Here is a 112740-nt window from a genome sequence, read left to right as displayed (position 1 = left end):
GCCGACATCGCCTGCGTGCATGACCCGCTGCCCCAGCGCGGCTTCCGCATCCTGCCGCTGGCGGAGGAGGAGGTCTGCCTGGTCGGCCGCCCCGGCAGCGCGGCGCTGCGGCGCGGCCATGTGCGTCCGGCGGACCTCGCGCGCCTGCCGCTCATCCTCTCGAGCCGCGCCAATGCCTCGCGCCGGCTTCTCGATGCCTGGCTCGAAGGGACGGCGCCGCCCGAGACGCGCATCGAGGTGGACGACCACGCGATGCTGCGCGCCCTGCTGCGCAGCGGCACCGGCTTCGCGATGCTGACGCGCGGTGGCTTCGCCGCTGAGGCGGCACGGCAGGAGCTGGCCGGGGTGCCCTTCCGCCCACGCGTGACCTGGACCCTCTCCCTCGTCACCGCCGAGGAGCCCGCGCGGCCCGACATCGTCGAACCGCTGATCGCCACCATGCGCGCGGTGACGGAGGAGCTCGCCGCCGGCGGCTGGCCGGTGCGGGCCCTGGCACACGATCAAACGAACGGCGCATGAGGCGCATGCGCCGAAGGCCTTGGACGCAGTACCCGCTTCCTTTCTAGCCTGGACGCCTGATCGCCCGGAGCCGCCCGATGTCCAAGCATGACTTCACGCCGGAGGAATTCGCCGATCGCCTTGCCCGCGCACGCCGCGCCGTGGCCGGGGCAGGGCTCGACTGGATGGTGCTGTTCCATCCGGTCTCGATCCTGTGGCTGACGGGCGGCGAGGCAAAGTCCTTCCAGGCCTTCCAATGCGTCCTGCTCGCCGCGGAGGATCGGCCGCTGGTCTTCCTGTCGCGCGGATCGGATCTCGCGGAATGGCGCGCGGACTCCGTGCTCACGGAGATCCATGGCTGGGGCGGGCCGGAGCCCGAGGATCCGGTCGAGGCCTTCGCGCGACTGGTGCGCGATCTCGGCCTGCTCTCCCAGCGCGTCGGCATAGAAGTGCCGGCCTATTACCTGCACCCACACCACTATCTCCGGCTGCGCGACCTGTTCGGCGCCGCCCTGGTCGCCGAGCCGAGCAACCTGATCCACGACCTCAAGACGGCGAAATCACCTGCGGAGCTCGCGCTGGTGCGCCAGGCCGCCGCCCATGCCGACGCGGCCATGCAGGCTTGCGTCGCGGCTGCGGAGGTGGGCCGCACGGAGCTCGAGCTCGCGGCCGTCGCGCATCACGCGCTGCTGGCCGCCGGCTGCGGCCTGCCGGCGAGCACCATGAACCTCGTGACCGGGGAGCGGCTTTGCTACCCGCATGGTGCGCCGACCGCGCGCCGGCTGCGCGCGGGCGATGGCGGCAATGTCGAACTCGGTGCCGCCTTCCACCGCTACACGGCGACGCTCGGCCGGCAATTCCATCTCGGCCCGGTGCCGCCGCGGATCGCCGCGCTGCATGAGGTGATCCGTGAGGCCGGCGCGGCCATGATCGACGCGATCCGGCCCGGCGTGGTGTCGGAGGTGCCGCATCTAGCGGCCAAGCGCATCATCGCGGCGGCGGGCTGCGACCGCTACCGGCTGCACACCTCGGGCTATGGGCTCGCGCCTGGCTTCCCGCCCTCCTGGGGCGAGCCGGTGAACATGTTCGGCGGCACCGCCACCGTCCTGCAGGAGGGCATGGTGCTCACCATCGAGCCGCCGATCTTCATCGAGGAGGAAGGCATCGGCGTGCGGATGATCGACAATGTCATCGTGACGGCGACCGGGGCGGAGCTGCTGTCCCGCATTCCGCGCCGAATCATGGCCGCCGGCGCCCGGGCCGACTGAGACTTCGGACCTCGGGAGGGCGCGATGGAAGTGCATGTGGCGCAGGGACAGGCACCAGTCTTGGTCGAGCCGGACGACCTCCGCCGCTTCCGCGTGGTCGCTGCCGCCAGTCCGGACCAGCTTCCCGGGCTGGCCACGGAGCTCGGCGGTGTGGTGGATTTCTCCGGTCCCGACCATGCCTGGGTCGCCGTCGACTGGCTCCTGCGCGCTGCCGGGCGCGACGGCTCCGCCGAATGGCGCGCCGGCTTCGATGCGATGCAAGCCTATGCCGCGCGACAGGGCTGGACGCGGGAAGATCCGCCGGCCCTGCGTGGCCATGTCGTCTGGCTGGGGGGTTGAGCCGGCTGCGTCACCCCGGCCCGGGTCATCCGCCCGCGGCGCCCTGGGTGTTCACGTAGAGCGAGAACAGCGACTGCGCCGCCGACATGAACAGCCGGTTGCGCTGTCGTCCGCCGAAGCAGAGATTCGCGCAGCGTTCCGGCAGGTGGATATGCCCGATCGGGGCGCCGCTGCTGTTGTAGACGCGGACGCCGTCGAAGGCCGGCGTCATGCCCCAGCCGCACCAGAGATTGCCGTCGGTATCCACACGGAAGCCATCCGGTGTCTCGCCGGTTTGCGTCGCGATGAAGATCCGGCGGTTGCGCAGCGTTTTGCCGTCCGGCGCTAGGTCGTAGGCCAGGATGTTGCGCGGCTCGCCGCGGCTTTCGATGACGTAGAGGATGCTCTCGTCCGGGCTGAAGGCGAGGCCGTTCGGGTGGTCGATGTCGTCGGCGACCAGGGTGATCTCGCCGCTCTGCCCATCGATGCGGTAGGCGTTGGTGTGCGGCAGCTCCGGTACGACCCGTTCGCCTTCGTAGAAGCCCATGATGCCGAAGGGCGGATCGGTGAACCAGATCGAGCCGTCGCTCTTCACCACCACGTCGTTCGGGCTGTTGAGCCGCTTGCCCTTAAAGCTGTCGGCCAGCACGGTGGTGGCGCCGTCATACTCGAAGCGCACCACGCGGCGGCCGAAATGCTCGCAGGCGATCAGCCGGCCCTGCCGGTCGCGGGTATGGCCATTGGCGTTGTTCGAGGGCTTCTGGAAGATGGAGACGGCGCCGGTCTCCTCCTCCCATTTCAGCACGCGGTTGTTCGGAATATCCGACCACAACAGGAAGCGGCCATCGCCGAACCAGACCGGGCCTTCGCCCCAGCGCGAGCCGGTCCAGAGCCGTTCCACCGCTGATAGCGCCAGATGGTAGCGTTTGAAGGAGGGATCCAGCGCCACGATGCTTGGGTCGGGGTAGCGCGCGCTCTGCTGCCAGGGTGCTTCGGCCAAGTCTCTGTCCTCCCGCTGCGGTTGCCCGCAGAATGTGCCCCGTTTCGTGAGGGGGGCAAGGCGTGGCGGAGAAGGTCAGGCGCGGTGATCGCGCCGCGGCGACACAGGCGCGGATCCTCGACGCGGCGCTGGCGGAGTTCGCGGCCAATGGCCTGGCCGGCGCCCGGGTGGATGAGATCGCGGCGCGCGCCGGCGCCAACAAGCGCATGCTCTACGCCTATTTCGGCTCCAAGGAGGAGCTCTGGCTGACGGTGCTGGAACGCGCCTATGCCGCCAAGCGGGAAGAGGAGCGCGCGATCGAGACCGATGCGCTGGCGCCCCCCGAGGCCATGGCGCGGCTCGTGCGCTTCAACCTCCGCTATACGGCCGCGCATCCGGAATTCGTGGCGCTGCTGAACCAGGAGAACATCCACCGTGCCGCCTATCTGCAACGCTCGCAGCAGGTGCAGGCGCTCTATTCGCCGTTGCTCGACGCGCTGCGCGGCGTGCTGGCGCGGGGGGAAGTGGCGGGCGTGTTCCGCACCGGCGTCGATCCGCTGCAACTCTATGTGACGATCGTGGCGCTCGGGCATTTCTTCATCGCGAACCGGCACACGCTCTCGACCATCTTCGGCGCCGGCCTCGACACCGAGGCGGCGCTGGACGCGCGGGAGGCGCATTGCGTCGATGTCGTGCTGAGCTTCCTGCGACCGGCTTGACTCCGGGTGGGCTTCCGGTCTTAAGTAACTGACCAGTTACCAACCGCACTAGAGGGAACGGAGCCATGGCGGAACGCCGCATCGGCCTCATCATGAACGGCATCACCGGCCGGATGGGGATGAACCAGCACCTGATCCGCTCCATCGCCGCGATCCGCGCTGATGGCGGCGTGCTGCTGGCGAATGGGGACCGGATCATGCCCGACCCGATCCTGGTCGGCCGCAACCAGGAGAAGGTGCAGGCGCTGGCCCGCGCTTACGGGATCGAGCGGGTGACGACGGATCTCGACGCCGCGCTCGCGAACAAGGACGACATCCTCTTCTTCGACGCAGCGACCACCCAGATGCGCGCGGCTTTGCTCCGCCGTGCGATCGCCGCCGGCAAGCACATCTATTGCGAGAAGCCGACCGCCGACCGTCTGGAGGATGCGCTGGACGTCGCGCGCCTCGCCAAGCAGGCCGGCATCAAGCACGGCGTGGTGCAGGACAAGCTGTTCCTGCCGGGGCTACGCAAGCTGAAGATGGTGCTCGACAGCGGTGCGCTCGGCCGCATCTGCTCGGTGAAGGGCGAGTTCGGCTACTGGGTCTTCGAGGGCGATCTGCAGCCGGCGCAGCGCCCGTCCTGGAACTATAAGAAGGCTGAAGGCGGCGGCATCATCCTCGATATGCTCTGCCACTGGCGCTACGTGCTCGACAACCTGTTCGGGGAGGTCGAAAGCGTCTCCTGCCTCGGCGCCGTGCACATCCCGGAGCGCATCGGGGAAGACGGCAAGCCCTACAAGGCGGATGCCGACGATGCGGCCTACGCGACCTTCCAGCTCGCGGGCGGCGTTATCGCGCACATCAACTCAAGCTGGGTGACGCGCGTCAGGCGCGACGATCTCGTGACCTTCCAGGTCGACGGCACCCATGGCAGCGCCATCGCCGGTCTGACCAAGTGCTGGACGCAGTCGCGGGTGAACACGCCGAAGCCGGTCTGGAATCCGGACGTGCCGCAGACCATCGATTTCTATGCGGGCTGGCAGGAAGTGCCGGACACCCAGCCCTATCCGAACGGCTTCCGCGTACAGTGGGAGATGTTCCTGAAGTATATCGCCGGCGAGACCGCGAGCTTCCCCTGGGACCTGCTGGCCGGCGCCAAGGGCGTGCAGCTCGCCGAAGCCGGGCTGCAATCCTGGGCGGAGCGCCGCTGGATCGACCTGCCGAAGCTGGAGGTGTGAGATCATGCCGACGCTGACCCTGCCGGACACGAATGGCGCGCTGGCGCTCTTCACCACCAGTCCGCCGCGTGACTTCGCGCGGGCGACGCCGCCCTTTCCCCGCGTCGCGCTGGCCGCCGCGCATGTGGTGGCCGATCCCCGCGCCGAGCAGGATCCCTGGCTGGACGCGAAGATCGACTGGGACCGCACCATCGCGTTCCGGAAGCACCTCTGGTCGCTCGGGCTTGGTGTGGCGGAAGCGATGGATACCGCGCAGCGCGGCATGGGCCTTGACTGGGCGGCGGCGCAGCAGCTCATCCGCCTGTCGCTCGAAGCGGCGCGCGACATCCCGGGGGCCGCGATCGCGAGCGGCGCCGGCACCGACCACCTGGCGCCCGGCCCGGATGTCAGTGTCGACGACGTGATCCGCGCCTATGAGGAGCAGTGCGAAGCGGTCGAGGCGATGGGCGGCCGCATCATCCTGATGGCGTCGCGCGCGCTCGCCAAGGCGGCGCGCGGCCCGCAGGATTATGTGCGCGTCTATGACCGCGTGCTGTCGCAGGTGAAGCAGCCGGTGATCATCCACTGGCTCGGCGAGATGTTCGATCCCGCCCTCGAAGGCTATTGGGGCAATCACGACCACATGGTCGCGATGGAGACCGCGCTCGAGGTCATCCATGCCCATGCGGGGAAGGTCGACGGCGTGAAGATCTCGCTGCTCGACGACCGCAAGGAAATCCTGATGCGCCGCCGTCTGCCGAAGGGCGTGCGCATGTACACCGGCGACGACTTCAACTACGCGGAGCTGATCGCGGGCGACGAACAGGGCTATTCCGACGCGCTTCTCGGCATCTTCGATCCGATCGCGCCCGCGGTCGGCGGCGCGCTGGCGGCGCTGTCGCGCAACGACCTCAGCACCTTCCATGACATCCTGGCGCCGACGGTGCCGCTGAGCCGCCATATCTTCAAGGCGCCGACCCGCTTCTACAAGACGGGCGTCGTCTTCATGGCCTGGCTGAACGGACACCAGGATCATTTCGTCATGGTTGGCGGTCAGCAATCGACCCGCAGCATCCGGCATTTCTCGGAGCTGTTCCGCCTGGCCGATACGGCCGGCCTGCTGCGGGACCCGGACCTGGCCGTGGCGCGCATGAAGCAGCTTCTCGCCATCCACGGAATCGCGTGATGACCAACGCGCTTTCCCTCAACACCGTTACGGTGAAGGAGACATGGGGCCTCGCGCAATGCATCGAAGGCTGCGCGCGGCACGGCATCCCCGGCATCTCGCCCTGGCGTGACGTGCTGCAGGCGATGGGGCTGCAGGCGGCGGCGAAGCAGATCCGCGACGCCGGCCTCACCGTCACCGGCCTCTGCCGCGGTGGCATGTTTCCGGCACCCGATGCCGCCGGCCGGGCGGCGGCGATCGAGGACAACCGCCGCGCCATCGCGGAAGCGCATGCGCTCGGCGCGCAGTGCCTGGTGATGGTCTGTGGCGGCTTGCCGCCGGGATCGAAGGATCTGCCCGGCGCGCGTGCCATGGTGCGCGACGGTCTGGCCGCCATCCTGCCGGAGGCGCGCGACGCGGGCGTCACCATCGCGCTGGAGCCGCTGCACCCGATGACCTGCGCGGACCGCTCCGTGCTCTCGACGCTCGGCCAGGCGCTCGATCTCTGCGACGCGCTCGGTGCCGGCACCGGCGTCGCGGTCGATGTCTATCACGTGTGGTGGGACCCGGATGTCGCGCACCAGATGGCGCGTGCCGGCACCCGTATCGCCGGCTTCCACGCCTGCGACTGGCTGGTACCGACGACTGACCTCGTCTTCGACCGCGGCATGCCCGGTGATGGCGTGATCGACATCCCCGCGCTGCGCGCCATGGCGGAAGGCGCCGGCTATCGCGGCTTCACCGAGATCGAGCTGCTGTCGCGGCGCTGGTGGGCCGAAGACCCCGACACCGTGTTGCAGATCATGAAGGACCGCCACGCGCGCTTCTGCTGAGATACCCCGGGAGGATAATTCAATGAATCGACGCACCCTTCTCGCCGCGATGCTCGCCGCACCGGCGGTCGCGCGCGCGCAGTCCTGGGCGCCCTCGCGCCCGATCCGCTTCGTCGTGCCTTTCCCCGCCGGCGGCGGCACCGATGTCGCGGCCCGCATCCTCGGCGAGCGGCTGCAGGAAGCGCTGGGCCAGCCCGTGGTGGTGGAGAACCGCACCGGCTCCGGCGGCAATCTCGGCATGGAGAATGCGGCCCGCAGCCCCGCCGACGGCCACACCCTGGTCATGGGCACCACCGGCACGCTCACCATCAACCCGCATCTCTACGCCAATCTTGGCTTCGATCCGGCGCGCGACCTGGCACCGATCTCCATGGCCTTCACCACCGATCACGTGCTGATCGTGAACCCCGGGGTGCAGGCGCAGACCGCGCAGGAGTTCCTGGCCCTGGCCCGCGCGCAGCCGGGGCGGCTGACCTATGGCTCCGCCGGCTCCGGCTCCTCCACCCACATGGTGGCGGAGCTGTTCCGCCTGGCCGCCGATATCCAGGTGCTGCATGTCCCCTATCGCGGCAGCGCGCCGGCGCTGAACGACACCGTCGCAGGCACCGTGCAGTTCATGCTGGACCAGCTCCCGTCGGCCATCGGCCAGATTCAGGGCGGCCGTGTCAGGGCGCTGGCTGTCACCGGCCCGCGCCGCGCCGCGCTGCTGCCCGATGTGCCGACGGTCGCCGAGATCGGCCTGCCTGCCGCGGAATCCACGAGCTGGGGCGCGGTGCTGGCCCCCGCCGGTACGCCGGCGCCGGCGATCGCGCGCATCAACGCCGTGCTGCGCGAAGCCGCGGCGCAGCCCGCGGTGCGTGAGCGCATGGCCGCGGCCGGTGCGGACGCCGCCGCCTCGACCCCGGAGGAGCTCGTCGCCCGCATGGGCCGCGAGAATGAGCGCTGGGCGCGGGTGGTCCGGGACGCGCGCATCACCATCAACTGACGCCGCTTGGGGCCTGCCTTTCGCGCCGCCGTCGGGACGGTACTCGTCCCGGCGTCCTTTACATCCGCGAAGGGCCTGGGTCTGGCCGGAGCATTGCGACGATGTCATCCTGGGACGGCCAGGAGGAATGTCATCACAATGCTTCGCCGCCCTTTGCTCGCCGCCGCTGTGCTGGCGCCCTTCGCCGCGCGCGCCCAGGCCTGGGGTCCGACCCGCCCGATCCGCCTTGTGGTGCCCTTTGCCGCCGGTGGCAGCACCGACGTCGCCGCGCGCATCATCGCGGAGCGGATGACGGAAACCCTTGGTCAGCCGGTGGTGGTCGAGAACCGCACCGGCTCCTCCGGCTTCATCGGCACCGAGAATGTGGTGCGCAGCCCAGCCGATGGCCATGCGATCGTGATGGCGGCGACCGGCACCACCACCATCGCACCGCATCTCTACGCCAACATGCCGTTCAATCCGCAGCGCGACCTGACCCCGGTCTCGCTCGCCTTCGCCTCCGACCTCGTCATCAGCGTCACCAACAGCCACCCGGCGCGTACGCTGCCGGAGCTGGTGGCGGCGGCCAAGGCGCGGCCGGATTCACTCTCCTATGCATCCTCCGGCGCCGGCACCACGACGCATGTGGCGACCGAGCTGTTCCGCCTGGCCGCGCGGATCGAGATGCTGCACGTCCCCTATCGCGGCAGCGGTCAGGCGCTGAACGACATGGTGGCCGGCAATGTGCATGTGATGGTGGACCAGATCTCCGGCTCGATCGGCCAGATCCGGGACGGCCGCATCCGCGCGCTGGCGGTCACCGGCGCCACGCGCCATGCCCTGTTGCCCGAGGTGCCGACGGTCGCGGAAGCCGGCCTGCCAGGGGCGCAATGCTCGAGCTGGGGCGGGATCATGATGCCGGCCAATGCGCCGGCGCCGATCGTGGCGCGGCTGAACGCGGCAGTGCGTGACGCCACGACGCATGGACCGGTGCGCAGCCGCATGGCAGCCGCCGGCGCCGACCCCGCGCATTCCACGCCGGAGGCGTTCGCGGCCTTCATCGCGGCGGAGACGGAGAAATGGGGACGGGTCGTCAGGGAAGCCCGGATCACGGTAAGCTGAGGGTAACCATGCCCTGCGACGCTCGGGGCAAATACCTTCGGAGGATACATGATCCGTCGTCGCCCCCTGATTGCCGCCGGCCTGTTCGCGCCCTTTGTTGCGCGGGCCCAGTCCGGCTGGAGCGCCTCCCGCCCACTGCGCTTCGTGGTGCCCTATGTCGCGGGGGGCAGCACCGACATCGCGGCACGCATCGTCGCCGAGCGCATGACGGAGAATCTCGGCCAGACGGTGGTGGTCGAGAACCGCGGTGGCTCCGGCGGCAATATCGGCGGCGACCTGGTCGCCAAGGCGCCAGCCGATGGCCATACCCTGCTGATGGGCACCACCGGGCTGCTGACCACCAACCAGCACATCTATGCCTCGATGCCCTTCGACCCGGTGCGCGACTTCGCCCCGGTCTCGATGGCCTATACCAGCGACATGGTGATCGTGGTCACCAACCGCCTGCCGGTGCGCACGCTGCGGGAATTCGTGGACCTCGCGAAGCAGCGGCCGGGTGCCTTCTCCTTCGGCTCCTCGGGCCATGGCGCCTCCACCCACACGGCGGCGGAGCTGTTCAAGATCCAGGCCGGCATCGACGTCGTGCACGTGCCCTATCGCGGTTCGGGGGCCGCGATGAACGATCTCGTCTCCGGCAATATCGAGATGATGCTGGTGCAGATCGCAGCGACCACCGGCAATATCGCCGCGGGCCAGATCCGCGCGCTCGCCGTGACCGGCCCGCAGCGCCATCCGCTGCTGCCGCAGGTCGAGACGGTGACGGAAGCCGGCTGGCCCGGCGCCACCGCGACGAGCTGGGGCTGCGTGATGACTACCGGCGGCACGCCGCCGGCCGCCATCGCGCGGCTGAACCAGTCGGTGCGCGCCGCCATCGCCGATCCCGCGGCACAGCAGCGCATGGCCAATGCCGGGGTCGACGGCCAGTCGTCCTCGGTCGAGGAACTGGCGGCCTTCCTGCGCAGCGAGACCGAGAAATGGGGCCGCGTCGTGCGAGAAGCACGCATTCGCGTGGAATGACTGCGAGAAGCACGCATTCGCGTGGAATGACCCCTGGGGCGTCCCCGCGGGCGGCGTTCAATCCTCCCCTGCCACCTTGGCCGAGGCGGCCGCGGCCGGTGGAACGATAGACGCGCTGCGCAGGATGCCGTGCGGCACCACCGACGGCGGCGGCGCGTCATCCGGCTCCTCCGGCGCGCCGGGTCGCGTGCGTGGCGCCAGGATGGCCTGGAACAGCCCGCTGCCGTCGGTCGCCATCGTGACGCCAAAGATCCAGTCGGGTGCCGGGCGGCGCGCGGCGGCGCCGGTCGATTGCACGCGGAAGAAGATGCGCGCGCCGATATCCGGCCGGCCCGGCGGCGCCACCGGCGTCACGCGGGATCCGCCGCGCGTCCACACCAGCGCCATCTGGGACGCCAGCGCCAGCGCGAGCCCCATCTCCGGCTGCGTCATCGCGACGGCGCAGCTATCGGCCGGCGCGTTGACCATCATGCCGATCACGACGCCACCATCCGGGGCGCGGATGCCATAGAGCCGGACCGTCTCCTCGGGTGCGTTCCGGGGACGGATATCGTCCCGGATCAGCACCAGGTTACGCTCCTCCGCGCGGCGGCGCAGCGGCTCCGCCCGGCCGAGGTAGCGCACGCAGACATCGACGAAGATCGCGTGCGCGGCGGCAGTGAGCCGCCGCTGCGCGGTCGGGCCGGCTTCGTCGATCGGCGAGGGTTGGGATGCCGACGTCTCCGCGCTCTCCGGCGCCGCGGTTCCGGTGCAGCCGGCGAGCAGTGCGAGCGCGGTGACGGCAGCGATGAAGGATCGGCTCATGCACAAGCTCCGCTGCGGAGCAGCATGCTACCGGCTCTGGCCGATGCAGTTCAATCGTGGTGCAGGAGCGGATCGCCGCAGGGCACATCGTCCGGAGGCGTGAAGCCGCTTCTCAAGCCGAAGGCTGGACCGGTGCCGCGGAGCGACGCGGAGCGAAATCGGTCCAGATAGCGCGCGGCATGACCTCCATCGCAACGAAGTCCGGCAGCGCGGCGGCGCCGATCCCCGGCGCATCGACCACGCTGCCGATCTCCAGCATGCCTTCGCGGATCGTGAGCCGACTGCCGGGACCGTAAAGATCCGGATGTGCGGCCTGGAATCGCGCCGCTTCCATCATCGGGCGGCCGTTGAAGCCGTCCACGAAATGATGCCCGTTGCGCTCGACATGCGTGAGGCCGAGTGCGGCGACCAGGGCCAGGTCCTGCTGCACCGAGAGGCCGGCGAGGGTCGTCAGATCCTCCCCGCTCAAGAAGAAGCGCCCGCCATCCGCGTTCCAGGCAGCGCAGCGCGCATGGTTGACGAAGCTCCGCCAGATCCCCTTGCAGGCCTTGCTGGACACACCCGCATAGCCGAGCGCCTTGGCCGCGACGAAGGCGCCGAGGTCGCCGTCGCTCTCGTCGATGATGACCGGGCGCGCGGCGGCGAGTGCCGACATCCCCGTCTCCAGCGCCCGGGCCCGCTTCACCGGCTGCTCGATATGGAGGATCGAAGCGCGAAGACGCGCGAGGCGCGGTTCGGCTTCCATGGCGCGCCAGAGCGCCAGCGCGCCTTCGGCATCCGCGTATTGCTCATTGCCATCGAGGCTCGCGTGATAGCCATGCAGCCGGTCGAGCACGGAGGCGATCCGGCAGAGCCGGTCGACATCGGCGGCGATGTCACCCGCGACCTTCAGCTTCCACCAGCCATGACGATAGCTGGCCACCACCTCCTCCAGCGTCTCCGGCAGGCCGTCATCGACGCGCGTCGACTGATCGGCCGCGACGATCGGATCGACCAGGCCGACCGTATGTCGCGCGGCGATGCGACGTGACGGGTGGATGCGCGCCAGCAGGGCATCGAAGTCGAACCCCGCCAGGTCTGGTGCCACCGCATGCGGCGCCATGGCCCCGAGATTGGCGCGCATGCCCTCGGCGAAGGACAGACCCTCAATGCGCAGCAGCGCATCCAAGGCGGCACGATCGAGGAGCGAGGCGCCGAAGCTGGCGATGAGCGGGTTCAAGGCCTCCGCCGAACAGGCCGCGACATGCGGCGCGTAGCGATCCGCCCAATGGCCGAAGGCGGTGTTCTCCTCCGCCGCCAGCGAAGCGGCGCAGGCAAGTTCCAAGGCACGCCGAAGCTGCTCGACATTCTGCGCGTCGCTCAGCGCCGGATCCTTGTCGAACCACTTGGCGGCGAGGCTTTCGGCGGCGACGCCCCAGCCCTCACGCCCATCCGCGGTGCGGATGCGCACGCGCAGCACGGCTTGGCGCCCCTCCGTCACGGTGATGACGCCGAAGCGGAAGGGCATCCGCAGCGTGAAGGGCCATTCGAAGGCCTCTGTCTCCAGGATGCGGAAGCGGGTCATGCCGGCCAGCCTATCGGCTGACTCGGCATGAGTCTTTGTTTCGCGCGCAGCCGCCACGCCAACCCTGCGCGCCGATGCCGCCGATCAGGGATCGGCGGCATCATTCCATCGCCTCCTCGATGCCGCGCAGATAGCCGATGGCGCGGGCCGCGCTGGTCGCACCGTCCGGCAGGTACTCGAAAGGCTCCAGCCCGCAGAGACCCTGGTACCCGGTCGCGTCAAGCGCGCGCAGGATGGGTGCGAAGCGGTCTTCGCCCTGGCCGGGGGCGCGGCGGTTGCGATCGTTGAGGTGCACATGCGCCAGCACGCCTTGCGGCATCCAACGCTCGATCAGCGCTGCGACGCTCTCGCTCTCGCCGAGGCCGGCGGCGCAGGTGTCGATCATGGTGCGCAGATGCGGGTTGCCGATGCGCGATGTGATCGCCGCAGCCTCCGCGACGGTAGTCGCCCAATTGGTCTGCTCGGCGGCGAGTGGCTCCAGGCAATAGGTCACCCCGGCTCCGGCGGCCCATTCGCCTGCCCATGCCATCGCCTCCTCCGCACGCCCCGCGTCGCCGTCGGCGGCGACGACGCGCTGGTAGGGCGAGCCATGCACCAGGTAGCGGCCGCCGAGATCGGCGCAGAGGGCGATGATGCGCTGGATGAAGTCGAGCGTGCGGCGGCGGACCGCCGCGTCGGCGCTGGTGATGGACAGCCCCTTCGGCGCCAGCAGCAGCCAGTGCAGCCCGGTGATCTCGATCCCTTCCTCCCGGGCCGCCGCGCGCATGCCGCTACGCAAGCTGGTGGGCAGAAGGTGCGGCGCCTCGTCGTCGAGGGTGAAGGGCGCGACCTCCAGCCCTTCATAGCCGAGGCCGGCCGCCAGCGCGCATTGGTTCGCGAAGGGCAGGGCGCCCACGACCTCGTTGCAAAGCGTGTAGCGGAACCTCATGGCCGAATGCCCTTCGCTGCCAGCCGACGTGCCGCTTCCGGGTTCACGGCGCCGTCCGGCCAGCGCCCGGCGGCGAGTGCGGCGACCTGCTGCGCGGTGTCCATCGCCTGGTGCTCCGCCGCTTCCCGGGTCAGCCCGGCGATATGCGGCGTCGCGATCACGTCGGGCCGCTGCGCGAGCCGAAGCGCCGGCCGCTGATCCTGCGCGCGCCCGACATCCAGCGCGGCGCCCGCGAGGTGCCGCGTTTCCAGCGCTGCTTCCAGCGCCTCGTCATTCACGAGCTGGCCGCGCGCGAGGTTCACGAAATAGCCGCCACGCTTCATGGCGGCGAAGGCCCGCGCGTCGAACAGGTTCTCGGTCTCCGGAATCGCCGGGGCGAGGCAGACCACGATGTCGCTCTGTGCCAGCAAGGCAGGCAGGGAGAGGCTGTCCCGCTCGGCGGGATCGTTCACCAGCACGCGCATGCCCATGGCGCGTGCGATCTCCTCCAGCCGGCGTCCGATCCGGCCGTGGCCGACGATGCCGAGCACGGCGCGGGAGAGCTGCAGGCCCATCCGCCCTTCCGGCGTGGCGCCGCCACGATAGGCCAGGGCCGCGTCGGTGATGCCGCGCGCCAGATCGAGGATCAGCCCGATGCCGAGCTCCGCCACCGCGTCGACGAAGCCCGGCGTCGCGCGTGTCACCAGTACGCCGGCGGCGGAGGCCGCGGGGATGTCGATGGTGCTGATATCGACCGCGCAGCGATGGAAGGACAGCAGCCCGGATGCCTCCGCGAAGGTTTGGGCGAGGCCCGGCGTCGCGCGATCGGCGATGATGGCATCGCATCCTGCCGCCGCTTCCGCCAGCGCGCGCCCGGCCAGCACCGCGCCAGTGGTGTTGCGTATTACCGTGGCGTGGCGGGAGAGTTCCGCCAGCGCGCGCTCCCCGTAGTAGCCGGCGAACATCTCCTCGGTATGGGCGAGCAGGACGCGGAAACTCATGGCTTGTCCTCCAGCGCGGCGGAGAGCCGCGCGATCGTGTCCGGCTTCAGCGTGCGGATGCGCAGCGCGAGCCGGTTGGCGAATTCGGTCGCGTCCGGCGACAGGCCGGAGGTGTCGAGCGTGACGCGCGGGCGCGAGAGGCGCGCGAGCCGCGCCATCTCCTCGGCATCATCCCAGATCAGGCCGAAGAACTCATTCACCTGATGCACCAGCCCGGCTGAGGGCCGCCCGCGCTTGCCGTGCTCCAGCGCCGAGAGGTAGGCGGGGGAGACCTGCAGGGCGGTCGCCAGCTCCGCCAGCGTGGTGCCGCGCTTCTCTCGGAGTACGCGCAGCCGGGCGCCGAAGGGGGTCATACCGGCCGCCTCGGGCGGCCGGTATGAGTCTTGGTCTGGCGCGCAGCCGCCACACAAACCCTGCGCGCAGGGACCCGCCTCCGAAAGCCAAGGCTTTCTCCACCGGGTCTCATGTGCGCATTCGCCGCAGCAGCAGATGCACGGACCCGGCATTGGCCCTGTGCGGATGCGCCGCACCCAGCAGCAGGCCGCGCAGATCGGGCGCGTTCAACCAGTGCGGCAATTCCCGCCGCAGCACGCCGCCTTCCGCGGTGCTGCCCTTGCCGGTGACGATGGCGACGCAGCGCAGCCCATCCGCGATCGCCTCCGTGAGGAAGCCGCGCACCGCGCCATGCGCCTCCTGCGCGCGCTTTCCATGCAGGTCGAGCGTGCGCTCCGGCCGCAGCTTGCCGCGCCGGAGCGCTGTCCAGCGCTTGGCGTCCAGCCCGGCCGGCGGGGTACCGACGGCGATCGGCGTGGGCGGCAGCTTGGCGGACGGCCGTGCGGACGTCTGCTGGGCCGCGGGGGGCGTGGGCGGCGGCGTCACGGTGATCGCCGGCAATACGGGCATGGCGCGGCCCTTCAGCGGCGCCACGCGCGCGGCGTAGGCGGCCCAGACGGCCCGATCCTCCTCCGTCAGGCCACGCGGCCTGCGGCGGCTCGGCATCTCAGCGCGCTTCGGGGTCGTCATCCAACAGGACGATGTGCAGGCGTCGTGGCCCATGCGCGCCGAGTTCCAGCGTCTGCTCGATGTCCGCGCTGCGGGATGGGCCGGTGACGAACATGACGTTGCGCGGCATCACGCCGGAGGCGTGTGGGTCACCAAGCTTGCCGGCGGTGCGCAGCCTGTCCCAGGCCTCCTCATAGGCGCCGACGATGGCGGAGCTGCGCAGCACCACGATCTCGGTATCGGCCAGGATGTTCAAGGTGGTCGGCCGGGCGGGGTCGGAAGGCAGCATCAGCGTGCCGGTCTCGGCGACGCCGGCGAAGCCGTGCTGCACGGACACCAGGTCGCTCGCCTGGGCCCGCCGTGCCTCATGCGCCAGCATCGGCGCGCGGCCCCAGGGCAGCGCCTGCAGCTCCGGATGCGGCGCCATGACGAAGCGGGGGGGCAGGTTCTGCCCCGCGAGATACTGGGCGATGGCGGCGGGGATTTCGGCCGCATCGGCCACGCGCTCCACCGTGCCGAACTCCTTCTCGACATTGCCGACGAAGAGCGCGACCTGCGCCGGGCGCGCCACGCGGGAACGTGCGGGGATCAGGTGCCGCGGATGCGCCGCCATGCGGGCGCGCAGCATCGCCTGCTGGTCCTCCGGCAAGGGCCCGCGCTTCAGGCCGCGCCGGATGGCGGAGAGGATGGCGTCCTTCGACATCAGCGCGCCGCCTTCCGCTGCTGCGCCTTGTAGCGTGCCATGAAGGTGCCGCCCTCCGGCACCGGCAGGTCGCGCCCTTCGGTCCAGCCGCCGGCCAGCGGCAGCGAACGGAAGCTGCCCCTGCCGCGCCCGAGCAGCGCAACCGCGCCGATGCCGAAGCGTGTCACCGCCCGATAGAGTGCCGGCCGCTGCGCGAACCAGGCCCAGAGGCCGAGGCCGCGGCGCATCGAAGCCGGCGTCAGGTGGCGCTCGAACTCCCGCTCCCGCCAGTGCCGCATCATCTTCGGCAGCGGGATCTTCACCGGGCAGACGCTCTCACACTTGCCGCAGAAGGTCGAGGCATTGGGCAAATGCCCGGTCTTCTCGACACCGACGAGGGAAGGCGTCAGCACGCTGCCCATCGGCCCCGGATAGACCCAGCCATAGGCATGCCCGCCGACCGCGCCATAGACCGGGCAGTGGTTCATGCAGGCGGCGCAGCGGATGCAGCGCAGCATCTCCTGGAACTCGGTGCCCATCATGTTGCTGCGCCCGTTGTCGAGCAGCACGACGTGATAGGCCTCGGGCCCGTCGAGGTCGGGCGCGCGCTTCGGCCCGGTCGAGAAGGTGGTGTAGACCGAGAAATCCTGGCCGGTCGCGCTGCGCGCCAGCAGGCGCAGCAGCGAACAGCAATCCTCCAGCGTCGGCACCACCTTCTCGATCGAGGCCAGCGCGATATGCACGCGCGGCAGGGTCTGGGTCAGGTCGCCATTGCCTTCGTTAGTGACGATGACGCTGCTGCCGGTTTCGGCGATCAGGAAATTCGCGCCGGTGATGCCGACATCGGCCGCCAGGAACTTCTCGCGCAGCCGCGTCCGCGCCTCGGCCAGGATGTCGCGCCGCTCGGCGAAGACGCGGTCCGGCGGCAGGTCGGTGTGCATGCGGCGGAAATCCGCCTCCCAATCCTCGCGGTTCAGGTGGAAGGCCGGGGCGATGATGTGCGACGGATGCTCCCGTCGGAGCTGCAGGATGTATTCGCCGAGGTCGGTCTCGACCGGCTGGATGCCATGCGCCTCCAGGTGGTCGTTGATGCCGAGTTCCTCGGAGATCATCGACTTGCCCTTGGTGACGGTCTTCGCACCCTCGTCCTGGCAGATCTTCAGGACGGTGGCGCGGGCCTCCTCGGCGGTGCTGCACCAATGCACCTTGCCGCCGACGCGTTCCACATTGGCGGCGAAGGTCTCGAGGTAGAAGTCGAGATGCGCCAGAGTGTGGTTCTTGATCTCGCGGCCGATGTCGCGCAGCGCCTCGAACTCCGGCAGGGCGGCGACGGCGGCGGCGCGGCGCTGCAGGAAGGCGCCCTTGGCGGTGCCGAGCGCCTTCTGCAGCCCGGGGTCGCGCATGGCGCGCGCGGCATTGGTCTTGAAGGCGGGCGAGGTCAGATGCACCACGGGTTGATCGGTCCTGCGACAGCGTCCCGCGCAATGTAGCCCGAACGGGCGCCAGGGCGAGGGGCGCCGCGCCGATTGCGGGCGGGCCTGCCCAGGCGTAGCGTTTTCGCGGCGAAATAGGCCAGGGGAGGGTGCCATGACCATCAGCCGCGGTGCGGCCCTGGCCTTCCGGCCGATGGAGGGGGGCGGCGGCACCCCAGCCCGGCGATGAGCGCGATCGCCACCTTGCCGGCACGCGCCGCGGATGCGCCTTCCCTGGCGCGGCGGCCCGGACCCACCGCGGATGCCCTGCTGCGCATCGGGACGGAGGCGCATCTCCTCTGCATCCGCGACGGCGTGCTGCTCTCGGCCGAGCCTGCATCGGTGCTGATGCCGCGCTACGATTTCGCGCTGATCGCCGATGCGGCGGCCTGGTCGCGCTTCATCAGCGCCGCGCCACAGCCAGGCTGGCACGACCTGATGGCGCTGCTGCGCCAGGGCGGGCTGCGCGCGGAAGGGAACCTGCATCCCTTCATGGCGCATCTCGGCTGGTTCAAGGCGCTCTTCGCGCTGCTGCGCCCGGCCTTGCCGCCAAGCGCCGCGCCGCCGCCCACGCCGGTCGCGGAGCCCTTCTTCGAGCCGATCGCCGGCCGCTACCTGCATCTGATGCTGCAGGGCGCGCCGCACCGCCTCTATGTCGAGGAAGCGGGGGAAGGCATTCCGCTGATCCTGCTGCACACCGCTGGCAGCGACGGCCGGCAATGGCGCGACCTGATGAACGATGCGGAGGTGACGCGGCATTTCCGCTGCATCGCCTTCGACATGCCCTGGCATGGCAAATCCTCCCCACCCGAGGGCTTCCTCCTTGGCGAATACCGGCTGACCACCAGCGCCTATACCGGCATGGTCATGGCGGTCGCCACCGCGCTGCGGCTGGACCGGCCGGTGGTGATGGGCTGCTCGATCGGCGGGCGCATCGTGCTTGATCTGGCAGCCGAGCATGCGGACTCGCTGCGCGCCGTGATCGGCCTGCAATCCAGCGCCTTCGTCGCCCCCTATTACGACACCGCCTGGCTCCACCATCCGGAGGTGCATGGCGGGGAGGTCTGCGCGGCGATCGTCTCCGGCCTGGTCGGCCCGACGGCGCCGGAGGCCGGCCGTGCCGAGACCCTCTGGCATTATCGCCAAGGCGGGCCCGGCGTGTTCCGCGGCGACCTGCATTTCTACAAGGGGGAAGGGGACCTCCGCCCCAAGCTCGCCCGCATCGATACCGGGCGCTGCCCGGTGCATCTGCTGACCGGCGACTACGATTATTCCTGCCGGCCGGAGGATACGCAGGCAACCGCCGCGGCCATTCCCGGGGCGGAAGCGGTGATCATGCCGGGCCTCGGGCATTTCCCGATGAGCGAGAATTGGCCAGCACTGCGTACCTATCTTCTTCCGGTTCTTGAGCGTATTCGCGCAACCTGTTGAAACAAGGCGTGTTGCTGCAGGAGCGGCACGCGGTGAAGTTATAGGCCCAAGGCCCTCTTCAGCCCTTGCGGCACGGCGCCGGCCGGTGGACAAGGCTGGCCCAGGGCCTCCCCGGTCGCCGGGGACCCCAACCCTATTCCACTCTCGGGAGAGATCGCCCGTGCTGCTTACCCGACGCTTCGCGCTCATCACCGGCGGCGCGGCCGCTTTCCTTGCCGGCTGCGCCACGGAGCAGATCCGGGCCGACGGCTCCTACCCGTTGCTGACGGTGCTCGGCGCCCAGCCGGACCTGACCGAGTTCCGCAATGCCCTGCGGCGCGCGAACCTCGACCGGCTGCTGGAGGGCGACGGCCCCTTCACGCTGATCGCGCCGACCAATGCCGCCTGGGCTCAGGCCCCGCAGGCGCTGAAGGACGCGAACCCCGACGCGCTGCGCAACCTGATCGCTCAGGGCCGGCTGCGCCGCAACGACATCCAGGCGCGCAACGGCCGCATCCGCATGCTGGGCGGCATCGAAGTGCGGGTCGTCGGCGGCACGCCGCAGCAGCCCCGCATCCAGGCGGCGGTGGCCGGTGGCGCACCCTCCGGTGCCTCGGGCTCCATCACCCGCCCCGACCTGCTGTGCCGCAATGGCGTGATCCAGGTCGTCGACGCCGTCCTCGTTCCTCAGGCAGCGGCGTAAACGCCGCAGGCTTGATGCCGACGGCCGAAGGCCGTCGGCTTTCTCGACCTCAAGCGCCGGCGCGCGCATCCGCGCGCTCGGCTACCGCGCTGTCAGGGCGCACTGGCGGCAGCGGTCGGTCGCGCGCGGGGCCGCTTCGCGGCCCCGGGGCATCGCTGCGCTCGCCCCGCAGAAACTGATGGCGGCCTGCGGCCGCAGGCCGCCGCCGGAAAGGCCGGACTGCGAGGCGTCAGCCGATGCAGGTCGAGGCCGCGAATGCGGCCCGCGCGCGACCATCAGTCGGCGTCGGCGCGCCCTGACAGCGCGGAAGCCAAGGCCGCGGATGCGGCCGCCGGCGATTGAGGCGATGAAAAATCGCGCCGGCGATTGAGGCCGGCTAAAACGGCTTCACGATCACCATCACCACGATGATGATCAGCAGCAGCGTCGGCACTTCGTTGATCGCGCGCCAATAGCGTTCGGTCCTCGGACGCTCGCCGGCGGCGAAGCGTTTCCGCGCTGCCGAGAGATGGCCGTGGAGGCCGCTCATCGCGATGACGCCGGCGAATTTCATGTGCCACCAGCCGGCATGCCAGTCGACGACACCGGGTGTCAGGATCAGCGTCACGCCCAGGATCCAGGCCCCGATCATCGCCGGGTTCATGATGGCGCGCAGCAGCCGCCGCTCCATCACCACGAAGAGGTCGGATGTCGCGGAACCCGGCGTCACCTGCATGTGGTAGACATAAAGGCGCGGCAGATAGAACTGCCCGGCCATCCAGGCGAAGACCGCGATCAGGTGCAGCGCCTTGGTCCAGGGGTAGAACGGCGCGAGCGCGTCGATGGTCGGCATGGCTCCCCCTATAGCTTCCGCGTGCGCGCGGCGGTAGCGCGCGCCGCAGCTTTGTCTTAGCGAGCAGATTCACGCTTCCGGGCGATTCCGCCCTCCAGCGATCTGCTCTACTCCCGCGCCAGGCCGAGGCTGCGCAGCACCGTGCGGTTGGCGTCGCTCTCCGCCTGGAAGCGGGCGCGGAACGCGGCGCCCGGCAGGTAGCGCGGCACCGAGTTCAGCCGCTCCGCCGCAGTGCGGAAGCCTTCGCTCGCGACCGCGTTGCCGCAGGCACGCTCAATCGCCTGCGCCGCCGCATCGGGAATGCCGGCGGGCGCGATCAGGCCGCCTGCCGAAGTCCCCTCCACCTCGTAGCCGAGCTCGCTCGTCGACGGCACGTTGGGCAGGGAGGCGATGCGCTCCCGCCCGATCACCGCCAGCACCGGCAGCCCGGTGGAGGCAGGGATGGACGCGCTCTCCACGAAGACATGGATCTGCCCGCCGAGTGCCGCCTGCGCCATCGGTCCGGCGCCGGTGTAGGGCACATGCAGCCCTTCCACGCCGGCGGCCTTCAGCAGCCCGGCCAGCAGGATGTGCTGCGTGCTGCCCTGGCCCGGGGTGCCGAAGATCAGCGTCTCCCGCGCCATGCGACCATGGGCGACCATGCCGGCCAGGTCCCGGAAGGGCATGTTGCGGCTGCCGACCAGCACCTGCGGGTTGTCATAGACCAGGCATAAGAAGCGGAAGCTGTCGAGGCTGTAGGCAAGCTGCTGCAGATGCGGCTGCGCGGTGAGCGGATTGTTCGGCGACATGCCGATGGTGAACCCGTCCGGCCGGGCGCGCGCCAGCTCCGCATCGCCGATCGTGCCGGCCGCGCCGCCGCGATTGACCACGACGACCGTCTGGCCGAGGGCGCGCGACAGCTCGGCCTGCAGGGCGCGGGCCATCAGGTCGGTGTTCCCGCCCGGCGGATAGGGCACGATCATCTGGATGGTCTGGGCCTGCGCGCTGCAGGCAAGCAGCGCGAAGGCGGCGGCGATGAGGTGACGCATCCTGGTGGTGTCCTCCCGGTCGGTTGCGCGGCACGCTACTGCACCGGGGAGCGATGGAAAACCGGCAAGCACACTGGCGTGCGCGCGCATCCGGCCGCGCGTCGTCTGGTCGCATCGTCCCCGGCCTGGGATAGTGGACCGAATGCGCGTCGCTCTCTCGCCCTTCCGCGATGCCATCGGCCGAGGTCAATCAAGGTCGAAGCAAAGGAGACATCCATGAAGCGCCGTTCGCTGCTGATGGCATCCGCCGCCGCATCGCTGCCGCTGCCGGCGGTCGCCCAGAATGCCGGCGCGCGCACGCTGCGCTTCGTGCCGCAGGCCAATCTCACCTTGCTCGACCCGGTCTTCACGACGGCCGCGGTGACCATCACGCATGGCTACTGCGTCTTCGACACCCTCTACGGCGTCGACAACCAGCTCCGTCCCCGTCCGCAGATGGCTGAAGGCGCGACGACGTCCGAGGACGGCCGGACCTGGCTGATCCGCCTGCGCGACGGCCTGCGGTTCCACGATGGCGAACCGGTGCGCGCGCAGGATTGCGTCCCGAGCCTCGCACGCTGGAGCCGGCGCGACACCTTCGGCCAGACCCTGGGCGCCGCGGTGGATGCCTGGGAAGCGGCGGATGACCGCACCATCCGCATCCGTCTGAAGCGTCCCTTCCCGCGGCTGCTCGATGCGATCGCGAAGCCTCATTCCTCACCGGCCTTCATGATGCCGGAACGCCTGGCGCGCACCGATCCCGCGACCCAGGTCACGGAGATGGTCGGCTCCGGCCCGTTCCGGTTCCTGCGCGACGAATACGTGTCCGGCAGCCGCGCCACCTATGCGCGGTTCGATGGCTATGTTCCGCGCACCGAGGCGCCGGAATGGACCGCGGGCGCCAAGCGGGCGAATTTCGACCGGCTGGAATGGGTGATCATGCCCGATCCATCGACCGCATCCGCGGCACTGCAGGCCGGCGAGATCGACTGGTGGGAACAGGCGCTGCCGGATCTCCTGCCGGTCCTGTCGAGAAGCCGCAACATCCGCGTCCAGGTGCAGGATCCGCTGGGCTTCATCGCCATGGCCCGGTTCAATCACCTGCACCCGCCCTTCAACAATCTCCGGCTGCGCCAGGCCGTGCTTTCGGCCGTGACGCAGGACGACTTCATGCAGGCGATCACGGCGGGCGATGCGCGGGCCTATCGCCAGTGCCTCGCCATGTTCCCCTGCGGCATGCCGGGGGTGAAGGAACTTGGTGCCGAAGCGCTGCGTCCGCCGCGCGATCTCGGCAGGGCGCGGGCGGCAATCCGGGAGGCGGGCTATGCCGGCGAGAAGGTCGTCATCATCAACCCGAGCGACTATCCCTCGATCGCGCCGCTCGGCCGCATCACCGCGGACCTGCTGCAGCGGCTCGGCATGACTGTCGACCTGCAGGAGACGGACTGGGGCACCCTGCTGCAGCGCCGGCTGTCGCGGGAGCCGGTCGAGCGCGGCGGATGGAGCCTCTATCACACCAATTGGCCGAGCGCCTCGATCGCCAACCCGGCGGTGAACACCACGATCCGTGGGCAGGGCGCGGAAGGTTGGACCGGCTGGTTCGAGAACGCGGAGATCGAGCGGCTGACCGAAGCCTGGCTGTCGGCATCGGATGACGCCGAAGCCCAGCGTCTGTTCGATGAGGTCCATCGCGCCGCGCTCGACGCCGTGCCGATCCTGCCGCTCGGCCAGTACTTCGTGAGCACCGCCTACCGCAGCAATCTCAGCGGGATCCTGCCGGGATCCGCTGCCTTCTTCTGGAATGTGCGGCGGGCATGAGCAGGGGCGCGCAGATGGCAGGCGCGGTCGAGCCGTTCGATGTCGTCATCCTCGGCGGCGGCTCGGCGGGATGCGTCCTGGCTGCACGCCTGAGCGAGGATCCCGGCACCCGGGTCCTGCTCGTGGAGGCGGGGCAGGATCTGCGGGCGGGGGCAGTGCCTGCGGCCATCGCATCGCCCTATCCGGGGCGGGCCTATTTCAACGGCGCCTGGACCTGGCCCGCGCTCACCGTGCGCATGGGCACCGACGCGTCCAACGAGGAAGCCCGCGTCGCCCGCCCCTATGAGCAGGCGCGCATCCTGGGCGGCGGATCGTCGATCAACGGCATAGGGGCCAATCGCGGCTCACCCTTCGACTATGACGAATGGGCGGCCGAGGGCGCGGCCGGCTGGTCCTGGAGCGATGTGCTGCCCTATTTCCGCAAGCTGGAGCGCGACCTGGATTTCGCGGAGGACGCACAACTCCACGGGCGCGATGGCCCGCTGCCGGTGCGGCGCATCCCACGCCCGGAACACACCGCCTTCGCGCGCGCGGCGGAGGAGGAGTTCGGCAGGCGGGGGTATCCCAGCCGCGCCGATCAGAACGGCGCCTGGGAAGACGGCGTCTTCCCGATCACCGTGAACCTCGACGAGGAGGGCAAACGGGCCAGCGTGGCCACCGCCTATCTGACGCCGGACGTCCGGCGCCGCGCGAATCTCGCCATCTGGACGGAGGCCGTGGCGGAACGCGTGATCATCCGGGGAGGGCGCGCGGTCGGCGCGCGGGTCCGGAGGCCCGACGGGATGGTGGTCGAGGTCGGCGCGTCGCTGATCGTCGTCAGCGCCGGCGCGCTGCATTCGCCTGCGCTCCTGCTGCGGAGCGGCGTCGGTCCGGCGCAGGCCTTGGCCGATCTCGGCATCGAGGTCGCGGCCCGGCGCGACGGCGTCGGACGCAACCTTCTGGAGCACCCGTCGATCGGCGTGTCGGCCTTCCTGGCGCCGGCGGGCAGGCTGCCGCCGGGGGATCGCTACCACATCCAGGCGATCCTGCGATGGACGTCGCCATACGACTGGGCAGCGCCCGGCGACATGCACATGGCGATCAACACGCGGTCCGGCTGGCATGCCGTCGGACATCGCATCGGCACGCTCTTCACCTGGGTGAACAAATCCTATTCGCGTGGCGTCGTCGAGCTGGCTTCGCCCGATCCCACGGCCCCGCCGTTGGTGGATTTCCGCCTGCTCTCCGATGAACGGGATCTCGTCCGGCTGGCCGATTCCTTCCGCTTCGCCGCAGCGGTGCTGACCGCGCCTCGCCTTGCGGACCTCGTCGTCCAGGCCTTTCCCTCGACCTACTCGGCGCGGGTCAAGCGGCTGCTGCGGCCGACCGCGCTGAACGGACTGCTCATGGCGATCGCCGGCCCGATCATGGACGCGCATGCCGGGCTTCGCGCGCGGATGCTGGATGCGGCCCAGGAAGGTACCGCCGCGCTGGATGCGCTGTGCCGGGACGAGGACGCGCTGCGCGCGCATCTGAAGCGCCATGTCGGCGGCGTCTGGCATCCCTGCGGCACTTGCCGCCTGGGGGCAGAGGATGACCCCGGGGCGGTGTGCGATTCCGGCGGCCGGGTGATCGGGGTGGACGGCCTGATGGTCTGCGACGCCTCGGTGATGCCGACGATCCCCTGCGCGAACCTGAACGTCCCGACCCTGATGATCGCGGAGAAGACAGCCGACGCGATCAAGGCGCGGCAACGGGCGTGACCGGCATCATCCGATGCCGAGCAGCCCGGGCAGATCCGCCATCGCCGTGAAGGGCTCTGCCCCATGCGCCGCCAGCAGCGCCGCTGGCGTCTCATGGGCGAAGCCCAGCACCCGGCAGCCGGCGGCGTGGCCGGCGCGCACGCCCGGCACGCTGTCCTCCACCACCACGCAATCATGCGGATCGGCACTGCAGCTCGCCGCCGCGGCGCGGTATATGTCGGGCCAGGGCTTTGCTCGCGCCACATCCTCGAAGCTGAAGACGCGGTGTCCGAAGACCTCCGCGAGGCCGAGGCCGCGGAGCTTCGCCGCCAGCTCCATCCGTGCCGAATTCGACGCGCAGGCGACCGGCACCCCGGCCGCCGCCACCGCCTGCACCGCTGCGATCGCGCCCGGAATCGCGAAGGTCCGCTCCATCATCGCCGCCGCGATCAGGCGGGACAAACCGGCGCCCCAGCCGAAGGGCAGCGGGCCGACCCGCGCCTCGATGCGGGGGATCATGTCGGGCAGCGCCATGCCGAGGAAGGCGGCCTGCGCCTCCGCCGCCGTCATCGGCCAGCCGCGCGCGGTCAGGTCTTCCGCGACGATCGCGTTCACGACCGCTTCGCTGTCCGCCAGCACGCCGTCGCAGTCGAACAGCACCGCGGCCGGGCGCATCATGCCGCCTGCCGTGCGCGCGGCATGGCATCCTGCCGGCCATGCGGGCAATCGCCGTGGCGCTTCGGGCATTGCCGCGCCCCTGCGAAGGAACAGAGGGTCCGGTCGCCTGCCTCCGCCGCGCGCACCAGCCGCGCCAGCGCGGCGATGAAGGCCGGATCGCTGTTCTGGGCCGGCACCCGGAAATAGCCGGGCACGCCGAGATGCTGCGCCACCTCGCGATACTCGATGTCGAGCTCGACCAGGGTCTCGGAATGCTCGGAGACGAAGGCGATCGGGCAGACCAGCAGCGCCACCTTATCGACGGCCGCTCGCGCGATCTCGGCTTCGGTCGAGGGCCCGATCCAAACCTGCGGCGTCACCCGCGACTGGTAGCAGATGGCATGGTCCAACCCGTCGATGCCGAGCCGCTCCACCACCGCCGCGACGCTGCGCTCGACCTGCCACTGGTAGGGATCGCCCGCCTTGATGATGCTCTCCGGCAGGCCATGGGCGGAGAACAGCAGGCGCAGCGGCACATCGGCCGGCAGCGCCGCCCGCGCCTCGTCATGGGCGCGCCGGACCGCCGCCGCGGTCGCTTGTGCGAAATCCGGGTCGGAATGGTAGCAGCAGAGCTCTCGCGTCGGGACATCGAGCCCGGCGCGCCGCGCCGCGGCATTCCATTCCGCCACGCTGCTGCCGGTCGTGGTGCTGGAATATTGCGGATAGAGTGGCAGCAGCAGCACCTGGTCCGGCGCCCAATCCTTCACCGCCCGCGCCGCCGCGTCGCTCATCGGGTGCCAGTAGCGCATGGCGACGAAGCAGCGAGCCTCGAAATCCGCGCCCGCCAGCGCCCGCTCGAGCGCCCGGCCCTGCGCCTCCGTCAGCTCCAGCAGCGGGGAGCGGCCGCCGATGAACGCGTAATTCGCCTGCGCCGCCTTCGTCCGCCGCCAGGCGATCAGCCGCCCGAGCCAGGGCCGCACGAAGCCCGGCACCCTGAGGATCGCCGGATCGGTGAAGAGGTTCACCAGGAAAGGCCGCACCGCCTCCGGCGCATCGGGGCCGCCGAGGTTCAGCAGCACGACGGCGAGGCGGGGGCGCGGTGCGGTCATCACATGGTCCATGGGGGCGGACATGCCCCCGGCCGGCCAGGCGTCAAGCGTTGGCGACGGGCGGCACGCCCTGGGCGCGGCGGCTCTGCCACAGCGCCACGAAGTCGATCGGGTTCAGCAGCACCGGGGGGAAGCCGCCATCGCGGCTGACCTCGGCCAGGATGTTGCGCGCGAAGGGGAACAGCAGGCGCGGGCATTCGACCAGCAGCACCGGCTCCAGCATGTCCTGGGCCATGCTGACGGTGAAGATGCCGCAATAGGTCAGCTCCGCGATGAAGGCGGTGCGGCCGTCCGCGAGCTTCGCGTCGGTGCGGACCTGCAGCGCCACCTCATAGACCGGCTGATTGTCCTGCAGCCGGCGCGCATTGACGTCGAGCTGCACGTCGAGGCGCGGCTGCTCCTGCAGGTTCAGGAAGATGTCGGGCGCGCCCGGCACCTCGAAGGACAAGTCCTTCGTATATTGCAGGTTCAGCACCAGCGGGCCGGGCTGAATGGGCTGCGCCCCGTTGATCCCGTTCTCGGTGGGCTGCTGCTCGGACATGACGGAAACCTCTGATCTCGCGTGGCGCCGTCCTAGAGCAGATCGCGCTCAGGTGGAATCACCTGAACGCGTGAAGATGCCCGCGGGCACCTCAATGTTTCCAGCGGATCTCCGGCGGGGCCGGCTGGGTGGGATCGTAACGGATCCAGTGGCCGTTCTGCACGCTGGTGCCGGTGAGCGCCAGGATGAAGCCCCAATGGGAGACCACGAGCGCCCGCTGCCAGGCGTTGCCGAGGGCTGCCATCTCGTCCCGGAACAGCGCGGCACGGGCGATCACCTGCTCCGCCGGCTCCTCGATCGGCGGCCACCACACCTCCTCGATATGGGTGAGGTCGAGGTCGGGCCAGGCGAAGCGCAACTCGGTCGCCGGGCTGCCGATGTCGCAGACGAAGGCGTAGCGTTCACCGACCAGCGGGGTGACCGTCACCGGCAGCCCGAGCCGCTTGGCGACGGGTGCGGCGGTCTGCAGCGCCCGGGTATAGGGGCTGGCGATGATGCGCTCGATGCCCTCACGGGCGAGCGCCTCGGCCGCGGCCTCGGCCTGGGCATGGCCCAGATCGGTCAGTTTCGGGTCCTTGATGCCGGGATCCCGGCGCGTCGCGGTAAAGTGCAGGTTGAACTCGCTCTGGCCGTGGCGGAGCAGGATCATGGCGTGTCGTCCCTGGTATTCTCGCTCCAGGGGGTAGCTGCCCCGGCGCCCGGCCGCAATCCGGTTGCAGTGGAGGCCTGTCGCGCTTAAGTGACAGGACTGACAGGAGCGCGATATGCAAGGCGGCTTCCCGATCGAACTGATCCTCTTCGCAATGGTGGCGCTGTTCCTCGTGCTGCGCCTGCGGAGCGTGCTCGGCCGCCGCCAGGGCTTTGAGCGGCAGCAGCAGCCGGAGCAGCCGGCGCCGGCCTATGATCCCCGTGGCGCCCGCTCGGCGGAGGTCGATCCCTCCCTGCCGCCGCCGCCCACCGGCACCCGCCTGGGCATCCCGGACCCGAACACCAATGTCGGCCAGGCGCTGGCGCGCATCCGCGCCGCCGAGCCGGGCTTTGATCCGGCCGGCTTCCTCGCCGGCGCCGAAGGCGCGTTCCGCATGATCGTGACCGCCTTTGCGGCCGGCGACCGCGCGACGCTGCGCAGCCTGCTCTCGGACGACACCTATGCCGGCTTCGAGAGTGCCATCGCGGCGCGGGAGCAGGCGGGCGAGACCCAGCGCACGGAGGTTCGCGGCCTGCACGAGATCGCGATCGACAATGCCGAGCTCAAGGACCGCACCGCGTCCGTCACCGTGCGCTTCGTCTCCGACCAGGTGAACCTGACACTCGCCCGCGATGGCTCCATCGCCACGGGCGCCGAGGCGGTGGTGGAGCTGAACGACGTCTGGACCTTCCAGCGCGAGACCGGGTCCGGCGATCCCACCTGGAAGCTGGTCGCGACCGGCGCGGGCTGATCGCCGCTTCGACTGGCGGCGTCTTCACGCGGGGCACCTGTTGGACAGCGGTGTCGGACACTGTTCTGTCGCGCGAAGCTGCCGCTATCGCATCGATCTATGCGAGAGAAGGCAAAGCGGGGAACTGGTTTGCTGAGGCTTAAGCGTTCGCTGCTGGCGGTGGTCGAACACGTGCGGGCCGCTGCGAGCTCCCGGCCGTTTCTCCGGCGCCTGCTCCGACCACTGCGTCATCTCCTGCCATTGCTCAAAAAGCCGGGCCTCGGCGCGGAGGCCCATGTCTACCGCCGCTGGGTTGCCGCCCATGCGACCCTGTCCGCGGCAGATCGCGCCGCCATTCGGCGGCACATCGCGGCTTCCCCGGTCCGGCCCGTCTTCTCCGTGGTCATGCCGGCCTATGAAACACCAGAGCGTTTCCTGCGGGAAGCGATCGCCTCGGTCCAGGCTCAGATCTACCCGCACTGGGAGCTCTGCGTGGCCGACGATGCCTCGCCCTCCCGGACCGTAGGCCGGGTGCTTGCCGAAGCCGCGGCAGCGGATGCCCGCATCCGCTGGATGAGGCGGGAGAGCAATGGCCATATCTCAGCGGCCTCCAACACCGCCCTTGCAATGAGTCGCGGCGATTGGGTCGTGCTGATGGACCATGACGACCTGCTGGCGCCCGAGGCCCTCTATGAGTTGATGGCCGAGATCGCCGACCATCCGGACGCGCAGGTGATCTACAGCGACGAGGACAAGATCGACGAAAGCGGGCTTCGCTTCGGGCCCTATTTCAAGCCCGACTATGATCCCGACCTGTTGCTTGGTCAGAATGTGGTCAGCCATCTCGGTGCCTATCGCCGCGACCTCCTGCAGCGGATCGGCGGCTTTCGTGAAGGCTTCGAAGGCAGCCAGGATCATGACCTGACGCTGCGTGCCACGATGGCCTGCCCGCCGACGGCGCTGCGCCACATCCCCCGGGTGCTCTACCATTGGCGGCAGAACGCCGGGCCCGCGTCCTTCTCCGAATCCTTCCTGGCCCGCTGCATCGCTGCATCCCGCCGCGCAGTCGCGGAGCATCTCGCCAGCCAGGGTGTCGACGCCGAGGTGACCGCGGCCCCGCTGCTCAGCCACTTCAATCGAGTCCTCTACCCGCTCCCGGATCCGCCGCCGCTGGTGTCGGTGATCGTGCCGACGCGCGACCGGGCGGCGCTGCTGCGCGACTGCCTGGATGGTGTCCTGCATCGCACCGACTATCCAGCGATCGAGGTCCTGGTCGCGGACAATGGCAGCACCGAGCCTGAAACCAACGCGCTGTTCGCGGAGCTCGGCGCTGATCCCCGCCTGCGCATCCTGCCCATGCCGGGCCCCTTCAATTATAGCCGGCTGAACAACCGGGCCGTGGCGGAGGCGCGGGGCGAGGTGCTGCTGCTGCTGAACAATGACACCAAGGTCATCGACCGCGACTGGCTGCGGATCATGGTCGCCCAGGCGGTGCGCCGCGGGGTCGGCGCGGTCGGCTGCAAGCTCCTCTACGCCGACGATCGGGTACAGCATGGCGGTGTTGTGCTGGGCCTCGGGCCCGAAAGGATTGCAGGACATTTCGAACCAGGCGCCCCCCGCCTCGGCGTCGGCCATTTCGGCTGGCTGGCGCTCCAGCGCAGCGTCTCGGCCGTGACTGCGGCCTGCATGGTGCTGCGCCGCGACATCTTCCTGGAGGTGGGCGGCTTCGATGAGGAGAACCTGCCGGTCGCTTACAACGATGTCGATCTTTGCTTGCGCATCGCCGAACGCGGCTATCGCAATGTCTGGACGCCCTTCGCCGAGCTCTACCATCTCGAATCCGCCTCGCGCGGCGGCGATCTGGGTGGCGAGAAGGCCGAGCGGGCCCGGCAGGAACTCGCCTATATGCGTCACCGCTGGGCGGGCCAATTGGATAACGACCCCTACTGGAATCCCAATCTGTCGTTGCAGACCGGCAGGGCGGATTTGATCGAGCCGCCGCGGCAGGCGAAGCGTTGGGCAACCTACCCATAGGGGTCAGTCACGCGGGGGCGATCGAGGGTGACGGGAGCAACCACCGGATTGCGAATTGCGGCCTTCGTCTGCGCCTTGGTGGCTGCGCCTGTGCATGCTGCCGAGCCTTTCGGCCCACCCTTCCCGCCGCCCGTCGCCTATGCCGCCCTGCCGGGCTGGCGCGGCGATGCGCCGACGCTGGCCCTGCCCGCCCTGCTCGCGAGCTGCGCGGCGCTGCGCCAGCCTTCCGGCACTTCACGCGGCCTCGCTGCTCTGCCGCCCGAGGCCTGGGCCGGCCCTTGTGCCGCGCTCCGCACCGTCGCCGCGCGGTTGCCGCGCCTGGCGCCGGCGCGGCGCGAGGCCGTGCTGCGTGCGGCGATCGAGGCGCAGTTCACCCCGCATGTCATGGGCGCCGGTCTGCTCAGCGGCTATTTCGAGCCGCAGGTCGAAGGACGCCTCGCGCCCGATGAGCGCTTCCGCACCCCGCTCCACGCCCGCCCGCCGGAGCTGATCGAGTTCAACACCGCGGAGATGATCCCCGGCCTGCCGCCGCGCCGCGTCTCCGGCATCCTGCGCGACGGCCGCCTGACCACGGCGCCGCCGCGCGCCGCGATCGAGGCCGGGACGCTGTTTGGGCGGGGCCTTGAGCTCGCCTGGCTGGCCGATCCGGCCGACGCCTTCTTTCTGCAGATCCAGGGGTCTGGTCGGGTGGTCCTGGAGGATGGCCGGGTGCTGCGCCTCGGCTATGCGGCGCAGAACGGCCACCCCTATACCCCGATCGGCCGCCTGCTGATCGACCGCGGGGAGATCCCGCGCGAGCGCATGTCGATGCAGGCGATCCGCGCCTGGATGCGCGAGCAGGGTGCGGACGCGGCAGCGGCCCTGATGCGGGAGAATGCGAGCTACGTGTTCTTCCGCCCGATGCCCGACCTGCCGCCGGACCAGGGCCCGCCGGGCGCGCTCGGCGTCCCGCTGACGCCGCGGCGCTCGATCGCCGTCGATCCCGACTTCATCCCGCTCGGCGCGCCGGTCTATGTCGCGACCGCCGCCGATGGCGCCTGGCGCCGCCTGATGGCCGCGCAGGATGTGGGCGGCGCCATCCGTGGGCCGGCGCGTGCGGACTTCTTCCATGGCTGGGACGCCGAGGCCCCGGAGATGGCCGGGCGGCAGCGCGACCCGGCAACGCTCTACGTGCTGCTGCCGCGGCCCCAGCAGGCCAATTCCGATCGGCCGGTCGATAGTCCCGCCGCCGCAGGCCGTCACCCGTCTTCGCGGGGCGAGCGCAATAATGCCCCGCGGCCGCGAATGCGGCCCCGCGCCCGACCACCAGCCGCCGCCAGCGCGCCCTGACAGCGCGAGAGCCAAGGCCGCGCATGCGGCCGCCCGGCGTCTGAGGGCTGAAACTATACCTCCACCCCGACCACCCGATAGTCGCGCGGGGTGTCGTTGGGCTCGACCAGCGTGACGTAGCTGCCGGGCCGCACAGCGCCATCCTGTGGCAGCATCAGCACGGAGGGGGCATCGGCGCCATCCTCGGCAGCGCCGAAGAAGCGCAGCGACCAGCCGACATCGGGATCGTGCTGGACGTCACCGGCGCGCAGCGGCGCGCCGGGGCTGACGCGCTGCGCCGGCCAGGGTGCCGGGTCGGCGACCCAGGCGGCGGCGTCGAGCCGCCCCTCGGGATCGAGTGCCAGGCGCAGGACATAGCGATGCTCCGGGCTTCCGGCGGGAAAGCCTGGCCCCGGGGCCATCGCCAATGTGACCGTCACAAGCGCCATCGCCGTCATCCTCGCGTGGTGCCCGCTGCGCTGGGCGTCATACTCTGGCCCATCGTCCCGCGGGCATCCCTACCCGTCCCGGTGATGTCACCGGAACGGGATCAGATGGCCACCCGCACACCGAGCTCCACCACGCGGTCCGAAGGGATACGGAAGAACTCCGTCGCGGGCACGGCGTTGCGGCTCATCGCGCCATAGATGTACTGCCGCCAGCGCGACATCTTCGGCACCACTGCCGCGACGAGCTGCTCCCGGCCCAGGAAGTAGCTGGCCTGCATCGGCTCGAAGGCGACGCCGAATTCGCCGAGCGATTGCAGCTCCCGCGGGATGTTCGGGCTTTCCTGGAAGCCGTAGCGGATCAGGATGCGATGGATGCCGGGGGCGAGCTCGCTCACTTCCCGCCGCCGGTCGGGGGCGACCTGCGGCTCGTCCTCGTTCAGCACGGTGACGAACAGCACGCGCTCATGCAGCACCTTGTTGTGCTTGAGGTTGTGCAGCAGCGCGCCCGGCACGTAGTCGGCCTGCCCGGTCATGAAGACCGCGATGCCCGGGATGCGAATGGTGCGCGATTGCGGCAGCCGCGCGATGAAGGATTTCAGCGGCAGGCTGTCCTGGCGGAAGCGTGCGAAGAGCAACTGGCGGCCGCGCTGCCAGGTGGTCATCAGCACGAAGAGGACGCTGCCGAGGATCAGCGGCACGTAGCCGCCATGCGGGATCTTCAGCACGTTGGCGATGAAGAAGATCATGTCGAGCAGCAGCAACGGCACGAAGATCGCCGTCACCAGGGGCAGCGACCAGTGGAACTGGCGGCGGAACACCAGGATCGCCAGGATCGAGGTGCAGACGAAGGTGCCGGTGACCGCCAGGCCATAGGCGGCCGCCAGCGCGTCCGAATTCTTGAAGGATACGGTCAGGATCAATACGCCGATCAGCAGCATGGCATTGACCTGAGGCATATAGATCTGGCCTTCCTCGGTCTCGCTGGTGTGCTTGACGGAAAGCCGAGGCAGGAAGCCGAGCTGCACGCATTGGCGGGCGATGGTGTAGGCGCCGGAGATCATCGACTGGCTGGCGATCACCGTCGCGGCGGCTGCCAGGAAGACCAGTGGCAGGCGCAGCCAGTCGGGCGCCAGCAGGTAGAAGGGGTTCTCCAGCGCGTCCGGGTTCTGCAGCAGCAGCGCGCCCTGACCCATGTAGCTGAGCGCCAGCGAGGGCAGCACGAAGAAATTCCAGGCGAGGCGGATCGGCCGGCGGCCAAAATGGCCCATATCGGCGTAGAGCGCCTCCCCACCCGTCACCGCCAGCACGACCGAGCCCATCGCGACGAAGGCCGCCAGATGATATTCGGCGGCGAAGTGGATGGCGTAGTGCGGGGAGAGGGCGGCCAGCACCTGCGGGTTCTGCACGGTCTCGATCAGGCCGAGCAGGCCGATGGTGGCGAACCACAGCGCGCAGATCGGGCCGAAGACCGCGCCGATGCGCGCCGTGCCGCGGAACTGCACGACGAAGAGCCCCGCCAGGATCGCGACCGAGAGCGGCACCACCGCTTCTTCGAAAGCGGGCGAGATGACCTTCAGGCCTTCGATGGCCGAAAGGACGGAGATCGCCGGCGTGATGATGCCGTCGGCGAAGAACAGGCAGGCCCCGGCGATACCGACCATCACCACGATGCCGCGCGCCCGCTCGCCGCGTATCTGGCGTTGGGCCAGCGTCATCAGGGCCAGGATGCCGCCTTCGCCCTTGTTGTCCGCGCGCATCACGATGGCGATGTATTTCACCGTCACCGTCAGGATCAGCGACCAGATGATCAGGGAGAGGATGCCGAGCGTCTCCCACGGCTCCACCCCGTCGGAGGCGAAGTGCAGCAGCGACGCGCGCATGGCGTAGAGGGGGCTGGTGCCGATGTCGCCATAGACGACACCGAGGACGCCGAGGAGGAGCGCCGGTGTCAGGGGCTGACGATCGCCATTGCCGGCGGGCGGGGTAGTGGTCAAGCGGGTCACGCTCCGGCTGCGGAACGCGCAAGGCTTACGCGCGGGTGGGGCGCCAGATCAAGGGCACCCAGAAAACAGGCAGCCGGCGGGTCGGGCATCCGGTCAGAAAACCCTCGCGTCGGTGCCTGATGACAGAACCGCGCGGCCGCAGGTCGCCACCCGCATCTGCGGAGCGAGGCGAAGCCAATGCTCCGGGGCCGCGAATGCGGCCCCGCGCACGACCAGCCGCCGCCGCCAGAGCACACCCGACAGCGCGCAAGCCAAGCCGGCGAATGCCGGCGCTGGCGATTGAAGTATGATCAGTGTCCTCTCAGGATCTGGCTGAGGAACAGCTTCAGCCGGTCGGTCTGCGGGCTGTTGAACATCGTATCCGGCGGGCCGCTCTCCACGATCTCGCCGCGGTCCATGAACACAACGCGATCAGCGACCTGGCGGGCGAAGCCCATCTCATGCGTGACGCAGATCATGGTCATGCCGGTGTCGGCGAGCGCCACCATGGTGTCCAGCACCTCCTTGATCATCTCGGGATCGAGCGCGGAGGTCGGTTCGTCGAACAGCATGATCTTGGGCTTCATGCAGAGCGCGCGGGCGATCGCCACGCGCTGCTGCTGGCCGCCCGAGAGCTGGCCTGGATACTTCTTCGCCTGTTCCGGAATCTTCACCTTGGTGAGGTATTCCATCGCCAGCGCCTCGGCGTCCTTCTTCGGCATCCGCCGCACCCAGATCGGCGCCAGGGTGCAGTTCTCCAGCACCGTCAGGTGCGGGAAGAGGTTGAAGGACTGGAACACCATCCCGACCTCGCGGCGGATGGCGTCGAGGGAGCGGACATCGTCCGTCAGCTCTTTGCCGTCCACCAGGATGCGGCCGTCCTGATGGGTTTCCAGCCGGTTGATGCAGCGGATCATGGTGGACTTGCCGGAGCCCGAGGGCCCGCAGACCACCACGCGTTCCCCGAGGGCGACCTCCATGGAGATGTCACGCAGGACGTGCAGCGCGCCGAACCACTTGTTGACGCGGTCGAGCGTGATGGCGGGCGGTGCATCCGTGCGGGCGGCGGAGGCGACGGTTTCGATGGCAGCACTCATGGGTGTTGTTCCCCCGGGTCCGGTTAGAGCGCGATGACTTGAGGCCGATCCGGCCGAAAAGTCTGAATCACGCGATCAAACAAAGTGGCTAGGTCATGCGCCGTGAGCGGATGCGAACGGATCATGATCTAGCGACGGCGGTGGCGGTTCAGCTCCGCCTCCAGGCCCTGGCTGTATTTCGACATGGCGAAGCAGAAGCAGAAGTAGATCAGGCCGATGGTGATGTAGACCTCGACGCCGAACCCTTGCCAGGCAGGCTCCACGATTGCGGTCTTGCCCGCGGTCAGCAGGTCGAAGATTCCGATGATGAGCACCAGCGAGGTGTCCTTGAAGAAGCCGATGAAGGTGTTCACCAGCGGCGGGATCACCAGGCGCAACGCCTGCGGCAGGATGATGAAGCTGGTCTTGTGCCAGTAGGAGAGGCCGAGCGCATCGGCCGCCTCGTACTGGCCCTTGTCCAGCGCCTGCAACCCGCCGCGCACCACTTCGGCGAGGTAGGCGCCGGCGAAGAGGATGATCGCGATCTGCGCGCGCAGCAGCTTGTCGATGTTCATCCCTTCGGGAAGGAAGAGCGGGAACATCACGCTCGCCATGAACAGCAGCGAGATCAGCGGCACGCCGCGGATGAGCTCGACATAGAGCACGCAGATCGCCTTGATCGCCGGCATCTTCGAACGCCGCCCGAGCGCCACCAGGATGGCCAGCGGGAAAGCGAAGGCGAGGCCGAAGGTCGAGAGGATCAGCGTGATCGGCAGCCCGCCCCAACGCTCCTGCGGGACATAGGGCATGCCAAGGATGCCGCCCCACATCAGGATGCCGATGGCGGTGAGCGCCAGGATCCAGACCAGCGCCAGCTCCTTGCGCCAGAAGCGGCGCATGGCGGAGACGATGTAGAGGCCGACGAAGAGCACGCAGACCAGTGCCGGCCGCCAATGCTGCTCGTAGGGGTAGGTGCCGAAGAGGATGAAACGGTGCTTCTCGGTCACCACGGCCCAGCAGGCGCCGGTGCCGCGCAGGTCACGGCACGCCTGGGTCTGGTTGTTGGGAACCGACCAGATGGCGTTGATGAAAGCCCAGTCGACGAAGCCGATCACCCAGCGCGCGATAAGGTAGGCGAGTGCCAGGGTGACGGCGGTCGAGATCCAGCCGGAGAATAGGTTGGCGCGCATCCAGGCGATGGGACCGATCACGGAGATCGGGGGCGTGCGCGGCGCCGCTTCCGGCACGGCGGTTGCGACGGCGAGTTGGGTGGTGGTGGTGTCGGATGCCATGGCTCAGCGCTCCACCAAGGCGATTTTCGCGTTGTACCAATTCATGAACAGGCTGATCGACAGGCTGATCGACAGATAGACCGCCATGATGATCGCGATGCCCTCGATCGCCTGGCCGGTCTGGTTCAGGGTCGTGTTGGCGATCGATACGATGTCCTGATAGCCGATCGCGACCGCGAGCGAGCTGTTCTTGGTGAGGTTCAGATACTGGCTGGTCATCGGCGGCACGATCACGCGCAGCGCCTGCGGCAGCACGATCTGCTTCAGCACCGTGCCCGGCTTCAGCCCCAGTGCCTGCGCCGCTTCCCATTGGCCGTGGCCCACCGACAGGATGCCGGCGCGCACGATCTCCGCGATGAAGCCCGAGGTGTAGGTGACAAGCCCGACCAGCAGCGCGAAGTATTCCGGGCTGACGACGAAGCCGCCGCGGAAGTTGAAGCCGCGCAGCGCCGGCACGTCCGGCGTGAAGGGCGCACCCATCAAAGCCCAGACCGCGACGGGCAGGCCGAGGATCAGCAACACGGCGATCGGCCAGACACGGCGGGGCTGGCCGTCCTGCATCCGTCGGGCGCGCATCACATCGGAATACATCCAGGTCAGCACGACGCCGACGATCATCGCCAGCAGCGCCCCCGTATGCGCGGCCTGCCATTCGACCCAGGGCAGCAGCAGGCCGCGGTTCGAGAGAAAGACGCCGGCGACCGGGTTCATGGCATTGCGCGGATTGGGCAGGCCCTGCAGCACCGTGTACCAGAACAGCAGTTGCAGCAGCAGCGGCAGGTCGCGAATCACCTCGACATAGACGCCGGCGATCTTCGACACCAACCAGTTCTTCGACAGCCGGGCGATGCCGATCAGCGTGCCGAGGATGGTGGCGAGCACGATGCCGATGACCGCCACCTTGAGCGTGTTCAGCACGCCCACAATCAGCGCCCGGAGATAGGTATTGGTCGGGCTGTAGTCGATGATGTGCTCGGCGATCGGCAGCCCGGCTTCCCGGTTCAGGAAGCCGAAGCCGGTAGCGATGCGCCGCACCTCGAGATTGTGCTGGGTGTTGCGCACCAGCCACCAGACGACGGCGACGATGATCCCGACCACAAGCAACTGCCAGACGATGGCGCGCACGCGCTCATCGGACCAGGAGAAGCGGATGGGGCGTTTCGGCGGTGTGCGCCGGTATCGCGGATCGGCAGTTGCGTCGGACATTTCTTGTTAAGCCTCTGCTGTCACTTGGCCCGCCGGAGCGGACAAGGCGGGGCGCGGCGTCCTGGATGGGCGCCGCGCCATCCGGATCACCGGAAGGGCGGCGCGTACTGCAGTCCGCCCGGCGTCGTCCAGAGCGCGTTCGGCCCGCGCTGCAGCCCGATCGGCGTCAGGTTGCGGTTGAAGATCTCACCATAATTGCCGACGGCGCGGATGACGTTGAGCATGAAGGCGTTGTCCACGCTCAGCATGGCACCGAGTTCGCCGGTGCGGCCGAGCAGCCGCCGCGCGTCCGGGCGCTGGTCATTGGCGGCCGCCTGCGCGGCATTCCCGCTGGTGATGCCGAGCTCCTCGGCGGTGACCAGGCCGAAATGGATCCAACGCACCAGATCCGTGAAGCGCTGGTCACCATGGCGGACCGCCGGCCCGAGCGGTTCCTTGCTGATCACTTCCGGCAGGATCACGTGGTCATTCGGGCTCGCCTGTGCCGCGCGGGTGGCAGCGAGGCCGGAGACGTCCGTCGTATAGGCGTCGCAGCGGCCGGCAAGATAGGCGGAGATATTGTCCTCGATGCGCTCGATCACGACCGGGGTGAAGCGGATGTTGTTGGCGCGTGCCCAGTCGGCCAGGTTCTGCTCCGTCGTGGTCCCGGGCTGCACGCAGATGGTGGCGCCGTCCAGCTGCGGCGCATGTTCGACATTGGCGCTGCGCTTCACCATGAAGCCCTGGCCGTCATAGAAACTGGTGGCCGCGAAATCGAGGCCGAGCGAGGTGTCGCGCGACAGGGTCCAGGTCGTGTTGCGCGCCAGCATGTCGACTTCGCCCGATTGCAGGGCGGTGAAGCGGTTCTGCGCGGTGGTCGGGACGTAACGCACCCGGTTCGGGTCGTTGAACAGGGCGACGGCGACGGCGCGGCAGTAATCCACGTCGAAGCCCCGCCAGACGCCCTGGCTGTCGGGCTGGGCGAAGCCGGCAAGCCCGGTGTTCACGCCGCAGACCAGGCTGCCGCGCGCGCGAATGGCGTCGAGGGTGGCGGTCGCCTGCGGCTGCGCCGAGGCCGGCGCGGCGGCAAAGGTGCTGCCGATCACCAGGGCGGACAGCACGGCCGCCCGAATGACGCTACCCCGGGATTTCCGGAAACTCACCATAGACTTCTCCATCTTTTTTGTTTTCGTCTCGATATCGAAGACGTGCAAACCAGCCATTCCGGCAACGCGATGCTGCGCCAGGGTCGCGCTAGGATCAACGTGCATGATAGGGAAACTAGCCTCCCTTCCAGTCAGGACGCCTAACAAAGAGGCAATGTCGGCGCCAGCCCCGGGCAGGCGGGCGATTGGTCCAGCCCTGATCCCCGATCTGCCGCCGTTGACAAGATCAGCCAGCAAGCGCCGGGCCAGCGGCGCCCCGGGGTGGCTCGCCGCAGGGCGCGGAGTGGTAAGAGGCGGGCGCCACCTCCCGGAGATTGCATGGTGATACCAATGTTGGACGCGGCGGCGATCGCCGCTCGCCTGCCCTGGCCGGCGCTGGTCGAGGCCCTGGCGGCGATGTTCCGGGAAGGCTGTGCGGCGCCGCTCCGCCACCGCCACGCGGTGCCGCAGGCCGACGGCAGCGAGGCATCGCTGCTGCTCATGCCGGCCTGGCAGGCGGGGCGTTATACCGGGGTGAAGATCGTGCATGTGGCGCCCGCCAATGCCGCCCGCGGCCTGCCGGCGGTCCATGCCGCCTATCTGCTCTCCGATGGTGAGACCGGCGCGCCGCTGGCGCTGATGGATGGCGGCATGCTGACCGATCGCCGCACCGCCGCGGCCAGCCTGCTGGCCGCCCGGCATCTCGCCCGCCCGGATTCGGCGCGCCTGCTGCTGATGGGCAGCGGCAAGGTCGCCCATGCACTGGCCGAGGCCTATCGCGCCCTGATGCCGATCACCGACATCGCGATCTGGAGCCGTCGCGCCGAAAGCGCGGCGGCGCTGGCGCGCAAGCTGATGGAACACGGCCACCCGGCACGCGCCGTGGCGCGGCCGGACCCAGGGCGTGCCGACATCATCGCTTGTGCGAGTTTGGCGACGGAGGCGCTGGTCAAGGGGGCGGAGCTGTCGCCGGGCGTGCATCTCGACCTGGTCGGCGCCTATCGCCCGACGATGCGGGAGGCGGATGCCACGGCGATCGCGCGTGCGACCCTCGTCGTCGATACCCGCGCCGGCGCCTTCGCCGAAGCCGGTGATATCGTCCAGGCGATCGCCGAAGGCGCCATCACCGAAGCGCATGTCGCGGCCGACCTCGCCGAGCTCTGCCGCGGCGCGCATCCCGGCCGCACCCGCCCGGACGAGATCACCGCCTTCAAATCCGTCGGCTGGGCCGGCGAAGACCTCGCCGCCGCGATCCTCGCCCATCGGGGCACGCAGGAACAGGAATAAACCCGCTCCCAGCCCCGCGGCCGCAGGCCGCCACTGGCTTCTGCGGAGCGAGGCGAAGCCGATGCTCTGGGGCCGCGCATGCGGCCCCGCGCGCGACCGACCGCTGCCGCCAATGCGCCCTGACAGCGCGCAAGCCAAGCGCGCGGATGCGCGCGCCGGCGATTGAGGCCATTAAAACTCTATCTCACGCAAGGTCGCGCCGCCGGCCATCACCGCGGCCAGATGGGCCCCGCTGCGCGGCAGGATGCGCGCCATGAAGAAGCGCGCGGTCGCGAGTTTGGCGCGGTAGAAGCCGGTCGGATCCTCGCCTTCCTTGGCCAGCGCGATCTCCGCCATGCGCGTCCAGACGAAGGCAAGCGCTGTGAGGCCGAAGAGCTTCAGGTAATCGGTCGCGCCAGCGCCCGCCTCATAGGGGTCGGAGAGGCCACGCCGCGCGAGCTCCGCGGTCGCCTGCTGCAGGCGGCCGAAGGCCTTGGAGAGCGGCAGGACGAACTCGCCGAGCCGCTCATCCTCGCTCTTGGCCTCGACATAGGCGAGGACCGGATGGAAGAAGCGGCGCAGGTAGCGCCCTGCATGGGCGCCCATCTTGCGGCCGACGAGGTCGAGCGCCTGGATGCCGTTGGTGCCTTCGTAGAGCTGCGCGATGCGGGCGTCGCGGACATACTGCTCCATGCCGTGCTCGCGGATGTAGCCATGGCCGCCGAACACCTGCATGCCGGTCGCGGTTGCGTCCCAGCCCATGTCGGTGAAGTAGGCCTTGATGATCGGCGTCATCAGCGCGACGAAATCCTCGGCCGCGTCACGGGTGGCGGGATCGGCGTGGCGTGTCGCGACGTCCTGCTCCTGCGCGACCCACATCGCGAGCGCGCGGCAGCCCTCGATCTCGGCCCGCATGGAGAGCAGCATGCGCCGCACATCCGGGTGGTGGATAATCGGGTCGGCGGGCTGGTCCGGCGCTGCGGCGCCGTTCAGTGCACGGCCTTGCACCCGGTCCCGCGCATAGGCGAGGGCATTCTGGTAGCTGACCTCGGCGAGGCCGAGTCCCTGAACGCCGACCGAGAGCCGCGCCTCGTTCATCATGGTGAACATGGCGGAGAGGCCCTTGTGCGGCCGCCCGACCAGCCAGCCCTTGGCTTCCTCGAAGGATAGCGCGCAGGTGGCGGAGGCCTTGATGCCCATCTTGTGCTCGATCGCGGTGCAGAGCACGCCGTTGCGGGCACCGGGCTTGCCGTCCGGCGTCGGCAGGAATTTTGGCACCAGGAAAAGCGAGATGCCGCGCGTGCCGGGCGGCGCATCGGGCAGCTTGGCGAGGACCAGGTGGAGAATGTTCTCTGACAGGTCGTGCTCGCCGGCACTGATGAAAATCTTGCTGCCGGTGATGCGGTGGCTGCCGTCATCGGCGGGGATGGCACGGGTGCCGATCAGGCCGAGATCGGTGCCGCATTGCGGCTCGGTCAGGCACATGGTGCCCATCCATTCGCCGCTGACCAGCTTCGGCAGGTAGGTGTCGCGCAGCACTTGCGCGCCATGCTTCAGCAACGCGGCATAGGCGCCGTGCGACAGGCCGGGATACATGCCGAAGGAAAGGTTGGCGGAGCAGATCATCTCCTCGAACAGCAGGGCGATGGATTTCGGCAGGCCCTGGCCGCCGTAATCGGGATCGCAGGCGAGCGAGGGCCAGCCGCCGTCGCGGAACTGCGCCCAGGCTTCGCGGAAGCCTTGCGGCGTGCGGACCACGCCGTTCTCGATCGTGCAGCCTTCCTCGTCGCCGCTGCGGTTGATCGGGAACAGCACCTCCTCGCAGAGGGTTGCGGCCTCGTCGAGGATCGGGTCGACGAGGTCGGGGCCGAGCTCCTCGCAGCCGGGCAGCGACCGCAGCCGCGCGGGATCGGTGAACTCGTTCAGCAGGAAGCGCATGTCGCGCAGCGGGGCCTTGTAGCTCGGCATGGCGGCGACCTTCCCTCAGTTGCGCAGCGCTCGGCCGGTGTCGAGCATGTGCTCGACGCGGGCCAGCGTCGCCTCGGTGTGCAGCAGCGCCATGAAGGACTGGCGCTCCAGCGTGCGGACCTGGTCCTCGCTGGTCTCCTCCGTGTGGTCGCGCTCGCCGCCGGTCAGCGTGGTGGCGAGGTGCCCGCAGACCACCACGTCATGCGGTGTGGTGCGGCCGAGAGCCACGGCGCTGTCCACAGCCATCATCAGCGCGGCGCGGCCGGAAGCGCCGGGCAGGCGCAGCGCGGCAGGCTTCGGCGGCTCGTAGCCCTCGACCATGGAAAGCGCACGTGCTTTCGCTGCGGCGAGCAGCCGGTCGCGGTTCATGGTGATGCCGTCCGCCGGGCGCAGCAGCATCCAGTCACGCGCTTCGAAGGCGGATTTGGCGACATAGGCCGTCGAGATCATCTCGAAGGCCTTGGCGACCGGCGGCATCGGGCCCTTCGGCGTCTTCGGGTTCTCGGCCCAGCGCCGCAGCATGGCGGCACAGCCGCCCCAGCCGGGAATGACTCCGACGCCGGCTTCGACCAGGCCCATATAGGTCTCGGCATGCGCCTCGATGGCGTCGCAATGCAGCAGGATCTCGCAGCCGCCGCCGAGCGCCATGCCGGCGGGCGCGCCGACCACGGGGAAGGGGGCTTCCCGCAGCGCGCGGTAGGTCTTCTGGCCGGATTCGACCATGCTCTCGATCTCGCCCCAGGCGGCGATGTTGGCAGCAAACAGCGCGAGGCCGAGATTGGCGCCGACCGAGAAATTCTCACCCTCGTTGTGAATCACAAGGGCGCGGAATTCGCCCTTCTTCCCCATGGCGATCGCCTTGCCGATCAGGGCCAGCACCTCGGGGTCGAGGGCGTTCATCTTGGTGTGGAACTCGAGGCAGGCGACGCCGTCGCCGATGTCCCAAAGGCTTGCGGCACCGTTCTTCGTCAGCGGCTTGCTGCGGCGCTTGACGTCGGAGAGCAGCAGCACGCCCTCCGGCCGCGCGACCGGGCGGTAGCTGCCGTCGGTCGCCATGGCTTGCAGTGCGCCGCCCTCCTCGCGGTAGAAGCGGGTTTCGCCGACGCGTTCCAGCAGCGGCGGCACCGCGCGGCCCTCTGCGCGCAGCAGGCCAGCGAGGCGTGCGGGGCCGAGCCGGTCGATCAGCTCGAAGGGGCCCCATTTCCAGTTGTAGCCGAGGCGCATCGCGGCATCGACGGAGGCGATGTCGTCGGCCACCTCCGGCACCAGCGCCGCGGCATAGGAGAGGGTGTCGAGCAGCACGGCGCGCGCGTAGCGGCCGCCGCGATCGGGATGCGCGACCAGCGCGGCGAGGTCGCGCCTCCCGGCCTCCAGGCTTTCCAGCAGCGGCTTTTCGCTAACACGGTCCTGGCCCGTCTTCAGGTCGATGCCGTATTTGATGCTGCTGCCGTCGCTGGCCTTCACGCGGGTGTAGAAGCCGCCCTTGCCCCCCTTGCGGCCAATGCGGCCTTCCGCGATCAGGCGCGCGATCAGCGGCTGCTCGCGCAGCCCCTGCACATAGGCGTCCTCCGGCGGCAGGCTCGCTTTCATGCTGGCGGCGATATGCGGCATCAGGTCGATGCCGACGAGGTCGAGCAGGCCGAAGACGCCGGTCTTCGGCACGCCGATCGGCGCACCCATCACCGCATCCGCTTCCTCGATCGAGAGGCCGAAGTCAAAGGCGTGGTTGATCGCCGCTTGCATCCATTGCCCGCCGATGCGGTTGGCGATGAAGCCGGGCCGGTCCTTGCAGGGGATCACGGTCTTGCCGAGCGCCTGGTCGGCGATGGCGCTCACTGCGGCGACCGCATCGGCGCGGGTGCGTGGCCCGGCGACGACCTCCAGCAGGCGCATGTAGCGCGGCGGGTTGAAGAAATGGGTGATCAGGAAATCCGCCGCCCAGTCGGCGCCTTCGGTCAGCGCTACCAGCGGGATGGTCGAGGTGTTGGAGGAGAGGATCGAGCCCGGCTTCCGCACCGGCGCGAGCTTGGCGTAGAGGTCGCGCTTGGCGTCGAGCTTCTCGGTGATCGCCTCGACGATCCAGTCGCAGTCACCCAGCAGCGCAAGGTCGGTCGCGAGATCGCCGGTGGTGACGCGCCGGGCGTTGGAGCGGTGCATGAACGGCGCGGGATCGGCGCGCAGCATCTTCTCCACGGCCTTGGCAGCGCCGCCGGGGATGACGTCCAGCAGCACCACCGGCAACCCGGCATTGGCGACCTGCGCGGCGATGCCGGCGCCCATCACGCCGGCACCGACGACGCCAATTTTCTTGATGCCGCCCTCATCTGTCTGGCGCGGCCGATTCACGCCGCCGGTACTCGGGGCCTGCGGCCCCTCCGCCCTCTGGCGATCGGACGCGCTCACTGCATCGCCTCCAGCACCGTCGCGATGCCCTGGCCGCCGCCGATGCATTGCGTCGCCAGCGCATAGCGCCCGCCTTCCCGCTGCAGCAGCGCCGCCGCCTTGCCGGTGATGCGGGCACCGGTCGCGCCCAGCGGATGGCCGAGTGCGATGGCACCGCCATCGATGTTCACCTTCGCCGGGTCGAGCCCGAGCTCCCGCATGCAGGCGATGGCCTGGCTGGCGAAAGCCTCGTTCAGCTCCACGATGTCGAGGTCGCGGGCGCTGATCCCCGCCCGCGCCAGGGCCTTGCGGGATGCGCCGACCGGGCCCATGCCCATCACCTCCGGCGCGCAGCCGGCAACCGCGATCGCCTTCACGCGGGCGAGCGGCTTCAGCCCGTGCCGCTTCGCATACTCATCGCTGCATACCAGCAGCACCGCCGCGCCATCGGTCAGCGGCGATGCGGTGCCGGCGGTCACGGTGCCCTCGGCGCGGAAGGCGGGCTTCAGCCCGGCGAGACCCTCGGCGGTGGTGTCGGGACGCAGGCAGCCATCTTCCGCGACCTGCTCGCGGCCGACGGTGACCGGCACTATCTCCGCTTTCAGCCGGCCCTCGCTCTGGGCCGCGGCGGCCCTGCGCTGGCTCTCGACCGCGAAGGCCTCCTGCTCGGCGCGCGGGATCTGGTGGCGATGCGCGACATTCTCCGCGGTCTCGCCCATGCCGATATAGGCCTGGGGGAAATCGGCGGCGAGGCCGGGATGCGGCAGCACGTTGTAGCCGCCCATCGGCACCCGGCTCATGCTCTCGACGCCGGCGCAGAGAAAGGCGTCGCCCGCGCCCATGCGGATCGCGCCCGCAGCCTGATGCACGGATTGCATGGAGGAGCCGCAGAAGCGGTTCACCGTGACGCCCGCGACCCCCTGCGGCAGCCCGGCCAGGAAGCCGATCAGCCGCGCCACATTCAGCCCCTGTTCGCCTTCGGGAAAGGCGCAACCGAGGATCAGATCCTCGATCGTGTCCGGATCGATGCCGCTCTCGGCCACCAGCGCGCGCACCACCTGCGCTGCCATTTCATCCGGGCGCAGCTTTACCAGGGCGCCCTTGCCGGCGAAGTGGAAGGGGGAACGGCGATAAGCGGCGATGACGATATCGGTCATGGAAATGCCCTTCTCGGCTCTCCGTTGGCGCGGAGCGGCCAAGGACGTCGCGTCAGCCCTTGACCCGGTGTTGGTTGCCCGCGGCTTCGGCAATGGCGGCGAGTGCCGTCTCTGCCTCCGCCTCGATGGCGCGAAGCTCCGCCAATGTCTGCGCCAGGTCGCGGCGCTGCTGCTCCAGGCCCGTGATGCGCTCCTGGGTCTTGGTCAGCAGCAGGCGCATCTGCTCGCGCTTGGTGCGGTCGGCGTCGTAGAGGTCGAGATATTCGCGGATCTCGGCCAAGGTGAAGCCCAGGCGCTTGCCGCGCAGCACGATCATCAGCCGTGCCCGGTCGCGGCGGTTGAAGACACGCATGGTGCCGGCGCGCTGGGGCGCGATCAGCCCCTTCGCTTCGTAGAAGCGGATGGTCCGGGGCGTGATGCCCAGATCCTCCGCAAGCTGGTTGACGGTATAGAGTTCGCGCATCGGGCATCAGGTCCGGTGGACCCCCTAGATTGCGTGCTCCCGCACGGGCCGCAACCCCTTGGGTTTCAAGCATTTTCACGCAAACGCGTACGGATCTCCTCGCGCAGCTCCTTCTTGGAAAGCTTGCCGACCGCGGTGCGCGGCAGCGCTTCCCGGAACTCGATCAGCTTCGGCATCTGGATGGCGGAGAGGTGCAGCTTGAGGAAGGCGCGCAGCGCCGCCTCGTCCGGCACGGCACCCGGCTTCAGCTCCACGAAGGCGGCCGGGCTCTCGCCCTGGCGGGAATCGGGAATGCCGACCACGGTCGCCGCCGCCACGTCGGGGTGGGTGTAGAGCACCTCCTCGATCGCCCGCGGATAGACGTTGAAGCCGGAGACCAGGATCAGGTCCTTGATCCGGTCCACCAGCGCGACATAGCCGTCCGCGTCCATGATTCCGACATCGCCGGTGCGGAGCCATCCATCCGGCGTCATGGTGGCGGCGGTCTCGGCCGGCCGGTTCCGGTAGCCCGACATGACATTGGGACCGCGGACGCAAAGCTCCCCGCGCTCGCCCATCGGCATGGCGCGCGCCGGATCCTCCAGGCTGCGGATCTCGGCCTCCACCAAGGGCAGCGGCAGGCCGATGGTCCCTTCCCGGTTCTCGCCGCGCAGCGGATTGCAGAAACAGACGGGAGAGGCTTCGGTCAGTCCATAGCCTTCGACCAGGGCGGCGCCCGATTTCGCTTCGAATTCGTGCTTGAGGGCGATCGGCAGCGGCGCGCCGCCGGAAATGCAGGCGCGGACCTGGGCCAGGTCCTCTCGCGTGGCACCGTGGTCGAGCAGCGCCTTGAACAGGGTCGGCACGCCGGGAAGCATGGTCGGGTGCCGGCGCCGCAACGCGGCCAGCACGAGCTTCTTCTCGTAGCGCGGCTGCATGACGATCTCGGCGCCGATCGCGATGGCCAGATTCATCGCGACCGTCATCGCGAAGACATGGAAGAAGGGAATGACAGCGAGCATCCGCTCCTGCGTGCGTCTCGGCTCGGCGCACCAGGCCTGCAACTGGCGGAGATTGGCGCAGAGATTCGCGTGGCTGAGCATCACCCCCTTGGGCCGGCCGGTGGTGCCGCCGGTATATTGCAGCACCGCCAGCCCTTCCGGCGTCGTCATCGGCGGATCGGTGATCGGCGCCGCCTTCAGCAGCGCGGCGAACTCGGTGATCCGCGGATCATGGGGTATGGCGGCGATGGAGGCGCGCCGGACCAGGCGGAACATGACCGACTTGACCGCCGGCAGGCCTTCGGCGAAGCGGCAGACCACCACGCGCTTCAGCGGCCCGCCATTGTCCAGCACCTCCAGCACCCGCGGCAGCAAGGGCTTGAGATCGAGGGTGAGCATCACGGAGGTGCCGGAATCGGCGACCTGCGCCGCCATCTCCTCGGCGACCATCAGCGGGCTGAAGTTCACGACCACGGCGCCGGCCTTCAGCACCCCGAAATAGGCGGCGACGAAGAAATGCGTGTTGGGCAGGCAGAGCCCGACGCGGTCGCCGGGTGCCACGCCGAGTGCCCGCAGGCCGGCAGCCACCCGCGCCACCATGTCGCCGAGCTCGGCGTAGCGCCAGGACCGGCCCATGAATTCCAGGGCCGGTTTCTCGCCATGCGCGGCGACGGTCGCCTCCAGCACCTCGGTCAGCGTCTCGCGCGGCAGCGGCATGTCCCAGGCGATGTCGGGGGGATAGGCCCGGGGGATCATGGCGCTCCCTCAGAAGCTGAATCGGAGCTGGGCGGAGAGGATGTCGACGGAGGCGCTGTAGCTTCCGTTGAGGCTGCCGCGCAGGAAGTCCGGGCTGGTCGGGCCGCCGGCTGCCAGATCGACATCGGCGGCGCTGCCGAAGATATGAGTATAGGCGGCGGAGACGGTGATGGACGGCGTCACCGCCCAGCTCAACCCGGCCGAGAGCCAGTAGCGATTGGAGTCGGGGATGCGCGGCGTGCGGGTCGTGTCGCGGACCGGCGTCTGGTCCCAGGCGAAGCCGGCGCGCAGCGTCACCGTGTCTGTCGCCCGGTACTCGCCGCCGATCGAGAGGAAGACCGTGTCGCGCCAGCGCTCCTCCGTCACGTTGTTGGGCAGACCGTTCTCGAACTGCACCGTCAGGGTGCGGAAGCGCGACCAATTGGTCCATTCAGCGCCGGCGAGCAGGGTGAAGCGGTCGCCGATCGCCTGGGTGACGCCGAAGGCCAAGCTTTCCGGCGTGGTCAGCCGGGCACGGCCGCCGGTGTCGCGGAAGGTGGTGGCGAGCGGCGCCGGCACGCCTTCGAACTTCGCATCGCCCTCGAGCTCATGGAAGATCGCGGAGCGGAAGGAGAGGCCGAGCATGGTGCCCGGCAGCGGCCGCCATTGCGCGCCGATCTGCCAGCCGATGGCGGTGTCGTCACCGGTCAGGGTCGAGCGGCCGTCGCGCGAGCCGGGCAGCACGGCAGCGCCACGGCCGGCGAGGACGCCGCCGAAATCGACGGCGCTCGACAGCCGGGCATCGGCATATTGGATCTGTAGGCCCGCGCCGATCGAGAAGGTCTCGGTCGGGCGCCAGGACACCGCGGGCGTGATGTTGATGGTCCGGAGCGACGTCGTCTGCGCATGGTAGCGGCCGACGAAATCGGGGCCGTATTTGGTGATCAGCCCGAAGGGCGAGGTGATGCCGAGGCCGATATGCCACTGATCCCCGAGCGCCACCGTCGCATAGGTGGCCGGCACAAAGGCGTCGGATATGGCATCGCCGCCCGGGCCGCCGCTGATGACGCTGCCACCGAGGAGCGTCGCGCGCCGGCCGGTCATCCGGTCGGCCTCGGCCTGGGGGAAGATGCCGCTGCCGACGATCGCCAACTGATTGCCCGGCAGCCAGGCCATGGCCGCGGGGTTGAAGAAGATCATGCTGGGGTCGTCGCCCCGCGCCGTGACGCCGGCGAAGGATGCGCCTTGGCCCACCGCGCTCTGCTCGCGCAGGAAGTAGCCCGAGGCTTGGGCCGCGTCGTGGATCACGAAGCTGGCCAGGGCCGCCAGGCCGGCGCCTGCCCATCGATGGTGGATCATGGTCTTCTCTATCCCCCTCTAAGGTTCCGGATCTGCGCCCGGATGCCGGGAGCCTAAGGCCGGAGTGACGCTTACGTCAACAATATGCTCTATACGGCAATCACAAGCTGGAGACCGCCTGAATGACAGACCCAGAGACCATCCTGGAGGCCGTGCGCGCCGTGCTGCCGAAGCTCGGTGGCCTCGGCTACCGCGTGCGGTTCGACATCGCCGATGCGGACCTCTCCTTCCTGCTCGACGGCACCGGCGCGGTCGCGACGGTCGTCGAAGTGGATGGGGAGGAGCCGGCCGACACCGTGCTGCGCATGGACCAGGGCAACCTCACGAAGCTGATGGAAGGACGGCTGAGCCCGATGCTGGCCTTCGCCACCGGCAAGCTCAAGGTCGAAGGATCGAAGGGCGTTGCCTTGAAGCTCGCGGGCCTGCTCGACGAGGATTGACGCCCTCCGCGTCCGGGCGATGCTGACCGGGCATGAACAGCGCACTTGCCGGGATCGGTCTGCAACTGGCGGCGCTGGCCGTCTTCGTCGTGATGGATACGACGGTCAAGCTGATGACCGCGCATTTCGCCGTGCCACAGCTCATGTGGGCGCGCTTTGTCTTCAGCTTTGTCATTGTCGCGATCGCGCTGCGCGTGGTCACCGGCAGCCTGCCCTGGCGGTCGCGGGCGCCCTGGCTGCAGACGCTGCGCAGCCTGCTGCTCTGCGGCTGCAATCTGCTGTTCTCGACCGCCCTCGCGCATATCCCGCTCGCCGATGCGACGGCGGTCGGCTTCGCGTCGCCGGTGCTGACGGTGGCGCTGGCGGCGCTGCTGCTGCAGGAAAAGGTGGGCTGGCGCCGCTGGCTCGGCGTCGGCATCGGGATCTGCGGGGTGGTCGCGGTGCTGCGGCCGCCCTTCCTCTTGGGGGGTGAGGCGCCGCACTGGGCGACGGTGCTGCCGCTCGGCACCGCGCTGCTCTTCGCCTTCTATCAGATCCTGACCCGGCGGCTGGCGACGGTGGACGATCCGCGCACCACCATCCTGCACACCTCCTTCGCCGCTTCGCTGGTGATCTCGCTGGCGCAGCCCTTCGTCTGGGTCTGGCCGAGCGGCAGTGCCTGGGGCGCGCTGGTGCTGCTCGGCGTACTCGGCGGCGTCGGGCATGGGCTGCTGGTGCTGGCCTATGCGCGGGCGCCGGCCAGCCTGCTGGCGCCGATGTCCTACACCCAGCTCATCTGGGCGACCCTCGCCAGCCTCCTGATCTTCGCCGACGTGCCTGACGTCCCGACCCTGGTGGGGATGGGCGTCATCGCGGTGGGGGGCGTGCTGGTCGCGCTCCCGACGCGGCAGAAACCCGCGCCGGGGGTATCATCCTGAGCGCGGGACCTACGCCAACGGACCGGTCGCTTGACCGGTCCGAGGCCGCGAATGCGGCCCGCCGCGAGTGCGGCGAAAGCCAAGCCGCACGGATGTGCGGCGCCGGCGTTTGAGGCCGCTGTATCAGGCGGTGGCGGTGCGCCGGCCGCCCAGCAGGCGCGCCGGATCGAGCGCCAGGGCGCCGGCACCGAGGCCGGCCTGCACCAGCATCAGCACGATCCAGAGCACCGGGTACTCATAGCCGCCACGGGGATTGCTGAAGACCCAGCCATTGGGCAGGTGCTGCAGCGCGGCGCCGATCAGGATCGGCAGGAACAGCAAGGACACCGCGCGGGTCCAGATGCCGAGGATCAGCGCGATGCCGCCGAACAGCTCGGCGAAGGCGACGATGGCGCCGAAGACCGGCGGATAGCCGATGGAGCCGAAATACCCCATCGTCCCCGACAGCCCGAAGATGCCGAGCTTCATCAGCCCGCCATGCAGGACGAAGAGGGTGCCGAGGCTCACGCGCAGCAGCAGCGCGGCATAGGGAATGGTCTGGGTGGCAGGCATGGAAGGCTCCGATGGGTGAGGGCGGCGGGGCGCCGCGGGTTCCGTTGGCGGCAATCTGATCGCTGCGGCTGCCGGCTTCCAACGCCGGCACGGAACGGTCATCATCACGGACGGAAATGACCGACCCCGAGAAACTCGACCTGAACCTGCTGCGCGTCTTCGATGCGGTGGCGCGCGAGCGGCACGTCACCCGGGCGGCGCAGCGGCTGAACCTGTCGCAATCGGCGGTCTCCAACGCGCTGGCGCGGCTCAGGGTGACCCTGGGCGACGAGCTGTTCCTGCGCCGGCCGGGCGGCGTGGAGCCGACCGCGCTGGCGCTGTCGCTGACCGGCCCGGTGACCGAGATGCTGGACCGGCTGCGGGAGACGCTCGCCTCCCACGCGCCCTTCGATCCCGCGACCAGCGATCGGGTCTTCACGGTCGCCTTCTCGGAATACGCCGAATTCACCCTGGCGCCGCGGGTGCTGGCGCGCATGGCGCAGGACGCGCCGGGCTGCCTGCTGGCGGTGCGCCATGCCGATCGCACCAATGCGGCGGAGCTGCTGGAGCGCGGCGAGGCGCAGATGGCGGTCGCGGTGCTGCCAGAGCCGCCGGCGATCTACACCCGCGTCCTCCTGATGCAGGAGGAGTTCCTGACCCTGATGCGCCGCGACCATCCGCTGGCGGGGGGACCGCTCGACATGGCGCGGCTGGTGAGCGTGCCGCACCTGCTGCATTCGCCGAACGGCTCGCGCTCCGGCGCGCTGGACGGGCCGCTCCGGGACGCGGGGCATCCGCGGCGGCTCGGCGCCGTGGTCGCGCATCTCTGCGCGGTGCCGGAGATCCTGCAACGGACGGAGATGGTGATGACCCTCTCCGCCCGTCTGGCGCGGGGGCTTGCCGAGGCGCATGGGCTGGTGACGCGGGAAAGCCCGGTGCCGATCCAGCACACCCGCCTGTCGCTGATCTTCCACCGCCGGTTCGAAGCGGATGCCGGCCATGCCTGGATGCGCCGCCTGGTGATGGCGGTGTCGCGGGAGGCTTAGGGGCGAATCCTGCTCAGGCCGCCCGCGGGCAGCGCTTCTGTGATATAAAGACATCTTTATATCTCACTGAGGCCACTGGCCCGGCGTCTCGGGCTGTGCTAACCGCCCCGGGAAACCGAAGGATATCCGCCATGGCCACCGCCCCTGATTTCGTCGTGAAGGACCTCTCGCTCGCCGCCTGGGGCCGGAAGGAGATCGCGATGGCCGAGGACGAGATGCCCGGCCTGATGGCGACCCGCGCTGAATACGGCGCCGCCCAGGTGCTCAAGGGCGCCCGCATCGCCGGCTGCCTGCACATGACGATCCAGACCGCGGTGCTGATCGAGACGCTGAAGGCGCTCGGCGCCGATGTTCGCTGGTCCTCCTGCAACATCTTCTCGACCCAGGACCATGCCGCGGCCGCGATCGCCGCGACCGGAACGCCGGTCTTCGCGGTGAAGGGCGAGACGCTTCCCGAATACTGGGCCTATGTGCAGCGCACGCTGGAATGGGCCGATGGCGGGGAGCCGAACGTGCTGCTCGACGACGGCGGCGACATGACGCTGCTGGTCCATTACGGCCTCCGCGCCGAGCAGGGCGACGTGGCCTTCCTCGACAAGGCGACCAATGAGGAGGAGGAGGTCTTCTTCGCCCTCATCAAGAACCTGCTCAAGACCAAGCCGGGCTGGTTCGCGAAGCTCGCCGCCAGCATCAAGGGCGTGTCGGAGGAGACGACGACCGGCGTGCATCGCCTCTACACCATGGCGAAGGACGGCCGCCTGCTGTTCCCGGCGATCAACGTCAACGACAGCGTCACCAAGTCGAAGTTCGACAACCTCTATGGCTGCCGGGAATCGCTGGTCGATGCGATCCGCCGCGGCACCGACGTGATGATGGCCGGCAAGGTCGCGATGGTCTGCGGCTTCGGCGATGTCGGCAAGGGCAGCGCCGCCTCGCTCCGCAACGCCGGCTGCCGGGTGATGATCAGCGAGGTCGACCCGATCTGCGCGCTGCAGGCCTCGATGGAAGGCTATGAGGTCGTGACGATGGAGCAGGCGGCGCCGCGCGCCGACATCTTCGTCACCGCGACCGGCAATGTCGACGTGATCACCGTCGACCACATGCGGGCGATGAAGCATCGCGCCATTGTCTGCAACATCGGCCACTTCGACAGCGAGATCCAGGTCGCGGGCCTGCGCAACCTCAAATGGGACAATGTGAAGCCGCAGGTGGACGAGATCGAGTTCCCCGACGGCAAGCGCATCATCCTGCTGAGTGAAGGGCGCCTCGTGAACCTCGGCAACGCCACGGGACACCCGAGCTTCGTGATGTCGGCGAGCTTCACCAACCAGACGCTGGCGCAGATCGAGCTGTGGACCAATCCCGGCAAGTACGAGAAGAAGGTCTACACCCTGCCGAAGCACCTGGATGAGAAGGTGGCAGCGCTGCATCTGGCCAAGGTCGGCGCGACGCTGACCAAGCTCTCGGCGCAGCAGGCCGGCTATATCGGCGTCCCGGAGCAGGGGCCCTTCAAGGCCGATCAGTACCGCTACTGAGGCGCTGAAGCGGAGCATGGGCGCCGGGGCATGCCGCCATGCCCCGGTTGGCAGGGGCAGGGGCGGCGCCCTCGGTCACCCCTTGGCGTGAGCCCCGGCCTTGCCCTACACCGCAAGTGTTTCCTTGGGAGGAAAAGCTCGATGAACCGCCGTGCCCTGATGGGCGCCGCGGCCGCAGCCCCGGCCGCTCTCGCTATGCCCGCCCTCGCGCAGACCCTGCCGGAGGTGCGCTGGCGGCTTTCCTCCTCCTTCCCGCGCAACCTCGACGTGCTGTTCGGCACCGCCGAGCGCATCGCGTCCCGCGTCGCGGCGCTGACCGACAACCGCTTCCGCATCCAGGCCTTCCCGGCGGGCGAGATCGTCCCCGGCCTCGCGGTGGTGGACGCGTTGCAGGCCGGCACGCTCGAATGCGGCCACACCGCCTCTTACTACTATGTCGGCAAGGACCCCTCCTTCGCCTTCTTCACGGCGCTCCCCTTCGGGCTGAACGCGCGCATGAACACCGCCTGGATGACCCAGGGCGGCGGCAACGACCTCGCGGCGGAGCTGTTCAACAGCTACAACATCCACGGCATCCCGGCCGGCGACACCGGTGCCCAGATGGGCGGCTGGTTCCGGAATGAGGTCCGCAGCCTCGCCGACCTCAACGGCCTCAAATTCCGCATCGCTGGCTTCGCGGGCCAGGTCTTCCAGCGCCTGGGCGCCGTGCCGACCCAGATCGCGGCGGGCGACATCTACCCCGCACTCGAGCGCGGCACGCTGGACGCGGTGGAGTTCGTCGGACCCCATGACGACGAGAAGCTCGGCTTCGTGCGCGTGGCCCGCAACTACTACGCCCCCGGTTTCTGGGAGCCGGGCGCGCGGCTGCACTTCATGGCCAACAAGCGCGCCTGGGATGCGCTGCCGGACGCTTACAAGGCCGCGATCGAGACCGCCTGCGGCGAGGCCAATGCCGAGATGCTGGCGCGCTACGACCACCTGAACCCGCAGGCGCTGCGCCGCCTGGTCGCAGCCGGCGCCCAGCTCCGCTTCTGGCCGCGCGAGATCCTGCAGGCGGCCTGGCGCGAGTCGCATGCCCTCTATGAGGAGACCGCGGGCCGGAACGAGCGCTTCAAGCGCATCTGGACCTCCTACAAGGCCTATCGCGACGAGGAGTACCAGTGGTTCCGCGTCGCCGAGAACTCGTTCGACAATTTCGCCTTCCCAGCGGCGGCGGCGCGTTAGCGCCGCCGCTGGAGTTTTTTTGGCCCTCAGGCGGCGGGCGGCGGGCATCCGCCCGCCTTGCCTTTCGCGCTGTCGGGTCGCACTCGGGCGCGACGGATAGTCGCACGCGCGGGCCGCATTCGCGGCCTCGGCCTGCATCGGCTTCGCCTCGCAGCCCGGCCTTTCCGGCGGCTGCCTGCGGCCGCGGGTTTGGGAGGCGAAGGGCTGGCGGCGGCCTAACAGTCACGTAATGGCAGGCGCCGCCTGGGCCGCTGGTCGGGCGCTGCGGCTCGGTCTATGAGGCTTCACCGACTCGAAGGCGGGTGAGAATGGATTTCGCGGCGCTGGCCTCTGCCCTGCTCATGGGCATCGTCGAGGGAGTGACCGAATTCCTCCCGATCTCCTCCACCGGCCATCTGATCCTGCTCGGCGACCTGATCGGCTTTCAGGGGCCGCCGGGCAAGGTGTTCGAGATCGCGATCCAGCTCGGCGCCATTTTCGCGGTCATCTGGGTCTACCGGGACCTGCTGATCCGGCTGCTACGCGGCCTCCGGGAACCAGGGCTCGAGCGCTTCTATCTCATCAATCTGCTGATCGCCTTTCTGCCGGCCATGGTGCTGGGCGCCACCCTGCACGGCCCGATCACCCGGCTGCTGTTCAATCCCTGGGTCGTCTGCTGCGCCCTGATACTGGGTGGCATCGCCATCATCCTGATCGAGCGCATGCGCCCGGTCGCCAGCATCCGTTCGGTGCCGGAGATCGGGCCGCTGGCGGCGCTGCTGGTGGGCTTCGCCCAGGCGCTGGCGATGATCCCGGGCACCTCGCGCTCCGGCGCCACCATCATCGGCGCGCTGGTGATCGGGGTGGAACGCCGCACCGCGGCCGAGTTCAGTTTCATCCTTGCCATTCCCACCATGCTGGCGGCAACCGCCTACAGCCTGTTCAAGGCGCGACATGAGCTCGACATCTCGAGCTTCGGCGAGATCGGGGTGGGCTTCGTCGCCGCTTTCGTCGTGGCCCTGCTGACCGTACGGGCGGTGCTGGCGGTGATCGGGCGCATCGGCTTCAGCCCCTTCGGCTGGTACCGCATCGCGCTCGGCACGGTGATGCTGGTGGTGCTGGCTCTGCGGTGACCGAAGCGCGGGAACAGCGCCTGCTGAAGGTCGCGCTGCTCCTCGCTTGCCTGTTGCCCTTGCTGCCGGTGGCGCTGGTGCCGGTACCGCCGTTGCTCGACTACCCGAACCACCTGGCGCGGCTCTGGCTGATCGCCGGCGGCGCGGCGGGCACGCCGCTCGCGCAGGTCTATGCGATCGACTGGTCCCAGGCCTGGACCAATATCGGCATCGACCTGATGGCCAGGTGGCTCGGCCCGTGGATCGGCGCCGATGCCGTTGGGCGGATCGCGATCGGCCTGGCGCTGGTGCTGCCGATTACAGGCCTGGTGCTGCTCGGTCGGGTGCTGGCCGGGCGCTGGCACGCGCTGCTGTTGGCGGCGCCGCTGCTCGCCTGGAGCGCGCCGCTGGTACTCGGCTTCCTGAACCAGCAGATCGCGGTCGGGCTGGCGCTGCTGGCGGCGGCCGCCGATGCCGCCTGGCCCCCGCGCCCCTGGGCGAAGCTCGTGGCGAGAGTGCTGGCCGGGCTCGCCATCGCGGTGGTGCACCCCTTCGGGGCGCTGTTCCTGGCCGCGCTCCTCGGTGCGATCGCCATCGGGCCGGTGCTGCCGCGAGGGCACGCCTGGATCGGGGCGCTCAGCCGCGCCGTGCTGGCGGGGGCGCCCGTCGCGGGGGCGGTGCTGACCTTGCTTCTGCTGGCGCCGCATCTGCCGGGTGGAGACCCGCGCGGCTTCGCCTTGCCCGGGCTCTACGTGCTCGGCATGAAGCTCGTCGGTCTCTTCGCGGGCTTCATCACCTACGACGCCAACGCCGAGATCGTCATGGCGGCTGCGCTCCTCTGGGCCGTGGCCATGGGGCTCAAGCTCGGCCTGCTGCGCGGCCATGCCGGGCTTCTGCTGACCATGGCGGGCTTGCTGGCCCTGCTTCTGGCGCTGCCCACGAATCTCGGTGATGCCGGGCAGATGGAGCTCCGCTTCGGCGCCCTCGCCGTCTTGGCCGGCTGTGCGGGCCTGCTTCCGGGGCGGCCGGCATCGCGCAGCGCGCTGACCGTGGTCGCGGTGCTGCTACTGCTCGGTGGCGCCAGAACCCTCTGGATGCTCGACCGCTGGCAGACCGGGGCGCGGGATGTGGCGGCGGTGGAGCGAGCCCTTGCGACGCTTCCGTCCGGGGCGGCGCTACTCAGCCTTCAGCCATCCCCCGAGGAACGGCCGCCGGGCCTGCGGGTCCTGATCGCCTGGACGCCGGCACTGCACTACCCGCTGCTCGCGGTGCCGCTGCGGCAGGCCTTCGTGCCGACGCTGTTCAGCGCCGAAGGCAAGCAGCCGTTGCGTGTGCTGTCGCCGTGGCACGCCCTCTCGGTTCCGGACGGCGTGCTGCCGGAACCCCACCACCTGCAGATCGCCGCGACACCCTTGCTGCGCCGCGCCTTTCCCTACCTGTCGGCATGGCGGCGGGATTTCGACCATCTGCTGCTGGTCGATGCTGAAGGGCAGCCCGCGCCCGCGGAGGGGCTCGAGCTGCTGTCGGATGAGGGTTTCGCGCGGCTCTACCGGATTCCGCGCTGAGGCTTCAGGCCGCCTTGGCCAGCGCCACCTGGAACTCCGCCTCGGTCTTCTCCCGCAGCTCGGCTTCGGTGACGCCGGGGGCGAGCTCGATCAGGCGCAGGCTCTCCGGCCCTTTGCGCGCGACCTCGAACACCGCGAGGTCGGTGATGACCAGGTCGACGACCCGTGCGCCGGTCAACGGCAGGGCACATTGCTTGAGCAGCTTCGGCTTGCCGCCGGCGGTGTGCTCCATCAGCACCACCACCTTCTTCACGCCGGCGACCAGGTCCATGGCGCCGCCCATGCCCTTCACCATCTTCCCCGGGATCATCCAGTTCGCCAGGTCGCCATTCGCGGCCACCTGCAGCGCGCCCAGGATCGAGAGGTCGATATGGCCGCCGCGGATCATCCCGAAGCTGTCGGCCGAGGAGAAATAGCTGCTGGTCGGCAGCTCGGTGATGGTCTGCTTGCCCGCATTGATGAGGTCCGGATCCTCCTCCCCCTCCAGCGGGAAGGGGCCGAGGCCGAGCATGCCGTTCTCGCTCTGAAGCTGCACGTTCATGCCGGCGGGGACATGGTTGGCGACCAGGGTCGGGATGCCGATCCCGAGGTTCACATAGAAGCCGTCGCGCAGCTCACGCGCCGCACGGGCGGCCATCTCGTCGCGGGTCCAGGGCATGGTCTGGCTTCCTCTCAGGCAGCGCGGTTGCCGGTCGCGCCATCGGCGCGCTTCCGGACGGTGCGGTTCTCGATCCGCTTCTCGTAGCCCGCGGGCAGCGCGATCATGCGCTTCACGAAGATGCCCGCCGTGTGGATCTGGTCGGGGTCCATGCTGCCGGCCGGCACATGATGCTCGACCTGGGCGATCGTCATGCGCGACGCCGTCGCCATGACCGGATTGAAGTTCCGCGCCGTCTTCCGATAGACGAGGTTCCCCTCGGTATCGCCCTTCCAGGCATGGATGATGGCAAGGTCGGCGAAGATCCCGCGCTCCATCACGTAATGCTCGCCGTCGAACTCCCGCGTCTCCTTGCCCTCGGCGACCGCGGTGCCGTAGCCGGTCTTGGTGTAGAAGGCCGGGATGCCGGCGCCGCCGGCGCGGATGCGTTCGGCCAGCGTCCCCTGCGGGTTGAATTCGATCTCGAGCTCGCCGGCCAAGTACTGGCGGGCGAATTCGGCATTCTCGCCCACATAGGAGCTGATCATCTTCCGGATCTGCCGCGTCCGCAGCAGGATGCCGAGGCCGGCATCGTCGATGCCGGCGTTGTTGGAGACGAAGGTGAGGTCCTTGACGCCGCTGTCGCGGATCGCCTCGATCAGCGCCACCGGCACGCCGCAGAGGCCGAAGCCGCCGGCCAGGATCGTCATGCCGTCCCTCAGCACGCCATCCAGCGCGGCAGCGGCATTCGGATAGAGCTTTGGCACGGCGCGATCCCTCTGACCCATGTTCCTGCGGAACCTAATCGTCCCGGGCGCCGCAAGGAAGGGGCTCGGGCCCCCTTGCGGGGTTTCCGGGCGGGCGCTATAGGGCGCCTCCCGTCTGGGGGGCCATAGCTCAGTTGGTAGAGCGCTTGAATGGCATTCAAGAGGTCGGCGGTTCGATTCCGCCTGGCTCCACCAGGGGTTGCTGCGCAGCGGCGCCATCCCCTTTCCCCACACTGACTTGAGAGACCTTTTGGAAACGGCTGCGGGTCGGCCTGACGGGGTCTTTTCCGCCCCTGGCGCGCCGGCTTCCTCGCCGATGCCACCAGCATCCGCTGCGTCAGCCAGCACCCCAGGGACGAAAAGTCCCTCGCCATCCCTCCGCCGCCGCCTTTCCAAAAGTCTCTGACACGGCACGGCGTTTGCTCGGCTCCGGCGACCGGAATGGTCCGGGCCGGAGGGATTGGCGCATGGGGCGGTTGCGGGAACTGGGTCGGGCGGCGGTATTGGCCGCCGGCCTGCTGGGCATGCCGGGGGTCGCGCCGGCGGCCAATCTGACGGCGGTGCTGGAAGCCGAGATCGTCACCCTCGATCCCCACTACATCGGCGCCTACATCACGCGCACCTTCGGCTACATGGTGTTCGACACGCTCTTCGCGCCGGACGGCCAGTTCAACTACCGGCCGCAGATGGTGGCGAGCCACAGCGTCTCCGATGATCGCCTGACCTGGACCTTCACGCTCCGCGATGGGCTCGCCTTCCACGACGGCAGCCCGGTGACCGCGACCGATGTCATCGCCTCGCTCCGCCGCTGGGCGACGCGCGCGGCACTCGGCGGCCGGCTCATGGCGGTGACCGCGAGCCTGGAGGCGCGCGACGCCAGGACCTTCGTGCTGGTGCTGCGGGAGCCCTACGGCCTGGTGATCGAAACCCTCGGCACCATGGCCTCCCCCACGCCCTTCATCATGCCGGAGCGGATCGCCCGCACCCCGGGCACCGAGCGAATCACGGAGATCATCGGCTCCGGCCCCTTCGTCTACTCCCAGGCCGATCACCGGCCCGGCGACCGCATGCTGCTGCGGCGCAATTCCCGCTACGTGCCGCGCGAGGAACCGGCGGATTTCCTGGCCGGCGGCAAGCGCGTGCTGATCGATGCCCTCGACATCCGCGTGGTGCCGGATGGCGGCACCGCAGCCGCGGCGCTGCAGGCGGGCGAGATCGACTACATGCAGTATGCCCCCTTCGATCTGCTGCCGTCGCTGGAGCGCAACCGCCGCATCACCGTGCAGAATTTCTCCGGGCCGCACATGTTCACCGGCCATTACCGCCTGAACCACGCGGCACCGCCCTTCGACGATCCCGCCATCCGCCGCGTGCTGCTGCGCCTGGTCGATCAGGGCGAGGTGATGGCGGGCTTCGGCCTTGGTGAGCGCTATGCCCGCACCTGTGCCGCCTATTTCACCTGCGGCGGGCCGAATGAATCCACCATCGGTGCCGAGGTGCTGGCGGATCCGTCGGTCGATGCGGCGCGGGAGGCTCTGCGCCGGACCCGCTACGCCAACGAGCCGATCGTGCTGATGGTGGCCTCCGACCTCGAGGCGGCGAAGGTCTCGACGGATATCCTCGCCGACCGCATGCGGCGCGCCGGCTTCAACGTGGATGCGCAGGTGACGGACTGGGCGACTCTGCTGGCGCGCCGCGCCCGGCGCGAGGGCTGGCATATCTATGGCGTCCACGCGCTGAATGTGGACCTGGGCTCACCGCTCACCAATTCGGTGATCAACTTCAACTGCCAGAACTCCGGCAATTCCGGCTTCATGTGCTTCCCCGAGATGACGGCGCTGTTCGACCGCTTCGCCCGCGCGCCGACGGTGGAAGCGCGCCGCGCCATCGCCGGTGAGATCCAGGGCATCGTCTATGGCCAGGGCGTCACGGTGCCTTGGGGCCAATTCGCGCAGCCCGCCGCCTGGCGCAGCACCTTGCGCAACATGATCCCGTCGGCCATCCCGCTGTTCTGGAATGTCGAGAAGCCCTGACCATGGCCCCTTATGACGTGATCGTCGTCGGCGCCGGCTCTGCCGGCGCCGCCCTCGCCGCGCGCCTCACGGAAGATACCACGCGCCGCGTGCTGCTGCTGGAGGCCGGGCGTGACTGGCGCGCGGCCGAGGCCCCCGCGGCCGCGCGATCGGCCAATATCATCCCCTTCATGCATGACCCGGCGCATCAGGCCGAATGGCAATGGCCGGGGCTGATGACCCGGCGGACCAAGGCCCAGGCGCCGAAATTCTACTGGCGCGGCAAGGGGCTCGGCGGCTCCTCCCTGGTCAATGCGCAGATCGCCATCTGGGGCGTCGGCGCCGCCTTCGACGCCTGGGCGGAAGCGGGCTGCGAAGGCTGGTCGGCCAAGCAGGTGCTGCCGCTCTTCGCGAAGCTGGAGGACGATCCGGAGATGGCGGGCGTCCCCTATCATGGGACAGGCGGCCCGATCCCGGTCTATCGCGCGCCCCAGGAAAGCTGGGGGCCGGTCGACAAGGGGCTGCGGGACGCGGCGCTCGCCTGCGGCTACCCCTGGAACCCGGACCTCAATGCGCCGGCGGGCGAAGGCGTCTCCTGCTACCCGATCAACAGCCGCGGGCTGCAGCGCATCACCACCAATGACGGCTATCTGGAACCGGCGCGTGGGCGCCCGAACCTGACCATCCGGGGCGATGCCCTGGTCGACCGCGTGATGGTCGTGGATGGCCGCGCCACCGGCGTCCGCGTGCGGCTGGACGGCGCTTGGCAGGAAATCGCGGCGCGGGAGGTGGTGCTTTCGGCCGGCGCCGTGCATTCGCCGGCGATCCTGCTGCGCTCCGGCCTGGGTCCGGCGGCGGAGCTCCAGGCCCTCGGCATTCCGGTGCTGCGCGACATGCCCGATGTCGGGCGCCATTTCATGGACCATCCGGTGATCCGTGCGACCATCGACCTGGCGCCCGGGCATGCCTGCACCGACCCCGCCCAGCGCCACACCAATTGCTGCGTGACCTACAGTTCCGGCCTCGGTGGTGGCGGCATCAGGGACATGATCCTGATCGGCTTCAACCACCGCAACCTCCCGGCCGGCGAAGCGCCGAACCCGAGCGGCGCGGTCGCGGCCGGGCTCTACGATGCCTTCTCGCGCGGCGCGGTGACGCTGGTCTCGCCCGACCCGGAAGCCGATCCGCAGGTCGAGGAGAACATGCTTTCCGATCCGCGCGACCTGCTGCGCATGCGCGATGCGGTGCGCCGCCTGGCCCAGCTCACGGCGCAGCCGGCGCTGGCCGGGATCGCGGCCCGCATCACCTTCGCCGAGACCGGGATGGGCATGGCGGAAGCGGCCGCACTGCCGCCGGATGCGCTGGACGCGCTGTTGCTGGAACAGGCGGGGGATATCCAGCACGCCGCCGGCACCTGCCGCATGAGCGCCTATGAGGAGCCGCGCGGCGTCGTCGACCCCGACCTCCGCGTGAAGGGCGTGGCGGGGCTGCGCGTCGCCGACGCATCCATCATGCCGACCGACTGCCGGGCCAATACGCATTTCACCTGCGTGATGATTGGCGAATGGCTGGCCCGCCGCATGGCGGCCGAGGCACGTGGGTAGGCTGGCACGGGCGCCGGCTTCCCAACCGCCGCGATTGGCGTAGTTTCCGCCCCCACGCCGAGCGAAGGGGGATGGTCATCGTGCGCAGATTTCTGGCGGGCCTGGTGCTCGTGCTCGCTTTGACCCAGGGCGCGGCGGCGCAATCCCTCCGTGTCGCCATGGCGGCGGAGCCGACGGCGGTCGACCCGCACAACTACGGCGCGGCCCCGAACTCGACCCTGCAGAACCACCTCTATGACGCGCTGACCGGGACCAATGCCCAGCTGCAGACGGTGCCCGGCCTCGCGGTGTCCTGGACCCGGCGCGACGATCGCACCTGGGATTTCCAGTTGCGGGAAGGCGTCACCTTCTCGAACGGCCAGCCTTTCGGCGCCGACGACGTCATCTACAGCTTCTGCCGCGTCCTCAACAACGAGACCGAGGTCGTCGGCTCCTTCTCGCGCTACATCCGCCGGCTGGAGAAGGTCGAGAAGACCGGCGAGCACAGCATCACCATCACGACAGCCAATCCGGAACCGCTGCTGCTGAGCGACCTCTCGAACATCGCGATCATCGCCCGCAACCCAGCGCGGCAGGCGCCGCTCACCTTCGATGCGCCGGGCAATTGCGGCGGCGCAGGTCCCTGGCCGACGCTCGCGCAATTCAACGACGGCAGTGCCGGCTTCGGCACCGGCCCCTATCGCCTGCGCAGCTACACGCGCGGCGGCGCCATCGAGCTGGTGCGGAACGACAGCTACTGGGGCGAGAAGCCGCATTGGCGGGAAGTGCGGCTGTTGCCGGTGACCAGCGCCGGGCCGCGCCTGGCCGGCCTCTTCGCGGGGGATTTCGACGTCGTCGAAGCGCCGGCGACTGGCGACATCGCACGGCTGCGGAACAACCCCGGCTTCGGCTTCGCGACATCGCCGACCACGCGGCTGATCTTCCTCCAGCTCGACATGCGGAACCCGAGCCCCTTCGTGACCGCGCCCAATGGCAGCAATCCGCTGGCCGATGCGCGGGTGCGGCGCGCCCTGTCGCTGGCGATCGATCGCCGCGCCATCGTCCAGCGGGTCATGGACGGCATCGCGACCCCGGCCGCGCAGTTCCTGCCCGACGGCATGCTCGGCACCCTGCCGGGACTGGAGGTGCCGGCCGCGGACCCGGCGCGCGCACGGGCGCTGCTGGCCGAAGCCGGCTATCCCAACGGCTTCGCCATCACGCTGCATGCGACCAACAACCGCTACGTGAATGACGCGCGCATCGCCCAGACCATCGCGCAATTCTTCACGCGCATCGGCATCCGGACCGAAGTGGATGCGATGCCGAGCTCGGCCTTCTTCACCCGGCGTGGCCGGCGGGAATTCAGCGTCGCCATGGGCGGCTGGGCGGCGGATGCGAATGAGACTCTGCTGTTCTTCCGCTCCTGGCTGTCGACCACCAATCGCGACCGCGGCTTCGGCATGAGCAATTACGGCACCTGGTCGGATGCCGATTTCGACCGCGCCGCGACCGCCGCCTTCGCCACTATGGATGTCGATGCGCGCGCCGGCCTGCTGCGGCAGGCGAGCACCATCGCGCTCGAGCAGATGCCGGTCATTCCCCTGCATTTCGAAAGCGCGGTCTGGGCCTTCCGGCGCGGCGTGACCTATGCGGGCCGCGTGGACCAGACCACCCTTGCGGCCGAGGTTCGGCCCGCCAATTGACGCTACATCCTGCGCGCCCGATTCTACCGGAGGCTGCCTGATGTCCATCACCGCCATGCTGGCCGATGCGCTGACCGCGCCCGGCCGCAACGCCATCCCCTTCGTCGATGAGGAGGGCGACCGCAGCCGGCCGCTGACCTTGCACACCTACCGCGCCGAGCGCTACACGCCGGAGCGCCCGTTGGTGCTGGTGCAGCACGGCATGAAGCGGAATGGTGACGAGTACCGGGATTTCTGGATCCCTGCGGCCGACAAATACGGGCTGCTGATCGTTGCGCCGACCTTCTCCAACGAGCATTACCCGACATCGGCCGAATACAATGACGGGCTGGTGCGCGATGCGGTCGGCGGCGTGCGCCCGAAATCGGACTGGGCCTATGCCAGCATCGCCCGCATCGTCGCGCTGCTGCGCGACACCGGCGTGACGGCGCGGCCGCGTGCCTGGCTCTACGGCCATTCGGCGGGCGGCCAGTTCGGGCACCGCCTGCTCAGCACCCAGCCGCATGATGCCTATGAGGCTGTCATCATCGGCAATCCCGGCTGGTACACCCTGCCGACGCTGGATCGGCCCTTCCCCGAAGGGCTCGGCGGCATCGGTCTCGGCGAGGCGGAGCTGGCCCGACTGCTCGCCTATCCGCTCACCATCCTGGCCGGCGACCGCGATATCGAGACCAGCGGCCCCAGCCTGCCCGCGCAGCCCGAAGCGACCGCCCAGGGGCCGCACCGCCTTGCCCGCGCACACAACTACGTCGCCTTCGGCCATGCCGAGGCGCTGCGCCGCAACCTGCCCTGCCATTGGCGGCTGCAGGTGGTGCCGGGCATCGGTCATGACGGCGATGCGATGTCGCAGGTCGCGGCCAGCCTCTGGTTCGAAGGCCGAATGCCGGATGCCGCGGCGCTCGCGCGCCTGGCGGCGGGCGGGCAGGGCGCACTCTGACAAACGCCGCACGGGCCGCCACGATGCGGCCCGCGCGGTGACGGGCCTACTTCACCGAGGAAAAGGTGGTCGGCACCAGGAAGCTGCTGGCGACATTGGCGACGATCTGGCCGTCCTTCTCGGTTTCGGCGCGCTTGGCGATCCATTCGGGATCCGCCTGGAAGGCGGTCCACTTCGCCTCGCGCTCGGCGAGCGATTCCCAGGCCAGGAAATAGTGCAGATCCTGGTTGGACTCGCCGACCAGCGTGGTCCAGAAGCCCGCCTGGCGGATGCCGTGGCGTTCCCAGATCTTCAAGGTGATGGTGTCGAAGCGCTTCAGCAGCGCCGGCAGGCGCCCGGGTACGCAGCGATAGACGCGCAGCTCATAGATCACGGATGGATCCTCCCCTGTTCCGTGGCGGGGAGCATGGTCCGGCTCCGTTGCAGCGGCAAGCTCAGGGGATCGTCACGGTCAACGACAGCAGCCGGAAGGAGCTGGTCTTGCCGTGACCATCGAGGTTGAGGCTGCCGTTCACGCCGCCTTCCAGCGCATCGTCCACGACGAAGTTGAAGGCGCCGAGATTGGGCAGATCATAGCGCCGGCAGCGTGTGGCGCCGCGATGCGCGAACAGCGCCAGCACCCGCGCCTCCGTCACCTGTTCGCCGATGACAGCGTAATGCGCGGGGTCATAGGGCATCAGCGACATGTTGACGCGGTTGCCCTTGTCGCCAGCGCGGCTATGGGCGATGGCGTGCAGCGGGACCTCGGGCATCAGTTCATCTCCCGCGCGCTCAGCAGCGTCACCGTGGTGGGGACCATCTCGCGCGGCACCAGATAGCTGCGCGTCAGGATGCGAGGCGTGACGCGCCAGCGCGCGCCGCCGGTGCCCGCCGGGCCGCAGCAGAGCAGCGCCAGCACCTCCCGCGCCGCCTGGTCGCAATCATCGCGGTTCTCACCCTCGACGGCGAGGCGGATGCGGAGCTCCGGCGGCTCCGCGCCCTGATGCGCATGCCACAGCGCGCCGCCATCGCTGTCATGCACGGAAGCGAGGCCGATCAGGTCGATGCGCGGGCGCACCTTGAGGCCGCGCATCTCCAGCCGGCGCAGCAGCACATCGGCGGTGGCTTTCGCGCGGGCGAGGGTATTGGGCCCGGCGACCGAAACCTCGCCCTCGCCCAGCCAGCTCCCTTCGAAGCAGGCAGTGACCTTCAGCATCGCCGGCGCCGGCCGCCCGGCGAGGCCATGCACCGCGACGCGGTCCTTTCCCACCTGCTCGATGCGGCAGCCGGTGATGTCGAGCACGACATCGGGCGTGATGTATTCGGCGGGATCATGCAGCTCATAGAGAAGCTGCTCCTTCACCGTGCGCAGGTCGACCAGGCCGCCGGTGTCCTCGGCCTTGGTGATGACCAGCGACCCGTCGGGTCCGACCTCGGCGATCGGAAAGCCGATATTCGCGGGGTCGGGGATGTCCTTGAAGCCCGGATCCCAGAAGACGCCGCCGCTGACCTGACTGCCGCATTCCAGCAGGTGCCCGCAGGCGGCGCCGACCGCGAGCTTCTCCCAGTCGTCCATGGCCCAGCCGTAATGCGCGACCAGCGGCGCGATCGCGAGCGCGGGATCGGAGGTGCGGCCGGCCACCACGACATGCGCACCTTGCTTCAGCGCCTCGACCAGTGGTGCGGCGCCGATATAGGCATTGGCGGCAACCAGCTTCGCGGCATCGGCACGCAGCGCCTCGTCTGCCTCATGCACCGGCAGGGTGCCGAGGTCGATGCTATCGGCGACGTCGTCACCGGTGACGGTCGCGATCTTCAGCTCCGGCAGGCCGAGCCTGCGCGCGAGCTGCGCGATGCAGCGCGCGGCGGCGGGCGGATTGGCGGCCCCGAAATTGCCGAGGATCGGGATGCCGTGATGGAAGCAATCGGCCAGGATCGGCGCCAGCAGCCGTTCCAGCATCGGCTCGTAGCCGAGCTCCGGATCGCGACGGCGTTCGAGTTGCGCCAGCGCGACGGTCCGCTCGCCCAGCGTCTCCAGGAACAGGGCGGCGGGCAGGCCGCGGCGGATCAGCGTGCGCACCACCGGGATCGGTGCGTCGACGCGGTCGCCGGAGAAGCCGGCGCCATTGCCCACGAGATACATGCTCAGCGTTTCCTCAACGGCGGGCGATGATTCGCCTGCGCCTGGCGCCCGTCAACCCGCGCAGCAGGCGGCGATCGCCGCCCCGAGCAAGGCGATGTCCCCATCCGCGACGGCGATCGGGTTCACCGCCAATATGCCCTGCGCGATGCGTGAGGCGTCCAGATGCACGGCAGGCTGATGCTGCCGCAGCCGCGCCTCTGCGTCGGTGGCGCGCTCAGCATCGGCGAAGCGCAGCATCAGCAAAGGCAGGCCGGGCTTGGCGCCGTCTGGCAGCAGCTCCATCGCCACGCCCGGCACCGCGCCCGCCGCCGCCATTACCGCATGGAGCCGCGCCGTCCACGCCGCGCTACGTGCATCGGCATCGGCCGCTACGAAGCGGCGCAACGCAACCAGCAGGCCGACCACCTCCTCCTTTCCCACCTTGCAAGACCGGCCGATACCGTGATGCGGCACGCCGCGCAGCGCGGCGAGGGGGGCGAATTCCGGCGGTGGCGCGAATTGCGCTTCCGGCAGATCGAGATCCAGCATCTGCACCAGCGCGGAAGACACCAGGTCCCGGCGCCCAGCCAGCATGCCGGAGGCCTGCGGCCCGCCGATCGCCTTGCCGCCGGAGAAGCAGACCAGATCGGCACCCTCCGCGATGAAGCGCCGCAGGTTGACGGAGGGCGGAAGCTGCGCCGCCGCATCCACGATCACCGGCACGCCGCGCGCATGCGCGACGGCCACGACCTCCGGCAGGGTGGGCAGGCTCTGCGGCTGCGCGAGCCAGTAGACGGCGACGGTGCGCGGGCCGATCGCCTGCTCCACCTCCCAGGCGGCCGCGTCGCGCACGCCCGGCCCGCTGACGCGATCGGGAATGCCGACCTCCACGATCCGCGCCCCGGCCACACGGAGCGCGCGGTCATACATGTTGCGCTGGCTGCGGATGGCGACGATCTCGCGCCGGCCACCGCCGCCGAAGCGGTCCTCCCCGCGCGGCTCCGGCAGGCGGTTCATCGCCGCCGCGTCGAGCCCGGCGAGGCAGGCGGCGGCGGCCAGCAGCAGCGCCGCGGAGGCGCCCGCGGTGACGATGCCGGCCTCGGCGCCGGTTGCCCCCGCGATGGTGCGGCTGGCGGCGGCCTGCAGATCCAGCATGTCCACGGTGACGCGCGACGCCTCGGCCATGGCCGCCGTGACCTCCGGGTCCAGCAGCCCGCCGGACAGGCGCGTGTTGGTGCCATAGGCGTTGATCACGCGCGCGATGCCAAGATCTTCCAGAACGCCCATCGCCTGCCCGGTTCCTGAAGAGCCCTTCATGCCACCGGGCGTTTCCGTCCGGCGGTCATCTGCCTTAGTGTCACCCGCAACGACTGTCGGAGGAAGCGCCATGACCACCCGCATCACGCGCCGCGCCGCGCTGGCCCTGCCAGCCGCGCTCGCCGCCCCGGCGCTGCATGCGCAGGGCCGCTGGCCGGAGCGGCCGATCAACATGGTGGTCCCCTTCGCCCCCGGCGGCACGCCCGATATCGGCGCCCGGCTGGTGGCGCCGAAGATGAGCGAATTCCTCGGCCAGGGCGTTGCGGTCGACAACCGCGCCGGCGCCGGGTCGACCATCGGCACCCGCTATGTCGTGCAGGCGCGGCCGGATGGCTACACGGTGCTGATGGGCTCGATCTCCTTCCTCATCGCACCCTTGGTCATGCAGCCGATGCCCTTCGACCCGGCCGAGGCGCTGCGCTGCGTCAGCCTGATCTCCACCTCCCCCTATATCCTGGTCGTCCGTGCCGACAGCCCGGCGCGCGACATCGCGGGCTTCCACGCCATGACCCGCGCCCGCGGCGCGCAGCTCAACTACGGCTCTGCTGGCAACGGCACGCCGCTGCACCTGGGGGCCGAGCTCTACAAGCTGATGATGGGCGTCGAGCTGACGCATATCGCCTATCGCGGCTCGGGCCCGGCCATCACTGCCCTGCTGGCGGGCGAGGTGGACATGGTCTTCGTCGATGTCCCGGCCGCGACGCCACATATCCAGGGCGGTGCCGTGCGCGCGCTCGCGGCCATGGTGAAGGACCGCATCGCGCAATTCCCGGATGTGCCGACCATGGCGGAAAGCGATCCGCGGCTCGCCGGCTATGACGTCTATACGTGGGCCATGCTGGTGGCGCCGAAGGCGACGCCGGACGGGCCCATCCAGCGGCTGAACGAAGCAGCCCTGCACGCCGCGCGCGCACCGGAGATCGCGCAGCGCTTCCGCGAGATCGGCTTTGACTATATCGGCTCCTCACCGGCCGAGGGCGACGAGCGCATGGCGCGCGAGAAGGCAAAGTGGCTGGACGTGGTCCAGCGGGCAAATATCCGCGTGGACCTCTGACGCGAACCACCCGCTAACAGTCCCGTGGCCGCATCCTCCTTCGCCAAGGCTTCGGAGGGCGAGCCCTCCGGGCCGCCCCCAGCGGCCGCAGGCCGCCATTGGTTTCTGCGGAGCGAGGCGAAGCCGATGCTCCGGGGTCGCGAATGCGGCCCCGCGCGCGACTGACCGTTGAGCCCGGTGCAACCTGACAGCGCGCAAGCCAAGCACGCGGATGCGTGCGCCGGCGCTTGAGGCTAAAAACTATCTGGGACTCTCGACTCCGCCGCTCTGCGGGATGGCGCCGCGCCGGCGCATGCAGTCCAGGAAAATGCGGCGCTCCGCCGTCTGCAGTTCCTGGGTGACCCGGGCCTCGTTGATCGAATTGCCCGGGGTCCATTGCTGCATGATGCGTGCGCGGTCCGGGCTATTCCGCGCCTCCGCCCGGCAGGCGATCGTATCCGGCGATGGCGGATCCTCCGGCACGGCCGGCGTGCGGCCGCCGCAGGCAGCGAGCAGGGCGAGGGCTGCGAAGACAACGATCCTCATGCGGCAAGCCAATCCTCGATCAGGCGGCGCGCGATGGAATCGACGCGCGGCAGGCTGAAGCCCAGCGCCTGATGGTCGCGCAGCTCCGCCTTGGTGAACCAGCGCGCGTCGCGCAGCTCCTCGGGGTCGATGGTGATCGCCTCCGACAGCCCCTCGGCATGGAAGCCGAGCATGATCGAGGCCGGAAAGGGCCAGGGCTGGGAGGAGTGGTAGAAGACGCCGCCGACCGCGACGCCGGTCTCCTCGTCGACCTCGCGGCGCACCGCTTCCTCCAGGCTCTCGCCGGGCTCCACGAAGCCGGCGAGGGTCGAGTACATGGTCACGTTCGGGAAGCGCTGCGAATGACCGAGCAGGCAGCTCTCGCCGCGGACCACCAGCATGATGACGGCGGGATCGGTGCGCGGAAAGTGCTGAGCACCGCATTGCGTGCAGGCCATGGCGTTGCCGGCGCTGCGCGGCTCGCAGGCGCCGCCGCAGACGCCGCAGAAGCGGTGCCGGGTGCGCCAGTGCATCAGGCCGCGGGCATGGGCCAGCACGCTCGCCTCGCCGGGCGGCAGCAGGCCGGCGACCTGGCGGAGATCGGTGAAGCCGCCCATGCCTTCCGGCAGCAGCGGCAGCGGGTCCTCGGCCCCCGAGCAATCGACTGCGAAGACGGGGCGCTTCTCCCAGAAGCCGAGGAAGGCCCAGGGACCGCCGGCCATGCGCATGGCCTCGGCCGCGGCGCCGGTCAGCAGCACGGCTTCGGGATGGCCGTCCTCGACCCCTTTCATCAGGCTGCGCGCCCGCCAGACCGGGGCGAAGAGCGTATCCGGATGCGCCAGCGCATTGGCGATGAAGGCAGCATCCTCACGCCGGCCGGAGGCACGGTCGATCGGGCTGCCGGTATAGGCGTTGGGGCGGCTGGCGGGGACGGAGAGCATCGGCCCGGACCCTGCCACGCGCCCACCCTCCCGGCAACCTGGCGGGCCGGCGGTGCTTTTCCGCCCCTGACGCGCCGGCTTCCTCGCCAATGCAACCAGCATCGGCTGCGTCAGCCGACACGCCAGGGACGAAAAATCCCTCGCCTGCCCTCGGTCGCGCTGCACCCCGCAATGCCTTTACCTGACCCCCATTGCGTTCTTCGTCGCCAGGCATGATATCGTGCCCTCGGAAGGCCGGTGACGGACGGGCGCCTCGCCAACCCGGTCAGGTCCGGAAGGAAGCAGCCGCAACGGGTCACGCCCGGGTCGCTTTGCCGGTCTTCCACCCCTTACCGCGGCAGACGGGGTCCTTCGCAGCATGAGCGGTCTTTTCGGGGACGAGCCCCCGCAGGATGAGGGCTTGCCCGAACCGCCCCTGGAAGGCCCCGGCCTGTTCGGGGAGGCACCGAGCGCCCCCGTCGCCCCGCCGCCGGTACCGGAAGCGCGGCCGGCCGAGACCCATTACCGGGTGCTGGCCCGCAAATACCGCCCGACCCGATTCGATGAGCTGATCGGCCAGGACGCGCTGGTCCGGACACTCCGCAATGCCTTCGCCCAGAACCGAGTGCCGCATGCGCTGCTGCTGACCGGGGTGCGCGGCGTCGGCAAGACCACGACCGCCCGGATCATCGCGCGCGCGCTCAACTGCATTGGGCCGGACGGGCAGGGCGGGCCGACCGTCGATCCCTGCGGCGTCTGCGCCGAATGCCGCGCCATCCTGGCCGACCGGCACCCGGACGTGCAGGAGCTCGACGCCGCCTCCAACAACGGCGTCGACGATGTGCGGGAACTGCGGGAGAGGCTGCGCTACCGCCCCGCCCAGGGCCGCACCAAGGTGCTGGTGCTGGACGAGGTGCACATGCTGTCCTCGGCCGCCTTCAACGCCCTTCTGAAGACCTTGGAGGAACCGCCGGCCCAGGTCGTCTTCGTCCTGGCGACGACCGAGCTGCGCAAGGTGCCGGTCACCATCCGCTCGCGCTGCCAGACCCACCACCTGCGCCGGGTCGCGCAGGGGGAGCTCCGCGACCATTTCGCCCGCATCCTGGTGAAGGAAGCGGTGGAAGCGGAGGAGGAAGCGCTGTCGATGATCGCCCGCGCCGCCGAAGGTTCGGTGCGCGACGGGCTCTCGATCCTCGACCAGGCGATCGCGCTGGGCGAAGGCCAGCGCGTCACCGCGGAGGCGGTGCGGGACATGCTGGGCCTCGCCGATCGCGGCCTCGTGCTCGACGTGATGGAAGCGGTGATGGCGGGCGATGTCGCCGCCGCGCTGGCGCTGATGGACCGCGCGCATGAGCGCGGCGCCGATCCGCTGGTGCTGATCACCGACCTGCTGGAATACGCGCATCTGCTGACCCGCTTCCGGGTGGTGCCGACGCTCGCGCAGGACCTGTCCCTGCCAGAGGAGGATCGCACCCGCGGCGCGGCGCTCGCCCAGAAGCTCTCGGTCCCGGCGCTCGGCCGCGCCTGGCAGATGCTGCTGAAGGGCGTTGCCGAGGTGCAGCAGGAAGGCGTCGATCGCCGGGCGGCCGCCGAGATGGTGCTGATCCGCCTGGCCCATGTCGCGGAACTGCCGACGCCGGGTGACCTCGTGAAGCGGCTGATCCAGGGGGGCGCGACCTCGGCCGCCGCGCGCCCGGCGCCGAATGGCAGTGGCGGCGGGCTGCGCGCCGTCGCCGGCGGCGGCCCCATCATGGAACAGGCGCCGGTTCCCGCCCCGGCGGCGCCCCAGCCGCAGAGCTATCGCGACGTCGTCGCCCTCGCCTCCGGCAAGAAGCCGATGCTGCATGCGCATCTGGTGCATTACGTGCATCCAGTCCGCTTCGCGCCGGGCCGGATCGAATTGCGCCCCGAGCCCCAGGCGTCCCGCGACCTGGCGGCACAGCTCACGGCCTTCCTGGCCGAGCAGACCGGCACGCGCTGGACCATCGTCCTGACCAATGAGGCAGGGGAACCGACGCTCGCCGAGCAGGGCCGTGCCGCGGAGGTCGGGCGGCTGGAGATCGCCCGCAGCCATCCGCTGGTGCAGGCGATCTTCGCCACCTTCCCTGGTGCCACGATCGAGGCGGTGCGCGACGCCGGCGCCGATGCCTATGGCCTGGTGCCGGAGACGCCCGCCGCCCGCACCGCCGAGCCCGAGGATGACGACCTGCCGGAATTCGCGCCCCCGGACGCGGAACCGGCCTATTTCGACGACGACACGCCACCCGAGGATGACTGAGTGTCCGATGACCGGAGGGCCGAACGGCCTGAAGGTCTGAATCGGACGCGCCACTTGCGAAGGATTACGCCATGAAGAACCTGGGCAACATGCTGAAGCAGGCGCAGCAGATGCAGACGCGCATGCAGGAGATGCAGTCGAAGCTGGAGGCGCTGACCGTTGATGGTGCTGCCGGCGGCGGCATGGTGACGGTGACGCTTTCCGGCAAGGGTGACCTGAAGCGCGTCTCCATCGATCCCTCCCTCCTCGCCGCCGATGAGCGGGAGGTGCTGGAGGATCTGCTGGTCGCCGCCCATGCCGATGCCAAGCAGAAGGTCGAGGCGACGATGGCGGAGGAGATGCAGAAGGCGACCGCCGGCATGAACCTTCCGAACATGCCGGGCGGTTTCAAGCTGCCCTTCTGATGGCATCGCCTGCGCCTGGTCGCGTTCGGTGCGATGCCGGACGGCGATGAAGAACAGCGACCCGATTGAGGATCTGATCGCGCTGCTCTCCCGCCTGCCCGGCCTCGGCCGGCGCAGCGCGCGGCGGGCCGTGCTGCGCATGCTGTCGGATCCCTCGCGCCAGATGCTGCCGCTGGCCGATGCGCTGCGCGCCGCGGCCGAAGCGGTGCGCCCCTGCGAGGTCTGCGGCAATCTCGACACCTTCTCGCCTTGCCGCATCTGCTCCGACAGCAGCCGCGAGCGGGGTCTGGTCTGTGTGGTGGAAGGGGTCGCCGATCTCTGGGCGCTGGAACGCGCGCAGGCGCATCGCGGGCTCTACCATGTGCTGGGCGGCACCCTCTCGGCGCTCGGTGGCGTGGGGCCGGAGGATCTCAGCATCCAGCCGCTGCTCGCGCGGGTCGCGGAAGGCGGGGTGGAGGAGGTGATCCTGGCCCTGCCCGCGACCGTCGATGGCGCGACCACGACGCATTACGTCATGGACCGCTTGGCGCCGCTCGGCGTCACGGTCACGCGGTTGGCGCAGGGCGTGCCGATCGGCGGCGCGCTCGACGTGCTGGATGACGGGACGCTCGCCGCGGCGCTGCGCGCCCGGCGTTGACGGGGCGGGTTACTGCACCGCCATGCCGGACCTGCGGACCACCTCGATCCACCGATCGACATCGGCCGCGATGCGCCGGCGCAGCACTTCGGGGCCGCGCTCCTCGGGTGGCGGCGCCTGGGTCGCCAGATCGGCGAAGCGCGTCGTGACCGCGGGATCCGCCAGCGCGACGTCGATCGACCGCACCAGGCGCTCGACGACGGCAGGCGGCATGCCCTTCGGTCCGGCGATGGCATTCCAGATCACCATGTCGAAGCCGGGCACACCCGCCTCGGCGAAGGTCGGTACGTCCGGCAACTGCTGCAGGCGCCGGCTGCCGGTGACCGCCAGTGCCACCGCGGTGCGGCCGAGATGCGCCGGGATCATGGTGACGGTCTGGTCGATCACGGCATCCACGGTGCCGGCCGCCAGATCGCTCATCGCCGGCCCGGCGCCGCGATAGGGGACCAGCGTGGCCCGGAGCCCGGTCAGCGAGAGCAGATAGGCCGGCGCGAGATGGCCGGTGGTGCCGGTGCCCGGCGTGCCGAAGGTGACGCCCTCGCCCTGTTCCCGGATGCGAACCAGCAGCGTCGTCAGGTCGCGCACGCCGGAGCGCGGGCTGGCGGCGATGACCATCGGCACGTTACCCACGATGCCGATCGGCGTCAGGTCCTGCCGCGGATCGAAGCCGAGTTCCCGGGTCACCGCGACATTGGCCGCCAGCGAGCCGAGATTGCCGAAGCCGATGACATGCCCGTCCGGATCGGAGCGCACGAGGCGCTGCATACCGACGATGCTGCCGGCGCCGCTGACATTCTCCACCACCACGTTGCGGCCGAGATCGGCGCTCATGCCGCGGGCCATGAGCCGCCCGAGCGCATCGAGGGTCCCGCCGGGCGCCGAGGGCACGATCATGATGACGGTCCGCGCCGGATAGGCCTGCGCCATGGCGCCGCCACTCCAGAGTGCCAGGAGACAGAGGAGCCAGTGCCCTGCCCGCATGGAACGATCCTCCCGTTCTTCTGGCGCGATGCTGGGCCGCCTGTTCGGTAATGGCAATAGCGTGTCTGACAATCCGACGATACTGGACGGGCTGAAGCCCCGGTCCTAGGCTGCCGCCCAGGAAACGTCCGGCGCCTGCGGGAGAAGACCGCATCGCCCGGGAAGACCGGCGCCCAGCGCCATCCGGAGGAAGCCGCCATGAGCAAACCGATCCCGCAATCCGCGCAACGCGACCGCGTGCGCAAGACCGTGCCCGCGCTCGTCGCCTATACCGAAGGCGTGGTCTACAGCGACCTGTGGGAGCGCACGGATCTGTCGAAGCGTGACCGCAGCCTGGTCACCGTCGCGGCCCTGGTCGCGACCTATCGGCCGGAGCAACTCCGGACGCATATCGGTCGCGCGCTCGACAATGGCGTGACGCAGGAGGAGATCGCCGGGCTGATCACCCATCTCGCCTTCTATGCCGGCTGGCCGGCGGCGATGTCGGGCGCCCAGGCGCTGACCGAGGTGCTCGAGCAGCGGGGCGCGTGATCGCCATGCAGGTCGGCTTCATCGGCCTCGGCACCATGGGTGCCAGCATGGCCGCCAATCTCGCGAAATCCCAGGTCGCGCTGCTGGTGCACGACATCCGCCGTGAGGCAGCCGCCCCGGTGGAAGCGGTCGGCGCGCGCTGGGCCGAGACGCTGCGCGCGCTCGGCGAAGCCTCGGAGGTGGTCTTCACCTCGCTTCCCGGACCCAAGGAGGTGGAGGCGGTGGCGGCCGAGCTGCTGCAGGGCATGAAGCCCGACAGCATCATCGTCGACATCTCCACCAACGCCGTCTCGGCTGTCAGGGCGCTGCATGCGGCGGCCGCGGTCAAGGGCGTGCATGTACTGGACGCGCCGATCAGCGGCGGGCCGCGCGGCGCGGTGACCAAGAAGCTCGCTTTCTTCGTGGGCGGCGACAAGGCGGTCTTCGACCGGGTGCGGCCGCTGCTGGATGCGATGGGCGACCGCGCCATGCTGGTCGGCGATATCGGCGCCGGCAGCATCGCCAAGCTGGCGCACAACCTCTCCGGCTATGCGCTGAACGCCGTCATGGCGGAGGTCTTCGCCATGGGCGCCAAGGCGGGGCTGGAGCCGCTGGCGCTCTTCGCCGCGATCCGCCAGGGCGTGCACGGCCGGCGCCGCACCTATGACGGCGTGATCGAGCAGTTCCTGCCGAACAGCTACGACACGCCCGCCTTTCAGCTCCGGCTCGCGCACAAGGACGTGTCGCTCGCCTGCGCACTCGGGCGGGAGGTCGGCGTGCCCATGCGCCTCGCCGCGCTGACGCTCGAGGAGATGACGGAGGCGCTGAACCGCGGCTGGGGCCAACGCGATTCGCGGAGCGCGATGCTGCTGGAGCTGGAGCGGTCGGGTGTGGAGATCCAGGTCGACCGTGCTGCCCTGCAGGCGGTGATCGAAGCCGATGGGGCGGAAGCATGAGCTACGAGATCTACGCCATCCGCTATGCCCAGCGCGCGGCGCGGCGGAGCGACCATTTCATCGGCGGCGACCCGCATGACGGGCCGATGCCGATGGACTACTTCGCCTGGGTGGTGAAGAACGACGACCGCGCGATCGTGGTCGATACCGGCTTCACCGCTGATGTCGCGAAGAAGCGCGGCCGCGATCATCTGCGCTGCCCGATCGAGAGTCTGGCGCTGCTCGGCATCGATCCTGCTTCGGTCGCGGACGTGGTGCTGACGCATCTGCACTACGACCACGTCGGCAATTTCGACCGCTTCCCCAAGGCCAACTTCCACCTGCGGGAGGCGGAGCTGCACTACGCCTGCGGCCACTACATGCGCCACAAGCAGCTACGGCATTCCTTCGAGGTGGAGGATGTCACCGGCATCATCCGCATGAATTATGCCGAACGCGTCGTCTTCCACGAAGGTGTGGTCGAGCCCTGGCCGGGCATCAAGCTGCACCCGACCGGCGGGCATTCGGCCGGGCTGCAATTCGTCTCGGTCGCGACGGCGCGCGGCACCGTGGTGCTCGCCTCCGACGTCACGCATTTCTACGAGAACATGGAGAGCGGCCGGCCCTTCACCACCGCCTTCCATATCGGCGAGATGCTGGAAGGCTTCGACAGGCTACGCGCCGCCGCGACCTCGCCGGACCACATCATCCCCGGCCACGACCCCCTGGTGATGCAGCGCTACCCGGCCGCGAGCCCGGCCCTGGAAGGCATCGTCGCGCGCCTGGACGTGCCGCCGCGCCTGTGAGCGAAAGGGGTGCCGTCCCGCACCCCTTCCGACCAGTTGGCACGGGTGGGCGCCTGGCGAGGGATTTTTCGTCCCTGGTGTGGCGGGCGACGCAGCCGATGCTGGTTGCATCGGCGAGGAGACCGGCGCGCCAGGGGCGGAAAAGACCCGTCAGGCGACGCGGTTGCCGCCGCCGAGCGTCTCGCCCGCCAAGCGCTCGGAGAGTTGGGCCATCGCTGTGTGATCCTGCCCGGGCCCGAGCAGTGCCACCGCGCTCGCCCACATCTCCCGGCAGAGTGCCGCGAAGGGCGCCGGCGTCGCGGTGTCGCGCGCGACCTCCATCGCCACCGAGCAGTCCTTGGCCATCAGCTCCAGCCCGAAGCCGGCATCGAAGCGGCGGGACAGCACGAACTGCTTGAACTTCCGCTGCGTGCTGCTGTTCATGCCGGTCGAGGCGTTCAGCACATCCACCATCAGGGCCGGATCCAGGCCGAAGCGCTGGCCGATCAACAGCGCTTCGATCCCGATCAGGAAGCCGGCCGCGCCCATCAGGTTGTTCAGTGCCTTCATCGCCTGCCCGGCGCCGACGCCGCCGACATGGGTCAGGCTGGTGCCCATGGCGCGCAGCACCGGCTCGGCGCGCGCCACCGCCGCGGCCTCGCCGCCCAGCATGATCGCCAGTTCTCCGGTCTTGGCCTTCGGCACGCCACCGGAGACCGGGGCATCGATCACCGCGACCCCGCGGCCGGCCAGGCTCTCGGCGATGCCGCGTGTCGCAGTCGGCGAGCCGGAGCTCATCTCGATCAGCAGCGTGCCGGAGGCGAGCGCATCGCCCATTGCCGTCACTGCTTCCGCGACATGCTTCGAGGTCGGCAGGATGGTGATAACGGCATTGGCGCCGCGGACCGCGGCCGCGGCGTCCGCGGCGGCTTCGCCGCCGACCTCGCCGGCGAAACGGCCGGCGCGGTCGGGCACCGCGTCGCAGGCCACCACCTCGAAGCCCGCGCCGACCAGCCGGGCTGCCATGGGCCAGCCCATATTGCCGATGCCGATGAAGGCGATGCGGCTGAGCATGCCGGGCTCCGAGGTTTTCGTGGACATGCGGCGTCTCCCCTTGGTAGAGCAGCCTAGGTGCCTGTAGAATTGTCTGTCAATCCTGGGCCCGTGAGAGGCCGCCAGCCGTGCTGGACGCTGCGTTTCCGGGACGTCAGATTGCGTGACATGGCGGGAAGCTTCGCCGCCGGGAATACGGGGATAGGATGCCGGACGATCTTTCGCTGCGGGTCACGCCGCAACCGGTGCGGCGCCAGGTCGAGGAGCGCCTGCGTGATGCCATCATCACCAGCCGTTTCGCACCCGGCGAGCACCTGTCGGACCGGATGCTCTGCGATCTCTTCGGCGTCAGCCGCGGCGTCATCCGCGAAGCGGTGCGGTTGCTGGAGGCCGAGGGGCTGATCCATGTGGTGCCCAATCGCGGCCCCTTCGTCGCTTATCTCTCCGCCGCCGAGGCGACCCAGGTCTACGAGGTGCGCGCCGTGCTGGAGGCGCTGGCGGGGCAGGGCTTCGCCGAGCGCGCCTCGGCCGAGGAAATCGCCGAGCTGCGCGCAGTCTATGAGGAGCTGGCGGCGACCAGGCCCGGCAGCGACCGGCTGGTGCTGCTGGGGCTGAAGCGCCGCTTCTACGACGTGATGCTGCGCGGCTGCCGCAACGCCTATGTGGCGCGCATGCTGGACCAGTTGCTGAACCGCAATTCGCAGCTCCGGGCCACCACGCTCTCGGACCCGACGCGTCTGCCGCAGACCATCATCGAGATCCGGCGCATCGTGGAAGCGGTGGAGCGCCGTGACCGCGACGGCGCCTGGGAGGCCTGCCGGGACCATGTGATGCAGGCGGCCCGCGTGGCGCTCCGCATCCTCAACGAGCAGGCGGCGATGGCGAGCCGCGCGGCCGAGACCGCAGCCGACTGACGCTTCGGCACCTAGTGGGCTCCGCCGGACGGCCCTCCTCATCCGCAATGACGTGTAGGACAATCTGAAGATCATTGACAGATCGGCGTGACCGCTGCGACCTTGCCGCCAGCCCGGCGACAAGGGCGTGAGGAGACGTCATGTCCGACCACTACCAGCCATCCCTGGCGGCTGCGTGATACCGATACCACCCACGGCGCTGCCGCGGCCAAGGGCTGATGCGTCCGACCCTGAACGAGGCGGGGCCGGGCGATGATGCTGCAGCTCGAAGGCATCCTGCAGGCGCTGAACGCCGGCCTGCTGCTGGGTGCGCATTACGGGCTGATGTGCGTCGGGCTGAGCCTGATCTTCGGCATCATGCGCGTGATCAACTTCGCCCATGGCGACTTCATGATGCTCGGCATGTATGTCGCCTTCCATCTCTTCACCCTGCTCGGGCTGCAGATGGTCTTCGGGTCCGCGGCCGGGCCCTTCATCGCCGCGCTGCTGGCAGGTCCCGTGCTGTTCCTGTTCGGCTACATCGCGCAGCGCTTCCTGATCTCGCGCGTCACCGGCACGCGGATCGGTTCGCTGGAAGGCGAGGGGCACTACGCGCAGCTCATCCTGACGCTCGGCCTGTCGCTGATCCTGCAGAGCGGCGGGCAGATCCTGTTCGGCAGCGTGCCCGTCTCGATCCCGAGCGACATCTCCTCCACTGCCTGGGAGCTGGAGCTCGCGGGTGGCGATGTCGTCGTCTTCGTCAACCAGGCCCGCGCGGTCGGCGCGCTGATCGCCGTCGCAGTCGTGGCCCTCCTGGTGCTGTTCATCGGGCGGTCGCGGCTTGGCAAATCCATGCGCGCGGCGGCCGACAATGTGCAGGCGGCGCTCTACATGGGCCTCGACGTCGATCGTGCGCACCGCATCACCTTCGGGCTCGGCATCGGCGTCACCGCCATCGCCGGCGGGCTGCTGGCGTCGAGCTATCCCTTCACCCCCTATGTCGGGCTGGAATACGTGATCATCATGTATGCCGGCGTGGTGCTGGGCGGGCTCGGCTCGACCCTCGGCGCCTTCTGGGGCGGGCTGCTGATCGGCGTCATCCAGCAAGGATCGGCGCTGTTGCTGCCGACGCAGTTGCAGAACACGGCGATCTTCGTGGTCTTCCTGCTGGTCGTCTTCCTGCGCCCGCAAGGGCTGCTCGGCCGCTCGGCGGAGCGGACCTAGACGTGTTCCGCACCCTCAGCCCGGCACGCATGCTGCTGCCGATCCTTCTCTTCTGCGCGGGTTATGCCGTGCTCAGCCTCTTCGTCACCAACAGCTACCATCAGCTTACGCTGGTGCTGGTGCCGATCTGGGCCATCTTCGGCCTCTCCTGGAACCTGCTCAGCGGCATGACCGGGCTGATCTCCTTCGGCCATGCTGCCTTCTTCGGCCTCGGCGCCTATACGGTCGCGCTGTGCTTCGTGCAGTACGGGCTGACGCCCTGGCTCGGCATCCCGCTCGCGGGTCTGGTCGGCGGCATCTCAGGCCTCCTGATCGGCCTGCCGACCTTCCGGCTGCGCGGGCACTACTTCGCGCTCGCCATGCTCGCCTATCCGCTGGCGCTCCTGAACATCTTCCTCTGGCTCGGCCACCAGGAAGTCTCCCTGCCGCTGATCCGGGAGCGCGGCTGGGCCTTCCTGCAATTCACGGACTACCGGATCTACATCTATCTCGCCCTCGGGCTGCTCTTCGCCGCCATGGTGGCGATGCGGCTGATGGAACGCTCGCGCTACGGCATGGCGCTGACCGCGATCAAGCAGAACGAAGCGGCGGCGGAAGCGGTCGGCATCGACACCAGGCGGCTGAAGCTCGTGACCATCGCGCTCAGCGGCGCTCTGGCGGGCGCGATCGGCGGCTTCCACGCGGTCATCCTGCTGGTGGTCACGCCGGAGGCGGTCTTCGGCATGCTGATCTCCGCCCAGGCGCTGACGGTCGCGATGTTCGGCGGCGTCGGCACGGTCTGGGGGCCGGTGATCGGCGCGCTGGTGCTGATCCCGCTGGGCGAGACGCTGCACGCGCAGTTCGGCGCCGTCATTCCCGGTATCCAGGGCGTGGTCTTCGGCACCGCGATCATCGTGGTGATCCTGCTGGCGCCGGAAGGCATCTATTGGAAGATCGCCGATCTGCGCCGCCGCCGCGTGGCCGCCGCGCCCGCGGTCGAAGCCGCCCCGCCCGCGCCTGACTCGCTGCCGCCGGTTGCGCCGCGCCAAGCACCCGGGCCGGATGCGCCGGCGATCCTGCGGGTCGAAGGCCTGTCGCGCAGCTTCGGCGGCGTGCGCGCGGTGCAGGATGTCAGCTTCACCGTGCGGGCGGGCGAGATCCTCGGGCTGATCGGCCCGAACGGTGCCGGCAAGACGACGGCGTTCAACCTGCTCAACGGCTTCGTCCGGCCGGATGCCGGGCGCGTGCTGCTGGACGGCCGCGACGTCACCGGGCTGCAGCCCAACCGGCTCTGCCGGCTTGGCGTCGGCCGCACCTTCCAGGTGGTGCGGCCTTTCGCCCGCATGTCGGTCGCCGACAATGTCATGAGCGGCGCCGAGGTGCAGGCGCGCGACATCGGGGAAGCGCGCGCCCTGACCCGGGAAGCGATCACCCGCGTCGGCCTCGGCGCGCGCATCGACGATCGCGCCGGCACGCTGAGCAATTTCGACCTGCGCCTGATGGAGCTCGCCCGCGCGCTGGCCGGACGTCCGCGGCTGCTGCTGCTGGACGAGACCTTTGCGGGGCTCGGCGCACCGGAGGTGGAGCGGCTGCTGGAGGTGATCCGCCGCGTCGCCGCCGAGGGTGTGACGGTCGTCATCATCGAACACACGCTGCACGCCATGGTGCGCCTGGTCGACCGCTTCGTCGTGCTGGACCACGGCGCGGTCCTGGCCGAAGGCCTGCCGGCGGAGATCACCGGCAATCCCAAAGTCATCGAGGCCTATCTCGGAACCAAATGGGGCGCCCGTGCTCGAAATTGAGGATCTGCAGGCCGGCTATGGCGGATCGCCGGTGCTGAAGGGCGTCAGCCTCAGCGTCGGCGAAGGCGAGTTCATCTCCGTGGTTGGCCCCAACGGCGCGGGTAAGACGACGCTCTTCAAGGCGGTCTCCGGCACGGTGCGGCCGAGTGCCGGGCGTATCCGCTTCGGTGGCACCGACCTCGCCGAGGTTCCCGTGGCGAAGCGCCCGCATCTCGGCATCGCGCATGTGCCGGAAGGTCGCCAGCTCTTCCCGTCGCTCACGGTGATGGAGAATCTGGAGATGGGCGCCAGCACCGCGGCAGGGCAGCGCGACTGGGCGCGCAACCTGGCCCGGGTGCTGGACTGGTTCCCGATCCTCGCGGAGCGGCGCAACCAGTTGGCGGGCACGCTTTCCGGCGGGCAGCAGCAGATGGTGGCGGTCGCTCGCGGCCTGACCTCGGCGCCGAAGCTCCTGATGCTGGACGAGCCCTCGATGGGCCTGGCGCCGGCGATGGCGGAATTCATCTTCGCCCGGCTGGTCGAGATCCACCGCGAATCCCGCCTGACCATCCTGCTGGTCGAGCAGCGCGTGGCGGAGGCGCTGGAATTCGCCGATCGCGGCTATGTGCTGGAAGCCGGCCGCATCGTGCTGGAGGGCACCCATGCCGTGCTCAGCGCTGATGACCGCGTCCGCCAGGCCTATCTCGGCATGTAGGGCGGAGGGACGGGAGACTTGCGAGCGGCCCGGAACAACCGGGCCAGGAAAGGGAGAAGGGCGATGACCACGTTCAGGACCACCCGGCGGGAACTGATGGCCGGCGTCGCACTGGCGGCGACAGGCGGCGGCGCGGTGCGGGCGCAGCCCGCCGGTGCCGCGGTGAAGGTCGGGCTGCTGGTGCCGCTCTCCGGCATCTATTCGCGCTTCGGTCAGCTCATGCGCATGGGCGCCGAGCTCGCCGTGCGGCACATCAACGAACGCGGCGGCGTTCCGGCGCTCGGTGGCGCGCGGCTGGAGCTGATGGCCTTCGATTGCGGCGATTCGACCGAGAAGGCGAAGAATGCCGCGCAGCGCATGGTCGCTGACCATCCCGACCTGGTCGCCTGCTCCGGCGCCTATCTCTCCTCCTTCACCCTCTCAGCGACCGAGGTGACGGAGCGCGCCGAGCTGCCGATGCTGACGCTCAGCTATTCCGACCTGATCACCTCGCGCGGCTTCCGCCATGTCTTCCAGACCTCGGCCAGGGCCGGCGACCAGGCCAAGGAATCGCTGCCCATCATGCTGAACCTGGCGCAGCAGGCGACAGGGCGGCGGCCGCAGACGGTCGCGATCCTGACGGACAACACCGCCTCCTCCGTCTCCTTCGCGCAGGCAGTGCGGCAGGACGCATCAGGCCTCGGCCTGCGCATCGTGATGGACGAGACCTTCACCCCGCCGCTCTCCGATGCGACCCCGCTGATCCAGCGGGTGCGGCAGGCGCGGCCGGAGATGCTGGTCATGCCGATCACCGTCATCTCCGACGTCAAGCTGCTGATCGAGAAGATGAACGAGTTCGGCCTGGGCCGCGGCCGCGTGCCGACCATCGGCAGCGGCATCGCCATGGCGCAATCCGACCTCCTGCAGAACATCCGGCCGGCGCAGATGGAAGGCTTCATCACCGTGGTCGGCAATTGGGACGCGCGCGGCCAGGACGCGATCATCGAGGAGTTCAAGCAGGCGACCGGCGAGCCCTGGATGGGCCAGAACGGCATCGCGACCTATGGCGACATGTGGATCATGCGCGACGCGCTGCAGAAGGCTGGCCGCGCCGATCGCCGCGCGGTCTCCGAAGCGCTCCGCGGCATCGACATCACCGACGGCGCGGCGCTTTATTATCCCGGCCGGCGCATCAAGTTCGACGCCAACGGCCTTCGCGAGTCGGCGGGACCCATGGTGGTGCAGTGGCAGAACAATCGGCCGGTCACCGTCTACCCCGCGGATTCGGCGGTCGCCGAGATCTTCTGGCTGCGCCGCTGAGGCCGCCTTCCGGGAACAGGGTCAGCCCGGGGGGCGGCAGGGCGCCCCCCGGCCGCACTGTTGACGCCGCGCGACGCCACGCAGCACAACTAGGGCCGAGAAGGCCGGTGCCCCGGTTGGGAGGAATGCTGCTATGGCGGATGACACGCTGATCGCCGTGAAGCCCGAGATTGCCGTGAAGGCGCGCATCAATGCCGCCCGCCACGCGGCGATGACCCAGGCGGCCGCCACCGACCCGGACCGGTTCTGGGCGGAGGAGGCGAAGCGCATCGCCTGGATCAAGCCGCCGACCCGGATCAAGAACACGGATTTCAGCGGCACGGTCTCGATCAAGTGGTTCGAGGATGGGGTGCTGAACGCCTCCGTCTCCTGCCTTGACCGGCATCTCGCCACGCGCGGCGACCAGGTCGCGATCCTCTGGGAAGGCGATGATCCCGGGAGCGACCTCAAGGTCACCTACCGGGAGTTGCATGAGCGGGTCTGCAAGCTGTCCAATGCGCTGCGCAGGCTTGGCGTGAAGAAGGGCGACCGCGTCTGCATCTATATGCCGATGATCGTCGAAGCCGCCGTCGCGATGCTGGCCTGCGCGCGGGTCGGCGCGGTGCATTCGGTGGTGTTCGGCGGCTTCTCCCCGGACAGCCTCGCGTCCCGGATCCAGGATTCGGAGTGCATCGTGCTGATCACCGCCGATGAGGGCCGGCGTGGCGGGCGCAAGGTGCCGCTGAAGGCCAATGCGGATGAGGCGCTCAGGAGCTGTCCCTCCATCCGGCACGTGATCGTGGCCAGGAACACCGGCACGGCCGTCGCCATGCAGGATGGCCGCGACCATTGGTGGGATGCGATGACCGCCGGCGAACCCGCGACCGCGGAGCCGGAGCCGATGGGGGCGGAGGATCCGCTGTTCATCCTCTACACCTCGGGCTCCACGGGCAAGCCGAAGGGCGTGCTGCACACCACCGGCGGCTACATGGTCTGGGGGAGCTTCACCCACGACAATGTCTTCGACTACCGCGAGGGCGAGATCTACTGGTGCACCGCCGATGTCGGCTGGGTCACCGGGCACACCTATATCGTCTACGGCCCGCTCGCGAATGGCGCGACGACGCTGATGTTCGAAGGCGTGCCGAGCTGGCCCGACAATGGCCGCTTCTGGCAGGTGGTCGCCAAGCACAAGGTCAATATCTTCTACACCGCGCCGACCGCGATCCGCGCCCTGATGCGCGACGGCGACGGGCCGGTGAAGAAGCATGATCGCTCCTCGCTCCGCATCCTCGGGTCGGTGGGCGAGCCGATCAATCCGGAAGCCTGGCTCTGGTATTACCGCGTGGTCGGCGATGAGCGCTGCCCGGTGGTCGATACCTGGTGGCAGACCGAGACCGGCGGCATCCTGATCTCGCCGCTGCCGGGCGCCACCGCGCAGAAGCCGGGCTCCGCGACCCTGCCGCTGCCCGGCGTGAAGCCGGCGCTGGTCGACAATGACGGCAAGCTCCTGGACGGCACGGCCGAGGGCAACCTGGTGTTGCTTGATTCCTGGCCCGGCCAGATGCGCACCGTCTATGGCGACCATGAGCGCTTCGTGCAGACCTATTTCTCGACCTTCAAGGGCATGTATTTCACCGGCGACGGCGCCCGCCGCGACGCGGACGGCTACTACTGGATCACCGGCCGTGTCGACGACGTGATCAATGTCGCGGGCCACCGCATGGGCACGGCGGAGGTTGAAAGCGCGCTGGTGGCCCATGCCTCGGTCGCCGAGGCTGCGGTCGTCGGCATGCCGCACGACATCAAAGGCCAGGGCATCTACGCCTATGTCACCCTGGTCGCCGGCGTGGAGCCGACCGAGGCGCTGCGGAAGGAGCTGGTCGCCTGGGTGCGGAAGGAGATCGGGCCGATCGCTTCCCCCGATGCCATTCAATGGGCGCCAGGGCTGCCGAAGACCCGGTCCGGCAAGATCATGCGCCGCATCCTGCGCAAGATCGCGGCGAACGAGACCTCCGGCCTCGGCGACACCTCGACGCTCGCGGATCCGGCGGTGGTGCAGGAACTGATCGACAACCGCGTCAAGTAGCGGGTTCATCAGGGCGGCTCGGTCGGAGAGGCGATGGACGCGGCGCATGTTGCGTCGCACCATGGCTGCCGATGTCAGCCGCCGCACCATCCGTTCTCCGCCTCACCGTCGTCTTCGGTGCCGCATCCTTCGCGGGGGCCTTCGCGCTCCGCGCGCTCGATCCCGCCGCGGCGGAGCTCGGGATCGAATTCGGGGCGCCGCCGGAGCGGATCGCGCTGCTGGCGACCGCCTTTTCGCTGCCCTACGCGCTGATCCAGCCGATCCTCGGGCCGATCGCGGATGCGACCGGCAAGCGGCGGATGGTGACGGTCGCGCTGCTGGTCCTCGCGGTCATGCTGAGCCTCGGTGCCTTCGCGCCGGGCTTCGGCTGGCTCATGGCGGCGCGCGTGCTGGCCGGCATGGCGGCGGGCGGGGTGCTGCCGGTGACGCTTGCGATCATGGGCGATGCGGTGCCGATGGCGCAGCGCCAGGTCGCGATCAGCCGGCTGCTGGTCTTCGCCATCAGCGGGCAGATCGCCGGCGGCGCGCTGGCCGGCTTCCTGACCGATCTGATGGGCTGGCGCGGTGTGATCCTGCTCTGCGCCGCGATATCGCTGGCCGCCGGCCTTTTCGTCCTGGGCGAGCTCCGCCGCGGCATGGCCGAGCCGCGCGGACGCTTCGACCCGGTGGTGGCCCTGCGGCGGTATCGCGGCATCATCGGCAATCCGACGGCGCGTTTCCTCTTCGCGACCGTCGCGATCGAAGGCGCGCTGATCTACGGCATCTTCCCCTACATCGCGCCGATCCTACGCGACCGGGGCCTTGGTGGCGTGGCGGAGGCCGGCTTCGCGATCGGCGCCTTCGGTATCGGCGGCATAGTCTTCGCGCTCGTCGCGCCGGGCCTGCTGCGCTCGATCGGGCAGGGGCGGATGGTGATGCTGGGTGGCGGGATCAGCGCCGCCGGGCTCGCCGCGGTCGGGTTGGCGCCGGCGCTCGCGGTCGCGATCACCGGCATGCTGCTGCTCGGCACCGGCTTCTACATGATCCACAACAGCATCCAGACCCGGGTGACCGAGGTGGCGCCACAGTCCCGCGCCTCCGCGGTGTCGCTGCACGCCTTCAGCTTCTTCAGCGGGCAGAGCCTGGGGCCGGTGATCTATGGCGATGCAATGGCTTATCTCGGCCCGGCGCCGGCGCTGCTGCTGGCAGGCGCAGGGCTGATCGCCCTGAGCATCGTCATCGGGCGCCGTCCGGGCTGAGAGACCTGTTGGCAATGGCTGCGGGTCGGTCTGGCGGGTCTTTCCGCCCCTGGCGCGTCGGCTTCCTCGCCGATGCAACCAGCATCGGCTGCGTCAGCCAGCACACCAGGGACGAAAAATCCCTCGCCAGCCCTCCGCCGCCGCCATTGCCAACAGGTCTCTGAGCGTTCCGCTGGACCCGGTTCGGGCGCATTCTCGGCCCGCTGGAACGCACCGTGAATCGCGCACGGAATCGCGCGCCGGCAAAACTCACCGAATCAAACCCTTGGTCCGAGTCGCGCGAACGAATCGCTGACGCGCGACTCGGGGCGCGAATCGCGCGGCTACGCACAAGGGATGGTGGCAGGGCCGATAACACCGCCACAAGCGCGTTCTCGCTCCGATCCGCGCGGCCGCCCGAGTCGCACCCGAGTCGCGGCCGTCTCAGAAATCGCTCACGCGACCTTTCCGTTCCCAGTCGCCATAGCGGGTCGGCTCCGGCCCCTTCGGACCGTCCACTTCCTTGGGCATGGGCGGTGCCTTGGGTGTGGTGCCGGGCGCGGGGGCGGGCTCGGGCTTGCTGGCCGGTTCCGGCGCGGCGGGGGTCTTGGACTGTGTCATGACATCTTCCATCTCTCATCTTGCGGCGGGATCGCATCCCTGGCACCGCAGGACCAGCATTGCTGACCGCCGGGAGATAGGGATCATGGGAGGCTATTTCCGCACCGCCCTGCTGCTGGCGGCACTGACTGCGCTGTTCGTCGGCATCGGCTACCTGATCGGCGGCCGCAACGGCATGGTGATCGCCTTCCTGGTCGCCTGCGCGATGAATGTCTTCGCCTGGTGGAACAGCGACCGCGTGGTGCTCGGCATGCACAACGCCCAGCCGATCGGCCCCCAGGACGCGCCGCGCCTCTATGAGCTGACGGCCCAGCTCGTGCAGCGGGCGGGGCTGCCGATGCCGGCGCTCTATGTGATCCATGAGGACCAGCCCAACGCCTTCGCCACCGGCCGCAGCCCTGAACGTGCCGCGGTCGCGGTGAACACCGGCCTGCTCGAGGTGATGACGGAAGAGGAGGCGGCGGGCGTGATCGCGCATGAGCTCGCGCATATCAAGAACCGCGACACGCTGATCATGACGCTGACCGCGACCATCGCGGGCGCGATCGGCATGCTGGCGCAGTTCGGCTTCCTGTTCGGCGGCCGCGACGAGAATGGGCGCCAGAGCCCCTTCGGCCCGATCGGCATGATCCTGATGGTCGTGCTGGCGCCGATCGCGGCCATGCTGGTGCAGATGGCGATCAGCCGCTCCCGCGAATATGAGGCGGACCGGGTGGGCGCCGAGATCTGCGGCGACCCCCGCTGGCTCGCCAGCGCGCTGATGAAGCTGGAACACTACGCCCATGGCCGGGTGAACCAGGCTGCGGAAGCGAATCCTGCGACTGCGCACATGTTCATCATCAACCCGCTGTCGGGGCAGCGGATGGACAACCTCTTCTCCACCCACCCCGCCACCGCGAACCGGGTGGCGGCGCTGGAGGCGATGGCGGCGCGCATGCTGCCGGCCCGCACCGCCGCCCGGGGCGCGCCGCGCGGCAGCTTCACCAATCCCTGGGGCTGAGCCGATCGTGCCGTGATCCCTTGAGGGCTTCGAGCGTCTTCCTCAGCGGCACTTGCACGCAGCATGTGCGAATTGCTGCCTGGATCGCCCGATTTTCGTGCCGCTGCCCCTTGCCGTGCAGCGGCACAGTGCATTTCATGGCGCGCCCGACGGAGACGCCGCCATGCATCGCGCCGCCTTTCGCTCCCTCTTCCTCGCCGCCCTGGTGGCGGTCCTGCCCCTCGCCCCGCGCGATGCCGAGGCGCAGCAGCGTCCTCTCGTCTTCGGCGATACCATGCCGGCCTCGCTCGACCCGCACGCGCTCTTTGACGTGCCGAGCCAGTTCGTCCTGCTCAACCTCTATGACGGGCTCTACCGCTATCAGGGCAACCCGCCGGAGCTGCTGCCCTGGCTGGCGACCGGTCACACCGTCTCGGCCGATGGGCTGACCTGGGATTTCACCCTGCGCGAGGGTGCGACATTCCACGACGGAAGCGCGCTGGACGCGGAGGCGGTGGTCTATTCCTTCCGCCGGCTGCTGCGGATGAATCGCGGGCCGGCCGGTGCCTTCACCCCCGTGCTGAGCCCGGAGAACGTGACCGCGACCGGGCCGCTCGGCATCCGCTTCGTGCTCTCCCGGCCCTATGCGCCCTTCCTCTCCGCGATCCCGCTCGTGGCTATCGTCAACCCGCGGCTGGTCGAGGCCAATATCCGCGACAATGACTTCGGCACCGCCTGGCTCTCCGCCAATGACGCGGGCTCGGGCGCCTATCGCATCACGCCGCAGAGCTACCAGGCACGGGTGCAGCTCGACCTGACGCGCTACCGGGAGCATTTCCGCGGCTGGTCCGGGAACCGCGCGCCGATCGAGGAGGTGCGGGTACGGCCGGTGCTGGAGACCTCGACCCGCATCCTCGCCCTGATGCGCGGCGAGATCGATGTCTCCGACAGCTACACGCCCCCCGACCAGGTCGAGCGCGTGAACCGCAATGCGCGCACCCGCGTGGCGCGCGACGAGAGCATGCGCACCTTCATCATCCGCATGAACAATGCGCGCGCGCCATTCGACAATCGCGACGCGCGGCTCTGCTTCGCTCATGCCTTCAACTACGAAGGCTTCAACGACGTGATCCTGCGGGGGCAGGTGGTGCGAAATGGCGGGCCCAACCCCAACAATCTTTGGGGCAACCCGCCCGACCTCCAGCCCTACCGCTTCGACCTGGCGCGTGCCCGCGAGTATTGCGATCGCGCCCGCGCCGCCGGCGCGCCGCTCGGCCGCGAGATCGAGATCCATATCCAGTCGGAGCTCGACCAGACGGTCCAGGCGGCGCAGATGTTCCAGGCCGATCTGCGCCGGCTCGGCATCAATCTGCGCATCGTGCCGAACACCTGGCCGGGCATCACCGGCGCCACCGCGCGGGCGGAGACCACGCCCGACATGTGGATCCACTGGGTGAGCACCTATTTCGTCGATCCCGAGAACTGGGTCGGCCAGATGTATGACAGCCAGTTCCATGGCACCTGGAAGGCCTCCTCCTGGTATCGCAACGACGGGGTGGACACGCTGCTGCGCCGCGCCCGCGCCTCCACCGACCGGGCCGAGCGCGAGACGCTCTACCAGCAGGCGATCCGCCAGGTGGTGACCGACAGCCCCGACATCTGGGTCTACAACACGGTCAATCTCCGCGGCCTCTCCCGCCGGGTGCAGGGCTACCAATTCTCCCCGGTTGGCTCCGGCGGTGAAATCCGGCTGATGTGGCTGGAGAACTGAACTGCTCTCCTTCATCCTCCGCAGGGTGCTGCTGGCGCTGCCGGCCTTGCTCGGGCTGGTGGTCGCGACCTTCATCCTCTCCCGCGTCATCCCGGGGGACGCGGCGGCGACGCTGGCGGGTGATGCCGCCACACCCGCGCAGATCGCCGATATCCGCGCGCGCTACGGGCTGGACCGCCCGATCCTGGAGCAGGCGATCATCCATGTGCGGCAGGTCCTGACCGGCGATCTCGGCAATTCCATCTTCACCGGCCGCCCCGTCGCGGAGGAGATCGCGCAGCGCCTGCCGGCGACGCTGGAGCTCACCTTCGCGGCGCTGCTCCTTTCCACGCTGCTCGGCGTCCCGCTCGGCCTGATCGCGGCACTCGACCATAACGGGCCGGCGGATCACCTGGTGCGGCTGGTCTCGGTCGCGGGCCTCGCCATCGCCTCCTTCTGGCTCGCCATCATGCTCCAGATGGTCTTCTCGATGGAGCTGGACTGGCTGCCGCTGCGCGGGCGCATCGACGTGGCACTCGGCCTGCCGCCGCGCGTGACCGGCTTCCTGCTGATCGACTGCCTGCTGGCGGGCGATGGCCGCCGCCTGAGCAGCGCCATGCTGCACATGCTGCTGCCGGCGCTGACGCTCAGCCTGCCCGGCCTTGCGACCATCGCGCGCTTCACTCGCTCCGGCGTGCTCGAGACGCTGCAGAAGGATTTCGTGCTCTATGCCCGCGCCGCCGGCTATGGGCGGTTCCGCCTGGCCGCCATCTACGTGCTGCGCAACGCGATCACCGTGACGGTCACGCAGATCGGCCTGCTCTTCGGCGGCCTGATCTCGGGCGCCGTGGTGGTGGAGGCGGTGTTCGACTGGCCCGGCCTCGGCACCTATGCGGTGCAGGCGATCCTGGCCGCGGACTACAAGGCGCTGCTCGCCGTCACGCTGGTGGTGGGTGTGGTCTATGCCATCGTCAATGTGGTGGTGGATGTGCTCCAGGCCGTCATCGACCCCCGCGTCTCGGATGGAACACGATGAGCCTTCTCCGACGTCTGCTGCGCGATCCCGTGGCGGCCCTCGGCCTGGTCATCGTGATCTTCGCCGTCCTCGTCGCGATCCTCGCACCCTGGATCGCGCCCTATCCCGAGGACGCCTTCGAAAGCCATCTCCTGCAGAGGCTGCGGGAGCCATCGGTGGAATTCCCCTTCGGCACCGACAATCTCGGCCGCGACATTCTCTCCCGCGTCATCCTCGGCACGCGCAACGCGCTGGCCGTGGCGCTCTCGGTCGTCCTCGCCTCCACGGTGATCGGCATTCCCATCGGCCTTGCCGCGGGCTGGAAGGATGGCTGGCTCTCCGACATCCTGATGCGCCTGACGGATGTCTTCCTCGCCGTGCCGCAGCTCATCCTCGCCCTCGCGCTGGGCCAGCTCATGGCGCCGGGGCTCGGCACCGCGATGGTGGCGCTCGCGCTCACCTATTGGCCCTTCTTCGCCCGCACCGTCTTCGCCGAGACGCGGCGCCTGCGCGGCGCGCTCTTCGTCGATGCGCTGGCCGGCATCGGCGCGCATCCGCTGCGCATCCTGCTGCTGCATGTGCTGCCTAACGCCGCGCCGGCCATCCTGGTGCGCGCCACCATCGGCATGGGCTTCACCATCCTCACCGCCGCCATCCTCGGCTTCCTCGGCGTGGGCGCGGTGCCGCCCTCGCCGGATTGGGGGCTCGCCGTCGCCGAGGCGCGGCAGTATCTGCCGGAAGCCTGGTGGTTCCCGACCTTTCCCGGCCTCGCCATCCTGCTCCTGGTGCTGGCTTTCAATCTTCTGGGCGATGGGCTGCGCGATGCCGCCGATCCGCGCCTCCGGCGCAGTCGCCGATGACGGGCCCCGATCTGCTGCGGGTGGACGGGCTCGCCGTCCAGCTTGGCCGCGCCAGCATCCTCGACGATGTCGGCCTCGTCATCCGCCCTGGCGCCACGATGGGGGTGGTGGGTGAGAGCGGCTGCGGCAAGTCGACCCTGCTGCGCGCGATCCTCGGCATCCTGCCGCGCCATGCGCGCATCCCGCGCGGCGCCATCCTGTTCGAGGGGCGCGACATCCTGTCGGACCAGGCCGCCTCGGCGCGTGGCCGTATCGGCTTCGTGCCGCAGGACCCCTATCTCTCGCTCAACCCGGTCTTCCGCGCCGGCACGCAGCTTCTGGAGGTGATGCGCCGCCATGCGCCGGGGAACCGCCGCCAGCATCGGGCGAAGCTCATCGAGCTCTTCCGCGCCGTGCAGCTTCCCGATCCCGAAGGCGCGCTGGACAAATACCCGCATGAATTCTCGGGCGGCCAGCGCCAACGCCTGCTGATCGCGGCAGCGCTCTCCTGCGACCCGGCCCTGCTGGTGGCCGACGAACCCACCACCGCGCTCGACGTCACCACCCAGCGGGAGATCCTGGCGCTGCTGCGGCGCCTGGCGAGCGAGCGCGGCCTCGCCCTGCTCTTCGTCACCCATGATTTCGGTGTGCTCGCCACCCTCTGCGAGCAGGTGACCGTGCTCTATGCCGGGCGGGTGGTGGAAAGCGGCCTCACCCGAGCCGTGCTCGACGCGCCGGAGCATCCCTATACGCGCATGCTCCTCGCCTGCCACCCCGATCGCGCCGCCGATCTCATCGGCATTCCCGGCACCGTACCGGCCGCCGATGCGCAGCCTTCCGGCTGTCGCTTCCATCCGCGCTGCCCCATCGCCCATGCGAGCTGCGCCACGGAGGTTCCGCCGTTGCTGCTCACGGAGGATCGTTCCGTCGCCTGCCCCTGGCATCATGAGCCCCTGCCGGAGATGGCGGTTGTCTGAAATCCTCGGCGCTTCCAGCCTTGTGGTGGAACTCGGCGCGCGTCGGCGCCTGCTGCGCCGCCTGCCGGGTGTGCGGGCGGTGGACGGGGTCGACCTCTCCGTCGAGGAGGGCGAGACCTTCGGCATCGTGGGCGAATCCGGCTGCGGCAAGACGACGCTCGCTCGCACCCTGCTCGGGCTGCAGCGCGAGGCGGCGGGCGAGATCCGCCTCGCGGGGCGCCCCGTCTCTGGCGAGGCGCCGCGCCAGGCCCGGGCGACGCGCGCCGCGATCCAGTATGTGCACCAGGATCCGGGCGCGGCACTCGATCCCTGGTGGACGGTCGGCGCGACCCTCGCCGAGGGCCTCGCCATCCATGGCGTCGCCGCCGCCGAGCGGCAGGGACGCATTGCCGAGACCCTCAGCGCGGTGGGGCTCGATCCGGCGCTCGCCGCGCGCTACCCGCACGAGCTTTCGGGTGGCCAGCAGCGGCGCATCGGCCTCGCGCGCATCCTGTTGCTCAGGCCGCGCATCGTCATCCTGGACGAGCCGACGGCGGGGCTCGACCTCTCGGTGCAGGCGGCGGTGCTGCGTCTGCTGCGCGCGCTGCGCGGGCGCTTCGGCCTGACGCTGATCTTTATCTCCCACGACCTCTCGGTGGTGCGTCGTGTCTGTGACCGCGTCGCGGTGATGTATCTCGGCCGCATCGTCGAGCAGGGCAGCACTGCGGAGATCTTCGCAGCACCTCGCCACCCCTATACGCGGGCGCTGCTCGCCGCCGCGCCGCATCTGGACGGGCGCGACAGCGGCCCCTCGCTGCAGGGCGACCCGCCGAGCCTCCGCGCTGTCCCGACAGGCTGCCGCTTCCATCCGCGCTGTCCGGCCGCCTTGCCGCTCTGCGCGGAGCGGGCGCCCGCGACGGAGGCTGTGGCGCCAGGCCATGCGGTGGCCTGCCATCGCTGGCGCGAAGCGGCTTGAAAGGACGAGGATGCGCCATGCTCTGTGACCCCGTCACCCTCGAGATCATCCGCGGTGCCGCGCGGGCTGCGCAGGCCGAGATGGAGGCGTTGCTGGAGCGCACCGCCATGTCCGCCTTCATTCGCGAGAAGAAGGATTTCTACACCGCCCTCTTCGATGCCGAGGGCGCCATGGCGGTGGGCAGCGACCTGCCGATCTTCGGCGACATCGTGGCGCCGGTAGCGCGACACTTCCCGCTGGAGACGATGCAGGAGGGTGATCTCTACTGGTACAATGACTGCTACGGCAGCCATGGCGCCGTCTCCCATTCCAACGACCAGGTCTTCCTCGCCCCTGCCTTCCATGGCGGGCGGCGCATCGGCTTCGTCATGGGCTGGGCGCATTTCTCTGATATCGGCGGGCTGCGCCCCGGCTCCATCAGCTCCGACGCCACGGACCATTTCCAGGAAGGCATCATCATCCCGCCGGTGCGCCTCGCACGGGACGGCGTGATCGCCGAGGACATGCTGCGCATCTTCTGGCGCAATTCGCGTTTCCCGGCGCAGTCCCAGGGCGATACGCGCGCACTGATGGCGGCGGTGCGGCTGGGCGAGAAGCGCCTCGCGGAGATCGCAGCGCGCTTCGGCGCCGATGTGCTGGCAGATGGCTTCGTCCAGCTCCTCGCCCGCACCGAGCGCACCATCCGCGAGAAGATGCGGGCCTGCTTTCCGCCGGGCACCACGCGCTTCGCCGACGCCATCGACTCCGACGGCCAGGGCAACGGCCCTTTCACCATGCGCCTGGCGCTCACCCGCACGCCAGATGACCGCTTCCTGTTCGACGCCTCCGAGACCGATGACCAGGCGCCGGGCCCGGTCAATCTGCTGATGCATCCGGATGTGCCGGGCATGGCGCTCGGCCTCTATTTCCTCCAGGGCGAGCAGGGGCAGGTGCTGAATGCCGGCGCGCCGCGCGCCATCGATTCCGTCACGCTGCGGGAGGGCTCGCTGCTGGCGCCGCGGGCACCGGCGCCACTCGGCCTGCGCGGCGTGACCATGATGCGCCTGCTCGCCGCGCTGCACGGGCCGGTGGCGGTGGCGCGAAAGGGCGAGGCGCCGGCGGCGCATGCGGCCTATGTCATCATCGCGCTGCGCGGGCAGCACGGCGACAAGCCATTCCTGATGAGCGACGGCATTGGCGTCGGCTATGGCGCGCGCCCCTTCGCCGACGGCACGGATGCCGTCTACTTCGTCGCGCAGGAGAACTACCCGGCGGAGTTCATGGAACTGACCTACCCGGTGCGCCTCCGCCGCTACGGCATCAACCGTGATTCCGGCGGGGCTGGGCGGTATCGCGGCGGCTGCGGCGTGGTGCGCGAATATGAGATCATGTGCGAGCGCGCCATGCTGTCGGTCCGCATCGACAGCGTGGTGAACCCCACCTGGGGCGTCGCGGGCGGGCTGAATGGCGGCTCCGGCCGCGCCCTGGTCAATCCCGGCACGGAGCGGGAACGCCTGCTGAAGCCGCTCTCCGACGGCACCATCCTGACCCGCGGCGATGTGCTGCGGATCGAGACGGGCGGCGGCGGCGGATGGGGCCACCCCTTCGATCGCCCGCCCGAGGCGGTGCTGGCGGATGTCGCCGGCGGCTTCATCAGCGCGGCGGCGGCGGCGCGCGACTATGGCGTCGTCATCGCGGCCGGCGCGGTGGATGCGGCGGCCAGCGCTGCGTCGCGTGCCGACCGCCCGCCGCATGCCCTGTTCCACCGCGGGAGGTATCGCGATGCCGTCGCGTGACCTGCTCGTCGCCGTCGATATCGGCGGCACCTTTACCGACATCACGCTCCAGGATGCGACGACGGGCGAGGCCTGGATGGCGAAGACGCCCTCCACCCCGGCCGATCCGTCCGAGGGGTTCGCAACCGGCGTCGCCGCGGCCCTGGCTGAGGCCGGGCGCGATCCGGCCAACGTTGCGCGCGTGCTGCACGGCACGACCGTGGCGACGAACCTCATCCTCGAAGGCAAGGCGGCGAAGACGGCGCTGATCACCACCGAGGGCTTCCGGCATGTGCTGGAGATCGGCCGCGCCGACCTGCCGCGGCGCGACAATCTCTGGTCCTGGATCAAGCCGCGCCGGCCGGTGCCGCCTTCGCTCGTCTTCGAAGTGGCGGGGCGTATCGCGGCGGATGGCAGCGAACTGGTGCCGCTCGACGAGGCCGGGCTGCTGGCGGCGGTCGAAGCCGCGCGGGCGGCCGGGGTCGCGGCCATCGCCATCTGCTTTCTGCACGCCTTCGCCAATCCCGGCCATGAACGCCGCGCGCTGGCACTCGCACAGCGGGCGGCGCCTGGCCTGGCGGTGACGGCCTCCATCGAGGTCCTGCCGGTGGTGCGGGAATATGAGCGCAGCATGGCGACCGTGCTGAACGCCGCGGTCATGCCGGCGGTCTCCACCTACATCGAACGCCTGCAGCAGCGACTGCTGGAGGGCGGCATCGGCGCGCCGCTGCTGCTGATGAAATCCAATGGTGGCGTGGCGGGTGCCGCCGCCATCCGCCGCCAACCGGCACAGACTGCGCTGTCCGGGCCCGCCGCCGGCGTCGTGGGTGCGCGGGCGATGGCGGCCGCCTCCGGCGTTGAGAACCTCATCACCGTGGATATCGGCGGCACCAGCGCGGATATCTGCCTGATCGCCGGCGGCGAGATCGGCCTCACGCAATCTGGGCGGGTGGGGCCCTGGCCGCTGCCGCTGCCCATGGTGGACATGGTGACGATCGGTGCCGGCGGCGGCTCCATCGCGCGCATCGGCACCGGCGGCGCGCTGACGGTCGGACCGCAGAGCGCCGGCGCCGTGCCGGGCCCGGCTTGCTACGGGCAGGGTGGCGCCGAGCCCACCGTGACCGATGCGCATCTCGTGCTCGGTCATCTGCCGCCGTCGCTGCTGGGCGGGCGGATGCGGCTGGATCCGGCGCTGGCCGAGGCGGCGGTCGCCCGCGTCGCCGCGCCGCTCGGCATGAGCCTGGAGGATGCGGCGCGGGGCATCCTCGCCATCGCCGACCAGAACATGATGGGCGCCATTCGCGTGATCTCGGTGGAGCGCGGCCATGATCCGCGCGACTTCACCCTGGTGCCCTTCGGGGGGGCTGGGCCGCTGCACGGCTGCGCCCTCGCGGCATTGCTCGGCATCATCAGGGTGCTGGTGCCGCCTGCGCCGGGGGTGCTCTGCGCTCAGGGGCTGCTGGCCGCCGATCTGAAGGCTGAGTTCAGCCGCAGCGTAACCGAGGCGCTGGAGGGTGCCGATGCGGCGCGGCTCGCCGCCGTCTTCGCCGCACTGGAGGCCGAAGCCGACGCCTGGTTCACCGCCGAGGCGGTGGCGGAGACCGACCGCGCGCTCCGCCGCGTCGCTCTGCTGCGCTACGAGGAACAGGGTTTTGAGCTCCGCATTCCCTGGCCGGAGACGGGCGGGTTGGCGCGACTCGGCGCGGATTTCGCTGCCGCGCACCGCGCGCTCTATGGCTTCGACCTGCCGGAGCTGGCGATCGAGATCGTCACCTTGCGCGTGGAGGCGGCAGGGCATCTGCCCAATCCTGCCCCGGCGCGCCCTGCGGGCGGTGATGCGGCCGCGGCGCGGATCGGCGAGCAGGCGATGCGGCTGCCGGGCGGCACGGTGCCGGCGCCGATCTATGACCGGTCACGGCTGGCGCCGGGGGCGGGTTTCTCCGGACCGGCGGTCGTCGTGCAGCTCGACGCCACCACCCTGGTGCCGCCGGGCTGGCGGGCGCGCATGGATGCGGCGGGGGCGCTGCTGATCGAGATCATCTAGCGCATTTTGTTCTGGCGAGCAGATTCACGCCTCCGGGCGATTCCGCCCTCCGGCGATCTGCTCTAGCGCGGCGGGCAGGGCGGCACCTTGCCGCCCGTGGCAAGCGCCGCCGGCAGTACCGCGACCAGCATGTCGATCAGCGCTCGTACCGCGGGCAGCAGGCCGCGACGCGCCGTGAAGACCAGGTGGACCACGCCTTCGGTGCTGCGCCACTCCGGCAGGATGCGCTCCAGCCGCCCCTCCCGGACCGCCTCCGCGCAAAGCAGGTCCGGCAACAGCCCGATCCCGATGCCGTCCAGCGCCGCCTGCAGCAGCAGCTCGAACTCGCCGGTGGCCAGCCGGGGCTCGATATCGACGATCTCGCGCTCACCCGTGGGTCCGGTCAGCGTCCAGCTCTCCGCGCTCCGCATCTCGCTGACGCCGAGGGTCGGCAGGCCGCGCAGATCGGCCGGCCGCAGCGGCCGGCCGACCCGGTCGAGCAGCGCCGGGTGCGCGACCAGCCACCCCCAGCTACTGCCGACCTGGCGCATCTGCAGCGTCGCATCAGTGTCCAGCCGCTCCCGCACGCGGATCGCGATGTCCACCCCCTCCTCGATCAGGTCGACCCGCCGGTTGGTCGCCAGCAATTGCAGCCGCACGCGAGGGTGATCGATCAGGAAGCGCGACAGCACCGGCGTCAGTCCGCGCGCCAAGCCGTCTGGGCAACTGCACCGCACCCGCCCCTGTGGCTCGGCGCGTAGCAGGGCGACCGAATCATCAGCCGCTTCCGCCTCGGCCATCGCCGCCTGGGCATGGCGGAAGAAGGCCTCCCCCGCCTCCGTCACCGCGAAGCGGTGCGTGCTGCGTTCCAGCAACCGCACCCCCAGCCGTTCCTCCAGCCGCGCCACCCGTCGCGACAGGCTGGATTTCGGCAGCCCAAGCACGCGCGCCGCCGGGGAGAAGCCCTGGTGCGTTACCACCGCAACGAAATAGGCCAGGTCGTTCAGGTTCTGCATGGCCCCGCCGGTGTTCCACCAATGGGACACGCTGTCCAGAATGATGAGCTACCAGCCGCTCCGTTGCCGGAATAGCTACGCGCCAAACCCGGCGCCCATCGCGCCGCCCCTTCGGAGGCGATCATGAAGCTCCTGCGCATCGATTCCAGCGTTCTCGGCGACAACTCCGTCTCGCGGCGCCTCTCCGCCGCCACGGTCACCCGCCTGCGTCAAAAGAACCCCGGCCTCGAGGTCACCTATCGCGACCTCGCGGCCGCGCCCGTGGCGCATTTCTCCGGTGCCCTCCTCGCCGCCTTCGGCGCCACGCCGGACAGCTGGAGCACCGAGCAGCAACAGGACGTCGCCCATGGCGGCGCCGCGCTGGAGGAGTTCCTGGCCGCCGATGTCGTCGTCATCGGCGCGCCGATGTACAACTTCACCGTCTCCACCCAGCTCAAGGCCTGGATCGACCGCCTGGCCGTGGTCGGCAAGACCTTCCGCTACACCGAGAAGGGCGCCGAAGGCCTCGCCGGCGGCAAGAAGGTGATCATCGTCTCCACCCGCGGCGGCATCTACTCGACCGGCCCCGCAGCGGCAGCCGATCACCAGGAACCCTATCTCCGTACCATGCTCGGCTTCTTCGGCATCACCGACATCGAGGTGATCCGCGCCGAAGGCCTCGCTCTCGGCGCCGAACAGAAGCAGCAAGCCATCGACGCCGCCGAGCGCCAGATCGCCCTGGCGGCGTGAGGGGCGCCCTGGGGAAGGCTCTGCCTTCCCCAGACCCCATCCGCCAGGAGCCTACAGGCCCCTGGACCCCGTCTACTTTGACGCCCTGATTGCCAAGGGGTTCCCGGCGCATTCGCGCCGGGAACCCCTTGGCAATCAGGGCACCAAGTGAAGCAGGTCAAGGAGCCTCCAGGCTCCTTGTGGGGAGGGTCCGGGAGGGGCAAAGCCCCTTCCGGAACAGCGCCTCACGCCGCCGGCAGTCTGACGACGAAGCGGGCGCCCATGACTTTGCCGTCGGCGTCGCGGCGGTTCTCGGCGCTGATGCGGCCGCGCAGGCCTTCGACGATCTGGCGGCTGATGGAAAGGCCAAGGCCGGAGTGCTGGCCGAAGCGCTCGCCGGTCGGGCGTTCGGAGTAGAAGCGCTCGAAGATGCTTTCCAGCTTGTGGTCGGGGATGCCGGGGCCTTCGTCCTCGACCGTCACTTCGACCACGGCGCCGGTCGGGCGGCCGCGCACCGTGACCTTGCCGTTCTCCGGGCTGAAGGAGAGGGCGTTGCCCAGCAGGTTGCGGAACACCTGCACCACGCGGCCTTCGACGCCGCGCACGACCAAGCCGTCTTCCGGGGCTTCCAGCTCCACCACCGGATCGGTGTCGCTCTTGCGGGTCGCGTTGTGGAGCTCCGCGAGGGCCGAGAGGATCGGTGCGATATCGACCGGCTGCGAGATGATGCGGGAGAGCTCGGCATCGACGCGGCTGGAATCGCTGATATCGGCGATCAGGCGGTCCATGCGGACCGCGTCCTCGGCGATGATCGCGAGCAGGCGCTTCTGCTGATCCGGGTTCTCGATCCGGCGCAGCGTCTCGATGGCGCTGCGCACGCTGGTCAGCGGGTTGCGCAGCTCATGCGCCACATCGGCGGCGAAGCGCTCATTCGCATCGATGCGGCCCCAGAGGGCGCTGGCGGAGTTCTGCAGGTCCCGCGCCAGCACGCCGATCTCGTCGTCGCGCGCGACCAGGCCGGACGGCACGCTGTTGGCGCGGCCCTCGCCTTCGCGCATGCGGACCGCGGCACGGGCGAGTTCCAGCATCGGCGTCGCGATGGTGCGGGCCAGGAAGAAGGACAGTGCCACGGTCAGCACGAGCGCGATCGCGAAGAGCGTCAGGACCGAGGTGCGGATCTCGATCAGGCGCTGGTCGACCTCGCGGGCTTCGCGGGTCAGCAGCACGATGCCGATGCTCTGTGCGCCGCGCCGCGCGGGTTCGGCCACGCTGACCAGCAGGCGGCCGTCGGAGGTGCGGCGGATATAGGGGGTGACCCCGCCTTCGAGGGCGATGCGCAGCTCCTCCCGCCGCTCGGGGCCGAGGTCGGGCTGCCAGTCGAAGGAGGGTGCGTTGGGATTGAGGTCGACGACCACGTCGGGCCGCCCCTGCTGGCCGAGGAAGCCGCGCGGCAGCAGGACCAGCAGGCGGTCATAGATGCCGGAGACGGTGGCGCTCAGGGCGCCGCGGGGTTCGGGCGGCGGCAGCGGCTCGGAGACGATGGCGCCGCCGGAACCTTCACGGACGCGGCTGTCGGCGACCAGCAGGCCGGTGTTGTCGAACAGCTTGCCCTGGGTGTTGGGGGACGGCTCGACCAGGCGGCGCAGCAGCGGGCGCGCGAGCTCGGGGACCAAGCTCGCGCGGTCATTCTCGATGCGGACGGCGGCCTCGCTGATGCCGGCGGCATAGATGCGCGCCTGCGTGCGCAGCGCTTCGACCTCGGCCGCCATCAGCCCGTTCTGGTACTGGTCGAGATAGAGGAGGGAGGCGGCGAGGAGGGCCGGCGGCAGCGCGTTCAGCAGCAGGATGCGGCGCAGCAGGCGCGAGAAGCGCGGCGGCCGGCGGGCGGGCTGCGGCAGGGCGTGCGCGGTCTCCGCCAGGCCTGGGGCGGGCGCCTCGGGCAATCATGCCTCCTTGTAGCGGTAGCCGATGCCGTAGAGCGTCTCGATCTGCGCGAAGTCGTCATCGACCACGCGGAACTTCTTGCGGATGCGCTTCACGTGGCTGTCGATGGTGCGGTCATCGACATAGATGTTCTCGCCATAGGCGGCGTCGATGAGCTGGTCGCGGTTCTTCACCATGCCGGGGCGCAGCGCGAGGGCTTTCACCAGCAGGAACTCGGTGACCGTAAGCTGTACCTGGCCACCCTTCCAGACGCAGGTGTGCTTGGTCTCGTCCAGCACCAGGTCGCCACGGGAGATGATGCCGCCGGGGGGCGCGCCGCTGCCCTCGGCCCGCGCGCCCTCGTTCCGGCGCAGCAGGGCGCGGATGCGCTCCAGCAGCAGGCGCTGGGAGAAGGGCTTGGTGATGTAGTCGTCGGCGCCGAGGCGGAGCCCCATCAGCTCATCGACCTCCTCGTCCTTCGAGGTCAGGAAGATCACCGGCATGTTGGAGCGCTGGCGCAGGCGCTGCAGCAGCTCCATCCCGTCCATCCGCGGCATCTTCACGTCAAGCACCGCGAGGTCGACGGGCCGGGCCATCAGCCCCTGCAGGGCGCTCTCCCCATCCGTGTAGGTGCGGATGGTGTAGCCTTCCTGCTCCAGGGTCATGGAGACCGAGGTCAGGATGTTGCGGTCGTCGTCCACGAGGGCGATGGTCTGGGCCATGTCTGGCGCTCCGGTCCGGGCGTCTCAGTGTCCGATGACCGGAGGGCAGAAAGGCCCGGAGGTCTGAATCGGACGCTCGACTCACAAGTTCTGCCACGATTGTGGCGTAACGGGGATGGCAGGGATATGGCGATGGAAGAGGCGCTCGCATCGGCCGTCCGCGAAGCCCGCCGGCTGCTGCGGGGCGCGGCTTCCGGGGTGTTGGCGACCACGGCGGAGGGCGGGCAGCCCTTCGCCGCCCTGGTGACCCCGGCGGCGGCGCCCGACCTGTCGCCGCTGCTCTGGCTTTCCAGCCTGTCGGAGCATAGCCGCCACCTGGCCGCCGATCCCCGCTGTGCCTTGCTGGTGACCGGGCTGCCGGCCGGGCCGAACCCGCAGACCGCGCCCCGCGTCTCGGTCACCGGCCTCGCCGAACGGGTGCCGGAGGCGGAGGTGCCGGCGCTGAAGGCGCGCTGGCTGGCGCGCCACCCCTATGCCGCGCTCTACGCCGATTTCGCGGATTTTTCCCTGTGGCGGATCCGGATCGGCGCGGCGCTCTTCGTCGGCGGCTTCGCGACGGCGCAGCGGCTGCGCGCGGGCCAGCTTCTGCCAGACCCGGAAGCGGTCGCGGCGGTGGCGGGCGCGGAGGCGGGGGCCATCGCCCACATGAATGCGGATCATGCCGATGCCTGCGCCAATATCGCCCGGGCCCTCTGCGGCGAGGGCGAGGGGGAATGGCGCCTGACGGCGATCGACGTCGATGGCTGCGATCTTAGCGACGGTAATAGAGCATCTCGATTTTGCTTCTCTGAGCCAATTTTGGATGCAGAGGGCATCCACCGGGCCTTGGTGCGGGCTGCGCGCGAGGCCCGTGGGGTTTCCTAACTCATTGATCAAAAACGGGCGATTGGTACGACAGCGAGGAATTTGACGCGCTGCACGCCTATGCCCTGGACACGCCGCATTTTCGCCGTCACTTAAGAAGACACAGGATTGATCGCTAAGGTTGCACGCGTCTGGTGCGCCATCGCCGCTCGGAGACATTCATGACCGACCTTGCCGCTGCTCTCGCCGGGACGGGCGTCACCGCCACCGGCACCCTGCGCGCCAACCTCCTCGCCCCTGCCCTGGTGGCCGAGGCGCTGCGCCGTGGCGAGGGCCGGCTGTCCGAGGACGGCGCCTTCATGGCCGTCACCGGCCAGCACACCGGGCGCTCCGTCCAGGACAAGTTCGTGGCCGATGAGCCGGAGACCACCGGCGATGTCTGGTGGGGCAAGGTCAACCAGAAGCTCCCGGCCGATGCCTTCAAGCGATTCGCCGCCGATGTCCGCGCCTGGCTCGGCGCGCGGGGCGAGCTCTACACCCAGGACCTCTATGCCGGCGCCGATCCCGCGCACCGCATCCGGGTGCGGCTGGTGACCACCAATGCCTGGCACGCGCTCTTCGCGCGCAACATGTTCATCCGTCCGGCGGCCGAGGAACTGGCGGGTTTCGTGCCCGACTTCACCATCCTGCACGCGCCGGAGATGGAGGCGGATCCGGCGAAGCATGGCTGCCGCAGCACGACCGCGATCGCGCTGTCCTTTGCGGAGCGCATCATCTGCATTGCCGGCACCAGCTATGCCGGCGAGATCAAGAAGTCGATCTTCACGGTCATGAACTGGCTGCTGCCGGCGCGCGGCGTGCTGCCGATGCATTGCAGCGCCAATGTCGGGGAGAAGGGCGACACCGCCCTGTTCTTCGGCCTGTCCGGCACCGGCAAGACCACGCTTTCCTCCGATCCCGATCGCCGTCTCATCGGCGATGACGAGCATGGCTGGTCGCCCTCCGGCGTCTTCAACTTCGAAGGCGGCTGCTATGCCAAAGTCATCGACCTTTCGGCGGAGGCCGAGCCGCAGATCTTCGCGGCCACCCATCGCTTCGGCACGGTGCTGGAGAATGTGGTCTCCGACGTTGCGGGCAAACTCGACCTGGCCGACCGCTCGCTGACCGAGAACACGCGGTCCTGCTATCCGATCCACTACATCCCGAATGTGGTGCCGGAAGGTCGTGCGGGCCTGCCGAAGAATGTGGTGATGCTGACCGCTGACGCCTTCGGCGTGCTGCCGCCGATCGCGAAGCTCTCGGCCGCGCAGGCGATGTACCACTTCCTCTCGGGCTACACGGCGCGCGTCGCCGGCACCGAGAAGGGCCTCGGGAAGGAGCCGCAGGCGACTTTCTCGACCTGCTTCGGCGCACCCTTCCTGCCCCGCCACCCCGAGGTCTACGGCAAGATGCTGGCCGAGCGGATCGCCGCCGACGGCGCCGATTGCTGGCTGGTCAACACCGGCTGGACCGGCGGCGCCTACGGTACCGGCAAGCGCATGTCGATCAGGCACACCCGCGCGCTGCTGAAGGCGGCGCTCGACGGATCGCTGGCCCGCGCGGAGTTCGTGCGCGATCCGTTCTTCGGGCTGATGATCCCGAAGGCGGTGCCGGGCGTGCCGGCCGAGGTGCTGAACCCGCGCGAGACCTGGGCCGACAAGGCGGCCTATGATCGCACCGCGAAGGAGCTGGTGGCGCGGTTCGAGAAGAATTTCGAGACCTTCGTCGGCGCCGTAGACGACAGCGTTCGCGAAGTCGCGATCCGCGCGGCCGCCTGACATCGCGGTCCGCGCGGCCGCCTGATACGGCCGTCCTCTTCGCCGGAACGGGAACTGCGCCCGGAACGGGATCCGGTCTAGACTGTCGGGCATGACCAAGCCGCTGCACCATGCCTTGCCAAGTGCGATCCGCGCGTGAGCACGGGGTTCGACTGGCTCCGGGGCGACGGCGCGACCAATGTGTTGGGCGGCCCCTTGCTGCCCTGCTCGGTCGCGCCGCTCACCGGCTTCCTGCGGGACGGCTGCTGCCATACCGGCACCGAGGATATTGGGCGGCACGTCGTCTGCGCGGAGATGACGGCGGCCTTCCTCGCTTTCAGCCTGGCCCGCGGCAATGACCTGATGACGCCGCGCCCATCGCTCCGCTTCCCGGGCCTGAAGCCCGGCGACCGCTGGTGCCTAGCCGCGATCCGGTGGGAGGAGGCACGGCAGCATGGCTGCGCGCCGCCGGTGCTGCTGGAGGCGACGCATGTCGCAGCACTCGAGGTCTGCGCGCTGGAACATCTGCGCGCCTATGCGCTGGACTTGGATTAGAGCGTGATGACTTGAGGCGGAATCGCCGAAAAGTCTGAATCACGCGATCAAACAAAGTGCTGGAGCATGATGCGTGAGCGTCTGCGAGCGCATCATGTTCTAGCGACTCTTCCGGCGGCGCCGGGTCGGCTTCCCACGGACGAGGGCGCGAAGGCTTGCCGTCTGCTGGCGTTTGAGTGCCGCCTTGGCGGCCGCCTGCCACCAGATCAGCGCGCGGTTGGCCGCGCTCAGGAATAGGCTTCTCGGGCTGCCGCGCATCGGATCCTCCTGGGGCTGTCGGAAGGGCAACGCATGGCGACGACGAAAGTCTATTCCGCCGCCGCCATCTGCGTGCGCCGGCGCGCCGAGAATTCCTGCCGGATCGCCATGGCCGCCGTCAGCCCGGTGAACAGCGCCGCCAGCAGGAAGACCAGCGACGGCCGTCCGGCATCCAGCAGCAGCCCGAAGGCGAGCGGCCCCACCGTGCCGCCGATGTTGAAGCCGGTGGAGACGATGCCGAAGACCCGCCCCTCCATGCCGCGCGGGGAGGCGGCGCGGACCAGCATGTCGCGCGACGGCATGATGGCGCCGGTCAGCAGGCCGGCGGCGCCCATCAGCAGGATCACCAGCGGCGCCGGCAGCGAGACCAGACCCAGGATCAGGATCAGCACCGTCGCCGCGCCGAAGCCGGCCGCGGCCACCAGCCCGTGCTTCCGCGTCCGGTCGGCGATGATGCCGCCGGCCAGCACGCCCGCCGCGCTCATCGCCAGCCAGGCGGTCAGCGCCGCGCTGGCGGCGGCGAGCGACAGCCCGCTGCCTTCGGTGAAGGCGACGACGGAGAAGGCCTGCAACCCGCCGGAGGAGAGCGCGAGCAGGGTGAAGAAGCCGGTCAGCGCGATGATCGCCGGCGACAGGATGAGCTTGAGCGACACCGCCTCGGCAGGCTTGTGGGCGGCGCGCGCCGCTGCCGTCTCGCTCAAGGCGCCGCGCAGCAATGGCAAGGCCGCCAGCGGCCCGAGCAGCCCCGCGGCGATCAGCGCCGCCCCCAGGCCGAGCGTGCTGGACAGCGTCAGTACGAACGCCGGTGCCACCGCGCCGCCGAGATAGCCGGCGAAAGTGTGGATGGAGAAGGCGCGGCCCATGCGGGCTTCCGAGACGCCGGCCGAGAGGATCGCGTAATCCGCCGGGTGATAGACGCTGTTGGCGAGCCCGGCCAGCAGCCCGGCGGCGAGCAGCAGCGGATAGCTCGGGAACAGTCCGAGCAGCACGAAGGCGAGGCCGCCGAGCAGCAGGCCGGACACCAGCACCCGCCGCGCGCCGAGCCGGTCCACCAGGAAGCCGACGGGCGCCTGGGTCAGCCCGCTGACCACGTTGAACAGCGTCAGCGCCAGGCCGAGCTCCACGAAGCCGACGCCGAGCACGTCGCGCAGCAGCGGGAACAGCGGCGGCAGCACCAGGATATGCAGATGGCTGACGAAATGCGCCCCGCAGATGGTCAGCAGCGTGCGGCGTTCGTTCATTGTTATGTCCCTTGGACGCCCTTCAGTGCGCTTCCTGGAGCGTGATGACTTGAGGCCGGTTCGGCCGAAAAGTCTGAATCACGCGATCAAACAAAGTGTCTCAGTGTGCTTCGGACCAGCTCCGCCCCGTGCCGATCTCGACGGCGAGCGGCACGCGCAATTCGGCGACGCCTTCCATGACGCGCTTCACCAGGGCGCTGGTTGCATCGACCTCGGCCTCCGGCACCTCGAAGACCAGCTCGTCATGCACCTGCAGCAGCATGCGCGCCGAAAGGCCCGCGTCGCGCAGCGCCTTGGGCAGCCGCACCATGGCGCGCTTGATGACCTCGGCGGCGCCGCCCTGGAAGGGGGCGTTGATCGCGGCGCGCTCGGCGCCCGCGCGGCGCGCGGGGTCCTTGGTGTTGATGTCGGCGATCCAGATCTTGCGGCCGAAGGAGGTGCGGACGAAGCCATGCGTCCGCGCCTCCTGCTTCATCTTCTCCATGCAGTCCCGGATGCCCGGATACTGCCCGAAATAGGCATCGATGATGCCGCGCCCCTCGCCCGGCGTGATGCCGAGGCGGGAGGCGAGGCCGAAGGCGGACATCCCGTAGATGATGCCGAAATTGATCATCTTGGCGCGCCGTCGCGCCTCCTTGTCGACGGTGCCGGACGGCGGCTTGAAGACCTCGGCGGCGGTGCGGCTGTGGATGTCCTCGCCCTGCGCGAAGGCCTCGCGGAGCGTCGGCACGTCGGCCAGGTCCGCCAGCAGCCGCAGCTCGATCTGGCTGTAGTCGGCGCTCATCAGCACATGGCCGGGCTCGGCCACGAAGGCGCGGCGGATGCGCTGACCTTCCTCGGTGCGGACCGGGATGTTCTGCAGGTTGGGCTCGGTCGAGGCGATGCGGCCGGTCGTGGTGTTGGCCATTGAATAGCTGGTGTGCACGCGCCCGCTGCGGGAATCGAGCTGCGCCGAGAGCCCATCGACATAGGTCGATTTCAGCTTGGCGATCTGCCGCCAGTCCAGCACCGCGCGCGCCAGGTCCACGCCCTGGCCGGCCAGTTCCTCCAGCACAGTCACATCGGTGGAATAGGCGCCGGCCTTGCCCTTCTTGCCGCCCGGCAGCTTCATCTCGTCGAACAGGATCTCGCCGAGCTGCTTCGGCGAGCCGACATTGAAGGGCCGGCCCGCCAGCGTGTGGATGCGGGCTTCCATGGTGACCAGCCGTTGCGAGAAATCCTCGCCGATGCGGGCGAGCTCGACGCCGTCGACCTTGATGCCCGCCATCTCCATGTCGCGCAGCACGCCGATCATGCGGCGCTCGACCTGCTCGTAGAGCACGAGCGACCCATCCTGGCGGAGCCGCGGCCGCAGCGCCTGCCAGAGGCGGAGCGTCACATCCGCGTCTTCGGCCGCATAGGCGGTCGCCTTGTCGAGAGGGACCTCCGCGAAGGGGATTCGCCCGCGGCCGGTGCCGGTCACCTCGTCATAGGCGATCGGCGTGTGGCCGAGATGGAGCTGCGACAGCTCATCCATCCCATGTCCATGGCGCCCCGCCTCCATGGCGTAGGAGATCATCATGGTATCGTCGACCGGCGCCACGGCGATGCCGCCATTCACCGGCTGCGCCAGCACTTCCAGGTCGTATTTCGCGTGCTGGAAGACCTTCAGCACGGCGGGATCCTCGAGCAGCGGCTTCAGCGCCGCCATCGCCGCCTCGGGCGGGACCTGCGTCGGCGGCGGCGCGCTCAGCATGTCCTGTGCCTGCGTGTGGCCATGGCGCAGCGGCACATAGCAGGCGCGGCCCGGGGCGGTCGCGATCGACAGGCCGACCAGCGTCGCGCGGAGCGGATCGAGGCTGTCGGTCTCGGTGTCGAAGCCGATCACCCCGGCCGCCCGCGCCTCCGCGATCCAGGCATGCAGCGCGTCGAGATCGGTGACCGTCTCATAGGGGCCGAAGGGTGGCGCCTCCGCTTCCAGCGGCACCGCCGGCTCGAGCGGCATGCTCTGCCGCGCCGCCACCGCCGGATGCGCCGGCGCCTCCCCGAAGCCGAGGCGCGCCAGCAGGCTGCGGAAGCCCTGGGTGCGCAGGAAGCGCTCCAGCTTCTCGGCATCCGGAGCGCGGGCGGCCAGCGCCTCCATCGGCTCCGGCAGCGGCGTGTTCTCGTCGAGCAGCACCAGGCGCTTCGAGATCCGCGCCAGCTCGGCATTGGCGACCAGCGCCTCGCGCCGCTTCGGCTGCTTGATGGAGGGGGCTGCGGCCAGCAAGCCTTCCAGCCCGCCATGCTCCAGCAGCAGTTGCGCCGCGGTCTTGATGCCGATGCCGGGCACGCCCGGCACATTGTCGGTGGGATCGCCCGCCAGCGCCTGCACATCGGCCACCATGGACGGCGGAACGCCGAATTTCTCCAGCACCTCCGGCTCGCGGATCGGCTTCTGTTTGATCGGGTCCAGCATCTCGACGCCGTCGCGCACGAGCTGCATGAGATCCTTGTCGGAGGAGACGATGGTCACCCGCCCGCCCTCGTCGCGGAAGGCCTTGGCATAGGCGGCGATCAGGTCATCGGCTTCGTAGTTGTCGAGCTCGATGCAGCAGACGCCGGATGCGGCGGTCGCTTCCCGGATCAGGGCGAATTGCGGGATCAGCTCCTCCGGCGCCTCGGGACGGTGCGCCTTGTAGTCGGGGTAGATGGCGTTGCGGAAGGTGACGCGGCCGGCGTCGAAGACCACCGCGATATGGCTGCCGATATGCTTCTGCAGGAACTGGGTCAGCATCTGGGTGAAGCCGAACACGGCATTCACCTGCACGCCGTCCGGCCGCGTCATCGGCGGCAGCGCATGGAAGGCCCGGAAGATGTAGCCGGACCCGTCCACCAGGATCAGGTGGCGGTCCGGCGCGCCCTCAGTGGTGGTCGCCACCGTCAGCGCCTTCCTTCAGCACATAGGTGATCGAGCAATAGGGGCAGGTGACCTCGGTGCCTTCGATGCGCAGCCAGACGCGGGGATGGCCGAGCGCGCCGGCGACGGAGCCGTCGCAGGCGACCGCGCGGCGCTCGACCAGGACGCGCTGCTCGGGCGTCACGCCGGCCACGGGGTACGGCGTGTAGCCGGTCTGTTGCTGGTCGCGCATCGGCGTTCCCTGTCCGTTCGAGTAGGGCCGTGGCGCGGATCGCCTGAGGGCGGGCAGGCCCGGAGGCATCAATCTGCGTCACGGAAAGGCACTTGCACCATAGTCACCCACGGCCGGATGGACCAGAGCATGGGCTGCCCGATACTCTGCGTGGACCGATGAACCGACGCTCGCTTCTCGCAACCCTCCCGGCGCTCGCCGCCTGCACGCCGCTGGTCATGCCGGCGGGGCCGCCACGCCTGACGCCGGCAGTCGAAGGCGACCACCTGGTCATGGCGGATGGTGCCGAGCTGCCGCTCAGACGGTGGTTGCCGGTCGGCGAGCCGAGCGCGGTGATCCTCGGCCTGCATGGCTTCGGCGAATATGCGCGCAGCTTCCTGGCGGATCCGGCGCCGCTCTTCACGGCGCAGGGTGTCGCCCTCTACGGCATCGACCAGCGCGGCTTCGGTGCGGCCCCCAATCGTGGCTACTGGGCGGGGGTGGAGACGCTCGCCGCCGATGCCGCGACCGCCTGTGCGTTGCTGCGGGCCCGCCACCCGGGGCTGCCGCTGGTGCTGATGGGCGAAAGCATGGGCGGTGCGGTCGGGATGGTGGCGGCGGCGCGGGGCGACCTGGCCGTCGACGCCATGGTGCTGCTGGCACCGGCGATCTGGGGGCGCAACACCATGCCCGGCATCCTGCGTGTCTTCCTCGACATCGCGGCCTTCATGGTCCCGCGTTGGGGCTTCCGGAACAGCTTCGGCGGCATCACGCCCACCAACAACGACGCCGCGCTGCGCCGCTGGTCCCGCGACCCGCTGATCCTGCGGGAGACGCGGGTCGATACGGCGATCGGCCTGATCGACCTGATGGATGCCGCGGTCGCCGCGGCGCCGCATCTCGGCGTCTACGGCAAGCCGATGCTGATCCTCTACGGCGGCAAGGACCAGCTCATCCCCGCGGGCCCGACGCGGACGGTGCTGCACAGCCTGCCGGAAACGGCGCCCGCGACGCTCGGCTTCTATCCGGAGGGGTATCATCAACTCCTGCGCGATGAGGGAAGCGTGGTCGTGGTGCATGACATCCTGGCCTGGCTGGCGGCGCCCCGGGCGCCCCTGCCATCCGGCGCCCAGACCGCGGCCGCGCGGTGGTTGGCTCGGGCGACGGGCTGAGAGCCGGTTTGAGAATGGCCGCGGGGCAATCTGGCGGTCCTTTTCCGCCCCTGCCGCGCCGGCCAGATTGTCTTGCCAAGCATCTTCACCCGCTCAGGCTTTGCCTGAATGGGATCTGCTTGGGCCGATGCAACCAGCATCGGCTGCGTCACCCGACACGACAGGAGCAAAAAATGCCTCGCCAGCTTGCTGCCGCATCATTCCCTAACCGGCTCTGATGCGGCGGGAGCCCTTCCTCGGCGCGGAAGGGGCTTTCACGGCCTTGCTGTCGCTGCTGGTGATCGCCGCCAGCCTGGGGATCTCGCTGCTGCTCCTGGCGCTGCAGGTCTGGCGCATCGCGGCCGTGGCGCCGGTGACCGCCCCGCCGGCGGGGCGCGCGCTGGTGCTCG

101 protein-coding genes, 1 tRNA gene and 1 other RNA gene (1 of these 103 only partly in view) are annotated in these 112740 nt (G+C 69.7%); 58 read left to right on the top strand and 45 right to left on the bottom strand.

All coding sequences use genetic code 11. The features are described 5' to 3' along the window. The 3 genes from GXW71_RS11950 to GXW71_RS11940 form a co-directional block, all read left to right on the top strand. Positions 1-519: the 3' portion of a LysR family transcriptional regulator gene (locus GXW71_RS11950; protein ID WP_211852731.1), read on the top strand. It extends 423 nt beyond the left edge of the window; 519 of the gene's 942 nt are visible here — the last part of the coding sequence; the start codon falls outside the window, past its left edge; it ends in the stop codon at positions 517-519. Positions 520-596: 77 nt separating this feature from the next. Then, positions 597-1766 carry a M24 family metallopeptidase gene (locus GXW71_RS11945; RefSeq protein WP_211852730.1) on the top strand — a complete coding sequence of 390 codons (1170 nt, stop codon included), beginning with the start codon at positions 597-599 and terminating at the stop codon, positions 1764-1766. A gap of 24 nt (positions 1767-1790) precedes the next feature. Further along, a complete protein-coding gene (locus tag GXW71_RS11940) occupies positions 1791-2105 on the top strand; it encodes a hypothetical protein (RefSeq protein WP_211852729.1) in 315 nt (104 codons plus the stop codon). 25 nt (positions 2106-2130) lie between these two features. On the opposite strand, the gene GXW71_RS11935 is transcribed toward GXW71_RS11940, so the two are convergent. After that, complete coding sequence (locus GXW71_RS11935) at positions 2131-3084, bottom strand: SMP-30/gluconolactonase/LRE family protein (RefSeq protein ID WP_211852728.1); 954 nt, start codon at positions 3082-3084, stop codon at positions 2131-2133. Between the two features lie 62 nt (positions 3085-3146). On the opposite strand from GXW71_RS11935, the gene GXW71_RS35440 reads away from it, so the two are divergent. The 7 genes from GXW71_RS35440 (at position 3147) to GXW71_RS11900 (ending at position 10082) form a co-directional block, all read left to right on the top strand. Then, positions 3147-3782, top strand: coding sequence for a TetR family transcriptional regulator (locus GXW71_RS35440; protein WP_211852727.1), 636 nt, complete (start codon positions 3147-3149; stop codon positions 3780-3782). A gap of 65 nt (positions 3783-3847) precedes the next feature. Then, the gene (locus GXW71_RS11925; RefSeq protein ID WP_211852726.1) at positions 3848-5002 is read left to right on the top strand and encodes a Gfo/Idh/MocA family protein; all 1155 of its coding nucleotides are present in this window, start codon (positions 3848-3850) and stop codon (positions 5000-5002) included. A gap of 4 nt (positions 5003-5006) precedes the next feature. Next, positions 5007-6167 (top strand): dihydrodipicolinate synthase family protein, encoded by a 1161-nt coding sequence (locus GXW71_RS11920; RefSeq protein ID WP_211852725.1) that lies wholly within the window; start codon positions 5007-5009, stop codon positions 6165-6167. After that, positions 6167-6979, top strand: coding sequence for a sugar phosphate isomerase/epimerase family protein (locus GXW71_RS11915; protein WP_211852724.1), 813 nt, complete (start codon positions 6167-6169; stop codon positions 6977-6979). The genes GXW71_RS11920 and GXW71_RS11915 overlap by 1 nt, the downstream gene beginning before the upstream one ends. A 22-nt stretch (positions 6980-7001) precedes the next feature. Continuing rightward, complete coding sequence (locus GXW71_RS11910; RefSeq protein WP_211852723.1) at positions 7002-7964, top strand: Bug family tripartite tricarboxylate transporter substrate binding protein; 963 nt, start codon at positions 7002-7004, stop codon at positions 7962-7964. 138 nt (positions 7965-8102) lie between these two features. Further along, positions 8103-9065: a Bug family tripartite tricarboxylate transporter substrate binding protein gene (locus GXW71_RS11905; RefSeq protein WP_211852722.1), complete on the top strand. Its 963-nt coding sequence runs from the start codon at positions 8103-8105 to the stop codon at positions 9063-9065. Between the two features lie 48 nt (positions 9066-9113). Further along, the gene (locus GXW71_RS11900) at positions 9114-10082 is read left to right on the top strand and encodes a Bug family tripartite tricarboxylate transporter substrate binding protein (protein WP_211852721.1); all 969 of its coding nucleotides are present in this window, start codon (positions 9114-9116) and stop codon (positions 10080-10082) included. A gap of 57 nt (positions 10083-10139) precedes the next feature. Here GXW71_RS11900 and GXW71_RS11895 read toward each other — a convergent pair whose 3' ends face one another. The 8 genes from GXW71_RS11895 to GXW71_RS11860 all read right to left on the bottom strand — a co-directional run bounded on the left by GXW71_RS11895 (position 10140) and on the right by GXW71_RS11860 (position 17493). After that, the gene (locus GXW71_RS11895) at positions 10140-10886 is read right to left on the bottom strand and encodes a hypothetical protein (RefSeq protein ID WP_211852720.1); all 747 of its coding nucleotides are present in this window, start codon (positions 10884-10886) and stop codon (positions 10140-10142) included. Between the two features lie 112 nt (positions 10887-10998). Beyond that, positions 10999-12450 carry an enolase-like domain-containing protein gene (locus tag GXW71_RS11890; protein ID WP_211852719.1) on the bottom strand — a complete coding sequence of 484 codons (1452 nt, stop codon included), beginning with the start codon at positions 12448-12450 and terminating at the stop codon, positions 10999-11001. A gap of 100 nt (positions 12451-12550) precedes the next feature. Then, positions 12551-13378, bottom strand: a complete 828-nt coding sequence (locus GXW71_RS11885) for a sugar phosphate isomerase/epimerase family protein (protein WP_211852718.1) — start codon at positions 13376-13378, stop codon at positions 12551-12553. Next, entirely contained in the window at positions 13375-14358 is a 984-nt protein-coding gene (locus GXW71_RS11880) for an NAD(P)-dependent oxidoreductase (protein WP_211852717.1), read from the bottom strand. The genes GXW71_RS11885 and GXW71_RS11880 overlap by 4 nt, the downstream gene beginning before the upstream one ends. Beyond that, entirely contained in the window at positions 14355-14711 is a 357-nt protein-coding gene (locus tag GXW71_RS11875) for a helix-turn-helix domain-containing protein (protein WP_211852716.1), read from the bottom strand. Before GXW71_RS11875 ends, GXW71_RS11880 begins: the two co-directional genes overlap by 4 nt. Before the next feature lie 109 nt (positions 14712-14820). Further along, entirely contained in the window at positions 14821-15357 is a 537-nt protein-coding gene (locus GXW71_RS11870) for a Smr/MutS family protein (protein WP_211852715.1), read from the bottom strand. A 1-nt stretch (position 15358) separates the two neighbouring features. After that, positions 15359-16063: a LutC/YkgG family protein gene (locus GXW71_RS11865; protein WP_211852714.1), complete on the bottom strand. Its 705-nt coding sequence runs from the start codon at positions 16061-16063 to the stop codon at positions 15359-15361. Beyond that, positions 16063-17493 carry a LutB/LldF family L-lactate oxidation iron-sulfur protein gene (locus GXW71_RS11860; RefSeq protein ID WP_456315987.1) on the bottom strand — a complete coding sequence of 477 codons (1431 nt, stop codon included), beginning with the start codon at positions 17491-17493 and terminating at the stop codon, positions 16063-16065. The genes GXW71_RS11865 and GXW71_RS11860 overlap by 1 nt, the downstream gene beginning before the upstream one ends. A 207-nt stretch (positions 17494-17700) precedes the next feature. Between GXW71_RS11860 and GXW71_RS11855 the strand changes: the two genes are divergently transcribed. Continuing rightward, entirely contained in the window at positions 17701-18945 is a 1245-nt protein-coding gene (locus GXW71_RS11855) for an alpha/beta fold hydrolase (protein WP_211852713.1), read from the top strand. Positions 18946-19105: 160 nt separating this feature from the next. Beyond that, positions 19106-19627, top strand: a complete 522-nt coding sequence (locus tag GXW71_RS11850; protein WP_211852712.1) for a fasciclin domain-containing protein — start codon at positions 19106-19108, stop codon at positions 19625-19627. Positions 19628-20003: 376 nt separating this feature from the next. Here the strand turns inward: GXW71_RS11850 and hemJ are convergent, their stop codons facing one another. Then, the gene (hemJ, locus tag GXW71_RS11845; RefSeq protein ID WP_211852711.1) at positions 20004-20459 is read right to left on the bottom strand and encodes a protoporphyrinogen oxidase HemJ; all 456 of its coding nucleotides are present in this window, start codon (positions 20457-20459) and stop codon (positions 20004-20006) included. Positions 20460-20566: 107 nt separating this feature from the next. After that, complete coding sequence (locus GXW71_RS11840) at positions 20567-21487, bottom strand: tripartite tricarboxylate transporter substrate binding protein (RefSeq protein ID WP_211852710.1); 921 nt, start codon at positions 21485-21487, stop codon at positions 20567-20569. A gap of 216 nt (positions 21488-21703) precedes the next feature. On the opposite strand from GXW71_RS11840, the gene GXW71_RS11835 reads away from it, so the two are divergent. Further along, entirely contained in the window at positions 21704-23284 is a 1581-nt protein-coding gene (locus tag GXW71_RS11835) for an ABC transporter substrate-binding protein (RefSeq protein WP_211852709.1), read from the top strand. Further along, on the top strand, positions 23281-25026 hold the full coding sequence (locus tag GXW71_RS11830) for a GMC family oxidoreductase (RefSeq protein ID WP_211852708.1): 1746 nt from the start codon (positions 23281-23283) through the stop codon (positions 25024-25026). Before GXW71_RS11835 ends, GXW71_RS11830 begins: the two co-directional genes overlap by 4 nt. A gap of 6 nt (positions 25027-25032) precedes the next feature. Here the strand turns inward: GXW71_RS11830 and GXW71_RS11825 are convergent, their stop codons facing one another. The 4 genes from GXW71_RS11825 to GXW71_RS11810 form a co-directional block, all read right to left on the bottom strand. Further along, positions 25033-25683: an HAD family hydrolase gene (locus tag GXW71_RS11825; protein ID WP_211852707.1), complete on the bottom strand. Its 651-nt coding sequence runs from the start codon at positions 25681-25683 to the stop codon at positions 25033-25035. Further along, positions 25680-26771 carry a ferrochelatase gene (gene hemH, locus GXW71_RS11820; RefSeq protein WP_211852706.1) on the bottom strand — a complete coding sequence of 364 codons (1092 nt, stop codon included), beginning with the start codon at positions 26769-26771 and terminating at the stop codon, positions 25680-25682. The genes GXW71_RS11825 and hemH overlap by 4 nt, the downstream gene beginning before the upstream one ends. A 43-nt stretch (positions 26772-26814) precedes the next feature. Then, positions 26815-27312: a protein-export chaperone SecB gene (gene secB, locus GXW71_RS11815; protein WP_211852705.1), complete on the bottom strand. Its 498-nt coding sequence runs from the start codon at positions 27310-27312 to the stop codon at positions 26815-26817. Positions 27313-27403: 91 nt separating this feature from the next. Continuing rightward, positions 27404-27961 (bottom strand): histidine phosphatase family protein, encoded by a 558-nt coding sequence (locus tag GXW71_RS11810; protein ID WP_211852704.1) that lies wholly within the window; start codon positions 27959-27961, stop codon positions 27404-27406. 115 nt (positions 27962-28076) lie between these two features. Between GXW71_RS11810 and GXW71_RS11805 the strand changes: the two genes are divergently transcribed. From GXW71_RS11805 to mltA, 3 genes are all read left to right on the top strand, one after another. Continuing rightward, a complete protein-coding gene (locus GXW71_RS11805) occupies positions 28077-28751 on the top strand; it encodes a Tim44/TimA family putative adaptor protein (protein WP_211852703.1) in 675 nt (224 codons plus the stop codon). 240 nt (positions 28752-28991) lie between these two features. Beyond that, positions 28992-30764 (top strand): glycosyltransferase family 2 protein, encoded by a 1773-nt coding sequence (locus GXW71_RS11800; RefSeq protein ID WP_211852702.1) that lies wholly within the window; start codon positions 28992-28994, stop codon positions 30762-30764. Positions 30765-30854: 90 nt separating this feature from the next. Next, a complete protein-coding gene (gene mltA / locus GXW71_RS11795) occupies positions 30855-32093 on the top strand; it encodes a murein transglycosylase A (protein ID WP_211852701.1) in 1239 nt (412 codons plus the stop codon). Positions 32094-32146: 53 nt separating this feature from the next. Here mltA and GXW71_RS11790 read toward each other — a convergent pair whose 3' ends face one another. The 6 genes from GXW71_RS11790 to GXW71_RS11765 form a co-directional block, all read right to left on the bottom strand. Continuing rightward, on the bottom strand, positions 32147-32521 hold the full coding sequence (locus GXW71_RS11790) for a hypothetical protein (RefSeq protein ID WP_211852700.1): 375 nt from the start codon (positions 32519-32521) through the stop codon (positions 32147-32149). A 101-nt stretch (positions 32522-32622) separates the two neighbouring features. After that, positions 32623-34524: a potassium transporter Kup gene (locus tag GXW71_RS11785; RefSeq protein ID WP_408901994.1), complete on the bottom strand. Its 1902-nt coding sequence runs from the start codon at positions 34522-34524 to the stop codon at positions 32623-32625. Positions 34525-34814: 290 nt separating this feature from the next. After that, positions 34815-35600 carry an amino acid ABC transporter ATP-binding protein gene (locus GXW71_RS11780; RefSeq protein WP_211852699.1) on the bottom strand — a complete coding sequence of 262 codons (786 nt, stop codon included), beginning with the start codon at positions 35598-35600 and terminating at the stop codon, positions 34815-34817. Positions 35601-35728: 128 nt separating this feature from the next. Next, positions 35729-36871 (bottom strand): amino acid ABC transporter permease, encoded by a 1143-nt coding sequence (locus GXW71_RS11775; RefSeq protein ID WP_211852698.1) that lies wholly within the window; start codon positions 36869-36871, stop codon positions 35729-35731. A 3-nt stretch (positions 36872-36874) separates the two neighbouring features. Continuing rightward, a complete protein-coding gene (locus GXW71_RS11770) occupies positions 36875-38077 on the bottom strand; it encodes an amino acid ABC transporter permease (protein WP_211852697.1) in 1203 nt (400 codons plus the stop codon). Positions 38078-38163: 86 nt separating this feature from the next. Beyond that, a complete protein-coding gene (locus tag GXW71_RS11765; protein ID WP_211852696.1) occupies positions 38164-39222 on the bottom strand; it encodes an amino acid ABC transporter substrate-binding protein in 1059 nt (352 codons plus the stop codon). 318 nt (positions 39223-39540) lie between these two features. On the opposite strand from GXW71_RS11765, the gene lhpI reads away from it, so the two are divergent. Then, positions 39541-40488 carry a bifunctional Delta(1)-pyrroline-2-carboxylate/Delta(1)-piperideine-2-carboxylate reductase gene (gene lhpI / locus GXW71_RS11760; RefSeq protein WP_211852695.1) on the top strand — a complete coding sequence of 316 codons (948 nt, stop codon included), beginning with the start codon at positions 39541-39543 and terminating at the stop codon, positions 40486-40488. A 171-nt stretch (positions 40489-40659) separates the two neighbouring features. On the opposite strand, the gene GXW71_RS11755 is transcribed toward lhpI, so the two are convergent. The 6 genes from GXW71_RS11755 to GXW71_RS11730 all read right to left on the bottom strand — a co-directional run bounded on the left by GXW71_RS11755 (position 40660) and on the right by GXW71_RS11730 (position 49511). Further along, the gene (locus GXW71_RS11755; RefSeq protein WP_211852694.1) at positions 40660-42435 is read right to left on the bottom strand and encodes an acyl-CoA dehydrogenase C-terminal domain-containing protein; all 1776 of its coding nucleotides are present in this window, start codon (positions 42433-42435) and stop codon (positions 40660-40662) included. A 15-nt stretch (positions 42436-42450) separates the two neighbouring features. Continuing rightward, positions 42451-44838 (bottom strand): 3-hydroxyacyl-CoA dehydrogenase NAD-binding domain-containing protein, encoded by a 2388-nt coding sequence (locus GXW71_RS11750; RefSeq protein ID WP_456315986.1) that lies wholly within the window; start codon positions 44836-44838, stop codon positions 42451-42453. Continuing rightward, a complete protein-coding gene (locus GXW71_RS11745; RefSeq protein WP_211852692.1) occupies positions 44835-45974 on the bottom strand; it encodes a thiolase family protein in 1140 nt (379 codons plus the stop codon). The genes GXW71_RS11750 and GXW71_RS11745 overlap by 4 nt, the downstream gene beginning before the upstream one ends. Before the next feature lie 52 nt (positions 45975-46026). Next, positions 46027-46437, bottom strand: coding sequence for a MerR family transcriptional regulator (locus tag GXW71_RS11740; protein WP_211852691.1), 411 nt, complete (start codon positions 46435-46437; stop codon positions 46027-46029). Between the two features lie 65 nt (positions 46438-46502). Further along, positions 46503-48173, bottom strand: a complete 1671-nt coding sequence (locus GXW71_RS11735; RefSeq protein WP_211852690.1) for a long-chain-fatty-acid--CoA ligase — start codon at positions 48171-48173, stop codon at positions 46503-46505. Between the two features lie 9 nt (positions 48174-48182). Next, the gene (locus GXW71_RS11730) at positions 48183-49511 is read right to left on the bottom strand and encodes an OmpP1/FadL family transporter (RefSeq protein ID WP_211852689.1); all 1329 of its coding nucleotides are present in this window, start codon (positions 49509-49511) and stop codon (positions 48183-48185) included. A gap of 122 nt (positions 49512-49633) precedes the next feature. Between GXW71_RS11730 and GXW71_RS11725 the strand changes: the two genes are divergently transcribed. Both GXW71_RS11725 and GXW71_RS11720 read left to right on the top strand, forming a co-directional pair. Continuing rightward, a complete protein-coding gene (locus tag GXW71_RS11725; RefSeq protein ID WP_211852688.1) occupies positions 49634-49951 on the top strand; it encodes an SCP2 sterol-binding domain-containing protein in 318 nt (105 codons plus the stop codon). Positions 49952-49983: 32 nt separating this feature from the next. Continuing rightward, positions 49984-50868 (top strand): DMT family transporter, encoded by an 885-nt coding sequence (locus GXW71_RS11720; protein WP_211852687.1) that lies wholly within the window; start codon positions 49984-49986, stop codon positions 50866-50868. Positions 50869-50991: 123 nt separating this feature from the next. Here GXW71_RS11720 and GXW71_RS11715 read toward each other — a convergent pair whose 3' ends face one another. After that, positions 50992-51420 carry a DoxX family protein gene (locus tag GXW71_RS11715; protein ID WP_211852686.1) on the bottom strand — a complete coding sequence of 143 codons (429 nt, stop codon included), beginning with the start codon at positions 51418-51420 and terminating at the stop codon, positions 50992-50994. Between the two features lie 116 nt (positions 51421-51536). Here GXW71_RS11715 and GXW71_RS11710 point away from each other — a divergent pair, with 116 nt between their 5' ends. The 5 genes from GXW71_RS11710 (at position 51537) to GXW71_RS11690 (ending at position 57860) form a co-directional block, all read left to right on the top strand. Continuing rightward, a complete protein-coding gene (locus GXW71_RS11710; protein ID WP_211852685.1) occupies positions 51537-52445 on the top strand; it encodes a LysR family transcriptional regulator in 909 nt (302 codons plus the stop codon). A 131-nt stretch (positions 52446-52576) separates the two neighbouring features. Next, a complete protein-coding gene (gene ahcY / locus GXW71_RS11705; RefSeq protein WP_211852684.1) occupies positions 52577-53980 on the top strand; it encodes an adenosylhomocysteinase in 1404 nt (467 codons plus the stop codon). A 141-nt stretch (positions 53981-54121) separates the two neighbouring features. After that, positions 54122-55204, top strand: a complete 1083-nt coding sequence (locus GXW71_RS11700; protein ID WP_211852683.1) for a TRAP transporter substrate-binding protein — start codon at positions 54122-54124, stop codon at positions 55202-55204. Positions 55205-55512: 308 nt separating this feature from the next. Next, the gene (locus GXW71_RS11695) at positions 55513-56316 is read left to right on the top strand and encodes an undecaprenyl-diphosphate phosphatase (protein WP_211852682.1); all 804 of its coding nucleotides are present in this window, start codon (positions 55513-55515) and stop codon (positions 56314-56316) included. Then, positions 56313-57860 carry a hypothetical protein gene (locus tag GXW71_RS11690; protein WP_211852681.1) on the top strand — a complete coding sequence of 516 codons (1548 nt, stop codon included), beginning with the start codon at positions 56313-56315 and terminating at the stop codon, positions 57858-57860. Before GXW71_RS11695 ends, GXW71_RS11690 begins: the two co-directional genes overlap by 4 nt. A gap of 4 nt (positions 57861-57864) precedes the next feature. Here GXW71_RS11690 and GXW71_RS11685 read toward each other — a convergent pair whose 3' ends face one another. Next, the gene (locus GXW71_RS11685) at positions 57865-58518 is read right to left on the bottom strand and encodes a CoA transferase subunit B (RefSeq protein WP_211852680.1); all 654 of its coding nucleotides are present in this window, start codon (positions 58516-58518) and stop codon (positions 57865-57867) included. 14 nt (positions 58519-58532) lie between these two features. Further along, positions 58533-59264 (bottom strand): CoA transferase subunit A, encoded by a 732-nt coding sequence (locus GXW71_RS11680; RefSeq protein WP_211852679.1) that lies wholly within the window; start codon positions 59262-59264, stop codon positions 58533-58535. Positions 59265-59383: 119 nt separating this feature from the next. Between GXW71_RS11680 and GXW71_RS11675 the strand changes: the two genes are divergently transcribed. From GXW71_RS11675 to GXW71_RS11655, 5 genes are all read left to right on the top strand, one after another. Continuing rightward, positions 59384-59459: transfer RNA gene (locus GXW71_RS11675), tRNA-Ala, on the top strand. Positions 59460-59731: 272 nt separating this feature from the next. Then, positions 59732-61297: an ABC transporter substrate-binding protein gene (locus tag GXW71_RS11670; RefSeq protein WP_211852678.1), complete on the top strand. Its 1566-nt coding sequence runs from the start codon at positions 59732-59734 to the stop codon at positions 61295-61297. A gap of 2 nt (positions 61298-61299) precedes the next feature. Beyond that, positions 61300-62880, top strand: a complete 1581-nt coding sequence (locus GXW71_RS11665; protein WP_211852677.1) for a GMC family oxidoreductase — start codon at positions 61300-61302, stop codon at positions 62878-62880. Positions 62881-62951: 71 nt separating this feature from the next. After that, a complete protein-coding gene (locus tag GXW71_RS11660) occupies positions 62952-64562 on the top strand; it encodes an ABC transporter substrate-binding protein (protein ID WP_211852676.1) in 1611 nt (536 codons plus the stop codon). A gap of 40 nt (positions 64563-64602) precedes the next feature. After that, on the top strand, positions 64603-65499 hold the full coding sequence (locus GXW71_RS11655; RefSeq protein WP_246526492.1) for an alpha/beta hydrolase: 897 nt from the start codon (positions 64603-64605) through the stop codon (positions 65497-65499). A gap of 46 nt (positions 65500-65545) precedes the next feature. Here GXW71_RS11655 and GXW71_RS11650 read toward each other — a convergent pair whose 3' ends face one another. From GXW71_RS11650 to GXW71_RS11635, 4 genes are all read right to left on the bottom strand, one after another. After that, positions 65546-65872 carry an NIPSNAP family protein gene (locus GXW71_RS11650; protein ID WP_211852675.1) on the bottom strand — a complete coding sequence of 109 codons (327 nt, stop codon included), beginning with the start codon at positions 65870-65872 and terminating at the stop codon, positions 65546-65548. Between the two features lie 61 nt (positions 65873-65933). Continuing rightward, positions 65934-66251 carry an AtuA-related protein gene (locus GXW71_RS11645; protein WP_211852674.1) on the bottom strand — a complete coding sequence of 106 codons (318 nt, stop codon included), beginning with the start codon at positions 66249-66251 and terminating at the stop codon, positions 65934-65936. Beyond that, positions 66251-67621 carry an acyclic terpene utilization AtuA family protein gene (locus tag GXW71_RS11640; RefSeq protein WP_211852673.1) on the bottom strand — a complete coding sequence of 457 codons (1371 nt, stop codon included), beginning with the start codon at positions 67619-67621 and terminating at the stop codon, positions 66251-66253. The genes GXW71_RS11645 and GXW71_RS11640 overlap by 1 nt, the downstream gene beginning before the upstream one ends. Positions 67622-67672: 51 nt before the next feature. Further along, positions 67673-68887 (bottom strand): hypothetical protein, encoded by a 1215-nt coding sequence (locus GXW71_RS11635; RefSeq protein ID WP_211852672.1) that lies wholly within the window; start codon positions 68885-68887, stop codon positions 67673-67675. 100 nt (positions 68888-68987) lie between these two features. Between GXW71_RS11635 and GXW71_RS11630 the strand changes: the two genes are divergently transcribed. After that, positions 68988-69971, top strand: a complete 984-nt coding sequence (locus tag GXW71_RS11630; RefSeq protein WP_211852671.1) for a tripartite tricarboxylate transporter substrate binding protein — start codon at positions 68988-68990, stop codon at positions 69969-69971. A 240-nt stretch (positions 69972-70211) separates the two neighbouring features. Here the strand turns inward: GXW71_RS11630 and GXW71_RS11625 are convergent, their stop codons facing one another. Then, positions 70212-70496 carry a phosphoribosylamine--glycine ligase gene (locus GXW71_RS11625; RefSeq protein WP_211852670.1) on the bottom strand — a complete coding sequence of 95 codons (285 nt, stop codon included), beginning with the start codon at positions 70494-70496 and terminating at the stop codon, positions 70212-70214. Further along, a complete protein-coding gene (gene nudC / locus GXW71_RS11620; protein ID WP_211852782.1) occupies positions 70493-71416 on the bottom strand; it encodes an NAD(+) diphosphatase in 924 nt (307 codons plus the stop codon). The genes GXW71_RS11625 and nudC overlap by 4 nt, the downstream gene beginning before the upstream one ends. A 231-nt stretch (positions 71417-71647) precedes the next feature. On the opposite strand from nudC, the gene ffs reads away from it, so the two are divergent. The 4 genes from ffs to recR all read left to right on the top strand — a co-directional run bounded on the left by ffs (position 71648) and on the right by recR (position 74714). Beyond that, positions 71648-71740, top strand: an RNA gene (gene ffs, locus GXW71_RS11615) — signal recognition particle sRNA small type. Positions 71741-71774: 34 nt separating this feature from the next. Then, the gene (locus GXW71_RS11610) at positions 71775-73673 is read left to right on the top strand and encodes a DNA polymerase III subunit gamma/tau (protein ID WP_211852669.1); all 1899 of its coding nucleotides are present in this window, start codon (positions 71775-71777) and stop codon (positions 73671-73673) included. Positions 73674-73744: 71 nt separating this feature from the next. Next, a complete protein-coding gene (locus GXW71_RS11605; RefSeq protein ID WP_211852668.1) occupies positions 73745-74077 on the top strand; it encodes a YbaB/EbfC family nucleoid-associated protein in 333 nt (110 codons plus the stop codon). 46 nt (positions 74078-74123) lie between these two features. Next, complete coding sequence (gene recR, locus GXW71_RS11600; protein WP_211852667.1) at positions 74124-74714, top strand: recombination mediator RecR; 591 nt, start codon at positions 74124-74126, stop codon at positions 74712-74714. Between the two features lie 9 nt (positions 74715-74723). Here the strand turns inward: recR and GXW71_RS11595 are convergent, their stop codons facing one another. Next, positions 74724-75695: a Bug family tripartite tricarboxylate transporter substrate binding protein gene (locus GXW71_RS11595; RefSeq protein ID WP_211852666.1), complete on the bottom strand. Its 972-nt coding sequence runs from the start codon at positions 75693-75695 to the stop codon at positions 74724-74726. A gap of 198 nt (positions 75696-75893) precedes the next feature. On the opposite strand from GXW71_RS11595, the gene GXW71_RS11590 reads away from it, so the two are divergent. From GXW71_RS11590 to GXW71_RS11580, 3 genes are read left to right on the top strand one after another with little or no spacing between them, the layout of a single operon-like run. Beyond that, entirely contained in the window at positions 75894-76226 is a 333-nt protein-coding gene (locus GXW71_RS11590) for a carboxymuconolactone decarboxylase family protein (protein ID WP_211852665.1), read from the top strand. Positions 76227-76231: 5 nt separating this feature from the next. Next, positions 76232-77161 (top strand): NAD(P)-dependent oxidoreductase, encoded by a 930-nt coding sequence (locus GXW71_RS11585; protein WP_246526499.1) that lies wholly within the window; start codon positions 76232-76234, stop codon positions 77159-77161. Further along, positions 77158-77946, top strand: a complete 789-nt coding sequence (locus tag GXW71_RS11580; protein ID WP_211852663.1) for an N-acyl homoserine lactonase family protein — start codon at positions 77158-77160, stop codon at positions 77944-77946. The genes GXW71_RS11585 and GXW71_RS11580 overlap by 4 nt, the downstream gene beginning before the upstream one ends. Positions 77947-78096: 150 nt before the next feature. Here GXW71_RS11580 and GXW71_RS11575 read toward each other — a convergent pair whose 3' ends face one another. After that, on the bottom strand, positions 78097-79026 hold the full coding sequence (locus GXW71_RS11575; protein ID WP_246526491.1) for an NAD(P)-dependent oxidoreductase: 930 nt from the start codon (positions 79024-79026) through the stop codon (positions 78097-78099). Positions 79027-79184: 158 nt separating this feature from the next. On the opposite strand from GXW71_RS11575, the gene GXW71_RS11570 reads away from it, so the two are divergent. The 7 genes from GXW71_RS11570 to GXW71_RS11540 all read left to right on the top strand — a co-directional run bounded on the left by GXW71_RS11570 (position 79185) and on the right by GXW71_RS11540 (position 88175). Next, on the top strand, positions 79185-79892 hold the full coding sequence (locus GXW71_RS11570) for a GntR family transcriptional regulator (RefSeq protein ID WP_211852662.1): 708 nt from the start codon (positions 79185-79187) through the stop codon (positions 79890-79892). A 252-nt stretch (positions 79893-80144) separates the two neighbouring features. Next, positions 80145-81095 carry a branched-chain amino acid ABC transporter permease gene (locus GXW71_RS11565; RefSeq protein WP_211852661.1) on the top strand — a complete coding sequence of 317 codons (951 nt, stop codon included), beginning with the start codon at positions 80145-80147 and terminating at the stop codon, positions 81093-81095. Positions 81096-81097: 2 nt separating this feature from the next. Beyond that, positions 81098-82876 carry a branched-chain amino acid ABC transporter ATP-binding protein/permease gene (locus tag GXW71_RS11560; RefSeq protein ID WP_367617288.1) on the top strand — a complete coding sequence of 593 codons (1779 nt, stop codon included), beginning with the start codon at positions 81098-81100 and terminating at the stop codon, positions 82874-82876. After that, positions 82863-83570, top strand: coding sequence for an ABC transporter ATP-binding protein (locus GXW71_RS11555; RefSeq protein ID WP_211852660.1), 708 nt, complete (start codon positions 82863-82865; stop codon positions 83568-83570). Before GXW71_RS11560 ends, GXW71_RS11555 begins: the two co-directional genes overlap by 14 nt. A gap of 63 nt (positions 83571-83633) precedes the next feature. Next, the gene (locus GXW71_RS11550) at positions 83634-84869 is read left to right on the top strand and encodes an ABC transporter substrate-binding protein (RefSeq protein ID WP_211852659.1); all 1236 of its coding nucleotides are present in this window, start codon (positions 83634-83636) and stop codon (positions 84867-84869) included. Positions 84870-85002: 133 nt separating this feature from the next. Continuing rightward, on the top strand, positions 85003-86937 hold the full coding sequence (acs, locus tag GXW71_RS11545; protein ID WP_211852658.1) for an acetate--CoA ligase: 1935 nt from the start codon (positions 85003-85005) through the stop codon (positions 86935-86937). A gap of 71 nt (positions 86938-87008) precedes the next feature. Further along, positions 87009-88175, top strand: a complete 1167-nt coding sequence (locus GXW71_RS11540) for an MFS transporter (RefSeq protein WP_211852657.1) — start codon at positions 87009-87011, stop codon at positions 88173-88175. Positions 88176-88598: 423 nt separating this feature from the next. Here the strand turns inward: GXW71_RS11540 and GXW71_RS11535 are convergent, their stop codons facing one another. Continuing rightward, positions 88599-88775 carry a succinate dehydrogenase assembly factor 4 gene (locus GXW71_RS11535; protein ID WP_211852656.1) on the bottom strand — a complete coding sequence of 59 codons (177 nt, stop codon included), beginning with the start codon at positions 88773-88775 and terminating at the stop codon, positions 88599-88601. Positions 88776-88860: 85 nt separating this feature from the next. Between GXW71_RS11535 and htpX the strand changes: the two genes are divergently transcribed. The 8 genes from htpX to GXW71_RS11495 all read left to right on the top strand — a co-directional run bounded on the left by htpX (position 88861) and on the right by GXW71_RS11495 (position 99088). Continuing rightward, the gene (gene htpX, locus GXW71_RS11530; protein ID WP_211852655.1) at positions 88861-89775 is read left to right on the top strand and encodes a zinc metalloprotease HtpX; all 915 of its coding nucleotides are present in this window, start codon (positions 88861-88863) and stop codon (positions 89773-89775) included. A gap of 163 nt (positions 89776-89938) precedes the next feature. Next, the gene (locus tag GXW71_RS11525; RefSeq protein ID WP_211852654.1) at positions 89939-91525 is read left to right on the top strand and encodes an ABC transporter substrate-binding protein; all 1587 of its coding nucleotides are present in this window, start codon (positions 89939-89941) and stop codon (positions 91523-91525) included. 1 nt (position 91526) lies between these two features. Continuing rightward, the gene (locus GXW71_RS11520; protein ID WP_211852779.1) at positions 91527-92540 is read left to right on the top strand and encodes an ABC transporter permease; all 1014 of its coding nucleotides are present in this window, start codon (positions 91527-91529) and stop codon (positions 92538-92540) included. Continuing rightward, positions 92537-93379 carry an ABC transporter permease gene (locus GXW71_RS11515; protein WP_211852653.1) on the top strand — a complete coding sequence of 281 codons (843 nt, stop codon included), beginning with the start codon at positions 92537-92539 and terminating at the stop codon, positions 93377-93379. Before GXW71_RS11520 ends, GXW71_RS11515 begins: the two co-directional genes overlap by 4 nt. After that, positions 93376-94335 carry an ABC transporter ATP-binding protein gene (locus tag GXW71_RS11510; RefSeq protein WP_211880553.1) on the top strand — a complete coding sequence of 320 codons (960 nt, stop codon included), beginning with the start codon at positions 93376-93378 and terminating at the stop codon, positions 94333-94335. The genes GXW71_RS11515 and GXW71_RS11510 overlap by 4 nt, the downstream gene beginning before the upstream one ends. Beyond that, positions 94328-95290, top strand: a complete 963-nt coding sequence (locus tag GXW71_RS11505) for an oligopeptide/dipeptide ABC transporter ATP-binding protein (RefSeq protein ID WP_246526490.1) — start codon at positions 94328-94330, stop codon at positions 95288-95290. The genes GXW71_RS11510 and GXW71_RS11505 overlap by 8 nt, the downstream gene beginning before the upstream one ends. Positions 95291-95307: 17 nt before the next feature. Beyond that, positions 95308-97065, top strand: a complete 1758-nt coding sequence (locus GXW71_RS11500; RefSeq protein ID WP_211852651.1) for a hydantoinase B/oxoprolinase family protein — start codon at positions 95308-95310, stop codon at positions 97063-97065. Beyond that, positions 97052-99088, top strand: coding sequence for a hydantoinase/oxoprolinase family protein (locus tag GXW71_RS11495; protein WP_211852650.1), 2037 nt, complete (start codon positions 97052-97054; stop codon positions 99086-99088). The genes GXW71_RS11500 and GXW71_RS11495 overlap by 14 nt, the downstream gene beginning before the upstream one ends. A 62-nt stretch (positions 99089-99150) precedes the next feature. Here GXW71_RS11495 and GXW71_RS11490 read toward each other — a convergent pair whose 3' ends face one another. Then, entirely contained in the window at positions 99151-100083 is a 933-nt protein-coding gene (locus tag GXW71_RS11490; RefSeq protein ID WP_211852649.1) for a LysR substrate-binding domain-containing protein, read from the bottom strand. 123 nt (positions 100084-100206) lie between these two features. Between GXW71_RS11490 and GXW71_RS11485 the strand changes: the two genes are divergently transcribed. Beyond that, positions 100207-100812, top strand: coding sequence for an FMN-dependent NADH-azoreductase (locus tag GXW71_RS11485; RefSeq protein WP_211852648.1), 606 nt, complete (start codon positions 100207-100209; stop codon positions 100810-100812). 224 nt (positions 100813-101036) lie between these two features. On the opposite strand, the gene GXW71_RS11480 is transcribed toward GXW71_RS11485, so the two are convergent. Both GXW71_RS11480 and GXW71_RS11475 read right to left on the bottom strand, forming a co-directional pair. Then, positions 101037-102734, bottom strand: coding sequence for a sensor histidine kinase (locus GXW71_RS11480; protein WP_367615843.1), 1698 nt, complete (start codon positions 102732-102734; stop codon positions 101037-101039). Beyond that, positions 102735-103436: a response regulator transcription factor gene (locus GXW71_RS11475; RefSeq protein ID WP_211852647.1), complete on the bottom strand. Its 702-nt coding sequence runs from the start codon at positions 103434-103436 to the stop codon at positions 102735-102737. It abuts the gene before it with no gap. 132 nt (positions 103437-103568) lie between these two features. On the opposite strand from GXW71_RS11475, the gene GXW71_RS11470 reads away from it, so the two are divergent. From GXW71_RS11470 to GXW71_RS11460, 3 genes are all read left to right on the top strand, one after another. Then, positions 103569-104300: a HugZ family pyridoxamine 5'-phosphate oxidase gene (locus GXW71_RS11470; RefSeq protein ID WP_211852646.1), complete on the top strand. Its 732-nt coding sequence runs from the start codon at positions 103569-103571 to the stop codon at positions 104298-104300. Positions 104301-104461: 161 nt separating this feature from the next. Next, positions 104462-106057: a phosphoenolpyruvate carboxykinase gene (locus GXW71_RS11465; RefSeq protein ID WP_211852645.1), complete on the top strand. Its 1596-nt coding sequence runs from the start codon at positions 104462-104464 to the stop codon at positions 106055-106057. Positions 106058-106192: 135 nt separating this feature from the next. Continuing rightward, positions 106193-106591, top strand: a complete 399-nt coding sequence (locus GXW71_RS11460; protein ID WP_211852644.1) for a DUF2237 family protein — start codon at positions 106193-106195, stop codon at positions 106589-106591. A 308-nt stretch (positions 106592-106899) separates the two neighbouring features. Here GXW71_RS11460 and GXW71_RS11455 read toward each other — a convergent pair whose 3' ends face one another. From GXW71_RS11455 to GXW71_RS11445, 3 genes are all read right to left on the bottom strand, one after another. After that, positions 106900-108090: an MFS transporter gene (locus GXW71_RS11455; RefSeq protein ID WP_211852643.1), complete on the bottom strand. Its 1191-nt coding sequence runs from the start codon at positions 108088-108090 to the stop codon at positions 106900-106902. A 100-nt stretch (positions 108091-108190) separates the two neighbouring features. Next, entirely contained in the window at positions 108191-110989 is a 2799-nt protein-coding gene (gene polA / locus GXW71_RS11450; protein ID WP_367617287.1) for a DNA polymerase I, read from the bottom strand. Continuing rightward, positions 110973-111200: a zinc-finger domain-containing protein gene (locus GXW71_RS11445; RefSeq protein WP_211852642.1), complete on the bottom strand. Its 228-nt coding sequence runs from the start codon at positions 111198-111200 to the stop codon at positions 110973-110975. The genes polA and GXW71_RS11445 overlap by 17 nt, the downstream gene beginning before the upstream one ends. A 158-nt stretch (positions 111201-111358) precedes the next feature. Between GXW71_RS11445 and GXW71_RS11440 the strand changes: the two genes are divergently transcribed. Then, positions 111359-112351 carry an alpha/beta fold hydrolase gene (locus GXW71_RS11440; protein WP_211852641.1) on the top strand — a complete coding sequence of 331 codons (993 nt, stop codon included), beginning with the start codon at positions 111359-111361 and terminating at the stop codon, positions 112349-112351. Positions 112352-112740 lie beyond the last annotated feature (389 nt).

Origin of the sequence: Plastoroseomonas hellenica (assembly GCF_018129085.1) — a bacterium.
Classification (GTDB): domain Bacteria; phylum Pseudomonadota; class Alphaproteobacteria; order Acetobacterales; family Acetobacteraceae; genus Plastoroseomonas; species Plastoroseomonas hellenica.
The sequence above is the reverse complement of the archived record's forward strand: the minus strand, read 5'-3'. Positions and strand labels throughout refer to the sequence as shown.

Excerpts from the sequence above, each read along its gene's own strand:
- GXW71_RS11945 (WP_211852730.1), top strand. The coding sequence starts at position 597 with ATGTCCAAGCATGACTTCACGCCGGAGGAATTCGCCGATCGCCTTGCC.
- GXW71_RS11940 (WP_211852729.1), top strand. The coding sequence starts at position 1,791 with ATGGAAGTGCATGTGGCGCAGGGACAGGCACCAGTCTTGGTCGAGCCG.
- GXW71_RS11925 (WP_211852726.1), top strand. The coding sequence starts at position 3,848 with ATGGCGGAACGCCGCATCGGCCTCATCATGAACGGCATCACCGGCCGG.
- GXW71_RS11920 (WP_211852725.1), top strand. The coding sequence starts at position 5,007 with ATGCCGACGCTGACCCTGCCGGACACGAATGGCGCGCTGGCGCTCTTC.
- GXW71_RS11915 (WP_211852724.1), top strand. The coding sequence starts at position 6,167 with ATGACCAACGCGCTTTCCCTCAACACCGTTACGGTGAAGGAGACATGG.
- GXW71_RS11910 (WP_211852723.1), top strand. The coding sequence starts at position 7,002 with ATGAATCGACGCACCCTTCTCGCCGCGATGCTCGCCGCACCGGCGGTC.
- GXW71_RS11905 (WP_211852722.1), top strand. The coding sequence starts at position 8,103 with ATGCTTCGCCGCCCTTTGCTCGCCGCCGCTGTGCTGGCGCCCTTCGCC.
- GXW71_RS11900 (WP_211852721.1), top strand. The coding sequence starts at position 9,114 with ATGATCCGTCGTCGCCCCCTGATTGCCGCCGGCCTGTTCGCGCCCTTT.
- GXW71_RS11895 (WP_211852720.1), bottom strand. The coding sequence starts at position 10,886 with ATGAGCCGATCCTTCATCGCTGCCGTCACCGCGCTCGCACTGCTCGCC.
- GXW71_RS11890 (WP_211852719.1), bottom strand. The coding sequence starts at position 12,450 with ATGACCCGCTTCCGCATCCTGGAGACAGAGGCCTTCGAATGGCCCTTC.
- GXW71_RS11885 (WP_211852718.1), bottom strand. The coding sequence starts at position 13,378 with ATGAGGTTCCGCTACACGCTTTGCAACGAGGTCGTGGGCGCCCTGCCC.
- GXW71_RS11880 (WP_211852717.1), bottom strand. The coding sequence starts at position 14,358 with ATGAGTTTCCGCGTCCTGCTCGCCCATACCGAGGAGATGTTCGCCGGC.
- GXW71_RS11875 (WP_211852716.1), bottom strand. The coding sequence starts at position 14,711 with ATGACCCCCTTCGGCGCCCGGCTGCGCGTACTCCGAGAGAAGCGCGGC.
- GXW71_RS11870 (WP_211852715.1), bottom strand. The coding sequence starts at position 15,357 with ATGCCGAGCCGCCGCAGGCCGCGTGGCCTGACGGAGGAGGATCGGGCC.
- GXW71_RS11865 (WP_211852714.1), bottom strand. The coding sequence starts at position 16,063 with ATGTCGAAGGACGCCATCCTCTCCGCCATCCGGCGCGGCCTGAAGCGC.
- GXW71_RS11855 (WP_211852713.1), top strand. The coding sequence starts at position 17,701 with ATGAGCGCGATCGCCACCTTGCCGGCACGCGCCGCGGATGCGCCTTCC.
- hemJ (WP_211852711.1), bottom strand. The coding sequence starts at position 20,459 with ATGCCGACCATCGACGCGCTCGCGCCGTTCTACCCCTGGACCAAGGCG.
- GXW71_RS11840 (WP_211852710.1), bottom strand. The coding sequence starts at position 21,487 with ATGCGTCACCTCATCGCCGCCGCCTTCGCGCTGCTTGCCTGCAGCGCG.
- GXW71_RS11835 (WP_211852709.1), top strand. The coding sequence starts at position 21,704 with ATGAAGCGCCGTTCGCTGCTGATGGCATCCGCCGCCGCATCGCTGCCG.
- GXW71_RS11830 (WP_211852708.1), top strand. The coding sequence starts at position 23,281 with ATGAGCAGGGGCGCGCAGATGGCAGGCGCGGTCGAGCCGTTCGATGTC.
- GXW71_RS11825 (WP_211852707.1), bottom strand. The coding sequence starts at position 25,683 with ATGATGCGCCCGGCCGCGGTGCTGTTCGACTGCGACGGCGTGCTGGCG.
- hemH (WP_211852706.1), bottom strand. The coding sequence starts at position 26,771 with ATGACCGCACCGCGCCCCCGCCTCGCCGTCGTGCTGCTGAACCTCGGC.
- secB (WP_211852705.1), bottom strand. The coding sequence starts at position 27,312 with ATGTCCGAGCAGCAGCCCACCGAGAACGGGATCAACGGGGCGCAGCCC.
- GXW71_RS11810 (WP_211852704.1), bottom strand. The coding sequence starts at position 27,961 with ATGATCCTGCTCCGCCACGGCCAGAGCGAGTTCAACCTGCACTTTACC.
- GXW71_RS11805 (WP_211852703.1), top strand. The coding sequence starts at position 28,077 with ATGCAAGGCGGCTTCCCGATCGAACTGATCCTCTTCGCAATGGTGGCG.
- GXW71_RS11790 (WP_211852700.1), bottom strand. The coding sequence starts at position 32,521 with ATGGCGCTTGTGACGGTCACATTGGCGATGGCCCCGGGGCCAGGCTTT.
- GXW71_RS11780 (WP_211852699.1), bottom strand. The coding sequence starts at position 35,600 with ATGAGTGCTGCCATCGAAACCGTCGCCTCCGCCGCCCGCACGGATGCA.
- GXW71_RS11775 (WP_211852698.1), bottom strand. The coding sequence starts at position 36,871 with ATGGCATCCGACACCACCACCACCCAACTCGCCGTCGCAACCGCCGTG.
- GXW71_RS11770 (WP_211852697.1), bottom strand. The coding sequence starts at position 38,077 with ATGTCCGACGCAACTGCCGATCCGCGATACCGGCGCACACCGCCGAAA.
- GXW71_RS11765 (WP_211852696.1), bottom strand. The coding sequence starts at position 39,222 with ATGGTGAGTTTCCGGAAATCCCGGGGTAGCGTCATTCGGGCGGCCGTG.
- lhpI (WP_211852695.1), top strand. The coding sequence starts at position 39,541 with ATGGTGATACCAATGTTGGACGCGGCGGCGATCGCCGCTCGCCTGCCC.
- GXW71_RS11755 (WP_211852694.1), bottom strand. The coding sequence starts at position 42,435 with ATGCCGAGCTACAAGGCCCCGCTGCGCGACATGCGCTTCCTGCTGAAC.
- GXW71_RS11745 (WP_211852692.1), bottom strand. The coding sequence starts at position 45,974 with ATGACCGATATCGTCATCGCCGCTTATCGCCGTTCCCCCTTCCACTTC.
- GXW71_RS11740 (WP_211852691.1), bottom strand. The coding sequence starts at position 46,437 with ATGCGCGAACTCTATACCGTCAACCAGCTTGCGGAGGATCTGGGCATC.
- GXW71_RS11735 (WP_211852690.1), bottom strand. The coding sequence starts at position 48,173 with ATGATCCCCCGGGCCTATCCCCCCGACATCGCCTGGGACATGCCGCTG.
- GXW71_RS11730 (WP_211852689.1), bottom strand. The coding sequence starts at position 49,511 with ATGATCCACCATCGATGGGCAGGCGCCGGCCTGGCGGCCCTGGCCAGC.
- GXW71_RS11725 (WP_211852688.1), top strand. The coding sequence starts at position 49,634 with ATGACAGACCCAGAGACCATCCTGGAGGCCGTGCGCGCCGTGCTGCCG.
- GXW71_RS11720 (WP_211852687.1), top strand. The coding sequence starts at position 49,984 with ATGAACAGCGCACTTGCCGGGATCGGTCTGCAACTGGCGGCGCTGGCC.
- GXW71_RS11715 (WP_211852686.1), bottom strand. The coding sequence starts at position 51,420 with ATGCCTGCCACCCAGACCATTCCCTATGCCGCGCTGCTGCTGCGCGTG.
- GXW71_RS11710 (WP_211852685.1), top strand. The coding sequence starts at position 51,537 with ATGACCGACCCCGAGAAACTCGACCTGAACCTGCTGCGCGTCTTCGAT.
- ahcY (WP_211852684.1), top strand. The coding sequence starts at position 52,577 with ATGGCCACCGCCCCTGATTTCGTCGTGAAGGACCTCTCGCTCGCCGCC.
- GXW71_RS11700 (WP_211852683.1), top strand. The coding sequence starts at position 54,122 with ATGAACCGCCGTGCCCTGATGGGCGCCGCGGCCGCAGCCCCGGCCGCT.
- GXW71_RS11695 (WP_211852682.1), top strand. The coding sequence starts at position 55,513 with ATGGATTTCGCGGCGCTGGCCTCTGCCCTGCTCATGGGCATCGTCGAG.
- GXW71_RS11685 (WP_211852680.1), bottom strand. The coding sequence starts at position 58,518 with ATGCCCTGGACCCGCGACGAGATGGCCGCCCGTGCGGCGCGTGAGCTG.
- GXW71_RS11670 (WP_211852678.1), top strand. The coding sequence starts at position 59,732 with ATGGGGCGGTTGCGGGAACTGGGTCGGGCGGCGGTATTGGCCGCCGGC.
- GXW71_RS11665 (WP_211852677.1), top strand. The coding sequence starts at position 61,300 with ATGGCCCCTTATGACGTGATCGTCGTCGGCGCCGGCTCTGCCGGCGCC.
- GXW71_RS11660 (WP_211852676.1), top strand. The coding sequence starts at position 62,952 with ATGGTCATCGTGCGCAGATTTCTGGCGGGCCTGGTGCTCGTGCTCGCT.
- GXW71_RS11655 (WP_246526492.1), top strand. The coding sequence starts at position 64,603 with ATGTCCATCACCGCCATGCTGGCCGATGCGCTGACCGCGCCCGGCCGC.
- GXW71_RS11645 (WP_211852674.1), bottom strand. The coding sequence starts at position 66,251 with ATGCCCGAGGTCCCGCTGCACGCCATCGCCCATAGCCGCGCTGGCGAC.
- GXW71_RS11640 (WP_211852673.1), bottom strand. The coding sequence starts at position 67,621 with ATGTATCTCGTGGGCAATGGCGCCGGCTTCTCCGGCGACCGCGTCGAC.
- GXW71_RS11635 (WP_211852672.1), bottom strand. The coding sequence starts at position 68,887 with ATGGGCGTTCTGGAAGATCTTGGCATCGCGCGCGTGATCAACGCCTAT.
- GXW71_RS11630 (WP_211852671.1), top strand. The coding sequence starts at position 68,988 with ATGACCACCCGCATCACGCGCCGCGCCGCGCTGGCCCTGCCAGCCGCG.
- GXW71_RS11625 (WP_211852670.1), bottom strand. The coding sequence starts at position 70,496 with ATGAGGATCGTTGTCTTCGCAGCCCTCGCCCTGCTCGCTGCCTGCGGC.
- nudC (WP_211852782.1), bottom strand. The coding sequence starts at position 71,416 with ATGCTCTCCGTCCCCGCCAGCCGCCCCAACGCCTATACCGGCAGCCCG.
- GXW71_RS11610 (WP_211852669.1), top strand. The coding sequence starts at position 71,775 with ATGAGCGGTCTTTTCGGGGACGAGCCCCCGCAGGATGAGGGCTTGCCC.
- GXW71_RS11605 (WP_211852668.1), top strand. The coding sequence starts at position 73,745 with ATGAAGAACCTGGGCAACATGCTGAAGCAGGCGCAGCAGATGCAGACG.
- recR (WP_211852667.1), top strand. The coding sequence starts at position 74,124 with ATGAAGAACAGCGACCCGATTGAGGATCTGATCGCGCTGCTCTCCCGC.
- GXW71_RS11595 (WP_211852666.1), bottom strand. The coding sequence starts at position 75,695 with ATGCGGGCAGGGCACTGGCTCCTCTGTCTCCTGGCACTCTGGAGTGGC.
- GXW71_RS11590 (WP_211852665.1), top strand. The coding sequence starts at position 75,894 with ATGAGCAAACCGATCCCGCAATCCGCGCAACGCGACCGCGTGCGCAAG.
- GXW71_RS11585 (WP_246526499.1), top strand. The coding sequence starts at position 76,232 with ATGCAGGTCGGCTTCATCGGCCTCGGCACCATGGGTGCCAGCATGGCC.
- GXW71_RS11580 (WP_211852663.1), top strand. The coding sequence starts at position 77,158 with ATGAGCTACGAGATCTACGCCATCCGCTATGCCCAGCGCGCGGCGCGG.
- GXW71_RS11575 (WP_246526491.1), bottom strand. The coding sequence starts at position 79,026 with ATGTCCACGAAAACCTCGGAGCCCGGCATGCTCAGCCGCATCGCCTTC.
- GXW71_RS11570 (WP_211852662.1), top strand. The coding sequence starts at position 79,185 with ATGCCGGACGATCTTTCGCTGCGGGTCACGCCGCAACCGGTGCGGCGC.
- GXW71_RS11565 (WP_211852661.1), top strand. The coding sequence starts at position 80,145 with ATGATGCTGCAGCTCGAAGGCATCCTGCAGGCGCTGAACGCCGGCCTG.
- GXW71_RS11550 (WP_211852659.1), top strand. The coding sequence starts at position 83,634 with ATGACCACGTTCAGGACCACCCGGCGGGAACTGATGGCCGGCGTCGCA.
- acs (WP_211852658.1), top strand. The coding sequence starts at position 85,003 with ATGGCGGATGACACGCTGATCGCCGTGAAGCCCGAGATTGCCGTGAAG.
- GXW71_RS11540 (WP_211852657.1), top strand. The coding sequence starts at position 87,009 with ATGTCAGCCGCCGCACCATCCGTTCTCCGCCTCACCGTCGTCTTCGGT.
- GXW71_RS11535 (WP_211852656.1), bottom strand. The coding sequence starts at position 88,775 with ATGACACAGTCCAAGACCCCCGCCGCGCCGGAACCGGCCAGCAAGCCC.
- htpX (WP_211852655.1), top strand. The coding sequence starts at position 88,861 with ATGGGAGGCTATTTCCGCACCGCCCTGCTGCTGGCGGCACTGACTGCG.
- GXW71_RS11525 (WP_211852654.1), top strand. The coding sequence starts at position 89,939 with ATGCATCGCGCCGCCTTTCGCTCCCTCTTCCTCGCCGCCCTGGTGGCG.
- GXW71_RS11515 (WP_211852653.1), top strand. The coding sequence starts at position 92,537 with ATGAGCCTTCTCCGACGTCTGCTGCGCGATCCCGTGGCGGCCCTCGGC.
- GXW71_RS11510 (WP_211880553.1), top strand. The coding sequence starts at position 93,376 with ATGACGGGCCCCGATCTGCTGCGGGTGGACGGGCTCGCCGTCCAGCTT.
- GXW71_RS11500 (WP_211852651.1), top strand. The coding sequence starts at position 95,308 with ATGCTCTGTGACCCCGTCACCCTCGAGATCATCCGCGGTGCCGCGCGG.
- GXW71_RS11495 (WP_211852650.1), top strand. The coding sequence starts at position 97,052 with ATGCCGTCGCGTGACCTGCTCGTCGCCGTCGATATCGGCGGCACCTTT.
- GXW71_RS11490 (WP_211852649.1), bottom strand. The coding sequence starts at position 100,083 with ATGCAGAACCTGAACGACCTGGCCTATTTCGTTGCGGTGGTAACGCAC.
- GXW71_RS11485 (WP_211852648.1), top strand. The coding sequence starts at position 100,207 with ATGAAGCTCCTGCGCATCGATTCCAGCGTTCTCGGCGACAACTCCGTC.
- GXW71_RS11475 (WP_211852647.1), bottom strand. The coding sequence starts at position 103,436 with ATGGCCCAGACCATCGCCCTCGTGGACGACGACCGCAACATCCTGACC.
- GXW71_RS11470 (WP_211852646.1), top strand. The coding sequence starts at position 103,569 with ATGGAAGAGGCGCTCGCATCGGCCGTCCGCGAAGCCCGCCGGCTGCTG.
- GXW71_RS11465 (WP_211852645.1), top strand. The coding sequence starts at position 104,462 with ATGACCGACCTTGCCGCTGCTCTCGCCGGGACGGGCGTCACCGCCACC.
- GXW71_RS11455 (WP_211852643.1), bottom strand. The coding sequence starts at position 108,090 with ATGAACGAACGCCGCACGCTGCTGACCATCTGCGGGGCGCATTTCGTC.
- GXW71_RS11445 (WP_211852642.1), bottom strand. The coding sequence starts at position 111,200 with ATGCGCGACCAGCAACAGACCGGCTACACGCCGTACCCCGTGGCCGGC.
- GXW71_RS11440 (WP_211852641.1), top strand. The coding sequence starts at position 111,359 with ATGAACCGACGCTCGCTTCTCGCAACCCTCCCGGCGCTCGCCGCCTGC.